This is a genomic window from Flavobacterium aureirubrum (genome assembly GCF_038739835.1).
GTDB lineage: Bacteria > Bacteroidota > Bacteroidia > Flavobacteriales > Flavobacteriaceae > Flavobacterium > Flavobacterium aureirubrum.
In genome coordinates this window covers 1-101,004 of record NZ_JBCGDO010000013.1, presented here as the reverse complement: position 1 = coordinate 101,004, position 101,004 = coordinate 1, and the positions used below count along the sequence as shown (strand labels likewise).

The following is a 101,004-nucleotide window of genomic DNA, read 5'->3' as shown; positions in this document are numbered from 1 at the left end:
ACTACTTCTAAATCAGACATTTTTTCTTTTCTACCAACACCTGATTTAAATTCTAATTCACAATTCAAAGAACTTATAACTTCTAAAACTCTTAAATATTTTTTTACTATATTTGACATAGATATTGTTTTGTTTTGCGACTTCAAGATACTGAATTTCAGTATCTTGAGCAATATCTAATCAATTTATTTTAATTTAAATAATTACACCCAACGGGTTATATTAGCTTTCAAATTTATTAGATATGAAAAAAAAAATACTAATCTTCGCATTTTTCGCAAATATAATTGGCGTTTGTTCGCAAACATTTACAAACTCTAACCAATCACTTGCGGGTTCATGGAATGGAACGTTATCAAAAACAGTAACGGTTTCGGGACTACCAAATTTAAATGCAAGTATTTTTGAATTAGTTCAAGTAAATCTTCACTTAGGGGATGATGCCAATACCCGAAATTATAATACATACAGAGTAACGTTAACCAAAGGAACTACTAGCATAGACTTAGTAGCTACTGGAGGTTTGCCTAATTCTCCCGTAAAGCAAATCAACACTAAATTTAGATTCAATCCTTTCTTAAAAAGACTATCCGAGCATGGCGGTGTAGCAGAACCGTTTAGTATTGGGTATTATCGATCGCAAGACAATTATACCGCTTTTAATGGTCTTGATCCTAACGGTGATTGGACGGTTACTATCACCGAAACCTCTGTGGCAACGGGTGGACGGTTTAACAGAGTAGATTTAGTATTTAAATCACCCTTCACCGTACAAGATTATACGACAGTAACTAGTTATGACAATTGCACTACACCTTACTGTTTAGGCACTGCTGAAATTATAGTAGCTTCAAATAACGGATTTACTAGTCAAGTGGAAGATATGTATAATCCAAACACTGTTGGTTGTAGCTGGAATGCCGCTCAAAATAATTCAGCCTTTTTTAAGTTTAGAGCCGCTCAAACTTCGGCTAGTGTTAGCATTTCTGGAATATCGGGAAATTTACAAATACTGGCTATTGATGCTGGCCTTGACGATAATCCATGCACGGCGGCAGATAACATTGTTTTAAATGGCGGTTGTCCTACTTTAAGCAGTAATGACACTTATACTAGTCCGCAGTATATCAATGGTTCTACAAAAAATAATCAATTAAATTTAAGCGGCTTAACTATTGGCAAAACTTATTATTTTATTGTTGATGGCACTAGCTCTTCGGTTTCTCCCTTTTATATTGAGACTATTGGCACTTCATTAGACTGTTCTAATTGTGATTTAAATGCCACGTTAAGTAGTAATAGTCCCGTTTGTGAGAATAGCTCATTGAATTTAACTTGTAGTGATGGTACCAATTGGTCTTGGACTGGTCCAAATGGGTTTACTAGTAGTAGTCAAAACCCCACTTTAAGCAATGTGTCAACTTTGGCAAGTGGCATTTATACTGTGGTCATTACAGACGGTAACGGTTGTACAGAAACCAAGTCTATAACTGTTTCAGTAACTACTGTAGTTATTCCCACTTTTAATGCTTCAAATCCAGTTTGCACTGGAGCAACATTAAGTCCTCTTCCCACTATTTCCAATAATGGCATTAGCGGCACCTGGAGTCCTGCATTGAATACTACCACAACCACTAATTACACTTTTACTCCAAATGTTGGCCAATGTGCTACAACCGCTACACGAACTATTGTGGTTAATAACTGTGACTTCGGCGGCTATGCTACAGCGGTATGGATGGATGACTGCACCACGCCTGGCGACGGTAAATTTTATAATACAACTGGTGGTGGTGCCGATTTAATTAATCAAGAAGCTGGAAATACTTTTATCAAAGATTTTGGTGTGCATGTTCAAAATTCTTCTACTTTGATTTTAAGAGGTTCTGAAGTTAAAACCTATAAGAATGGTAATACTAATGTTTGCGGTGCCACCATGTATTATCGCTTTTATTTAACCAATGGCACTGCCGGAACCTTCACCTCCCGAAATTTGTCTTTTTTTAGTGACTGTAATACTGCTATTAGTGAGTTTTCTATTGGCGGTGGTCCGTGTGCTGGTGGCCAACAAAAATGGCAGTGTGTATCGCAACCAGGTTGTGACTCGCCCATAAATTTAACCACAGTTCCTCCCGGTGATTATACTTTGGAGGTGTATTATGACGTTAGAGGTGATTTTAATTCCACATCGCAATGTGATGATACTGTTACTATTAATAATGGAGGGACAAATTACAAAGCGAACTTTAGTATCATTTCCACGCCAATTATTAGCAATACTAATCCCACTACTTGCAATGGAACTGACGGAAGCATTACTATCTCAGGATTAGCAGCCAATGAAGTATATGCACTTACTTACGATTTTAATACTACTCCAGTGGGTTCAGCCAACTTTACATCAAATACCAGCGGACAAATTACAATTCCGAATTTAGGTATCGGGACGTATACCAATTTTAATTTTGTTATCAATAGTTGTTCAACAACGCTCCCGTCAGGTGTAACATTACAAAACCCTATTTTTACTCCTGTTTTTAGCACTCCAAATCCATTTTGTAATGGTGAGGCAATTCCATCATCTACATTGCCAACCTTCTCAAACAATGGTATTTCAGGAAATTGGACACCTGCATTAAACAATACAGCAACTACAACCTATACTTTTAGTCCAGATGCGGGGCAATGTGCAATTAATGCGAATTTAACTGTCTTTATTAATCCAGAAATTATTGGAGGAATAACTGCCAGTCCAAATACTGCTTGTATTACGCTTCCTGCTACCGCGTGTAACGGTAGTGCAACTATAACTATTACACAAGGATCAGGTAATTATAGTTATTTGTGGAATGATTCTTTAGCCCAAACGACGGCCACAGCTACTAATTTATGTGCTGGAAATTATTGCGTTACTGTGACCGATTTGGATACTAATTGTACCCAACAATTTTGTATTACTGTAAGTGATAACATTCCAAATGTTACTCCAACCTTTTCATTTGGAACAGCAGCAAACATTTGTTCTGGAAGTTCGGTGCCATCTTTACCTTCAATTTCTGATAATTTAATTAGTGGTTCTTGGTTACCAGCTGTCGTAGACAATGCCAATAACGGCGTTTATACTTTCAATCCTACGGTAGGACAATGTGCTACAACAGCCACATTTTCTGTGAGTGTAACACCTCAAACAACTCCAACTTTTTCATTTGGAACAGCAGCAAACATTTGTTCTGGTGGAATTGTTCCTGCTCTACCAGCAATATCTACGAATGGTGTTAGTGGAACATGGAACCCGCCAATAGTAGACAATACTATCAACGCAGTTTATACCTTTACACCAAGTTCGTCAGGTTCGTCTTCTCCAAATTTAATCGTAAATGGAGATTTTTCTCAGGGAAATACTAACTTCAATACAGACTATCAATTTCTGCCAAGTGCAGGTGTCAATGGAGTTCAAAGAGCATACGGAATTGTTTCTGCGGCAAATGCTTGGTTTCAGTTTTTTCAACCTTGTGTAAGTAATGCGCCATCTGGTGGAAACATGATGGTTGTTGATGGTTCAACATCAAACGCAGGAAATGATAAAGTTTGGGGACAAACAGTAGCTGTTTTACCTAATAAAACATACACTTTTAGCTATTGGTTACAGACTATTGCTACGCCAAATCAAGCGTTAATAGAAGTTGAAATTAATGGGACAATTATTGGTTCAGCTGTTGCACCAAATACAAATTGTACTACCGCTCAATATTCCTTTCAATGGAATTCGGGTTCAAATACTACAGCTCAAATAGCAATTTTTGATAGAATATTTGTGGCCAACGGTAATGATTTTTCGCTAGATGATATTTCATTGGTAGAAAATATAACACAATGTGCTTCTACAGCAATCTTTACCGTAACTGTAACACCTCAAACAACACCAACATTTAGTTTTGGAAACGCTTCCACTATTTGTTCTGGCAATACGGTACCAACATTACCTTCGAGTTCCGAAAATTCAATAAGTGGTTTTTGGTTACCACCAGTAGTAGATAACACTAACAACGGTACTTATACTTTCCAACCAAATGCTGGTCAATGTGCTACAAGCACTTCATACGTGGTTACAATTACTCCACAAGCAACCCCAATATTCTCTTTTGGAACTTCTTCAAGTATTTGTTCGGGTGATCTTGTAACGGCATTACCAAATACATCTTCTAACTCCATAATTGGTTCATGGTCACCTAACTCTGTTAGTAATACAAATAGTGGCACCTATACATTTATACCAAATACTAACCAATGTGCCACAACAACTACCTTCACGGTTAATGTGACACCGCAAACAACTCCAACTTTTTCTTTTGGAACTACTACAACTATTTGTTCGGGAAGTTCGATCTTGGAATTACCTCTAATCTCTACTAATTCTGTGGAAGGTTTGTGGTCTCCATCTACAGTAGACTCAACAAATAGTGGTGTATACTCCTTTGCTCCAAATACAGGACAATGTGCTACGTCAACAACGCTTGCCGTTACTGTAAATCCAATTCCTCAATTTACTATTACAGGCGGATGTGATGGCGATGATTATCGTTTAGAGATTGTTGAGCAAAATCAAAACATTACCAATGTATCGTGGCTTTATAATAATGCTGAAATTGGTCAAGGGAATTCAATTATAATTACTGAAGAAGGTGTTTTTACCGCTGTAACCACAAATAGTAATGGCTGCCAAAATAGTCAAGAAATAGATATTGTTAATTCATTTTGTAAAATACCAAAGGGTGTTTCTGCCAACAACGATGGAGATAATGATTTTTTTGAATTATCAAATCTGAATGTAAAAAAACTACAGATTTTTAATCGCTATGGAATGGTTGTTTATACTAAAAACAATTACACCAATGAATGGAACGGACAATCAGATAATGGCAATGAAGTTCCAGAAGGCACATATTACTATGTAGTTGAACAAAACTCAGGTAAAGTGAGAGTAGGTTGGGTTTACTTGATTAGAGAAAATTAAAAACAATCTTTTTAAATGAACTTAAATTTACTTCATTGAAGTACAATTTATGCTGTTTTTCACCTTAATGCCATATTGAAGATAAGTAAGACTACTTCTGAGAAATAGATGTTAACCGATTTTCAATATCATGTATAAAAGCAGTTTCGAGAAGTTGCTGCACTTACTTTAACGTGCAGTGATAGAAGCATTTATTTTATATAAAATCAATAAATCGTCATAATTATAAATTGTCCCCTCGAGTAATTTTGCGACGCATTTCTTAGAAAAGGAAAACTTCGGCGGTAAACCAATGATGATACAACTATTTAACTTCTTTAAATTGGTAATCTTATATTTTTACGATTATTTGCGATTATGCAGGTGTTTATTTAAGGGAAATAAATGGTCATCGTCAAAAATTACGCTGTATTATTTTTTTTCTATTTGTTATTATTCGGTATTCAAATTAATGCTGAACATTTGTTTGAATAAATAACTATTTAATACATAAACTACTTCCTTCAGTTTTAACTTTTATATCATAATAATATTTTTAATATATTATTTTGGATTTCAGATTTTATATCACTTCAATAGGAACCTATTTTCTAAATTATACTTTTTTTTAGAACAATTTAGAGCAAAAAAAAGACGAGTTTGAACTCGTCTTTTTTATCTATTTATCAAGATGTTACTTCACAATCAAGAATTCAGAACGTCTGTTTTGTGCATGTTGCTCTTCAGTACAGTTTGCACCACAATCAACTTTTGGTTCTAATTCACCCATTCCTTTTCCAGAAATTCTACTAGCAGGAATTCCTTTTGATATAATGTATTGAACAGTCGATTTTGCTCTTCGCTCAGAGAGTTTAAGATTATAATTATCTGAACCTCTATTATCAGTATGAGACTTAGCTAAAATAACCATCTTATCATTATTCTTCATTACTTGAACTAATTTATCTAACTCAAAAGCTCCATCTTGAGTAATGTTACTTTTGTCATATTCAAAAAAGATTGGCTTTAACACTATTTCTGTTTCAGTAACAATAACGTCTATTGGCTGTAAAGCTGCATCAACTTTAGCCGTTGGTCCTTTACCTTTGGCAACTGCAAAAGTATTTCCTTCATAACCATCTTTTGATGCTTGAACAACATAGGGCTTATCACATTCTACACGGTATTTTACTTCGCCTTTGGCATTTGACATTTCGGTTTTAATTACGTTTTTCTTATCATCTAAAATTGATACGCTTGCGTTAGATAAGATTGCGCCTGTTTTTGCATCGGTTACTACTGTTAAAACATCAACACCACAAACTGGAGTTGCTCCAAAGATATCATCATTGCCATTTCTGTTACTTGACAAAAAGCCCACTTTTTTACTTTCATTAAATGTGAAAGCAAAATCATCTTTTTCTGAATTTACCGGCTTACCCAAGTTAGTAGCTTCACCTGCTGTTAAGTCAATTTTAAATACATCCAAGCCACCAAATCCTTGTCTGCCACTTGAGGCAAAAAATAGTGTTTTATTATCGTCTGCAATAAATGGAAAACTTTCGTTACCTTCTGTATTTACTTTATTACCCAAATTTTGTGGCTCTCCATATGTGCCATCAGTATTTATAGCTACCTTCCAAATATCAATGCCGCCAATTCCTCCTGGTCTGTCAGAAGAAAAATACAAAGTCTTACCATCTCTACTTAAAGTAGGGTTACTTGTTGAAAATTCTTTACTATTAAGGGACAATGCAGTAATATCTGCCCATGTGTCTCCATTTTTTGTAGCTTTGAAAATAGTATTCCTTCCTAGTTTTAATTTATTGGCTTTATCTTTTTCAAAAGAACTTTCTCTAAAACTTTCACTAGAAAAGTAAACCGTATTTCCATCGGCACTCATTGTTAGAGAACCGTCGTGATATTTTGAGTTTAATCCACTAACCCCAATCACATTTGTAATTGTTCCATCAGCATTGTAGTCGGCTTTATAAATATCTAAAAATGGCTCATCCGTCCAACCATAACTTTTCTTGGCTGTGTTTCTTGCGCTTGTGAAGTAAAGCGAGTTGTCATACAAAATTGCCCCAAAATCTGATTTATCACTACTAACATCTAAAGAGTTAACATTGAATGATTTTGTAATATCAAGTAATCTTGGAATGTAGTTTGGATTCTCTTTAAATGCTTTTGCACGAGCATCATTTGGAGAAGCACTGGCAAATTTCTGCATTTGTTTATTGGCCTCTTCATATTTTCCATTCCCTTTCAGCATTTGAGCATAACGGTAATAAGTCTCAGCATCCTGCGATGCTTCCACTGCTTTTGCATACCACTTAACCGCTTCTGTTGTATTGAACATGTTGTAATAGGTATCAGCTAGTTGTTTATAGACATAACCATCTCCTTTACCATTTTCAACGAGTTTCAGATATTCTTTTGCTGCATCAACATATTCAAGTCTGTTAAATAATTTATCAGCTGTTTTAGTGGCGGAATTTTGAGCCGAAACTGTCAAGCTAAGTGCTACAAAAGTTAATGTTATATATAGATTTTTCATTTTTAAGATTGCTTTTTGGGTTAGAAATATCTAGGAGATTGAGATACCTTTTTAGATAAGTTGAAATCATACAAAATCATTATCTCGTGTGATGATGGTGTTACGACGTTTAAATCCGACATAATGTGATCATAGGCATATCCTATCCTTAAATTTGGAGTAACAGCGAAATTAACCATCGCACCGAAAGAATCTTCTAGTCTATAAGTAGCTCCTAATTCAAGCTTATCATAAATCATAAAATTCGTGGACACATCAAGTGATAATGGAGCATTAAACGATGACTTAACCATCGCAAATGGTTTGAATTTTAAGTTAGGATTGATATCAAACACATAACCTCCCGTAAAGAAATAATGCAAATCTTCAGTTCCATATTGTCTCCCATCAAAATCTAAATAATTTGATTTTATCATATTAGGGACAGAAAATGCAAAATAATACTTATTAGTATAATAGAATAAACCTGTTCCTAAATTCAAAAATGTTTCGTTTGGATTCCCTTGTCCGAAAACATCATCTCCAATATCTGGCAATGTTGGAAAAATCGAATTAAAATCAATTTTATGCATCGTTAATCCAGCCTTTAAACCAAAAGCTAAGCGATGTTCTCCTCCCAGATTTAACGTATAAGAAAAGTCTCCATAAAAATTATTTTCTTCTACTGGTCCAATCTTATCTGAAATAACAGAGAGGCCTAAACCTACATTTTTTCCTACCGGACTGTGAATAAAAAAGGTTCCTGTGGTTGGAGCATCTTCTATCTCAACCCATTGCTTTCTGTATAAAACTCCTGCCGAAATCCCTTCTTTGGAACCAGCATAAGCAGGGTTAATAACACTCATATTATACATGTATTGAGTATAATGTGGATCCTGCTGCGCTCTTACCTCTACAAAGATGGATGCAACTAGTAAGGCTATGATATATAGTTTCTTCATTTTGTTTGATTTAATATTGAATGAAAGTTATTATTGTTCTCTGTTGATGTATATCCAACCTGTTTTTGTTTCTCCATCATTTCGTTCAATTACGTAATAATAAGTTCCATCTGGTAGTTCATCACCACTGTCTGATTGTCCACCCCATTCATTTATGTAATTGTTTTTGCTATAAGCCTTAACCCCAAGCCTGTTGTAAATACTAAGCTTTCTAACATTATAACCAGACAGGTCAAAAGTGTCATTTTTACCATCATTATTTACTGATATACCTTTTTGAATAACACAAGACACATTATCAGCAGAAAACACTGCAGAACTTGGACAACCACCTGAAAAAACATTCACAGTATACTCGCCTGGCTGAGTAACAATTATACTTTGTGTATTGCCTCCAATTGGATTTCCTGAACTATCTTTCCAAGAGTAATTCGCTGCTAAGGAATCGAAAGAACCATTAACTGGATTGGCAGTTAGCGTGTAAGCAGAACCGACACAATCACCTGCAATGGCTACTTGAAGTAGAGGATTAACTACAACTGTAGCAGTATTACTTATTGATGTAGTACAAGAAGCTAAACTAATTTGACTTAACAAAATACTCGTATTTGAAGTCACAGCAGTTATAGTTACTGGTGCATTTCCATTAGCATCTAAAACAACCGTTTGATTAGCATTATTATTTATTGTGTAAGTTACTGTTGCATTAGGAGTTCCTGTCAAAGTAAACACAGCATTTCCTTCGAAACATACTGGGGTTGTCGCTACCAAATTTGTAACCGTTGGATTTGGATTAACTACTACAGTTGCTGTATTACTTAGTGTTGTGGTACAAGATGCTAAACTAATTTCGCTTAACAAAATTGTCGTATTTCCTGTTGCTGCATTTACTGTTACTGTTCCATTTCCGGCTGTATCTAAAATAACCGTTTGATTAGCACCACCATTAATAGTGTAAGTTACCGTTGCATTTGGAGTTCCTAATAAAGAGAACACTGCATTTCCTCCAGAACATACTGGGGTTGTCGCTGCTAAATTTCCAAACGTTGGCGTTACGGGAACTGGATTAATAGTAACAGTTACAGGAACCGATAAACATCCACTTGCAAGATCGAGAACTCTAATAATGTGATCTCCCGGAGCAACATTATTAAAAATTGTACTCGATTGGAAAGCACCACCATCTATATTGTATTGAAATCCTGTAGTCAATGATGTAAAATTGCCAAGATTAGAATAGTTTTCTGGATCTAAAGCTGTCCAGTCGGCTGCATTCCATGTCAAACTTGGAACACTAGCTGTATTATTTCGTCGGTAGGTATATCCAGGTTGGTTCAACGGCGTAAAACTAACACCATCAATTCTTCCCCAAATATCAATCTCGACATCTGCGCTAGTTGTTAATCTAATATTATCATCAGTATTAACACCTCCACAACCGGTAAAAGATTGATTAGGCGTAACCCCAGCTACATTCGCATCTGAACTTAACTTGATAATATTGGTAGCATTGTTTGCTATTGTTCCTGATAAAAGTAAATCACAATTTGGTGTAGTTCCACCATTATTATAAACTTTTAACTTATAATTGGATAAATCCACAGAAGTACCTGTACCATTAAAAATTTCAACATAAGTTAATGAACCAGTTGCCGCATCAGTTACCTCAGATATAAACAAGTTTGAAGGTAATCCACTAACTGCTCCAATAGGTGCTGTAACTTCTATTGTCCCTGTTTGAACATTACAAGCCGTTTGTGTAACGTTTAACGTAGGAGTTGGCGCTTGGCCTATAGCAACATTAAATGATTGCTCACTTGTACATCCATCGCCGTTTATTGCATAAATATATACTAATTGTGAAGTTTCTAGCGGAACATTTATATCTAATGGTGCTCCAACGCCACCAGCTTGAGAATAATAATTACCAACCGCTATGACAGGAAGTGTATACGAATTACAAACAGTTTGATTTCCCGGGGACACTAAAGCAGGTAGTGCTATTATTTCTACTTGTGTAGAGGGATTACCCACTGTGCAAACAGAACCAGGAATTCCATAAGTAATAGTATAAATACCTGGCGAGCTCAAACTAGGATTTATTGCTCCCGTAGAAGGATTGATACTCAACCCAATATTAGGAATAGCGGAATAGGTACCACCAAGAGTTCCTGTTTGATTAACAGCTTGTAAAGTGCTTATACTTCTACAGAATTTAGTTGGGCTTGTAGCGCCATAGCTAATAGTAGCTGATGTAGGTGCAACAATACTAATGGTAAATGTTTTAACAAATTCTATACAACTAGCTGTTGCAGCAACTGTATTGGTTACAAGATAGTTTCCAGGTGTACTAGCCGCTAAATCAATTTCTCCCGTAGCAGTGTTTACAAAAACTAAACCAGGCGTTGAAGAAAAAGTTCCAGCTACAGAACCGTTGTCAATAACTGCAATTGGGTTACTAGCGCCAGGCAGTTGACAATATGTTGCAGGATTATAGCTGAAAAATGCGTTTGGACAACACTGATAAGTACCCGCACCTGCTGCATTAGTATTCGTTTGAGTCAAGCTAATAAAACCAGGATCATCCGAAAAATTTGTAATTAATATGACATAAACTTGGCCAGCGACCGCATTTACAATATTCAGGTTTTCAGTTGCTGCAATAGAAAAACTACAACCAGTAGTTTGTGAAATAGGCACTCCTATTCCAGGCGCCAATGTTGGAGGGTTACCGATAGCAGCACAGGCAGCGGCTTGACTTGGAAATGGTCCCCATGCTGCATAATCAACATCAAGATTTGCTGCTCCACCTTGCGTAGTAGATTGAGTCAGCAACAAATTTATTGGCCCCGTTGTAGCTATATTTATGGTATAATAAGTAGGATTTGGTGTACTACCTAAACATCCAACTGTACCTTGACTATCAACACCAGTTGTATTTTGATAATTCAAATCTTGACAAGCAGATTGACCAGTAATACAACTTGATGGCGTTGTGATACATAAATTAAAGTTTACAGTTTGTGCAGTGTTTGCGTTAGAATAAACCCTCACAAAATAAGTTTGGCCAATTGTCAGGTTATTTACAACAGCCGACGTTTCGTTAATTGGACTACAAAAAATCTGTGTTAAAGTACCACATTGTCCCGCATAAACACCGTAATTTAAATTTGTTGTAGTACCAGTAATGTTTTGTAAAGCAACATTTAAGAAAGGATTTGTCGCCACAAACTGGAACCAAACATCATCATCTGCCGTACCTATGCATGGCGCCGTTGTTGCCGGCAATGAAGCTGTAGCACTTGTAATAGTTCCTGGTGTAACCTGTTGACAGATAGAAGAAGAATTTACAGGCGTAAAAATAGCACCTGCACACTCATCATTGATTACTAAAGTTGTAAAGCTTGAGCCGATAGACCATGCGCTTGTTCCTGATGTGGGGCAAATTGCGCGAACATAAAAGGTATATCTTGTTCCTGGTAAAAGGCCACTAATTAACGCAGGATTACTGGATGTTAAAATTCCTGTGGCCGCACTTGTTGGCGCTGGTGAGCCAAAAGGTAAATGAATTATTTCCCATTGAGTTACGGCAGGGTTCGACTCTGTCCAACCCAATAATGCAGATGTTGAAGTAATAGTAGTTGCAGCGAGTGCCGTCGGTCTTGCACAATTTGGCGCCGCAGCACAAGTTACATTAGCAACCCAACCAGATCTAGTTCCACTTCCATCTGTTCGAAATCTAAATGTTAAACAGCCGTCTAAACTTGACGAAGTAAAAGGTCCTGGCAAATTACCTGTTAAATCGCCCCAGAATGAACCAGCCAAACCTCCCGGAACATTACCAGCTGGATTTGCACTCGCAATTTGTGGTGATGTAACAGAAATTCCATCAAAAACATATAATCCGTCCCAGGTGGCTTCTGTATTAAAGGCAGTAAAAGTGACCGTAACCACATTGCCCGCAGTAGGACAAACAATTACAGTTGAATCTAAACTATTTGTATAATCCGCATTTGGCCCACCTACATCTGTAAAAGTGCCTCCACAAACTGGCGGTGCAACTTGTGTTGTAATCGTTCGCGGTCCTGACCATAAACTTACACCATTAGAAGAGGAACTACAATTACCTCTTACATATAAATTGTAGCAAGTTGATGCTGCCAATTCAGTAAATGTATATATGTTTGTACTAGTAGTTATGAAACCAGTTGTTGAAGCATCGGGTGCTGGCGCAGTACAAGGCAAGGCAATAACTTCCCAAGTAGTGGCAACTCCGACATTAGTCCAAGCCAAAGTAGCCGAATTAGAAGTCACTGCACTAGTTACCAATGTTATAGGTTGTTGACAAGCTGGTGGTGGAGCACAAGTAATATTTGCAACCCAACCAGGATTGTTAACTGCACCATCACTTCTAAACACAAATGTTAAACATCCGTCGGCTGCTGATGAAGTAAATGGACCTGGAATTGTAGTCCCCCAATAAGAGCCAGCTAAACCTCCCGGAACATTACCGGCTGGGTTAGCACTCGCTATTAAGTTAGCAGGCACAACACCATTACCATCATAAACATAAAGTCCATCCCAAGTTGCCTCGGTATTAAATGACGTAAAAGTTACCGTCACTTTTTCCCCAGGAATAGTTGGACAAATGGTAGTTGTGGTATTTGAGTTATTTGGATAGTTCGCAGTCGGGCCTCCAGCATCTACAAAATTCCCTCCACATTCTGGTGGTGCGACTAAAGTAGTTATTGTTCTTGGTCCTGACCATGCGCTAACACCATTAGATGTTGAACTACAATTACCTCTAACATATAAATTATAACAGGTAGCTGATGCCAAACCCGTAAATGTATGCGGATTTGAACTTGTAGTTATAAAACCAGTTGTCGAAGCATTTGGTGCTGGCGCAGTACAAGGCAAAGCAATAACTTCCCATGTTGTAGCTACGCCAACGTTGGTCCACGCCAAAGTAGCTGAATTTGAAGTTACAGCGCTAGATACCAATGTTATAGGCTGCTCACAAGCTGGTGGCGGAGCACAAGTAATATTTGCAACCCAACCAGGATTATTAACAAAACCATCACTTCTAAACACAAATGTTAAACATCCATCTGTAGCTGACGAAGTAAATGGTCCTGGGATTGCAGTTCCCCAATAAGAACCAGCTAAACCGCCGGGAACATTACCTGCTGGATTAGCGCTAGCAATTAAATTAGCAGGAACAGCGCCATTACCATTATAAACATAAAGTCCATCCCAAGTTGCCTCAGTGTTGAATGAAGTAAAAGTTACTGTTACTTTTTCTCCAGGAATAGTTGGACAAATTGTAGTGGTACTATTAGAGTTATTAGGATAGTTCGCAGTAGGACCACCAGCATCTACAAAGTTTCCTCCACACTCTGGTGGTGCAGTACCTGTTGTAAAGTTAGCGGAAGCAACGGACCAAGCACTGCTAAACCCTGTATTACATATTGCTCTCACAAAAAATTTATAAGCGGTATTAGGAAGTAATCCTGTCGCTAAATACGGCAACGTTCCGTTATAGATAACACCTGTACCTGTTGGAGTTGCAGTAGCTAAAACAATTTCTATTTCCCACGAGGTTGCACCACTTGGATTTGCCCAGTTTAGTGTAGCGCCATTTTGTGTTATAGCAGAAAATGTTAGATTTGTTGGCTCTAGACATCGTTGAACAATATTAACGTTATCAACCAACCAACGATCTCCAGCACCGTTAAGTCCACCTGGAAGCTGAGTGTGAACTCGAACAAATGAAACATAAACTTGCTGTGAAGCAAAAGCAGATAAATCCACAATTTTTTCTTCATACACATTAAATGTTGCACTCAAAGTAGTTTCATCCCATTGTTGCACTAAATTGTATGCAGCAGGATTTGTTTGTGAAGCAGTAGACGGCGCTACTCTAATTTGATAAAGTGTACCCTGATTGCCACTAGCAAAACTCCTTGCGAAAAAACGCAATTGACCGTTTGCAGGAATGGTTACAAGAGGTGTAGATAAGTAGTCTTGTGATATCAAACCTTCAGTTCCCAAGTTCTCCCTATTAATATAGGCAGCATTATCTCCTTGAAAGGCATTTGAAGGAGTCACAATTGGCGCGTTACCCCAGCGTTGACCCGTACCAACACCATTATCAAAAACAGCCCAATTTCCTGACGCAAGTGTCCAATTTGTAGATGGTAAAGCATCTGGTCCTGTTGTTGACTCAAATCCTTCCGTTAACTGGGAATAACCAGTAATAGAAAATAAAATGAACAACAATAAAAGTGTAATTTTTTTCATTTAATGAAAATTTTAATTTTTGTAATAGTTTTTTTTGATTTTGAATTTCAAATTTAGTAAAAAATCTGAATTAAGAAAGTATTAACATCTATTTTAATACATTTTAAATAACCGATTGTCTTAGAAGTATAAATTTATTTAAAAATTTTAGTTGACAATTATGTATTTTTGTAATATAAAATTATCAAATGTTAGAAAAAGAAGTTGTCAATTTTGAAAGAACCATAATTATTGGTATTATCACTCAAAATCAAAATGAAGAAAAGCTAAATGAATATCTTGATGAATTAGAATTTTTAACTTATACCGCAGGTGGTCAAGTTGTGAAAAGATTTTATCAGAAACTAGAAAAACCTCACCCAAAAACTTTTTTAGGTTCTGGGAAAATTGATGAAATAAACTCTTTTATTAAAAGCAATTCAATTTCTACTGTAATTTTTGATGATGAGTTGTCACCTTCGCAACAAAAAAATATTTCAAAAATTTTGGATTGTAAAATTTTAGATAGAACCAATCTAATCCTTGATATTTTTGCTCAAAGAGCAGAAACTTCTTATGCTCGAACCCAAGTTGAACTAGCGCAGTGTCAATACTTATTGCCAAGACTATCTGGCTTGTGGACACACTTAGAACGACAAAAAGGTGGAATTGGTTTACGTGGTCCTGGAGAAACTGAAATCGAAACAGACAGAAGGATTGTTAGAGACAGAATTGCACTTCTGAAAGAAAAAATAAAAACTATTGACAAACAAATGTCTATCCAAAGAGGAAATAGAGGCGCAATGGTTCGTGTAGCACTAGTTGGTTACACTAATGTTGGTAAATCAACATTAATGAATGTTATTAGTAAAAGTGAAGTTTTCGTTGAGAATAAGTTGTTTGCAACTTTAGATACTACTGTACGAAAAGTAGTGATTAAAAACTTACCTTTTTTACTATCAGATACAGTTGGCTTTATAAGAAAATTACCAACGCAATTAATCGAGTCTTTTAAAAGTACTCTCGATGAAGTTCGCGAAGCTGACTTATTATTACATGTTGTTGATATCTCGCATTCAGATTTTGAAGAACATATTAATTCTGTTAATCAAATTTTACAAGATATCAAGAGTAATAATAAACCGGTGATAATGGTCTTCAATAAAATTGACGCTTATAAACACCTAATTATTGAAACCGACGATTTAATAACCGAAAAAACAGTAAAACATTTCACATTAGAGGAATTAAGGTCAACATGGATGAATAAAAGTGGCGCAAAGAATACACTTTTTATTTCTGCAACTAACAAAGATAACTTCGAAGAATTTAGGAAAAAAGTATATGAAATGGTTAGAGAAATTCACATTACACGGTTTCCTTACAATAAATTTTTATATCCTGACTTTAAGGATGCCTCTGAAGATTAGATTTCTATTGCAGATAATAAATGTAACCAAAATTTAGCCATACATTCCAATCGTTAGCTCTATTTTCGGTATATATTCTAGGGTCGGGATTTAAACCATCTACCCAGTTTGAAAAATAATATTGAAAACGCAAGTCAATCATTAAATCTGAAAGCTCAGTTAACTTATATCTTGAACCAACGCTGCCAACAATAGACCATACTGTTCCGCCCTGATTTGTGGTCGCTCCCAAATACTTTGTAGGAAAAGCAATCGGAGAGTCTACTGGACCAAGTAACGAATAAGCTTCTGGATCGTAGAAGCTAAATTGACCTCCTAAACTTAAGAAAGGTGCAAACGAACCAAGTGTCGCTGTAAAATCTCTAATACTTAATGGGAAAAACTCTAATTGCATTCCAATATTAGTAACAGCTGTACTTCCTCTCATTGCTCTGAGTTGATTGGCAAACAAACTTGTTCTACTATCATCGACCCATCTTCCAAAATGCTGCAATTCGGTTTTATTATATGATAACTCACTTCTTAGTTTAAAGTGATCATTAAAATAGGTTTCGGGAGCGTAGCAGTTACAATCAGCTTTATATGAAAAATTCAAATAATGTATAATTCCAATTCCATACCCTGTATTTCCAAGGTTAGTAGACAAATCTCTTCGCTCACCATAATCCGACTGAAAAGCAACTGGACCAACAATGGCTCCAATTTCATGTGAAAAACCAAACTGAGCAATTGTAGTATTTGAAAAACCAAATAAAACAAGTAGAAATAGGATGAAAGATTTGAGCATCTGCATACTAATAAATTCAATTAGCGACAAATATATAAAAACATCAATCAGTTGTAAAAAAAAATGAAAAAATAGTTGAAATTTAATCAAAAATAAATAATGAATTCCTAAAAACATTTCGCTTAATACAACTAATCTTTGTTTTTGCTTTTAGAAGAATAAAAATTACAAGAATTTTTAAAAATATATATTCATTTTTTTAATTAAATGTATATTTGCTCGATTTTACGAAAACGATTTCTTAAAAAATTAATAGTGTAATTTATGTCACAAAGTATTAACGAGTTTATCGAATTAGTTGGAAAAAGAAATACCAACGAGCCTGAATTTATGCAAGCAGTTATGGAAGTTGCTGAAACGGTAATCCCATTTATTGAACAAAATAAAAAATATCAAAACAAAATGCTTCTGGAGAGAATGGTTGAACCAGAACGAGTAATTATGTTTAGAGTTTGTTGGATTGACGACGCTGGACACACGCAAGTAAATCGTGGTTACAGAATACAAATGAACTCCGCTATTGGACCATACAAAGGCGGTATTCGCTTTCACCCTTCTGTAAATCTTAGTATTTTAAAATTCTTAGCTTTCGAACAAACATTCAAAAACAGTCTAACTACCTTGCCAATGGGTGGTGGAAAAGGTGGTGCTGATTTCGATCCGAAAGGAAAATCAGACAATGAAATTATGAAGTTTTGCCAAGCTTTTATGACAGAACTTGCAAAACATATTGGAGCTGATACTGATGTTCCTGCTGGCGATATCGGTGTTGGTGGTCGTGAAGTAGGATATATGTTTGGTCAATACAAAAGACTTAGAAACGAGTTTACGGGTGTTTTAACTGGAAAAGGAATTGCATTTGGCGGCTCTTTAATACGTCCAGAAGCAACAGGATATGGAGATGTTTACTTTGCACAAAATATGTTAGCCACAAAAGGTGACAGTTTTACAGGAAAAACCGTTGTAGTTTCTGGCTCAGGAAATGTAGCACAGTATGCTATACAAAAAGCTACACAACTTGGCGGCAAAGTGGTTACAGCTTCAGATTCTTCAGGATATATTCATGATGCTGACGGAATAGACGCTGATAAACTGGCTTATATCATGGAAATCAAAAACGTAAACTACGGAAGAATTTCTGATTATGTGACAAAATATCCTAACGCAAAATTTGTTGCAGGACAACGTCCTTGGGAAGTGAAGTGTGATATCGCATTGCCTTGTGCAACTCAAAACGAATTAAACGGCGAAGAAGCAAAATTACTTATAGCAAATGGATGTATCTGTGTGGCAGAAGGAGCAAATATGCCGTCAACTCCAGAAGCGGTTGCTGCATTTTTAAGTGCTAAAATTTTATTCGCACCAGGAAAAGCATCCAATGCTGGTGGAGTTGCCACTTCGGGTCTTGAAATGTCTCAAAACTCATTGCGCTTAAGCTGGACTTCAGAAGAAGTTGATCAACGTTTGAAAAATATTATGGCCAATATACATGCTGCTTGTGTGCAATACGGAAAAGATGAAACAGGCTTTGTTGATTATGTAAAAGGTGCAAACATTGCAGGTTTCGTTAAAGTAGCCGACGCTATGCTAGCACAAGGAATTGTTTAAAACAAAATAAAACTAACCTAAACTAAGTAAAATGCTTTCAGAAATGAAAGCGTTTTTTTTTACCAAAATACAAAAAGATTTTTTTTTACGTTTACACTATATTTGTATGCTAATTCGTGCTCAATGAAATATATATTTGTTTGGCTATTACTTTTCTGTTTCTGTAAAGGCACAGGACAACAAGACCAAAACTGGAAAGGCTATTTTTCTTATAGTCAAATCAAGGATATTTCGGAAGGAAATTCTAAAATATATGCGGCAGCTCAAAACGCGTTATTTACTAAAAATTTCGTGTCCAATGATATTCAAACCATTAATACGATTGACGGTTTGTCAGGACAAAACATTTCATCGCTGTACCATAGCGATGCTTTCAACAAAACAATTGTAGGTTATGAAAATGGTTTAATGATTGTAATTAATGACATTGACGGTTCAACACTTAACGTTGTCGATATAGTTAATAAAAATATTCCATCAAATATTAAGAGAATAAACCATTTCTTAGAATTTAATAACATTGTTTATGTTTCTTGTGATTTTGGTATTGTTCAATATAATCTTGCTACACTTCAGTTTGGTGACACTTATTTTATAGGTCCAGCCGGACAAGAAACGAAAGTATTTCAAACTACCATTTTTAATAACGAGATCTTTGCAGTAACCCAAAATTACGGTATTAGAAAAGCAGCTTTAAACAATCCAAACTTAATTGATTTTGCACAGTGGTCTCTCTTTGACGGTGGTTTTTGGAATGGAATTGCAACTTTCAACAACCAATTAATTGGATTAAATACAAATAATAAATTGTACCGATTTAACGGCTTCTTCTTTGAAGAATTTAGCACTATCGGACAAACTGGAGTTGATATCAGGGCATCTACAAATTACTTAACTGTAACCACGTCAAATAGAGTGCTAATATACAATACATCACTAAGCCAAATAGTAACTATTCAAAATACACAAGCGCCATCATTTTCAGTAACATTTTCTTGTGCAACAGTTATTAATGAAACCATTTTTATAGGTACAAATGAAAACGGACTCTTAACCTCTGCCATAACTGCACCAAGCAATCTTGAATTCATTAAGCCTGATGGTCCAAAAAGGAATAATATGGTAGCTATCAACGCGGCTTCCACTAATCTTTGGGCTGTTTATGGCGAGTACGATATCTTTTACAATCCATTTCCTTTAGATGAATTTGGCATCAGTAAATATAACGATGATGGCTGGTTAAATATCCCTTTTTCAGAAGTTTTGGGTGCCAATGACTTATCAAAAATCAGTGTTAATCCTAATGACGAAAACCAAGTTTACATAAGTTCTTTCCATAGCGGGTTACTAAAACTCGAAAATGATATTCCCACAATTTTACTTAATGAAACCAATAGCGGACTTGAAGCAGAGGGATTAAGGATAAATGGAACTGCATTTGATAGACAAGGAAACCTTTGGGTAACATCAAGTAAAATCAAAAATGGATTAAAAGTTTTAAAAACTAATAATCAATGGCAATCCTATAACATGGAAAATATTCTTGACAATTTCATTTCTAGTAATTTTAATAAAATAGTTATTGATAGAAATGGAACCAAATGGATTGCGACCTATCTCGATGGTGTAGTAGCTTTTAACGAAAATACAAATGTCTTCAAGAAAATTACCGAAGGTATTGATGTTGGCAATCTTCCCTCAAGAGATGTGAGAGCTATTGCAATTGATAACCGAAACCAAGTTTGGATAGGAACAAACAAAGGACTGCGCGTATTGCCAAGCATTGGAAGTTACAACAATGATGACCAAATGAGAGCTAACGCCATCATCATTCTCGAAGACGGAGTGGCACAAGAGCTTTTATTTGAACAATTTATTACTGATATCGCCGTGAATGGCTCCAATCAAAAGTGGATTGCGACGGCCGACTCTGGTGTATTTCTTTTTTCCGCTGACGGACAAGAAACTATTTATCATTTTACAATAGATAATTCTCCTTTGCCTAGCAATGTCGTAAATGATGTCGAAATCAATGCCACTACAGGGGAAGTATTTTTCGCCACAGATAAAGGGTTAGTTTCATTTCAAGGTGTTTCAACAAAACCGGCCGAAAACCTGCAAAACGTATTTGTCTATCCAAATCCTGTTCGCCCAGAATTTGTTGGAACTGTAAAAATTGCCGGATTAATTTCAAAAGCCAATATCAAAATCACCGACATCGAAGGAAATCTAGTCCACGAAACCACTTCCGAAGGCGGAACTATTGAATGGGACACCACAGCATTTGGGAAATATAAAGTAGCATCGGGTGTTTATATGATTTTTATTTCTGCCGAAGATGCTTCTGAAACTGCTGTTAAAAAAGTAATGATTGTAAGATAAATCACAACAAGAAAAATCCAAATTCTAATGTTGGTAAAAACTAAGGCTATCGTTATTTCTTCTATAAAATATCAAGAAAAAAGTCTGATAGTAAAATGTTTTACTCAAAGCGATGGTTTAAAAAGTTATTTTGTTCAGAGTGCATTTTCTAGCAAAAAATCTTCCCAAAAAATTGCCTATTTCCAACCTTTAACTATTCTCGAAATTGAAGCAAATCATAAGAATAAAGGAACACTAGAGCATTTCAAAGAAATAAAGTTAGCCACAGCTTATCAGACTATAAATACCGACGTCATCAAAAGCACCATCGTTATATTTGTTTCCGAAATTCTTCACCATAGTATCCAAGAAGAAGAAAAAAACGAAAGACTATTTACGTTTATTGAAACAGCGTTACTTTGGCTTGATAATCATAATGATACATCCAATTTCCACTTAATTTTACTCTTAGAAATAACAAAATTTTTAGGTTTTTATCCCGATATTTCTGAATTAGAACACAAACATTTCGAAATGAAAGATGGCATTTTTTCACCCTTTTTAGGAACTAGTTGTCTTACCGAACACGAAACTCACCTATTCAAAAAACTCATCGATTTAAGATTTGATAGCGACCAAAAAGTATTTGCCGGTATTGAACGCCAAATTCTTCTGAAAATCTTATTAGATTATTACACCATTCACCTCGACGGATTCAAAAAACCTAAATCACTCGAAGTTTTAAAAGAGGTTTTTGCGTAAAGTATAACCACAAAGAACGCAAAGTTTTTTACGCAAAGTACACTAAGCTATTGAACCTTAAACCTTTTCTCTTGTGAAATTTATGATTAAATTTTCTACTCATTACCACAAAAACTGAAAACTGAAAAGGGATAACTGAAAACTATTTACTACTTTCGCAAACTGATTTAAGAAAACGATAAAAATGAGTACTAAGTTTACTGAATACAAAGGACTTGACTTGCCTACTGTGGCATCGGAAGTTCTTGATTTTTGGAAAAAAAATAACGTCTTTGAACAAAGTGTAACTTCGCGTGAAGGTGCAACTCCTTATGTGTTTTTTGAAGGTCCGCCAAGTGCGAACGGATTACCAGGGATTCACCATGTAATGGCGCGTGCAATCAAAGATATTTTTTGTCGTTATAAAACTCAAAAAGGTTTCCAAGTAAAGCGAAAAGCAGGTTGGGATACACATGGTTTACCTGTTGAATTGGGAACTGAAAAAGAATTAGGAATTACCAAAGAAGACATCGGGAAAACCATTTCCATCGAAGAATACAACGAAGCGTGTAAGCGAACAGTTATGCGTTACACCGACGTTTGGAACGATTTAACCGAAAAAATGGGTTATTGGGTTGATATGGAAAATCCGTATGTGACCTACAAATCAAAATACATGGAAAGCGTTTGGTGGTTGCTTAAGCAAATTTACAACAAAGATTTACTATACAAAGGTTACACCATTCAACCGTATTCTCCAAAAGCTGGAACAGGTTTATCTTCTCACGAAGTGAATCAACCAGGAAGTTATAGAGATGTTACGGATACAACTGTTGTGGCGCAATTTCTTGCAAAAACCGAAACGTTACCCAACTTTTTACAAGGCTTTGGAGATGTTCATATTTTGGCTTGGACCACAACTCCTTGGACTTTACCTTCAAACACTGCTTTAACTGTTGGCCCAAAAATCGATTATGTTTTGGTGGAAACTTTCAATCAATACACTTATCGTCCGGTTAAAGTAATTTTAGCTAAAAACCTTGTCGGAAAACAATTCGGAAAAGGATTTTTTGCCTCAAATGAGCCATCCGATTTTGAAAATTTTAAAGAAGGAGATAAAAATATTCCGTATCAAATTTTGGCAGAATGTAAAGGTGCTGATTTAGTTGGAATTCGATATGAACAATTAATGAAATTGGCTTTGCCTTATCAAAATCCTGAAAATGCTTTTAGAGTAATTTCGGGAGATTTCGTTACAACTGAAGATGGAACTGGAATCGTTCACACAGCGCCAACTTTTGGTGCAGATGATGCTAAAGTGGCCAAAGAAGCAACGCCTGAAGTACCACCAATGTTGGTTTTAGACGAAAACGGAAATCCTGTTCCTTTGGTTGATTTACAAGGTAAATTCATTCAAGGTTTAGGAAATTATTCTGGGAAATACGTTAAAAATGAATACTACAACGATGGCGAAGCTCCAGAACGCTCAACCGATGTTGAAATCGCTATCCAATTAAAAGAAGAAAATAAGGCTTTCAAAGTCGAAAAATATGTTCACAGTTACCCACATTGTTGGAGAACTGATAAGCCAATTTTATATTATCCATTGGATTCTTGGTTCATAAAAGTAACCGAAATCAAAGACAGAATGTGCGATTTGAACGAAACTATCAACTGGAAACCCAAAGCAACTGGTGAAGGTCGTTTCGGGAATTGGTTGAAAAATGCCAACGATTGGAACTTGTCGCGTTCAAGATATTGGGGAATTCCATTGCCAATTTGGAGAACCGAAGATGGAACCGAAGAAATGCTAATTGGTTCGGTAGAAGAATTGTATGCTGAAATTGAAAAATCAATCGCAGCTGGTTTCCAAAAAGAAAATCCATTCAAAGGTTTTGTTGTTGGAAATATGAGCGAAGAAAACTACGATTTGGTTGATTTACACAAAAATGTAGTCGATAACATCGTTTTGGTTTCGCCATCTGGCAAATTGATGAAACGCGAGAGTGACTTGATTGACGTTTGGTTCGATTCGGGTGCTATGCCTTATGCGCAATGGCATTATCCATTTGAAAACAAAGATTTAATTGACGAAAACAAAGCATTTCCTGCTGATTTTATTGCCGAAGGAGTTGACCAAACTCGTGGATGGTTTTATACATTACACGCCATCGGAACTTTAGTTTTTGATAAAATAGCTTATAAAAATGTAGTTTCAAACGGATTAGTTTTAGACAAAAACGGACAAAAAATGTCAAAACGTTTAGGAAACGCAGTTGATCCATTCACGACTTTGGCTGAATATGGTCCAGATGCTACGCGTTGGTACATGATTTCGAATGCCAATCCTTGGGATAACTTGAAATTTGATATTGAAGGTGTTGCGGAAGTTCGTAGAAAATTCTTCGGAACTTTATATAACACCTATTCGTTCTTCTCGTTATATGCCAATATCGATAATTTTACTTATTCAGAAGCTGAAATTCCATTAAACGAACGACCAGAAATCGATCGTTGGATCTTATCAGAATTACATACGTTGATAAAAACCGTTGATGAAGCTTATGCGGATTACGAACCAACAAAAGCGGCAAGAGCCATTTCTGACTTTGTTCAAGAAAATTTAAGCAACTGGTATGTTCGTTTGTGTCGACGTCGTTTTTGGAAAGGCGAATACGGAACAGATAAAATTGCTGCTTATCAAACCCTTTACACTTGTTTGTTAAACGTTGCCAAATTATCTGCGCCAATCGCTCCATTTTTCATGGATAAACTTTACAGAGATTTAACGCAGGCAACACTCCCGACGCTTCGGGAAGAGGAATTTGAGTCTGTACATTTGGCGAAATTTCCAAATTCGGTTGAAAACTTTGTTGATAAATCACTTGAAAGCAAAATGATGAAAGCACAGACAGTTTCGTCGCTTGTTTTATCACTCCGAAAAAAGGAAATGATAAAGGTACGTCAACCATTGCAAAAGGTAATGATACCAATACTTGACGAGAATCAACGAACTGAAATCGAAGCGGTTTCTGACCTGATAAAAGCCGAAGTAAACGTGAAAGAAATTGAACTTTTAGACGATGCATCGGGTGTTTTAGTAAAGCAAATCAAGCCTAATTTCAAGACACTTGGTCCTCGTTTTGGCAAAGACATGGGATTGATTTCCAAAGAAATACAAAATTTAAAACCCGAACAAATTGCTGAACTAGAAGCTAAAGGTATGCTCGTGCTTGTTATTTCGGGAAAAAGTATAATTTTAACAACCGAAGATGTTGAGATTTCTTCGCAAGATATCCCAGGTTGGCTAGTAGCTAATGCAAATGGTTTAACTGTTGCACTTGACATAACACTTACTGAGGAATTGAAAAACGAAGGAATTGCAAGAGAGTTAGTCAATAGAATTCAAAATCTTAGAAAAGACAGCGGATTTGAAGTGACAGATAAAATTAAAGTTCTATTACAATATAATGAAATACTCGCGAAAGCGATTAAAGAAAACGAAAACTATATCAAATCGGAGACACTAACTGAAACCTTGGTTTTAGAAAATGAAGTTTTAAATGGTTCTGAAATAGAATTTGACGAGATAAAAACAAGAATATTAATTTCTAAATAATTACGAACGATTATGATTGATGAAAAATTAAGATACTCAGATGCTGATTTGGCAGAGTTCAAGGAAATTATTGTAAACAAAATCGAAAAAGCAAAATCCGATTTAGAGTTGATAAAAAGTGCCTACATGAATGATTTAAATAACGGAACTGATGATACATCGCCAACGTTTAAAGCATTTGAAGAAGGAAGCGAAACCATGTCTAAAGAGGCAAATTCTCAATTGGCCATTCGTCAGGAGAAATTTATTCGCGATTTAAAAAATGCGCTTTTCCGTGTGGAGAATAAAACTTATGGTGTTTGTAAAGTGACTGGAAAACTTATTTCCAAAGAAAGATTAAAAATTGTTCCTCACGCTACAATGAGTATTGAAGCAAAAAATATGCAGCGATAATATCCTAAGATATATTATGTAACGCTCCAATTTGGAGCGTTATTTTTTAGAAAAAAAGCCTATTTTTGCGCCACAAATTTTTTAGACAATGTCATTACGAAATTCCGTTTTAATTATAGCTATAATACTTTTAGTAGATCAATTTTCGAAAATTTACATCAAAACTAATTTTGTATTGGGAGAAACTGTTCATGTTTTTGAATGGTTCAAAATATATTTTATTGAAAACGAAGGAATGGCTTGGGGAACAAAAATTCCTGGTGAATACGGCAAATTATTTTTAACAACTTTTAGAATTTTGGCCGTTTTTGGCATTGGCTATTGGTTGTATGACAGTAGCACAAAACACAGTTCAAATTATTTGATGGTCGCTATTTCTTTGATTTTTGCCGGCGCACTTGGCAATATTATCGACTCTGTTTTTTATGGTGTTATCTTTGACGATAGTTATGGTCATTTGTCAACGATGTTTTCTGAAAATCCTTATGGTTCTTGGTTTCATGGCAAAGTAGTGGATATGCTCTATTTCCCAATTTGGGAAGGAACACTACCTAATTGGCTGCCAATTTGGGGCGGACAACCTTTCAAATTTTTCAACGCTATTTTCAATATTGCCGATATGGCTATTTCTACAGGTGTTGGAATTTTAATCGTTTTTAATAAAAAAGCTTTTGCTACCAAAACGTCTCTTGGAAACGCACAATAGTCGTTGGCGTCACGCAATAATCCAATTGAATATCACTTTCTGAGACATCGTCAATAAAGTCTTCGGGTTCAAAAAAAGATAGACCTATTTTTATAGTTTCTGGTTTGCATTTTGCTAAGAATTTATCATAAAATCCTTTGCCATAACCTACTCTATTTCCTATTTTATCATAAGCCAAAAGCGGTACAAAAACCACCTCTACTTTTTCTACTGGAACTATTATACCATCAACAGGTTCATGAATATTATACTTGTTTTTTTGAAACTTAGTATTGTCTGTTAAAAGAAAGTTAGTCATTTCAAGAGTTTCGAAATTGCATTTAGAAACCACAATTTCCTTGTCTTTTCCCGCTAAAATTTGAAGAACAAATTCTGTTTCCACTTCATTTTGTTCTTTAATAGTTAGAAAAAGATGGAAATAGGTATTTTCCCAAACATCAAGTTGCAACAGTCGGTTAGCAATTGCTAGGCTTTTATCCTCAATTTCTTCTTCTGAAAGTTGACTCCGCAGCGTTTTATATTTATTTCGTAATGCCGTTTTATTCATTTAGTAAAAGTAAAAAAACTGCATTTGTTTTATGAGTAATTTAAGGTTAAATTTGTTTGGAAGTTTAGTTAACCTTGAACCAGACACTCGCAATTTAAAAAATGAACAATCCTTCTTTAGAACTTCAAATACAAACACTGCCAGAAAATCCGGGAGTATATCAATATTATGACAAAGAGGATAAAATTTTATATGTTGGGAAAGCTAAAAATCTAAAAAAACGCGTTTCGTCCTATTTTAATAAAACACAAGAATATGGCAAAACACGTGTTCTAGTTTCAAAAATTGTAACCATTAAACACATTGTTGTTTCTAGCGAGCAAGATGCGCTTTTGTTAGAAAACAATTTGATAAAAAAACTTCAGCCACGCTATAATGTTTTGCTTCGCGATGACAAAACCTATCCGTGGATTTGCATTAAAAAAGAACCTTTTTCGAGAATATTTCCAACACGAAAAATGATCAAAGACGGTTCAGAATATTTTGGCCCATATACCAATTTTAAAACCGTAAACACCATTTTGGATATGATAAAAGAATTATATCCACTACGAACCTGCAACTATGATTTATCCGAAAGCAATATCAAAAATGGTAAATACAAAGTGTGTTTGGAGTTTCATATTGGCAATTGTAAAGGCGGTTGCGAAGGATATGAAACACGAGAAAATTATCAAATTCAAGTCAATGCTATTCGGGAAATTTTGAAAGGAAACTTCAAAGAAAGTTTGAAAGATTTTAGAGCTAAAATGCAAGAGTATGCCATCAATATGCAGTTTGAAGAGGCTCAAAAAATTAAAGAAAAAATAGAAGTTCTCGAAAATTATCAATCGCGATCTACGATTTTAAATCCGAAAATTTCAAATATCGATGTCTTTTCCATTATTTCTGATGAAGCTGTGGCCTATGTCAATTTTCTTCAAATCGCTCATGGTGCCATTATTCGCTCACATACTTTAGAACTCAAAAAGAAATTAGAAGAAACCGACGAAGAACTTTTAGAATTGGCTGTTGTAGAACTTCGCGAACGATTTCAATTGACATCCAAAGAAATTATTTTGCCTTTTCCACTCGATTTTGGCGATTCAATAAAAGTGACCGTACCTCAACTAGGCGATAAAAAGCAAATTTTAGAACTGTCTGAAAGAAATGCAAAATACTATCGATTAGAACAATTAAAACAAATTCAAATAGTTGACCCAGAACGTCATACCAATCGTATCATGGCACAAATGCAAAAAGATTTACGCCTTTCGGTTGAACCGCGACATATTGAATGTTTTGATAATTCTAACATTCAAGGAACTAATCCTGTTTCGGCATGCGTAGTCTTTAAAGACGGAAAACCAAGCAAAAAAGATTATCGCCATTTCAATATAAAAACCGTGGAAGGTCCAAACGATTTTGCATCAATGGAAGAAGTAGTTTATAGAAGATACAAACGATTATTGGACGAAAACCAACCATTGCCGCAACTTATCATTATCGATGGTGGCAAAGGACAGTTATCATCGGCATTGAAGAGTATTGATGATTTAGGTTTACGCGGAAAAATTGCCATCATAGGCATCGCAAAAAGACTGGAAGAATTATTTTATCCCGGAGATTCTATACCGTTATACCTCGACAAAAAATCAGAAACTTTAAAAGTAATTCAACATCTACGAAACGAAGCACACCGATTTGGCATTACCTTTCATCGCGACAAGCGAAGTAAATCAGCACTTAATTCATCCATAGAAACAATTCCCGGCATTGGCGAAAAAACAATGCTAACGTTACTAAAACATTTTAAAAGTGTTAAAAGATTGAAATTGGCTAGTGAAAAAGATATTTCTGCGGTTGTAGGCGCATCAAAAGCCAAAAAAATTTCCGAATTTTACCAAACGATTAAACCTTAAAAAATTATGAGCCAATGGTTCTAGCCTATTTATTTGCCCTTTTCCTGCTGTTCACTTTATCTTTTTTTTTCAAAAAAAGGACGCCGTTTCCATCAGGGCTAAATTTTAATCGTCTTCCCTTTTTATTAACAATCAGCTTCTTTCTATTTATTCAAACAGGATACACACAAGATACCATTATACAAAAACGCCCCAAAATTGGACTAGTATTAAGTGGTGGTGGCGCAAAAGGATTTGCACACATTGGAGTTTTAAAAGTTCTTGAACAAGCTGGTGTAAAAATAGATTTTATTGGTGGAACCAGCATGGGTGCAGTTGTTGGCGGTTTGTATGCCTCGGGTTACAGCGCCACTCAAATCGACTCTATATTTTACAATACCGATTTTGACGAACTATTACAAGATTACATTCCGCGCGAGTCAAGGAGCTTTTACGAAAAAAAGAATAACGAAATGTATGCTATAGTTTTGCCCTTTCATAAATTCAAAATTGGAATTCCCATTGCGCTTTCAAAAGGAATGTATAACTACAATTTATTGTCTAAATTAACTCACAAAGTAAGGCACATTCGCGATTTTAAAAAACTCCCCATTCCATTCATTTGCATCGCTACCGACATAGAAAAGGGTGAAGAAGTAGTTTTAAATAGCGGCTATTTGCCACAAGCCATGTTAGCCAGCTCAGCCTTTCCCTCTTTATTTTCACCAATAGAAATTGATGGTAAATTTTTAATTGATGGTGGTGTAACTAATAATTATCCTGTTGAAGAATTAAGAAAATTAGGAGCAGATGTTATTATTGGAGTTGACGTTCAAGATAATTTAAAAAACCGAACTGCGCTGCAAGATGCCACTAGAATTTTGGTACAAATAACCAATTTAGACATGATAAAAAAAATGGAAGAAAAGGTTAAAATTACTGATATTTACATCAAACCTAATGTGGAAGATTTTGGTGTTATCTCTTTTAGTGATGGACAAGAAATTATAAAAAAAGGAGAAGAAGCAGCCTTGAAAAACATTGATGAACTTAAAAAGCTAGGCGCAACAAACAAAGACTTTCACCCACAAAACCTTAAAGTTCAAAATGATTCTTTGGCGATAAAAAATGTCAGTTTGAACCCATTAAAAAATTATACAAGAGCTTATATATTGGGAAAATTAGGAATTAAAAATGGAAAAAAAATAAGCTATAACGACTTAAAAACCGGTATCAACAATATTAATGCTACTCAAAACTTTAGTAGAATAAATTATACCCTTGAAGAATTTCAAGGTGGCGATGAGCTAAGATTGAATTTAGAAGAAAATTCAATTAAGACCTATTTGAAAGCTGGATTACACTATGACGATTTATATAAAAGTGCTGTTTTGGTGAACCTTACCAGAAAAAATAATCTTTTTAAAAATGATGTAACTTCTATAGATGTTGGTCTTGGTGATAATATTAGGTACAATTTTGATTACTATATTGACAATGGTTTTTATTGGAGTTTTGGGTTAAAATCCAGATACAACCAATTTGATAAAAATAGTGCCACTGATTTTAATAATGGTGAAATTTTAGAGCAATTGAACTTGAATACTCTAAATATAAGTTATGCTGATTTTTCTAATCAAGCCTATATGCAGACCGTTTTTATTCAAAAGTTTTTAATCGGTGCTGGCTTAGAATTGAAAAAATTGAAAATTAATTCTGAAAATTTAGGATTTATTAATCCAACTTTTGAAAACAGTACTTACACTAGCATCTTTGGGTATATGAAATACGACTCTTATGATGACATCATGTTCCCTACAAAAGGTTGGTTTTTTTCAGGTGATATTCAATCGTTTCTCTATTCAACTGATTACACATCAGATTTTAATCGTTTTTCAATCGTTAAAGGAGAGATTGCATTTGTGAAGACGTTTTTTAAGAAAATCACTTTAAAGGTTGACTCTGATGTAGGATTTGCATTGGGTGATGATAGCGTGCCTTTTTTTGATTTTGTGCTTGGTGGTTATGGTTTTAATACCATCAATAACTTCAAGTACTTTTATGGATATGATTTCTTAAGTATTGCTGCAGATAGCTTCATAAAATCTTGTTTTACTATTGACTATGAATTTTACAAAAACAATCACGTGAACTTTGCCGCCAATTATGCTAATGTTGAAAATAATTTGTTTTACACCGGAAATTGGCTCGCTACACCACGATACAGCGGTTATGCTTTGGGTTATGCACTAGAATCTATTATCGGACCAATTGAAATTAAATACACTTGGTCTCCTGAATTAAGCAAAGGTTTTACTTTTGTTAGTGTGGGATTCTTGTTTTAAATAGGTTGAAATCAGAATTTTTTATTGATTATTAGACAAAAAAAGTATATTTGAGCATTAAAATTATAAAACGGTAGCGTATGTCAATTTGGAGAGTAAAACCTGTAGCTGCTTTTGAAGCAGATATGAAAAAAAGCGAACTTAAAAAAGTTCTAGGTAAATGGAGTTTAACTGCTATAGGCGTTGGTGCCATTATTGGCGGAGGAATTTTTGTATTGACTGGTACAGGAGCCTATTATCATGCAGGGCCAGCATTAGCCTTATCATTTATTATTGCTGGGATTGCCTGTGTTTTTGCGGCACTTTGTTATTCGGAATTTGCATCTATACTTCCAGTTGAAGGTTCTGCTTATGCTTATGCTTATGGAACAATAGGAGAAATTTTTGCCTGGATTATAGGTTGGGGTTTAATACTAGAATATGCCATGGGCTCAATGACAGTAGCTGTCTCATGGTCGGGATATTTTAATAAATTACTGAAAATGTTTGGCATTAAACTACCCGACTGGCTCACTTCTGATCCTGGAAGTTACACTGGCGAGGGTTTCTCAATGAATTTACCAGCTTTTTTAATTGTATTATTTGTAATTTCTATTCTAATAAAAGGAACACAAAGTGCAGCTAAAGCCAATAATATGATTGTGATATTAAAAGTTTCAGCTATCATATTTGTAATCATTGCTGGCGCATTCTTTATCAATGTAGAAAATTGGACACCTTTTATACCAGAAGCAACACAAATTATTGAAAAAGAAACTACGCATAATGCCTATGGTCTTACAGGAATAGTTTCTGGAGCTGCAGCGATTTTCTTTGCCTATGTAGGTTTTGACGCAGTATCTACGCAAGCTGGCGAAGCTAAAAATCCTAAAAAAGATGTTCCATTTGCCATTATTGCCTCCTTATTAATTTGTACAGTATTATATATTTTAGTCTCATTAGTTTTAACAGGAATGATGAACTACGAAGATTTCAATCCACTAGGAAAATACCCTGATGCAATAAAAGCTCCTGTTGCTTATGCATTTGACATTGCAGGTCAAGCTTGGGCTGGATATATTATTACTATTGCCGCAACTGTGGGTCTGATTTCTGTTTTAATGGTCATGATTATGGGACAATCAAGAATATTTTTAGGAATGTCTAAAGACGGACTTATTCCAAAAGTTTTCTCAAAAGTTAACCCCTTATCTGGTACTCCAAAAACTAATCTTATGATTTTGGGAGGTGTTATTGCTATAGTTGCTGCATTTACGCCCATCAATAAATTAGCAGACATGACGAGTTTTGGAACATTGTTTGCCTTCACCATGGTGTGTATTGCCGTTTGGATTTTAAGAGTTAAACAACCTAATTTAGAAAGACCTTTTAAAGTGCCTGCATTGCCTTTGATTGCAATTTGTGGTATTTGCATCAATACATATTTAATGATTAACCTGAGTTTAGATGCGCAAATGCTTTCTATGGGCTGGTTAGCTATTGGAGTTTTAGTTTACTTCCTTTATGGTAAAAGAAATGCCAAATTAGGCAAAGAAAATCAAGATTAAATTTAAGCCACTTTTTAGTGGCTTTTTTTATTTTTTAACGATATTTGTTATATGAAAAAATGGGACAACTTACTTATCCATTTAAAATTCCTCATTAAGAGAAATCCTGAGTGAGAACACGTCTTATTGATTAACAGTACAATTTATAAAAAGTCCTTCCACTTTTAAATTATTAAACTTTTAAACAAAAGAACATGCCACTATATCATAAACTTGGTCATTTTCCTCAAAAGAGACACACTCAATTCGAAAAACCAACTGGCGGGTTTTATTATGAACAACTTTTCGGAACAGAGGGATTTCATGGTCATTCTTCTTTATTATACCACGTTCACAGACCAACACAAGTCAAAGAAATAACAAAATCCTATTCCGTTGAACCTAAAATAGCTATCGATAAAAACATAAAATCATTACTATTAAAAGGTTTTGAAATACAGCCTCAAGACGACTTTATCGACAGCAGAAAGGCAATGCTCGTAAACCGAGATTGCGTCATTGGATTGGCAGCACCAAAAAAATCTTTGACCAATTATTTTTATAAAAATGCCGATGCCGATGAACTAATTTTCATCCACAAAGGTTCAGGAACATTACGCACCATGATGGGAAATATTGATTTCGAATATGGTGATTATCTTATTATTCCTAGAGGAATAATCTATCAAATAGAATTTACTACAGAAGAAAACAGGTTGTTTTTCGTAGAATCTTTCGCTCCATTTTATACACCAAAACGATATAAAAATGAGTCAGGTCAACACCTTGAACATTCTCCCTTTTGTGAAAGAGATTTCAAATTGCCAACTAATTTAGAAACATATGACGAAAAAGGAGATTTTCTCATCAAAATAAAAAAAGAAGGCATGATGCATGAAGTAGTTTATGCCACGCATCCATTTGACGTTATTGGTTGGGATGGATATAACTTCCCATACGGATTTTCAATTCACAATTTTGAACCCATAACAGGTCGCGTGCATTTACCACCGCCAATTCATCAAACCTTTGAAACTTCTACATTTGTTGTATGTTCTTTCTGTCCACGACTATACGATTATCATCCAAAAGCAATTCCTGCACCGTACAACCACAGTAATATTGACAGTGACGAGGTTTTATATTATGTAGATGGTGATTTTATGAGTAGAAATAATATTGAGCAAGGACATATAACGTTGCATCCAAAAGGAATTCCACATGGTCCAGCGCCAGGTGCAATGGAACGAAGCATTGGACATAAAGAAACATTGGAATTGGCTGTGATGGTTGATACCTTCAGACCTTTAATGGTAACTGAAGAAGCTATGGGAATTGACGATGGGAAATATTATAAATCGTGGGTTGAATAGTTTAAAAATGGAAAAGTATGCTACAATAAATTTAAGTAAATTTCCTGTCGTTAGTGTGGTATTTACAGGAAGTCAGGCCAATGATGAGAATTTCATGCAGTACCTTTTTGAACTTGAGCAAATTTATAAACAACAAAAAAAGTTAGCCATTATTTTTGATGCTTCAAAGGCAGTAATGCCAGGGATTAATTATCAAAAAATGCAAGCAAAATGGTTAAAAGACAATAAAAAACTAATGACAAATTATTGCGCCGGAACCGCTTATGTCATACCGAGTTTACTTATCAGAAACGTTTTAAAAGCAATATTCACCTTTCAAAAACAACCCGTTGACTACACAATATGTAAAAATGAAACAGAAGCAATCGAATGGGTAAATAAAAAATTAAACTAATACATTTAAAAAATCTGTATGCTTCGACAAGGTTTTTTGAAACAAAAACGAATTTAATTATGTCACAAGAAATAAAATCAGTCGAATACGGCTTAGAAAAAATATTTGAAGGAGCGCAAGATTTTCTTCCGCTTTTAGGAACCGATTATGTTGAGTTTTATGTAGGCAATGCCAAGCAAGCAGCGCACTTTTACAAAACTGCTTTTGGTTTTCAATCTTTGGCATATGCTGGTTTAGAAACTGGCGTAAAAGACCGAGCAAGCTATGTATTAAAACAAGACAAAATCCGATTAGTGTTAACCACAGCTTTAAACAGTAATTCACCTATTGGCGAACATGTAAAAAAACATGGCGATGGCGTAAAAGTTATTGCACTTTGGGTTGAAGATGCAAAAAATTCTTTTGAAGAAACCACAAAACGTGGCGCGAAACCTTTTTTCGAACCAATCATCGAAAAAGATGAAAATGGCGAAGTAATTCGTTCTGGAATTTATGGTGCTTATGGCGAAACTGTTTTTGTATTTGTAGAACGTAAAAACTACAAAGGCACATTTTTACCAGGATACAACGAGTGGAAATCTGATTACAATCCTGAGCCAGTTGGCTTAAAATTTATAGATCATATGGTTGGCAACACAGGATGGAACAGGATGAATGAAGCCGTAAAATGGTTTGAAGATGTAATGGGATTTGTAAATTTCCTTTCTTTTGATGACAAGCAAATTACCACCGAATATTCCGCATTGATGAGTAAAGTAATGAGCAATGGCAATGGCAGGATAAAATTCCCAATAAATGAACCAGCAGAGGGAAAGAAAAAATCACAAATTGAAGAATATTTAGACTTCTATGAAGGCGAAGGTGTACAGCATATTGCTGTGGCTACCGATAATATCCTAAAAACAGTAGCCGACATGCGCTCTCGTGGCATCGAATTTTTATCAACGCCACCGCAAGCTTATTATGATGCCATTCCTGAACGATTAAAAGACCACATGGATAAATTTAAAGAAGACATAACCGAACTTCAAAAACTAGGCATTATGATTGATGCTGACGAGGAAGGTTATTTACTTCAAATATTTACAAAACCTATTGAAGACAGACCAACACTGTTTTTTGAAGTTATTCAACGCATGGGTGCAAAAGGATTTGGTGCAGGAAATTTCAAAGCATTATTTGAATCTATAGAAAGAGAACAAATGCTAAGAGGAACGTTATAAAAAAGTTAATTTTATTGCGAATTCATCAAAATACAACGTTGTAGTAACTTGTTTATTGCCAAATATGTGTTAAAATTGACATTTTGATTGTAATAATGCAACAAATGATACTATATTTGTACCATCAAAAAGAACAAAGGAGTGGTTTCCTTATATTTTTGGATAAATTTTCATAATTTATAGTTTTTTGGTTGGTTAATAGCATAAAAACTCAGTCATTAATTTGATTGGGTTTTTTTGTTTTAATACATTTGGAACGAATATTGCATTTGTAGTCAAAAACATAAAAACGTGAAAAAAATTCTATTTCTATTTTTGCTTTTTACAACTTTAAGTTTAGACTCTCAAAAACCTGAAGCTTATGAAACTGGTGAATGGTTTAAATTCAGAGTTCATTACGGGTTCATAAATGCAGGCTATGCTACACTTGAAATAAAAGACGCCGTAAAAAACAATAAAAAAGTATACCATGCCATTGGCAAAGGATATACAGTTGGCATGTCGAGGTTCTTTTTTAAAGTAGATGATAACTATGAAAGTTATTTTGATAAAACAACAAATAAACCCTACCAATTTGTTAGAAAAATTGATGAAGGCGGATATACAAAAAATCAAGAAGGTTTTTTTAATCAAAGTGACAACAAGGTTTTAGTAAAAAATTATAAGGATAAAACCGAAAAAACTTTCTCCGTAACAGAAAATGTTCAAGACATCGTTTCCTCTTTTTATTATCTCAGAAATCACCCAACTATTGACAAACTAAAAGTGGGCGAGTCAGTGATAATCGATATGTTTTTTGACGAGGAAATTTTTAAGTTTAAGTTAAAATTCATCGGTAGAGAAAATATTAAAACTAAATTTGGAATTGCACCAGCGATGATGTTTAGACCTTTAGTCCAATCGGGAAGAGTTTTTAAAGAAGAAGAGAGCTTGGTAGTGTGGATTTCAGACGACGAAAATAAAATTCCTCTACGAATAAAAGCGAACTTAGCAGTTGGATCTTTAAAAGCAGATTTGGATGGTTTTAAAGGGCTAAAAAATCCATTTATGGTCAAACAAGAAAAATAATGAGTGTTCAGACAACAAACCACAATAAAATAATAGAAGCTTTAGAGCAAAAATTTGAAACCATAAATCAAAAAACAGAAACACATCTCGAAGGTTTACTGTGGTCAAAACCAATAACTTACTGGGATTATATTCAAACTGATGCTTTACTTAATCTGCAAACGCAACGAACCGTTTTGCCCGACGAAATGGTTTTTATTATGTATCATCAAGTAAACGAGTTACTATTTAAAATGATACTTTGGGAAATTGATCAGCTGTGTCATAACGAAAATCCAACAACTGATTTTTTTACAGAAAAATTGCGAAGAATTAGTCGCTATTTCGATATGTTGACGACATCTTTTGATATTATGGGCGATGGAATGGAAGTAGAACAATACATGAAGTTCCGAAATACATTAACACCTGCCAGCGGTTTTCAAAGTGCACAGTATAGAATGATTGAATTCTCTTCGACCGATTTGATTAACCTAATTGATTATAGATTTAGATCATCAATAGACCGCAATACTCCTTACTCTAATGCGTTTGAACATCTGTATTGGCAAGCGGCTGGAAAAGATTATCAAACTGGCGAAAAGAGCGCTTTACTAATCAATTTTGAAAAAAAGTATCGTCAAGAGTTTCTTCGCCATATGGAAGAATACAACACAATAAACATTTGGCAAAAATTTAAACAATTACCCATTGAGGATCAAAAAAATGCCGAATTAGTTAAAGCAATGCGTCATTATGATTACACCGTGAATATAACCTGGGTTATGGGACATTTGAACGCTGCAAAAAAATATATAGAAAGCGGACAAGGTTCAGGCGAAGCGACTGGCGGAAGCGATTGGAAAAAATACATGCATCCAAAATACCAAAGAAGAATATTTTTTCCCGATTTGTGGAGTTCAGAAGAATTAAAAAATTGGGGCGAAGGATTATAATTTATAATAATGTTAAAAATTCTTCAAAAATTTATATGCCTCTCTCTTTTAACTTTTGTGTTAATCGCCTGTGATAAAACCAAAGAGGAAATAACAACGCCAAAAGCTAAAGCTAAATTGGTCTCATTTGGGTATAATCTGAATGATTTTAATGTTGTAAATGATACAGTAAAATCGGGAGATACTTTTGGAAGTTTGATTGATAAGCAAAATTTAAGCGGCAATGAAGTGTATGACATTGTAGCGAAAGTCAAAGATACTTTTGATGTGAGAACCATTCGTATCGGAAAACCATACACTATTCTTCGAAGTAAAGACAAAACTAATAAAATTCAACTATTCATCTATCAACCAGATAATCTCAATTATTACGTTATTGATTTTAGGGACTCTATCGTTGTAAATAAAAAAAAGCGCCCTTTAAAATTCATAAAACGAACCATTGCTGGTGCTTTAAATGGTTCACTAGCCGAAACTTTATCTAATGAAAAAGTAGATCCTGCCTTGGCTTCAAAAATTGCAAAAATTTATGCTTGGTCTATTGACTTCTTTAAATTGCAAAAAGGCGATAAATTTGGAATAACTTTTACTGAAAGATATATCAATGACACAATTTATGACGGAGTGGATAGCTTAAAAGCTTCTTTTTTTGAATATAAAGGAAAGAACATTTATGCATTCCCTTACAGTCCCGATGGCAGTTCTGGCAAACTTCAATATTATGACGAAGAAGGTAAAACCCTGAAAAACTTCTTTTTAAAAGCGCCTTTGAAATTTATAAATATAACATCTCGTTATACAAAAAACAGATTTCATCCTGTGCAAAAAAGATGGAAAGCACACAACGGAACGGATTATGCTGCACCAACTGGAACACCAATAATGACTACTGCTGCTGGAGTTGTAGAACAAGCAGGTTATACTACTGGAAATGGTAATTTTGTTAAAGTAAAACATGACAGAGTTTATTCTACACAATATTTACACATGTCAAAAATTTTAGTTCGTCGTGGTCAACGAGTTACACAAGGTCAAGTGATTGGAAAAGTTGGAAGCACAGGCTTAGCCACTGGACCACACGTTTGCTATCGTTTTTGGAAAAATGGAGTACAGGTTGATGCTTTACGTTTAAAACTTCCAACTTCAACTCCAATGGATACAAAGTATAAACAAAAATTCTTAACTGAAATTACCCCACTAAAAAAGGAACTAGACAGTATTGCTTCGTTAAAATTCAAAAATTAGCGTGTCAAACATCTTACTAAATCGTTAGAGTAAAATTTCTACTTTTTTAACCCACTAATAATAGTAAATTTGTCTTTCAAATAATCAATTATGGCATTAATAAATTCAAATCCGACAACTACCGCCGCTTGGAAAAAACTACAACAACATTATCTACAGATGGAGTCCATTTCAATAAAAGAAATGTTTGCCAATGATACTTCTAGATCTGAAAAATACAGCATTAAATGGCAGGAATTTTTAGTTGATTATTCTAAAAACTGTATTAATGAAGAAACCTTGAAATTACTTCAAGATTTAGCCCGGGAAATGCAACTAAAACAAGCCATTACAAGTTATTTTGACGGCGAAAATATCAATCAAACCGAAAATAGAGCGGTACTTCACACCGCTTTGCGTGCACCTGAAAACGCAAAAGTTTTAGTAGATGGAAAAAATGTAATCCCAGAAATTTATGAAGTAAAAAACAAAATGAAAAACTTTACCAACGAAGTTATTTCTGGAGTAAGAAAAGGATATACAGGAAAACCTTTTACTGACGTTGTCAATATCGGAATTGGTGGTTCAGATCTTGGTCCAGCAATGGTAGTTGAGGCATTACAATTCTATAAAAATCATTTGAATATTCATTTTGTTTCTAATGTTGATGGCGACCATGTAAACGAAGTCATCAAAAAACTAAACCCAGAAACGACCCTTTTTGTAGTGGCTTCGAAAACGTTTACCACACAAGAAACGTTATCTAACGCTGAAACTATTCGTGCTTGGTTCTTAAAATCGGCATCCCAAGATGATGTAGCCAAACACTTTGTTGCTGTTTCTACCAATATTCAAAAAGTTACTGAATTCGGTATCAATCCAGCGAATATTTTCCCAATGTGGGATTGGGTTGGCGGACGATTTTCGCTTTGGAGTGCCGTGGGCTTATCAATATGTCTAGCTGTTGGATTTGACAATTTTGATGATTTGTTGAAAGGCGCAAACCAAATGGATGAGCATTTTAAAAATGAATCTTTCGACAAAAACATACCTATAACTTTAGCTTTGTTAACAATTTGGTACAACAACTTTTTTGGTGCTGAAAGCGAAGCTTTAATTCCCTACACGCAATATTTACAAAAATTTGCACCCTATCTTCAGCAAGGAATTATGGAAAGTAATGGAAAAAGCATTGGACGAAATGGAAAACCAGTAAATTATGAAACTGGAACTATCATTTGGGGCGAACCAGGAACGAATTCCCAACATGCTTTCTTTCAATTAATTCATCAAGGAACAAAATTAATACCAACTGATTTTATAGGGTTTGTACAATCTTTATATGGAAATCAAGACCATCATGACAAATTGATGTCTAACTTTTTTGCACAAACTGAGGCATTACTTAACGGAAAAACTGAAGCGCAAGTAAAAGCTGAATTTGAAAAACAAAACTTAACTGGTGAAAAAGCTGATTTCCTTTTACCTTTTAAAGTTTTTGCAGGCAATAAGCCAACCAATACTTTGTTAATTGATAAACTAACCCCAAAAACACTTGGCTCATTGATTGCATTATATGAACATAAAATATTTGTTCAAGGTGTAATTTGGAATATTTATAGCTATGATCAATGGGGAGTTGAATTAGGAAAACAACTGGCCAATTCTATTTTAGATGAGTTAAAGACAAATAAAATTCACCCACACGACAGCTCTACTACAAAGCTATTACAACACTATTTAAGTACTAAATAATTGTTAAAACCTTAACGCGAATTGGGTTTGTTTTAGGCCTTTTTAACTATATTTGTTTTTCTAAAAAAAACACAATGTATCATTTCATTCAAAAATTCCATTCAGGTTGGGCTTATTTAGCCTTACTTTTATTACTGCTTACTGTTTTTGTTTCCCTAATTGGTTTGTCTTCAAAAAAAGAGTTTACATCAAAAGATAGAAAGATTGCTTTATTTGGTCTAATCGCTACTCACATCCAATTGGTAGTTGGATTAATTTTATATTTTATTTCTCCATTAGGTTCTGCATCGTTTGGTCAAATGAAAGATGCTGCTTTGAGATTAACATCACTTGAACATCCGCTTACTAATGTCATCGCGATAGCGCTTATTACAATTGGTTGGTCAAAACACAAAAAAGCACAAACAAGTTCAGCAAAATTCAAATCAATTGCTGTTTTCTATGGTCTTGGATTATTATTAATATTGATACGTATTCCTTGGAAAATGTGGTTGAATAACTAATTTAAAAGTCCTGAAAAGGGCTTTTTTTATCTAGGTACGATTTTTGAAAAAAGTAATGTCTAATTAATAACTAAACATGAATAATTTAAAAAAGTTTCTTTTATTTCTGGGCTTAATAGTCTTATCTTCCTGTTTTTCTATAAGTTACGGACAACAAAAAGATAAAAAAATTGAAAAATCGATTACTTCTAAAGAAAGTAATGCAAAAACAAAATTGACTACAAAAAAAGACACTGTTGTCACAAAAGAAATAATAGAGGACGACAACAATTTAGACTCTATTAAAATAGATTTGAATTTAAATTTCAAATTCTACAAAAAAAACGCACATGCTTCTTACTACGCTCAGAAGTTTCATGGAAAACGAACTGCAAGCGGTGCAAAATTTGATAATACTAAATATACTGCTGCTCATAAAAAATTACCATTTGGAACAAAAGTTAGAGTTACTAACGAAAGTAACGGTAAATCCGTAATAGTTGAAATAACAGACCGCGGACCATTTTCAAAAGCGCGGGAAATCGATTTGAGTAAAAAAGCATTTATGGATATCACTTCCAACAAAAATTCTGGAATGGTAATCGTAAAGCTGGAAGTGCTTAATTAAATCCACCAACTTTTAAAAGGTTTTTTACTTAAATAAGCATTGTAAAATCGCTCATCATTAGTTACTTCTTGACCAAGCCAATAGGGTTTTTCGAAAACTTCGTTTTCTGACTCTAGCTCAATCTCCGCCATAATCAATCCTTCATTTTCTCCAGAAAAAACATCCACTTCATAGATGTGTTTTCCCAACTTTATTTCGTGGCGAATTTTATCGATAATTCCATTTTCACAAATAGAAAGCAATGCTTCGGCATCGGCCAAACTTATTTCGCGTTCCCATTCCATTCGTGTAGTTCCATTATTGGTACTTTCTCCCTTTATGGTGAGGTATCCTTTGTCTTCTTTTATTCTAACGCGAACTGTACGCTCTGGTACTGAACTTATATAACCTTGAACTATTCTTTTTTTTGTATATGCTTCGTTAATAAACGCTGTAGACAAGACTAAAAATTTTCGTTCTATTTCAATCATTTTTACACATTTAGGAGCAAGTTATGAAATATTTAACTACGAAATTGTATTTTTACAATATTCTTCACGGCGAAAAATTCTAATCATGCATTTTTATAGCAACAAAAAGCTAATTACCTCTATTGATGATTTGTTTGAGTTCTATTTTGAGCGACATGAATATCAATCCAATGATAAATTACTTTTTTTAGTAGATTTAGTTCAATATTTTCGTCCGGTCAATCCAAAAGGAAAACATCAAATTTCTATAAAATCTTTAATAGACTATTTAATCGCTTCACCTGAAAAATCGAATGCTTTAAAACTATATTTATCCGAAGTTTTACATCACAGAAAATTCACACGAATGCTTTCAGACATTGGAATTCTTAGGGACTCGGATTTTATTTATGAAGTCAAAAAAAGAGTTATTGCAAAACTCCTTCCTTTTCAACCGGCAAAAGACACCTTAGAGTTTGTCCTGAATCAGGTTTTTTTCAAAAGTACTGACCCTATTTGGATAGCCCGCATTCCCTTTGAAGAACTTCAACAATTATTTGAAATTATAGAGTTAGAAACTATTTATACATCTGTAAAAGAAAAAACTGTACTAGCTGAAGTCATGAACGCTATGGGAATAATTTCTCAACGAATGAGCGGAAGAGCAATGGAAAACGATGTCATCAAAATGGTGCCCGAATACGATGATTTAGAAAGTCCTTTTGTAGCTTTTGAAAACGAACTACATGCCATTCATAAAAAAATAAAATCAAGCGATAATCATTTTGTTATTTCAGACGATATGAACTACAAACAATTAATGATTTTTCATAAACAATGCGAAGAATATGTAGACAAAGCATTTAACAACAGTTCAATATTTGGAATTTCATTAAAAGTAAATCAAAGTCTTCTTCGAATCAGGCAACAATTGCATCGTAGTAAGGTATTAATTTCATCTTTAGTTATTAATAAAGAAACCGATAAAAAAAATAACACGATTCTATTGGTTTTACGACTAATTAAGTACAATTGTTATAAAAACAACATTCGCCAACTGATCAATGAAAGCACTCAGTTGATTTCCTATGAAATTACACAACATACTGCAAAAACTGGTGAACATTACATTACAGAAAGCAAATCGGAATATTTCTCCATGTTAAAAGCAGCTATTGGTGGTGGATTTATTGTGGGATTGCTTTGTATTATAAAATTATTGTTTTCTAAAATAGATACAAGCGATTTCGGACATGCATTTTATTATAGTTTAAATTATTCAGTAGGTTTTATCGTTATCTATTTAATGGGTTACACATTAGCTACAAAACAACCTGCAATGACAGCTTCAACTTTAATAACCGTTTTAGAAAGTGGCATGAAGAAAACGTCAAAAAATGAAAACAAACACAGCTCGTTTGCCCAGCTTTTTGCGCGATTGTTTCGCTCGCAGTTTATAGCGTTTGTAGGCAACGTTTTTATGGCATTTCCTGTAGCATTAGCTGGAATTTGGCTCATCGATTATTTGCTAGATTACAACATAGCATTTGAAAAATCGGAAAAACTACTAAATGACTTATCACCAGTAACTTCACCTGCTATTTTTCATGCCGCTATCGCAGGCGTTTTTCTATTTCTTTCTGGTATAATTTCGGGTAATGTGTCTAATAAAAACAAACATAATCAAGTTTATTATAGAATAAAAGAACATCCAGTTTTAAAACAAAACCTCGGCATAGTAAGAACCAACGCCATAGCAACATGGTTTGAAAATAATTGGGCTGGAGTGGTTTCAAACGCTTGGTTTGGTATTTTTTTGGGTAGCGTTGCATCGTTAGGTATTTTCTTGGGACTTAACCTCGATATTAGACACATTACCTTTGCCAGTGGCAATTTTGCACTTGGTTTATATGGTGCCAATTTTTTTGTAGATTTTTGGACCATATTTTGGGGAATTATTGGAATTGGTGTAATAGGATTCGTGAATTTTATAGTGAGCTTTTCACTTTCGTTAGGATTAGCCTTTCGTTCAAGAAATATTCCTGTGACGGAATTAAGCTTTCTTTTTAGCGCAACTTGGTCCTATTTTAAAAAAAATCCAGTAGCATTTTTTTTCCCCATGAAAGATAAATAGGTATGGAAACCGCGGCGGTTTACAGAAAAATTATTCATATAGACATGGATGCTTTCTATGCGTCGGTGGAGCAAATGGACAATCCCAATTTGCGCGGAAAACCCTTGGCTGTTGGTGGAAGTGAAACAAGAGGCGTAGTTTCGGCAGCAAGTTATGAAGCAAGAAAATTTGGTGTTCGCAGTGCCATGAGCGGTATTCAAGCCAAAAGAAATTGCCCTGAATTACTATTTGTTCCGCCACGATTTGAGCGTTATAAAGAAATTTCAAAACAGATTCGAAATATTTTTCAAGATTATACCGATTTGGTAGAACCGCTGTCTCTTGATGAAGCGTTTCTTGATGTAACCCAAAACAAAAAAGGAAATCCCAGTGCTTCTCTCATTGCACAAGAAATAAGACAACGAATATTTAATGAAGTAGGACTGACCGCTTCGGCAGGAATTTCGATAAATAAATTTGTTGCGAAAATCGCCAGTGATTATAACAAACCCAACGGTCAAAAAACAGTTAATCCCGAAGAGGTGGAACAGTTTTTAGAAGAATTAGATATCAAAAAATTCTATGGGATTGGTAAGGTAACACGAGACAAAATGTATCATTTGGGCATTTTTACGGGAAAAGATTTAAAATCAAAATCGAAGGAATTTCTTGAGGAACATTTCAGCAAAAGTGGGTTGCATTTTTACAATATTGTGCGAGGCATTCATAATAGCGAGGTAAAACCCAATAGAATTGCTAAATCAGTTGCTGCAGAACATACTTTTACAGAAAACTTAACGTCGGAAATTTTTATGCTCGACAAGCTTCAGCGCATTGCTGAAGAACTCGAAAAGCGATTAAAAAAATACAATATTTCTGGAAAAACGGTAACATTAAAAATAAAGTATAGCGACTTTACCATCCAAACAAGAAGTAAAACACTACCCTATTTTATTGCTGACAAAGGATTACTTTTTGAAACCGCACAAGAATTATTGTATCAAGAACGGATGAAAGAATCAGTTCGCTTACTTGGTATTTCTTTAAATAATTTGAATACTGAAATGAAGAAAACGGTTGTCGTGCAGTTGAAGTTTGAGTTTTAGAAACAACTTTAGTGGCAAAACAATACCATTTTTTATCCGAAGTAAGAAAATAAGAGTTAGATGTAGTCCCGAAGCCATTAGAAGCGTATGCTAAGGTGTCCGATAAACAAACTAAGCCATCCGAAGAGTATTCTAAAGTGTCCGATAACTAAACTAAGCCATCCGAAGAGTATGCTAAGCTGTCCGAAGACCAATCTAAGCCGTCCGAAGTAAGAAATTATCCCATTTTTAGGTTATCGGAGGGTTTTTTTGGATTTAAGGAGAGAATATTAAGTTTTATAAGAGATAAAGCAAAGAGAAAGGAACGTTATTTTTTATTATTTAGATTATTGATTTGATTGTTCAATAAAGTTATTGTTTCGTCTTTCTCTTTTAGCCGAATTTCATATTGCTCAATGAGTTTTTCGGAGAGGTTATTTATTGTTCCTAAATTTTGTGTTACAGCCACTCCACCTTTTTGGTGGTTATTATTTTGTTCTATATTTTCTTTCCCAACTACAATATCTTCAATTTCTACTTCAAGAATGCTTGAAATAGTATCTAAATAAGAAACCCAAGAATTAGTTTCCCCTAGTTCTATTCGTTGATACGTTGAATAGGAAACTTTTAGGTTTTCTGCCATTTTTTCGATAGAAATATCTTTTGATTTTCTTATTTCTCTTACTCTTTTTCCTATGTTTTTATTTAGCATATTCATATAATGGATAATTAATTAAAAAAATGACTGATTTAAATTCAAATATAGAGTAAAAAATCATTTTTTGAACTGCTATTTTAACAAGCTTAGTTGGTAAGTTTACCACAACAAAAAATTTCTGCAGAAAATATTTGTTGGAACTTAAAAATTATTTATAAATTTAAAACAAATTAAAAATGAAAAAATTATTTTTTATTGCCTTGGTAATAATGGCGTTTAGTAGTGTTAGTATGGCAAATAACACAGTTAAATTGGATGAAAAGGAAGTCAAAACAACAAATTTAACTAAAACAGATGTTAATGTTGTTAGTGTCAATTCAGAAAATCTTACATGCCATCAATTAGCAGCAAAAGCATTAGTTAGTGCTGTCTTGGCTGATATTCCTGTTGATGGAGCGTTCATCATTGCAAAAATTGTATATGCTTTTTGTGTTTTTGGTCCAATAAGTACCTATTAATGTATTCGATTTTTTAACCTCTGTTAAGAATGAAATATCAATCAAAACTAATCACTTTATTTAATTTTATGGAGATAGTTTATTAAAACTTAACAACATTTGTAATTTAAAATTACAAGTGTTGTTATTTATTCTTTTTAGTTATGAAATATAAATTATTTTTTCTTTTATTGCCTTTTATTATGTCTTCCCAAATTAACAAGATTACAGTTAAGTATCATGTGGTGATTAATGATGACGAAAAATTTTCAAAAGATGACATGCTAAAAGAATATTATAAATCTTCTATTGATGCTGCAAAATTTTTGGAATTTACTTTAAGTGTAAATGATTCTGAAACCTATTTTTTTGATAATGATTTATTAGAGAATTCATCAAATAGTAGTGTCAGTTTTGCAAAAGCATTTTGTGGCTATACTTCAACTGTTTATTCAAAAAAAAATGAAAATGTTTATTATCAAACATTTGACGATTCTATGTTTGGATATTATGTTATCAAAAAAGATAAAAATAAAGATTGGGAATTTGTAAACGAAACAAAAAAAATAGAGGGATTTTTATGTTATAAAGCTATTTTGAAAGAATTTATAGTCAATCCAATAAGTAAGAAATCCTCAACTTATATTGTCACTGCTTGGTACACTCCAAATTTACCGATTTCAGCAGGTCCGCTTAACTATTTTGGTTTACCTGGATTAATTTTACAATGTGAAAAGAGAGGAATTGTTTATGGGGCAGTAAAGATTGAATTAAATCTCGAAAAGGAACCAATAATTATTAAACCTGATTTAAATAAAATAAAAGATGCTTATGAAATAGAGCAATTAAAATTAAATTACTTTAATTCTAAGTAAAAATAAATATAAGCTACCTTGAAAGACAATAGAAAGAACAAATTGGTTGATGCTTTTATTAAAAGAAAAAATTATTTTTTAGTGCTGTAGCACTAGTTGCGTTTAGTTTTGCAGGTATGGCGAATACAATTGCGGTTGAGGAAGTAAAATTAGTAGAAAAAGAAGAAAAAATGAAAATAAAACTAAATAGTGCGTGTCACTCGTTAAGTTTTTCTGTTTACATAGCTTCTAGAGAATCTGGTTTAACTGTTGATGAATCGAGAGCCAATTCAAATACGGCCTATTGGCAATGTATGGGCGCAGCTCTTCCAAAGAGTATCTCAGCTAATTAGTAATTGATTGTAATTAACCCATGTCGCATTTTTACTATAGTTAGTGGAGACATGGGTTCAAAAAATTCAAATGCATAAATTTATTTATTTATTATCGTTATTTTCAAGTTTATTTATTTTTTCTCAAGAAGCAACAATTTGTGTTGAATATGGTTTGACTGTCCAACCTGACAAAGATTTATTCAAGGATAATGCTACTATGTTGCAATTAGTCAATAATGCGATTAGTAATGCAAAAAATGAAACTTTTACTTTGTTAATAAACAAAAATAATTCGAAATTTTACCATAATGAAATGCTATCAACAGATGGAAACTCTAGAATACCACTTTTTGCAAATTATTCTGGTAAAACATATTTAATTGACAACGTCCTATTTGTAGAGTCAATGTTACTTGGGAACAATATGTTTGTAAAAAAAAGTATAACTAAGGACTGGAAAATAACAAATGAAACTAAAATGATTGATAGTTATAAATGTTATAAAGCTACTAATATTTTTCAAGTTATAACTCCTAAAAAAGTTTTTAATCACCCTGTTACTGCTTGGTTCTGTCCAGATCTACCTTATAATCATGGCCCTAACGGATATGGTAATCTACCGGGACTTATTTTAGAACTTCAACAATTTTATAGTATTTACGGTGTAAAAAAAATAACTTTAAATTCGAGTAAAAGTTTCTCCGTTAATGAAATTGCAAAAATAAAATTAATATCAGAAAAAGAAAAAGATGAAATACTAGAAAAAGGAATTTTAGAAGATAAATAATTATTTAAAATCTAAATGTTAAGAATTCTTATTTTTTTAATTTGTACTATTTGTTTCTCCCAAACCCACACTATTACTGGTGTGGTTTCAAGCAGTATTAAACCAATAATAAATGTTAAGTTTATGTTAATATTAATCAAAAAATTGCAAAAGACGTTTTTTTTTTTTTTCACTTTTGTAATGGTTAACCAACAAATTAATTATAAATTTAAACTTTAAAAAAATGAAAAAATTATTTTTTAGTGCAGTGGCACTAGTGGCGTTTAGTAGTGTTAGTATGGCGAATACTGATTTAGTTAAGGAAACTGAAGTAGATACTGCTGTAAATTGTTACCTATGGGCAGCAGATGCACTTTGTTTAATGGATGCAGATAACTCAATGTCTGACTTAACTGCTCATGATGCATATCAAGATTTGTTAGCTATTTGTGAACATTACCAACTGTACAATTTAGGTGCAGGACCTAGATAAAAACATTCAATTTTAAAGTGTCATACTTTTGGCACTTTAAAATTTTAACCAATTAAAACTTATCTATGAAGAAATTCAGTTTCATTTTACTCCTTTTTTATATGATTACTTTCTCTCAAAATAAGTCTGGGGAAGTAACCTATGTTATTAAAAGTATTGATTTTGAAAATAAAATTCAAAACACAAAAAATGTAGTTGATGACATCAAAAAAATTGCACTAGAGCAAAAGTTTCTATTGTCATTTGGTGAAAAAAAATCCAAGTTTTTAATTATCGAAAATTTAGATAAAACAGAGGGAAATGAAAAAAATAGAATGTTAAATAAATTGGCTACTTTAAGATTTACTTGTGATTATAGTTATTATTTAAACATTGAAGAGAAACTTGAATATTTCAATAAAAATGACGGTGCCCTAATAAAAGTAAATTTCACTAATAAAAGTTGGGAAATTACAACCGAATCTAAGATAATTGATAAATACTTGTGTTATAAAGCAATTTATAAATATGATTATTTGGCTAGAGATAAAAAAGTAAAAACTAGAATAATAACTGCATGGTTTGCACCAAGTTTACCGTTTTCATATGGACCAAAAAATTATAATGGTTTACCAGGATTAATACTTGAGTTACAAGACTGGGATACTACTTTTTTAGCAACTAAAATAGAATTATCGGATAAAGAAATAGAAATAGATTTTCCAAAAGGGAAAACAATAACCCAAGAAGAATATGAAAAAAAGGTATTATCAAGAAATTAAATGATTAGAATTCTTTTTCTTCTTTTTACAATTATTTCCTTCTCCCAATCCCACACTATTACTACTATAGTTTTAAAACCCCACACTAACTGTTAAATTTATGTTAATATTAATCAAAAAATTGCAAAAGACGTTTTTTTTTTTCCCCTTTTGTAATGGTTAACCAACAAATTAATTATAAATTTAAACTTTAAAAAAATGAAAAAATTATTTTTTAGTGCGGTGGCACTAGTGGCGTTTAGTTTTGCAGGTATGGCGAATACTATTGCGGTTGAGGAGGATTCTCAAGTAGATAACAAAAAGATTGAAAAAATTGAAACAGGCACACCATGTGCTGATGGTGCTTCGTTTGTATTACATTTTTTAATGGAAGAAATGAATCTTACTTTTTCTCAAGCATGGAGATTGTCAGAAATCGGTTTTCAACACTGTATGAGAAACACTTACGGAAGTAATTAAAAACTAAACTAACACTACTTAAATTTATTTAAGTAGTGTTTAAATATATTATCATGAAATTTTTTACATTACTGTTTTTTTTTACTTTAATTTCTTATGCTCAAATTAACAGCGGATGTATTGAGTATAAAGTAAACTTCGCTTTCGAAGATTCAAAAGTTAAAAATATAGATGCTACGGGTTTTGTTGAAGCAGCTATAACTGGTTCAAAAAATATTATCTTTTCATTAAATTTTAATGAAAATTATAGTTGTTTTAAATATAACGATAGGGGAATAAAAAGTTATGAAGAAGAAATAGCTTTAATTTTCACAAATGCAGAAAATATTTGTTTCACTGATATTAAAAATAAATTGAATTATTTTGAAATATCAGAAAATAAAATATTTAAAAAAGGTGAGTTTATATTAATTGATTCTATAAAATCTAATTGGACTATAACAAATGAGACTAAAATAATAGATAAATACACTTGTTATAAAGCAAAACTTACCATAGACAAAAGTAACTCACAAACAAAAAAAGATGTAATTGTAACGGCTTGGTTTTCGCCAATGTTACCATATTCTTTTGGCCCAAATGGTTTTTCGGGATTACCTGGATTAATATTAGAATTATACGTTAACAAAACAATTTTTACAGTAAATAAAATTTCAATTTTTAAAAATGAAGAAATATATAAACCTTCGTTAGGGAAAGAAATTAATTTTGAAAATTATAAAAAAATAATAGTCGAAAGAACTCCTAATTTTGAATAACATGAAAAAAAAGTATTATCAAGCAATTAAATGATTAGATTTCTTTTTCTTCTTTTTACAATAACTTCCTTCTCCCAATCCCACACTATTACTGGTGTGGTTTCTGATTCTTTAAATATCCCACTCGAGAGTGCTAATATTATAGCAAAACCTTTGCAAGAAAACGCACAATTAAAATTTGCCATTGCCGACAACAAAGGGCGTTACAGGTTGGAGTTAGACCAAAATGTAAAATATGAAGTCACCGCTTCCTACATTGGTTTTCTAGAACAAGTGCTTATTATAGAACCCAACTCTTCCATCACTACTCACAATTTTAAGCTAAAAGCCACAGGACAAAACCTCAAAGAAATCATAATCAAGCACGAGTATAAACCCATCGTGGTTAAAAAAGACACGCTTACTTATGACATCAAAGCATTTGCCAACGGCAACGAAAGGAAGATGAAAGAAGTGCTGGAAAAACTGCCCGGTGTAGAAGTAGATAAAAAAGGAAACGTTACTGTGCAGGGTAAAAAAGTTACTAAAATGCTGGTGGAAGGAAAATCCTTTTTTGGTGGTGGGAGCAAACTGGCTGTAGAAAATATTCCTGCCGATGCGCTTGATAAAATAGAAGTTATCGACCATTTTAACGAAGTAGGTTTTATGAAGCAAGTGTCAGACAGCGAAGATCTTGCCATGAATGTAAAGCTTAAAGAAGATAAAAAGAAGTTTGTCTTTGGCGATTTGGAAGCGGGAATTGGCAACAAGGAATACAACTTAGCACACGCAGGTTTGTTTTACTATTCGCCCAAAACCAATGTGAGCTTCATTGGCGATAGGAACAACATTGGGCGAAGCACATTTACCTTCGAGGACTTGATGCGTTTTGATGGTGGTGTGAGTAGTTTTCTAACGGGCAGAAAATCGTTAACCAATCTCTATTCGTTTACCAATGATAATACTGATGTGGTGCAAAACAAATCACAATTTGGTGCTCTCAATTTTAGTATAGATGCTTCGCCTAAACTATCGGTTTCGGGTTATGGTATTTTTTCAAAAATCTTTATGGCTTCAAAAATGGAAAGTACTAATGAATATTTGCAAAACAACTCGGTTGCATTTGAAAACAAACTACAAAATAATGATGATAAATCTGTATTGGGTATTGGAAACATCAAATTGGACTATTCGCCAAGTAAAGAAGAAAAATGGTATTACAATGCGCAATACCAATCGAGCACAAACGATGTAATTAATACCATAAACTCGATAACCAATTTAGGGACTAATACCTTTGAAACCATCAGTAATGCCGATAATGTAGGTGTAAAACAATATATCGAATGGCACAAAAGCTATAACAACAGACACACCACTACTTTTGTAGTCAATCAAGCGTATGAAAGCAATATGCCAGAAAACCTTTGGTTTACTGATCAACCCTTTTTGGCTGGATTAATTCCGTTGCAACCCGATGCTACTTACAGCATAGCACAAATAAAAAAGGTAAAGAACAATAGCGTTGACGGCTTGTTCAAACATTATTGGATAATCAATAATTTCAATCATCTGTACTCGGTTATAGGAAATAATTTCGGTTATTCTAATTTTGAAACTTCCGAAAAACAACTATTGACCAATGGAAGTGTTAATGATTTTTCTAACGCAGGTTTTGGCAACGATGTTAATTATAATTTGAACGATGCCTATATTGGCTTGGAATATAAATTCAAAATAGGGAAATGGACTAATAAACCAGGTTTGTATTTTCATTGGTATCATTTAAAAACCGAACAAATAGATAGTGATTTTACTGTTTCAAAAACCTTGTTTCAACCGCAATGGAATAGTGATTATGAATTCAACAAATCTGAGACACTAAATTTTGCTTACCGACTAGTAAATGATTTTCCAGAAGCAAACCAGCTAGCAAACCGCTTTACACTCCAGAGTTATAATTCGGTTTATAAAGGAAATGCACTGTTGGAAAACGAACGCTATCATTCCGCCAATCTGAGATATTCAAAAATGAATATGTATCGGGGCATTATTTTGAATGCTATGGCTAGTTTTAATAAAAAAGTGAGAACTACTCGAAATGAAATTGTTTTGGATGGTATCAATCAATACAACACACCTATTTTAACCGATAATCCCGAAACTAATTACAGAATAAGTGGCTATTTGAGCAAAAGAATTTATCGGTTTAATTTGAAATTGGACACTAATTTAAGTTGGTTTAATTATGTCCAAACCTTAAATGATGTTACTACTACCAACGATAGAAACAATCAAAATATTGGTGTTACGCTAAAGACGGCTTATAAAAAATGGCCCGATTTCAGTATTGGCTATACCAAAGGGTATAGCCAGTTTAAGGGTTTGACGGTTTCCAACTACCAATCGGATGAATTTAACTCCGATTTTGAAACCACATTTTTGAAGCACTGGATATTCAAAGCAGAATATCAATACCTAAAAAACACAAACGATAGTAATCAAAGCAATTATTTTGAATTGGCAAACACCTCGTTGCGCTATCAAAAGAAAAATAGTCCTTTTGGTTTTGAATTTACCATCAACAACCTATTTGATTTGAAGGCAAAAAATAACTATTCGTTTTCTGATTTTATGATTAGTGAGCAGCAAACCTTTATTTTGCCAAGAGTTTTTCTGTTTTCTATTAGCTACAAGCTATAAAAAAACCAGTGTAGTTTTATAACAGCACTGGTTTGAAAAAGTATTGAGTGAGAATATTTAATCTCTACTAGAAATTTTAGAAAGCAATCGTAGAAATTCAATATACAACCAAACCAGCGTAATCATTAATCCCATTGCACCATACCATTCCATATACTTGGGCATTTTTTGCTGTGCTCCTTTTTCTATTTGGTCAAAATCTAGAAACAAGTTGAGTGCTGCCACTACAATCACAACCACACTTATTCCAATACTCATCAACGAATTTCCGTAATGAACAGGCTGAAAACTTGTAAATAAGGTTAATAACCAAGTAATTAAATAATAGGTAGCTATAGCTAAAGTTGCTGCAATTACAACTGACCTAAATTTCTCGTTAACTTTTACAATTTCATACTTGTACAAACCAAAACAAACCATAAATGTTACAAAGGTGCAACTTACTGCTTGTATCACAATTCCTGGATACATGACTTCAAAAATAGCAGATATTCCACCGATGAACAACCCTTCAAAAATAGCATAACCTGGAGCTAAAAATGTAGAATACTGTGGTTTAAAAGTTGCAATTAATACCAAAATAAAGCCAACAATCGCTCCACCAATTGTTAAAATTATTGGGTTTTGACCACTTGTGGTCATTATCCAAGTAATTGCTGCACTGGCAATCAACAAAATTAACATTAGGAAACTTTTATTTATTGTTCCCGAAACAGTCATCGTGTCATTGTAATCGATTATAACCGCATTGTTTACTGCATCATTATTATCTTTAAAGGACTTTGTTTTAAAAAATGGATTATTTGAATTCATAATATTTGTTTTATTATTAAAAACTAGTTTATTTCAGATATTCTCAATGTATTCACCATTCCTTTTTCGGCTACAGGCATTGCGGCTAAATTGATTAACATGTCTCCTTTTTTTACGTATCCTTTATTTTTGGCAATCTCGTTAATGTCATCAACGGTGTCGTCTGTAGTTACAAATTTATCGTAAAAAAATGTATTTACACCCCAAAGTAGATTTAGTTGAGTTAGTATTCTTTTGTTTGATGTATATACTAAAATATGTGATTTAGGTCGCCATGCCGAAATTTGAAAAGCTGTATAACCACTGTTTGTTAAAGTCGAAATGGCTTTGGCTTTGATATCATTTGCCATTGTAGCTGCGTGATAACAAATAGATTTTGTGATATATCTTTTGGTTCTAACATGAGGCGGATTTTGTGGCACATTGATTAAAGGAGAGTCTTCAACCGCTTCGATAATTTGTGTCATTTTTTCTATTACTTCTACAGGATAATTCCCTACAGATGTCTCACCAGAAAGCATCACAGCATCAGCACCATCCATTACCGAATTAGCAACATCGTTTACCTCAGCACGTGTTGGTGTTAGACTGGTTATCATTGTTTCCATCATTTGTGTAGCCACAATTACCGGAATACGAGCTGTTTTGGCTCGATGAATTAATTTTTTCTGAATTAACGGAACTTCATGCGCTGGAATTTCTACACCAAGATCACCTCGCGCCACCATTAAACCATCGCAAAAGGCCACAATTTTATCAATATTTTCAACTGCTTCTGGTTTTTCAATTTTAGCTACAATCGGAATTTTATAATCAGAATGTTTTGCTATTAAATCTTGTAATTCTTCTAAATCGGCTGGCGTTCTAACAAAAGAAAGCGCTATCCAATCTACCTTTTGTTCAATAGCAAAAAGAGCATCTTTAATGTCTTTTTTGGTCAAAGCTGGCAAAGAAACTTTTGTGTTAGGTAAGTTCACTCCTTTTTTAGATTTCAAAGGTCCACCTTGAATTACTTTACACAAAACTTCTGTGGTTCTATTCGTTTCTAAAGCTTCAAACATTAATTTTCCGTCATCGAGCAATATTTTTTCTCCAGGATTTACATCTTTTGGAAACTCTTTGTAATTCATATAAACCCTTTCTGCTGTTCCAGGGATATCTTCTGCGGTTTGAAACGTGATTAAATCTCCAGGATTTACAACTACATCTTCCTTCATTACACCAACGCGCAGTTTCGGACCTTGTAAATCTCCTAAAATGGCTGTGGTATATCCAAACTCTTCATTTAATTCTCTGATTATATCAATTCTCTCTTTAACATCAGTGTAATCGGCGTGTGAAAAATTAATACGAAATACATTTACTCCAGCATCTATCATTTTTTTAATAACTTCTTTTGAACTGCAAGCAGGTCCTAGTGTAGCTACAATTTTGGTTTTCTTTTTTGTTGGCATTGTATTTAAAAAATTAAATTGTTTTTTGATTTTATTGTTTCTAATTCTATGTTGTAAACTATGGTTACGCTATCTATTTTATTTATCAAATTTGCTATCGATTTAATATCCATATTGTCATCGTCATTATCTATTTTCAAAAAGTAGTCCACTTTTTTAAATTCGGGTAATAAATAAATCTTTGATGAAAATTTACTATTGCTATTGGCAAATAAATCTAAATTATTTCTAGATGATGTATTGATAACAGTGCTTTTATTCTGTATCAAGTTCCACATAATGCTTTTGGTTTCGTCTTCATATTCAAATCTAGACAATCGAGTTTCTCCTTCCTTGTTTTTAATTTGGATACAGCTTTCACTTTTTTTTAAATTTATCGGTAAAATTTGATTAATAAAATAAGCTAATCGATAATCTTCTAGTGAAGTATGAATAGCTATTAAATAGTAAATAGCTTTTTCAATATCGTCAAAACCGATTTTATGAACAATCATTTCACTCCGTAATAAGTTGTAAATATACTATAACTATCATAAATTTTTGCTAATTGGATATTGTGTTAACTTTATTTTGTGAACTAAAACGATATAGTTTCTAAGTGAATAACTATTGCTTATGATCTATCATTTCTTGAAATACAAAATAAGCACGTTGTGATGCTTTCTCTTCTGCTTTCTTTTTAGAAGTTGCTCTTGCTTTAGAAATTACCTTATTGTCTATACTTAATTTTACTCCAAAATATTTTTGTCCATCAATTCCGTTATCATCAAAAACATCATAATTGAATGATTTTTTTTCCTTTTGACACCATTCTATTAGCAAACTTTTGTAACTTATTACTTTGCCCTCTAATTTTGCTATATCTACATAGGGAATGATGACACATTTATGTATAAATTTTTGGCAGTAATCATATCCCTTATCGAGAAAAATAGCGCCAATCAAAGCTTCAAAAATATTTCCATGGATATTTTCTCCAAAATGTTGTGTGGGTACTTTACTCTCTACAAATCGAATTAAATTTAAATCCCTTCCTAGTTCGTTTAAATGCTCTCGACTAACAATTTTTGAACGCATTTTTGTTAAATATCCTTCATCACCAGTTGGCACTTGATTGTATAAATAAGCAGCAATTACTGCACTTAACATAGCGTCGCCTAAAAATTCTAATCGTTCATAATTCATTGGATTTCCTTTGAAATCCATTTTATTGGTAGAACGATGCGTAAAAGCCTTTTGATAATATTGTATAGAACTAGGCTTAAAACCTATAATATTTTGAATTTCACCAAAAAAAATCCCGTCCTCATTTGAACGGGAATTTTTAAATATATTTTTTAGAATTTTCATCTAAAATTAATCTTGTAATTTTTTAAATAAAACACATGCGTTATGACCACCAAAGCCAAATGTATTACTCATGGCGACATTTACTTCTCTTTTTTGAGCAACGTTTAAAGTCAAGTTTAAACTTGGATCAATATTTTCATCAACTACGGTATGATTTATCGTTGGAGGAACAACTCCATATTTCATGGCAAGAATTGAGGCTATAGCTTCGATAGCTCCAGCCGCGCCAAGTAAATGACCCGTCATTGACTTTGTAGAATTGATGTTTATGGTTTTTGCATGTTCGCCAAAAACAGCACTTATTGCTTTCAACTCGGCAACGTCTCCAAGTGGCGTTGAAGTTCCGTGAGTATTAATGTGGTCTACATCTTCTGGTTTCATTCCTGCATCGTTCAAGCAATTTTGCATTACAGCAATTACACCGATACCTTCTGGATGTGGCGCTGTTAAGTGATAAGCGTCAGACGACATTCCGCCTCCACCAATTTCACAATATATTTTTGCACCACGTGCTTTTGCATGTTCATATTCTTCCAACACTAAAGCACCTGCGCCTTCACCAAGAACAAATCCGTCACGAGTGGCATCAAAAGGTCTTGATGCGGTTTCTGGACTGTCATTTCTAGTAGATAGTGCTTGCATAGAGTTAAATCCACCCATTCCAGCAATGGTGACTGCAGCTTCTGATCCACCAGAGATAATTACATCACACATTCCAAGTCTAATGTAATTAAATGCATCAATCAATGCATTTGCAGATGACGCACAAGCTGAAACGGTAGTATAATTTGGTCCCATGAAACCATTTCGCATCGAGATATGAGCTGGAGCAATATCAGCGATCATTTTTGGGATAAAAAACGGATTGAATCTTGGCGTTCCATCGCCTTGAGCATAACTGATTACTTCATCTTGAAAAGTTTCTAATCCTCCAATTCCTGCACCCCAAATTACGCCTACTCTGTGTTTATTGACATTATCGGCTGTAATTCCTGCATCTTTAATAGCTTCTTCGCTGGCAGCAATTGCATACTGGGCAAATTTATCCATTCTTCTAGCTTCCTTTCGATCCATAAAATCTTCTATATTGAAGTTTTTGACTTCACAAGCAAACTTAGTTTTATGTTTTTCAGTATCGTAATAGGTAATTGGAGCCGCGCCACTTTTACCACTCAAGAGAGCCTTCCAATATTCCTCAATATTATTTCCAATAGGAGTAAGTGCGCCCAAACCTGTTACTACAACTCGCTTTAATGCCATACTATTATTTTTCAATTGTATTTAAACAAATAATACCCATGTACTCTTCAAAATAAATCATTAAAGAAACAAGGGTATTTCACTATTTTTGAGATTGAAATTCAATCTTTTTTCATTATTAAATAATAAAAACCCGTGAAAAAGGAAATTCTTCACGGGAAATTTAATTATTATTTTTTAGCTTCTTCGATATAAGAAATAGCTTGACCAACGGTAGCAATATTTTCTGCTTGATCGTCTGGAATTTGAATATCAAATTCTTTTTCGAATTCCATGATTAGCTCAACTGTGTCCAATGAATCAGCTCCTAAATCATTTGTGAAGCTTGCTTCTGTTACAACTTCGTTTTCGTCAACGCCTAATTTGTCTACAATAATCGCTTTTACTCTTGATGCAATGTCTGACATAATTTCTAGATTTAAATTTTAAATTGTTGGCAAAAATAAAAAACTTTATTTTAATACAACCTATTTGTTAGTAAATGTGACCACGAAAATAAATAAATTATTTCAAAATCTTCTATTATAGTGGTTTTTAATTCAAGTATTTATTCTTTTTTTGTATCTTAATTTTATTTTTAATGAAAAAGATTTTGCTTTTTGCTTCAGGCTCGGGTTCCAATGTCGAAAATATAATCCAATACTTTAAAAACAATGACGATGTAATCGTAGTGAGTGTTTTTAGTAATAACATAAATGCCAAAGTTTTAGACAGAGCTCTTAAATATAATGTACCAACAGTTGTCTTTAACAAAGAAGAACTTCATGACGGAGTTGTACTGAAAAAAATTATCGAATTACAACCTGATTTAATTGTTTTAGCCGGATTTTTGTGGAAATTCCCTGAACACATCATAGCAAAATATCCAAATAAAATAATAAATATACATCCTGCTTTATTGCCAAAATATGGTGGAAAAGGAATGTATGGTATGCATGTTCATCAAGCGGTTTTAAACAACCACGAAATAGAAACCGGCATCACCATCCATTATGTCAATGAAAACTACGACGAAGGTGAATTTATTTTTCAAAAATCAGTAAATATCGAAGATTGCAAAACTGCAGAAGAAATTGCCAATAAAATTCACTCTCTCGAGCATAAATATTTCCCTAAAATAATTTGTAATTTAATAACCTAAAAATGAAAAAGTATCTACTCGCATTAGCCATATTTATCAATTTTAGCTGCTTTAGCCAGAAAAAATTTGAAATTAAAAAAATTGGTTTTTCAATGAATTCTCCAAAAGAATGGTATGAAATGAAGGATGAAGAGACCTTGAAAAACCTCGAAGAATATGATTTAACTAAAGAACAAGTAACAGAACTTTTAAAGACCAATACAAAGCACCTTGTAACTTATACAAAGTATAATCCAAAAAAAGTCGCGGGAATTATTCCGACAATCAAGGTTAGAACTATGGTAACACAAAGTAAAACCATTGAAAGTTTTAAGAAAGAAACTGAGTTGTCTACAAAAGATGCTATGAAAGTATTAGATAATTTTAGATTTATCGAAAAACCGATCGCAGTAAAAGTTTCAGGAAAAGATGCTTTGAAATTTGCAGTGCAATTCACTATGAAAAATAATGGTAATGAATACGAAATTGTTAGTAACAGTTATTACATACTCCTAGATGGTTTTTACGTTTCACTAAATTTTATTGAACAAGTTGGAAAAGAAGATAATTCAAAACTCTTTGATGAAATTTTTCAAAGTATACAGTTTACCAAATAGAGAATGACCCATCAAATCCACATCTACACAGACGGCGCAGCCAAAGGAAATCCCGGAAACGGGGGTTATGGCGTAGTTATGGAATTGGTTGGAACACCACATAAAAAAGAATTTTATGAAGGTTTTCGTCACACAACAAATAACAGAATGGAACTTTTAGCTGTTATTGTTGGGTTAGAAAAACTAAAACAACCCAACATGAAAGTTTTGGTCATTTCTGACTCTAAATATGTTGTTGACTGTGTAGAAAAGAAATGGGTTTTTGGTTGGGAAAAGAAAAATTTTAATGGTAAAAAAAATCCCGATTTGTGGATACGGTTTCTCAAAATTTATCGCCAGCATCAAGTTGATTTTAAATGGATTAAAGGACACAACAATCATCCGCAAAACGAACGCTGTGACCAGTTGGCAGTTATGGCTTCGGGATTACCTAATTTATCGGTAGATAGTTTTTATGAAAATGAGGAGCAGAAATTACTTTAACTTTTCTAAAAAATAAAAACATAAAAATAATATTATCTGGCATTTTCAAATTCTCTTACTTTTTCATAAATCATTTCACTTTCCCAACCTTTTCGGAGTAAGTAATCACAAAACTTTTTGAGCTTCTTTAAAGCATTTCTTTCCAGAATTGAATTCCAAGTTCGTTCAGCAATAGTTTCAAACGTAGCTTGATATTCTTCATTACTAATTTCTGTTAAACCCAATTTAATGTTAGCCGAGGAAATATTTCGAGCCGTCAATTCGTTTTTAATTCGTTTCAAACCCCAAAACTTGATGCGATGCTTGCCTCGGGCAAAACTTCGAGCAAAACGTTCTTCGTTAAGAAAATCATGTTCAATCAAATGCACCACAATCGTATCCATATCATTTGAATTAACACCAAGTTCAAACAACTTTTGCTTTACTTCTTGATGACATCTGTCCTGATAAACACAATAGTATTCTAGTTTTTTTTGAACTTCGGCTAACGATGAAAGATTAGACATTTTGCTTTATAACTTTTAGAAAACAAAACTAACGAAAATCAAGACAATTAGGAACAGACACATAGATTTTGAAATAATTTCTCGTTAAAAGAATTATTTTGAAAAAAATTCGTTATCTATAAATATAAAAATTTTACTTGATGAAATCAGTTTTGTTCATTCTAACTCTAATAACAACAAATTGTTTAGGACAAATTCAACAAAAAGCTCTTAAAACATTTACCCAAAAAGACTTCAACGCTTATAAATTTGAAGAAAACAAATATGATTTAAGAACAAAAAATAGTTTTCTATATCTTAGAACAGAAAACGACACGTCTTCCTATTATCTCGATCCTTCAGACTATAAAGGAATTATAAACTATGGAGTTGATTTTGCCTCTAGAGATAAAAGGACTTTTAATTTCTTTGAATATTATTATGTTTATTATACTAATGTGAAAATTGAAAAATGCACCTTTTCAATGTCAGACAGTATTGCTGAAATTGAAGGTCAAATTACTGGTGGATGGGATTCTATGGACTTCAAAGGAAAACCACCTGTTGATGCTGTAGAAATTTCAGTTGGAGAATTAAAAAAAAGCTTTGCCGTTATAAGCTTTGGAAACTTTAATATGGTTGATTATAAAGTTACTTATCAAGGCGAAGAAAAAAAAGAAAGTTTTATTTTGGACACACTCAACACGTTGGAGTTCCAAAAAATAGATTTCAGGAAAAACTTTCCTAGCTCGACTCCGTTTAAAGTTCGTTTCAAAGTCGATAAAAACTCGGTTTTAAGCATTGGTAAATTGTCTTGTTATACTCATTTTTACAATATTGGCGAGATGTTTTTTGCACAACAAAAGAGAAAAGGAATAATCACACCAAAGAAAGACAAAAATGCGCCACGATTTGTTAAAATCATTGAAAACAATGTTCAAGTCAATGACCCTAAAAACCAAATCAAAAAAGAAACACCACTATATTATCAACTCACTGAAAAAGCAGAAACTTATATTTTGACCAGACAATATGCTAAAGCTAAAGAAACTTACATGCTTTTAGCAAAAGAATATCCAACTCTTTTTGCGCGAGATATTCATAATGCGATTCGGGTAGCAGTTTTGTCAAGAGATATGAAAAACGCTTTTATTTGGGGCGAAGAACTTGCGAAGAAAGGAATTGAATTACCTTATTTCAATTCAAAAATATTTAATGGCCTGAAAAAAAATCTTGAATGGAAAAGTTTCAGCAAAAAATATGATTCCATTTGCAAATTGTCTCAAACTAAATGGAACTCCAATCTGAAAAAACAAGTCAACGATTTACTTAACGAAGACCAAGCTGATTATGGATTAGAAAACCGAAAAGAACCAGTTGTTCTATACGAAACAACGGAACGTGTAACTGATAAATTAATCGATTTACTCAAAAAAGAAGGTTATCCATCTGAAGAAAAAATTGGTGCTTTTACTAAAAATGACACTATTCTTATTCAGTCACCAGAGTTTAGTGTTATCATTAGACATGCTGTTCAGCAAAAATCAAAAGGATTAAACGAACTCAATGAATTGTTAGAACAAAGTAATAAAGCATTGGAATTTGACCTTAAAAGAAGTAATACACACAGAAATTTTCATGGAGCTTGTTTCCATATTTATAAAGGCAATCTTTATATCGATAAATCCTGTGATTATAATAGTGACGCCATGGTTAAAAAAATGGCTTTCATGTTTAATAACCCTAATGGTTTTATTATTGACAATGGAAATTTTATAGTTTCCGAATACAATCCAGAAAATCCAAAAGAATGGGATGACCATTACAATAACAATTTCAAATTAGTTACAAAACTAACCGATGATTGGACGTTTTATGAAAAGTAAATAACTTAGATTGACCCGTAACTTTAAACCTTAAAACCATTTTAAACTTTTAAACTAAAAACCTATCTTTGCACCTTTAATTTGAAACCCAAATAATGAACAAACTATTAATAGTAGGAACAGTAGCTTTTGATGCTATTGAAACACCTTTCGGAAAGACTGATAAAATCCTTGGTGGCGCAGGAACATTCATTGGATTATCTGCTTCCCATTTCAATCTGCAATCCGCAATTGTTTCTGTAGTTGGAGATGATTTTCCTCAAGAATATATAGATTTATTAACCGCAAGAAATATTGATGTTTCTGGTTTGGAAATCGTAAAAGGCGGAAAAACTTTCTTTTGGAGTGGACGTTACCATAACGATATGAATTCGAGAGATACTTTAGCCACTGAGCTAAACGTATTGGCAGATTTCAACCCAATCGTTCCAGAAAACTTCAAAAATGCCGATGTGGTAATGCTAGGTAACCTTCATCCTATTGTTCAAGCAGGTGTTTTAAACCAAATGACACAAAAACCAAAGCTTGTTGTTTTAGACACAATGAACTTTTGGATGGATTGTGCCTTACCTGAATTATTAGAAGTAATCCAACGAGTTGATGTAATCACCATTAACGATGAAGAAGCGCGCCAACTTTCTGGAGAATATTCATTGGTGAAAGCAGCAACAAAAATCCACTCTATGGGTCCAAAATACGTAGTGATTAAAAAAGGTGAACACGGTGCATTGATTTTCCATAACGAACATATTTTCTTTGCTCCAGCACTACCTTTGGCCGATGTATTCGACCCAACTGGTGCCGGAGATACATTTGCTGGTGGATTTGCAGGTTTCATTACCCAACAAGGTGACATTTCTTTTGAAACGATGAAAACCGCAATTATCCAAGGTTCCAACTTAGCTTCTTTTTGTGTAGAGAAATTCGGAACCGAAAGAATGCTGTCACTAACCAAAGAAGAAGTGAACGAGCGTTTGAAACAATTCAAAGCTTTAACACAATTTGAAATAGAATTACAATAACTTTATGCCTCGAAATTTCGGGGCATTTTTTATTAAAAATAACCGCAAATGCACAAATTTTTTATTGAATTTAGATTGAAAAATTAATTTGCGAATTTGCGGTAATTATTACACAACTAAACAACAACACAACAACAATGAGCGACGCAATTAAACACGAGTGTGGCATTGCACTACTTCGATTAAAAAAACCATTAGAATTTTACAAAGAAAAATATGGTTCGGCTTTCTATGGTGTACAAAAAATGTATTTGCTCATGGAAAAGCAGCACAACCGTGGTCAAGATGGTGCAGGTTTTGCCTCAATTAAATTCGATGTAGAAGCGGGAGAAAGATACATCAGTCGGGTTCGTTCTAACAAAGCACAACCCATTCAAGATATTTTTGCGCAAATCAATGAACGAATAAACGAGGAACTGACGTTGCATCCGGAATACAATAATGATGTGCAACTTCAAAAAGACAACATTCCTTATATCGGCGAATTGTTTCTTGGACACGTTCGCTATGGTACATTTGGGAAAAACAGTATCGAAAGCGTTCATCCTTTTTTACGTCAAAATAATTGGATGCATAGAAACCTCATCGTAGCTGGGAATTTTAATATGACCAACGTAACGGAACTTTTCAATAGTTTAGTTGAATTAGGCCAACATCCAAAAGAAATGGCGGACACAGTTACCATTATGGAAAAAATTGGACATTTCCTTGACGACGAAGTAACTGATTTGTATCAAGAATGTAAAAATAATGGTTTATCAAAAAGAGAAGCTTCACCAGTGATTGCTGAAAAACTCGATATTGCAAAAATTTTAAAACGTGCTTCTAAAGGTTGGGATGGCGGTTATGCTATGGCCGGATTGTTAGGTCATGGTGATAGTTTCGTTTTCCGTGATCCTGCGGGAATTCGACCAGCCTATTTTTATGAAGACGATGAAATTGTAGTGGTAGCTTCAGAAAGACCAGTGATACAGACCGTTTTTAATGTTCCTTTTGAAAAAGTACAAGAACTTCTACCAGGAAATGCGTTAATCATTAAGAAAAATGGAACCGTTTCCGAGCAGGAAATCATTACACCAACCGTTAAAAAAGCTTGTTCGTTTGAACGTATTTATTTTTCTCGCGGAAGCGATGCCGAAATTTATCAGGAACGAAAAGAACTAGGAAAACTAATTTTGCCAGAGGTTTTAAACGCCATTGAAAACGATACAGACAACACTGTTTTCTCCTATATTCCAAATACTGCCGAAACTTCTTTTTATGGAATGATTGAAGCTGCTAATGATTTTCTAAATCAAAGAAAAAACAAATTTATTTTGGATAATAGAAAAACATTAACCAAAGAAAAACTAGAAGAAATACTTTCTGTTAAAATCAGAACAGAAAAAATAGCCATTAAAGATGTTAAACTTCGAACGTTCATCACCGAAGACAGCAGTCGTGACGATTTAGTTGCTCATGTTTACGATGTTACCTATGGCGTTATCAAGCCAACTGACAATTTAGTTATCATTGATGATAGTATTGTTCGCGGTACTACTTTAAAGAAAAGTATTCTAAAAATGATGGATAGATTGAGTCCTAAACGTATCGTTGTAGTTTCATCTGCGCCACAAATTCGCTATCCGGATTGTTATGGAATTGATATGTCAACATTGGATGGTTTTGTTGCTTTTCAAGCAGCCATATCATTACTTAAAGAAAAGAAAATGACTAACGTGATTGATGAAGTGTATAAAAAATGTAAAGCGCAAGAGAAAACAAAAGACAGCGAAGTGATTAATTACGTAAAAGAAATTTATGCACCATTTACAGATGAAGAAATTTCGACTAAAATAGCAACGCTTTTACATCCTGAAGAAATAAAAGCAGAAGTGAAAATAATTTATCAAACCGTTGAAAATTTACATATTGCTTGTCCAAAAAATTTAGGTGATTGGTATTTTACAGGAAATTATCCAACTCCAGGTGGAAATAGAGTTGTAAACAAAGCATTTATAAACTTTTATGAGGGAAAAGACGCACGTGCGTACTAAAATATTAACATTTGATGAAGTTAAACGATTATTAATGCACTTCATCTAAAATATTTGTTTAAAAATTGATGATGCATTTATCTTTGCTTTACCATAGCATTAGTAGGTTAAGTTTATGGTAGATTTGGGGCAAAAAAGGTGAAAAGAAATTTTCACCTTTTTTATTTTATATTAATATGAAAATCAGTTAATTAATAAATATTTTGCGATATTTCTCTATATTATTATTAAAATAATTAAAATAATTAAAATGATGTACCTATTTTTGTCTTACCATAATATTTAGTGTAGGTTAAGTTTATGGTAGATTTGGGGCAAACAGGTGGAAGCAATTCCGCCTGTTTCATTTTATACCAATCACAAAAAAACCGACTGCTTTCACAATCGGTTATTTTATTTAAGAATTAATTCTTATTTCTCAGTAGCATACAATCTCGCTACTTCTGTCCAGTTAATCACATTAAAAAAAGCTTCTATGTAATCAGGACGACGGTTTTGATAGTTGAGATAGTAAGCATGCTCCCAAACATCCATTCCTAAAATTGGAAAACCACCACAAGCCGTATCTGGCATTAATGGATTGTCTTGATTTGCTGTTGAACAAACTTCTAGTTTTCCGCCTTTGTGAACACATAGCCAAGCCCAACCTGAACCAAAACGAGTTGCACCAGCTTTGGCAAACTGCGCTTTAAATTCGTCAAACGATTTGAAATCTCTTTCAATCGCTTCTAATAATTCGCCTGTTGGTAATCCGCCACCATTTGGTGCCATCACTCTCCAGAACAAATTGTGATTATAAAAACCACCGCCATTATTTCTAACTGCAGCGTTTTTCATATCCAAATTGATTAAGATGTTTTCAATGGTCAATCCTTCTAAATCAGTTCCAGCAATCGCTGCATTTAGATTGGTTGTATAAGCATTATGATGTTTTGAATGATGAATTTCCATCGTTCTTGCATCAATATGTGGTTCTAATGCATCGTATGCATAAGGTAATTGTGGTAATTCAAAAGCCATAATTAGTGTTTTTTTAAATTAGTATTCGATTGTCAAATTTAAGAATTATAAATTGTTTTATGTTATAAAAATATTAAAGTATCTTATATTTCTACTTGCTGCAATTTTCGCTCTAATCGATAAGAAATCATTACGCACAAAAGTATCAACACAACGCTGATATATCCCAAATAATTATAATTGTGAATCGCAAATTTGGAATCGCTATAGGTAATCCAACCACTCAACAAGGAAGCAAATCCGGTTCCGAGCGATTGTACGCAGGAATTCAAACTCATAAAACTTCCACGTGTTTGACTTGTTACCGCTTGTGTAATCATGGCTTGTCCAGGAACCGTTCTTCCTGTTGAGGAACTGAACCAAAATCCAAAAATTCCTAACACAACAAACAGTTGCCAATGTGGCATATTAGTTATTAAAACCACAAATACTATAGAAATTAAAGCTGCCCAAACAAAAACTATTCGTTTGCCAAAACTATCTGCCAATTTGCCAATAATTTGTGCCGAAATCAGCGAACAAATTCCGCCAACCAAATAAATTAACGGTGTATATTCTTGAGGTACGCCAACATTATAAACTAAATAGGGATTAATCAACGGAACGATAATAAAATGTCCGGTTATCAATGAAAAACTAAAAATCAACGCTGTAACTTGAGCTTTATTACTGAAAATATCATAAAAATTGGAAATTCGTTCTTTTAATTTTATCGGATTTTCCAAATGCGAATTGACATTCGGAACAAATTTGAATAAAAATGGCAACAACAATACGCCGAAAATAGCAACTACCAAAAACGGATAATGCCAATCATACGTATTGGCTAAATACAATCCAAACGGAACACCAATAACCGAAGCCAAAGCAAATCCACCCATCAACATTCCCATTGCGCGACCACGACGTTCATAAGGAATAACATCGGCAATGATGCTTAAAATTTGTGCGCTAATTAATCCACCGAAAATTCCGGTTACAATTCGTGCCACTATCATCGAATAAGTTCCAAAAGCAAAAGCACAAGCAAACGTTCCTAGCAAAAATCCAGAGTAAGCAAACAATAAAAGTTTTTTTCTATCAAATTTATCAGCAAAGAAAATAGCGCAAAAACTACTCACAAAAGCCGACAACGAATAACTCGAAACAATCACAGCAAACTCTGACGTGGTTAAACTCCATTTGGGCATCAAAATATTTCCCAATGGCATCATAATCATAAAATCGAGAATGTGAGTAAAATTCAGTAACGCCATTAACGCCACTATTATAATTTCATTTCTTTTCAAAAAGCATTTTTTTATCGCACAAAACTACGCATAGAAAAATTCCTTTTTCTTAATAAAGGATTAAATACCTACTTTAGTAGCATAAATAAAAACTATCGCAGAATGTTTGATTTGCAGCCCAATCATCTGAAAAACAATTTCATTTCGCTTTCCCCTTTGCAGGAAAATGATTTTGAAGAATTATATGCTGTTGCCAATGATGAACTACTTTGGGAACAACATCCAAACAAACTGCGGTATCAACGTGCTGTTTTTCAGAATTTTTTTGAAGGTGCAATGCTTTCAGGCGGTGCATTTTTAATTCGTGACAGTAAAACCAACGAAGTTGTTGGAAGCAGTCGTTTTTATGATTACAATGAAGATGAAAATTCTACCGAGACTTCGGTATTAATTGGTTACACGTTCATCGGACGAAAATTTTGGGGAAATGATTACAACAAATCATTGAAGAAACTAATGCTAGACTACGCTTTTGAACATGTGGACAAAGTTTATTTTCATATTGGTGCTTTCAACATTCGTTCTCAAAAAGCCATCGAAAAAATTGGTGCCATCAAAATCGATGAATTTGAAGTGGAATATTACGGCGAAGACAGTAAATTGAATTTTGTTTATTTGATACAGAAAAGCGAAACATTATGAAAAAGATTATTGTTTTTATTCTATTAATTTTATTTGTTTCAAACAAAAGTTATGGCTGTAGTTGTTCTGAAAAACCATCTATTAAATACAACTTTTCAGAAGCGGATCAAATATTTATTGGTAAAATCATTAAAATAGATGGTTCAAATTATGACGAAAGTGGACAAAAAATTAATTTTTATACAGTTGAAATACTTGAAAGTTTTAAGGATGATTTTTATAAATTGACAAAAAGAAAATTTAGAACAATTGTAAGTTCTAATGTAGGAAGTTGTGATTACAATTTTATATTAGGCAAAGTCTATTTAATTTACGCCAATTCGTCAAATGATTTGCTTTCGTGCTCAATGTGTTCGAGAACAGAACTGATAGACAGAATAAAAAAATCTGAATTAGAAGAGTTGAAAAAATTAAAAATTGAAGCTGAAAAAGAAGAAAATCAAATAAAAATAGTTGCATTCAAGAATAAGTTCGAAAAAGAAAAAGATTTGATGAAAGGTTCCTTTGATAAAAAATCAAAAGATTATGAAATGATTATTTACTCTTTATCAGGATTGTTAATATTGTTATTGATTCTTCTATTGAAGAAAAACAGAAAACTTAGAAGCTAAGAATAAATGCAAAAAACCGCTTTCTCCATCTACGACGCATCTGCAGGTTCTGGAAAAACCTATACTTTGGTAAAAGAATACCTCAAAATTATTCTCTTGTCCAAAAAACCCGATGCCTATCGAAACATTCTCGCCATTACGTTTACCAACAAAGCGGTTCACGAAATGAAAAGTCGCGTGGTGGAAAGTCTTTCGGAGTTTGCCAAAGAAAATCCTTCAGAAAAAGCAGTTCAATTAATGCAAAATATACAATTGGAAACTGGTTTAAGCTCGGCAACCATTAAAGAAAAAGCCAAAAACATCATCAAAAATCTAATCCATAATTACGCTTCGTTTGACATTTCGACCATTGATAAATTTACGCACAAAGTCATTCGTGCTTTTGCGCATGATTTGAATTTACCGATAACTTTTGATGTTTCGCTCGATACCGAAAACCTTTTGAATGAAGCCGTAGATGCAATTATTGCCCAAGCTGGAAACGATGAAACACTGACCAATTTACTCGTAGATTTCACCATGGAAAAAACCGATGACGACAAATCTTGGGACGTTTCTCGGGAAATTATGGAAACGGGAAAACTAATTTTAAACGAAAACAATCGCGAAGAAATCACGCATTTTCAGAACAAAAAAATCGAAGATTTCATCATTATCAAAAAGAAACTCACCGAACTTTGTGACGAATTAGAAAACGAATGTGCCAATTTAGCCATTGAAGCATTAACTTTAATCGAAAGCAACGGCATTGATTTAAAATCGTTTTCTGGCGGATATTTTCCAAAACATTTGGCTAGTATTCAGGAGAAAAAATTCAATCCAAATAACAAAACGTATCACGAGTTTGAGGATATAAAAATAAATAGTAAAGCTTTTGATAGAGAAATTATTGAAAGCATCATTCCCGATTTATTGTCGATTTTAGCAACAATTTATACCAAATTTGAAAAGAAAAATTTTTACGAAGCTTTCTTAAAAAACATAACGCCACTTTCGTTGTTGAACACCTTGAGCAACGAATTGACCAAAATCCAAAAGGAACAAAATATTCTTTCGATTTCAGAATTTAATAAATTAATCAACGAACAAATTCAAAATCAACCTGCGCCTTTTATTTATGAACGTTTGGGCGAAAAATACCGTCATTTTTTCATCGATGAATTTCAAGATACGTCGGAAATGCAATGGCAAAACCTCATTCCGTTAATCGACAACGCTTTGGCGAGCGAAGAAAATGGTGAACAAGGTTCGCTGATGATTGTTGGCGATCCAAAACAGTCCATTTATCGTTGGCGTGGCGGAAAAGCCGAACAATTTATCGAATTGAGTAAAGGTAAAAATCCATTTGTAAATCCAGATAAAAAGCTGTTTTCTCTCGAACGAAACTACCGAAGCTTTTCGCAAATTATCGATTTCAACAACGATTTCTTCCATTTCTTGTCGAATGAATTCTCGAATGAAGATTACAAAGATTTGTATGCCAATCATAGTTTTCAAAAAACGAACGACAAAATTGGCGGTTTTGTTCATGTTTCGTTTTTACCAAAAAAAGAAAAAAATACCGAAAATCTTGGAGAAGACATCATCGAAAGAGAAGATTTATTTTTGGAAGCAACGTTAAAAACCATTGAAAAAGCAAAGTCAAACGGTTTTGCCAACAAAGACATTGTCATTCTTACTCGAAATAAAAAACCTGGAACAGCAATTGCCAATTTTTTAACCGAAAAAGGCATTCCGATTTTGTCTTCTGAAAGTTTATTGCTGGGTTCATCTTCTGAAATTCAGTTTATTATACATTTTTTAAATTATCTGAAAAATAAAAATAATCTCGAAGCCAAAGCCCATTTTTTATATTATTTGGCACAAAAAAACAAAGAAAACATTGCCGTTCACGACTTTATTTCAAACGGAATGGAACAAAAACAAGAAGTTGATTTCCAAAAATGGCTTCTTGATTTTAATATCGAAATTTCATTTGCCAACATCCGAAAAAAATCGCTTTACGAAGCCGTGGAATTGATCATTTCCAAAGCTATTTCGGTAGAAAAAAGAAATGCCTACGTTCAATATTTTCTAGATATTGTTTTAGAACGCGATTTAAAAAGTCAAGCCGGAATTTCGGATTTTCTGAATTATTGGGAAACCCAAAAAGAAAAAGTCAGCATTCCTTCACCCGAAGGCAACGATGCTATCCGAATTATGACCATTCATAAATCGAAAGGACTGGAATTTCCAGTGGTGATTTTTCCTTTTGCTTCCGAAAATTATTCGCAAAACAAAGGCGAAAAAATTTGGATTACTGCAGATGAAGAAATGGTTGGTTTACCTAAAGCATTAGTTTCAAAAACGGCAGCCGTAGAAAATTTTGGCGAAACGGCTTCGTTGATTTACAAACAAAAAACACAGGAAGATTTACTCGATAATGTAAACGTTTTGTATGTAGCGTTAACGCGTGCCGAAGAACAATTGCACATCATTTCGGAAATGCAAAGCATCAGCAAAACTTCGGGTGAATATCCTAACAATATGGCATCGTTTTTTATCAAATTTTTGATTTCTCAACATCAATTTGATGAAACTAAGCTCGAATACGACTTTGGAAACGACAAAAGAATTTCGAAGGAAAAACCATTTGAAGACAGTTCTAAAATTATTCCGCAACTCACAGATATTTTAAATCCAAAAAACATCAAAATTGCCCAGCGCGAAAGCTTAATGTGGAACACAACCCAACAAAAAGCCATTGAATATGGAAACATTTTGCACGAAATTCTGTCGTTTGTAAAAACCCAAAACGATGTGGATTTAGCATTGACCAAAGCCATTGAAAACGGTTTGATTATCGCTTCGCAGCGAGAAACTGTAGAAAAAACCATCATCGAAATTATAAATCATCCCGATTTGATTGATTTTTTTGAAGAAGAAAATGTAATTCTTAATGAAAAAACCATCATTCAAAAAGAAGGCAATTTGATAAAACCCGACCGAATGGTTTTGACTTCAACTAACGAAATTTATTTATTGGATTATAAAACGGGTTCACATCAGTCAAAATACACCAAACAATTAGAGAATTATCAAGAAGCCATTGAAAAAATGAACTATCGAGTAACGAAAAAAGCACTGGTTTACATTGGCGAAACGCTGGAAGTGGTAAATTTGTGAACTGAAAATAAAACTAAACTACAAACAAAAATATGTACGGAAAAATTCAACAACACCTACAAAACGAATTAAAAACCATTGAAGATAATGGTATTTTCAAAAAAGAACGCATTATCACTTCGCCACAAGGTGCAGAAATTATGGTAAATGGTGAAACGGTTTTAAACTTTTGTGCCAATAATTATTTAGGATTATCATCGCATCCTGAAGTAGTTCAAGCTGCCAAAGACACTTTGGACTCACACGGTTTCGGAATGTCGTCGGTGCGATTCATTTGTGGAACGCAAGACATTCACAAAACTTTGGAACAAAAAATCGCTGATTTCTATGGAACAGAAGATACCATTCTTTACGCAGCAGCATTTGATGCTAATGGTGGCGTTTTTGAACCGTTATTAGGAGAAGAAGATTGCATAATTTCTGATTCACTAAACCATGCTTCTATTATTGATGGCGTTCGTTTGTGTAAAGCGGCACGCTATCGCTATGCAAACAACGACATGGAAGATTTGGAAAATCAATTAAAGAAAGCTGTTGAAGCTGGACATCGTTTTAAACTTATCGTAACCGATGGTGTTTTTTCAATGGATGGTTTGGTTGCGCCGTTGGATAAAATTTGTGATTTAGCAGATAAATATGATGCCTTAGTTATGGTTGACGAATGTCACGCTGCAGGATTTATTGGTGCCACAGGAAAAGGAACTTTGGAAGCCAAAAACGTAATGGGAAGAGTTGACATTATCACTGGAACATTAGGAAAAGCACTTGGTGGTGCCATGGGCGGATATACTACAGCCAAAAAAGAAATTATCGAAATTTTGCGTCAGCGTTCGCGACCCTATTTATTTTCTAATTCACTAGCTCCAGCCATCGTTGGTGCTTCAATCAAAGTTTTTGAATTATTAGAAAAAGACACATCACTTCGTGACAAACTAGAATGGAATACCAATTACTTCAAAGAAGGGATGAAAAAAGCAGGTTTTGACATCATTGATGGCGATTCTGCAATTGTTCCAGTAATGTTATACGATGCCAAATTATCACAAATAATGGCAGATGAATTATTAAAAAATGGAATTTACGTAATAGGTTTCTTCTTTCCTGTGGTTCCAAAGGACAAAGCTAGAATAAGAGTTCAACTTTCTGCGGCTCATACAAAAGAGCATTTGGATATGGCAATTAGTGCTTTCACAAAGGTTGGGAAAGACCTGAAAATCATTTAATTCGGTTTAAATTAACAAAATATTTTGATATTACGGTTATTCGTATTACTTTTGCAGTTAATAAATGTATATAAACTAATCAAATCAAGTATGAAACATCTTAACAAATTATTAGTTGCTATGTTAATGTTGGCTGGCTTCAGCTCACAAGCTCAAGATAGTAACAACCCTTGGGCAATTTCCTTTGGGGTTAACGCAGTAGACACAAGAGTTAGTGCTGCATCGAGTTTAGAAAATCAATTTTCGGAATTTTTTAATTTTAATGACAATTGGAACGTAGTTCCATCATTGTCTTTCGTGAATGTTTCAAGATATGTCGGTGATAATTTTTCATTTGGACTAACAGGATCTTTTAATAAAATTACAAGGTTCGTAAATCCAAGAGTCAATAATGAAGATTTTACTGTTGTAAATCCTGGTGATTTAGAATACTACGCAGTCGATGCTGTAGTTAACTACAGTTTCATGAGCTTAATCAAATCTAAGAAAATTGACCCATCGGTTCACATTGGTGGAGGTTACAATTGGATTGGAGATGATATCAGTGCTGGAACTTTAAATGGAGGTTTAGGATTGACTTACTGGTTCAACGAATTCCTAGGTTTATCTTACCGTGCAACTTATAAACAATCTTTTGAAGACTCAAGACTTGACATGCCATCACATATGCAGCATTTTGCTGGATTAACATTTAAATTTGGTGGAAGCGATAAAGACAATGACGGTATCTATGATAAAGACGATGCTTGCCCAGAAGTGGCAGGTTTAAAACAATTCAATGGTTGTCCTGATACTGATGGAGATGGCATTGAAGACAGTAAAGATACTTGTCCAGAAGTTGCTGGTCCAGCTGAATATAACGGTTGTCCAGATACTGACGGTGACGGAATTGCTGACAATGTTGACGCTTGTGTTGACGTAAAAGGATTGAAAGAATTTAACGGTTGTCCTGATACTGACGGAGACGGAACACAAGATAAAAATGACAAATGTGTAGATGTTAAAGGTCCAAAAGAAAATGGCGGTTGTCCTTGGCCAGATAGAGATGGTGATAAAGTTTTAGATAAAGATGATAAATGTCCAGATGTTGCTGGTACAGTTGCTAATAACGGTTGTCCAGAAGTAACTGAAGAAGCGATCAAAAGGTTAAATGATTACGCTAAAACAATTTTATTTGACTCTAATAAAGATAGTTTCCAACAACAAACTTATCCAGTTTTACAAGCTATTGCAGCTATCCTGAAAGAGTATCCAAGCGCTAAATTCGCTATTGAAGGACACACTGACAGCGATGGTAAAGATGATTTCAATCAAAGACTATCTGATGCAAGAGCCAACGCTGTAAAATCATATTTGATTGAACAAGGAATTGACCAATTTAGATTATCTGCACTAGGTTTTGGTGAAACAAGACCAATTGACACAAACAATACTAAAGCTGGTAAAGCTAACAACAGAAGAGTTGAAGTGAAATTAGTAAAATAATTTCTTCCAAAATATTTTCTAGAAAAACGCTCTGAAATTCGGAGCGTTTTTTTATTTTTATAACATGTCGCATCAAACCTTTCTTCATCAACTAGCTAAAGAAATTCTAAAAAATAGTTCTGATAATTTATCTGAACTAGTTATTGTTTTACCCAATAAAAGAGCCAAAGTATTTTTACTAGATGAATTAAAAAAACTAGTTTCAACCAATATTTTTGCTCCAGAAATCATCAGCATTGAAGAATTCATTCAAGACATTGCCGGAATTCGGAGTATTGACTCGGTGGAAGTATTATTTGAATTTTATGAAGTTTATCTTTCTATCACGGAAAAAAATCAAGACCCTTTTGAAACTTTTGCCAATTGGGCGAAAACACTTTTACAAGATTTTAATGAAATCGATAGGTATTTACTCGAACCTGATAAAATTTTGAAATATCTTGAAAACATCAAAGAAATCGAACATTGGTCGGTTGACATCAATAGAAGAACTGAACTGATTGACAATTATCTTATTTTTTGGAAAAAATTACCCGAATATTACCATTCACTTTACAACTATTTGTCAAATAAAGGAATTGGTTATCAAGGATTAATTTATCGAGAAGCAGTTGAAAATCTCAATCATTTTTCTGAAAAAAATTCTAACCACTTTATTTTCGCTGGTTTTAATGCACTCAATCAAGCCGAAGAAAAGATTATTCAGCATTTGCTAGCTTTGGGCAAAGCCAAAATTTATTGGGATATTGACGAAACACTACTTCACGACACGTTTCATGATGCTGGTTTATTTCAAAGACGCTTTAAATCAAGTTGGAATTACTACAAAACCAATCCTTATGAATGGATTTCTGATGAGTATTCAATGGAAAAAAATATCCAAGTCATTGGAACTTCAAAATCGATCGGACAAGCGAAAATTGCTGGTGATATTATAAAAAAACACATTGACAATAACAATTCTAATCTTCAAAATGTTGCTTTAGTTCTTGGTGAAGAAAATCTCTTGTTACCCATTTTGCATTCGCTTCCTTCCGAAATCGATGCGTTGAACATTACGATGGGTTTTACTAGCAAAAACAATCCTGCACAGTTGTTGATTGCCAAACTATTTAAATTACATACCACAAGTTTAGCTCGAAACGCCTCCAGTTATGTGATGTATTACAAAGATGTGCTCGATGTTTTGACTAATCCGTTAATTGAGCCTTACCTTAAAGTCGACGAACTAGTTTCGACCATCAATAGGAACAATTTTACGTTTATTACCCATAAAAAATTAGAAGAACTTTACCCAATTGAAAACGAACTTTTCAACTTATTATTTCAAAAATGGGATACCAATTCTGTTATGGTTTTAGAAAATTTATCCCAAATTTTACTAAAAGTAAAAGCGAATTTGAGTTATGACAATGAAGAAGAAAAAGTAACCAATGCGTTTGTTTTTTCCATTTTCAAAATCATCAACAAAATGATTTCCTATTTCAGCGAACATAAAAAAATTGATGATATCCAAACACTACACGCCATTTACAAACAAATTATCGATTTGGCTGAAGTGTCATTTGAAGGCGAACCTTTAAATGGATTGCAAATTATGGGTGTTTTGGAAAGTCGTGTGCTCGATTTTGAAACTGTCATAATTACATCGGTTAATGAAGGTAAATTTCCAGCAGGAAAAAGTACCAATTCGTTTATTCCTTATGATGTGAAACGTGAATATGGTTTGCCTACTTTCAAAGAAAAAGATGCGATTTACACCTATCATTTTTATCATTTATTACAACGTGCAAAAAATGTTTATTTGATTTACAATTCAGATAGCGAAGGATTTGATGCAGGCGAAAAAAGTCGCTTCATTACACAACTAGAAGTTGAAAAACGACCAAAACACCAGTTGACTTTTGATTTTTATAATCCAAATGTTCCCAATATTGCTTATGAACCGATTGTCATCAAAAAAACCGAAAGCGTCATCAATAGACTGAAAGCAATAGCTGAAAAAGGATTTTCACCATCGGCATTGACAACCTATATTCGAAATCCGATACAGTTTTATTTTCAGCGAATTTTACGAATTTCTGAAATAGATGAAGTTGAAGAAAACATTGCAGTCAATACACTTGGAACAATCATTCACGGTGCTTTGGAAGAATTATACAAACCTTTTATTGGAAAAATTCTAATTGAAAACGATATAAAAATTTGCATCAAAAATATTGATGATGAAGTATTGAAGCAATTCAAATTGGTTTACAAAGAAGGCGAAATCAAAAAAGGAAGAAATCTTCTAGCCTTTGAAGTTGCCAAACGAAATGTGTTGAATTTCTTAAAAATGGAGTTAGAAGCTATTCAAAACGGTGACGAAATTCAGTTAATTGCTTTAGAAAAACCATTGTCACGAACGCTTGAACATCCAAAATTACCTTTTGCTGTAACCATTGCTGGGAATGTAGATCGAATTGAAAAAAGAAACGGAAGAATTCGAATTATCGATTACAAAACGGGTAAAGTGGAACAAAAAAGTGTTACGCTAAAAGACTGGAATGGTTTAACGGAAGACATCAAAAACGACAAAATCATTCAAATTCTAGCGTATGCATTCATGTATGAAGAAGAAGCAAAAGGAATGGAAATAGAAGCCGGAATTATTTCGTTTAAAAATTTAAAATCTGGATTTTTACCCTTTAATTTTAAACCCGAAAAAGAAAGCTTTGACGTTATTTCACCTGAAATTATGGAGAATTATTTGGAGGAAATAGTGATTTTGTTGCAAGAGATTTTGAATGTTGATGTAGCTTTTGAGGAGAAAATTTAATTTTTAACATGTTTTTATCAATCAGTTAAGCTACAATTTCATTTCTTTATAAAATGAATGAAAGGAAAATTTACAACATTATTGCATTTTACAAAAGTACTTTACCAATTAATATTGCAATAAGCATATTACCATTAATTTTTGGTGGTATTTCTTTTTTTAAAACTATTTTTCTAACTTTTGGGTTCTTTGCAGCATTATTAATCAAAGAAGTGAAACAAAAAAATGACTACCTATTTTATTATAATAATGGAATTTCAAAAGTTAATCTATTGCTATTTTCCTATGTAGCAAATTTCCTTTTTTTGATTTTAATTGTCATAATCATCAACTTAATATCAAACATCTTTTGGCAAAGCATTTTATTGAAATAGATAGTGTTCAAAAATATTTCAACACTAAACCTGTGCTTACAGATGTCTATTTGAAATGTGAAACAGGCGAAATAATTGGATTACTAGGAAGAAATGGTTCTGGAAAATCAACTTTATTAAAAATAGTTTTTGGAATATTATCTGCTGATAACAAATTCATTAGAGTTGATGGTAAAGTGATTTTTAACACTAACGATTCTCTCAACGAAATTAGTTATCTATCACAAGAGAATTTTATTCCAAGTTCATTTTCTGTAAAAAGAGCTATACAATTATCAATTGATAAAGATAAAGTTGCTGATTTCTATCAAGATGATTTCATAAATTCATTAAAAGATAAAAAAATACAACAACTTTCTGGAGGTGAATTACGTTATTTAGAAATTAAATTAATTTTATCAAATTCTTCTAAGTTTGTTTTACTCGATGAACCCTATAATGGATTATCTCCTATTATGATTGAGAACATTAATCAATTGATTACTGAAAATTCAAGTAAAAAAGGGATCATAATTACGGACCATAATTATGAAAATATTATTAAAATTTCTTCAAGATTAATACTAATGAAGGATGGAAAAACTATTCAAATAAAGGATAAAATGGAACTAGTAGAAAAAGGATATTTAAGTAAAGAAGTAATTTAAACCCTTTTCAAAAAACGCAAAAAAACCTTCAACAATTCCTCTTGATTTTCAATATGCGACATGTGTCCATCAGGAAAAGTGGTAAGTTCTACTTTGGTATTTTCAATTTGACTTAGGTTATCATCATAATTGAGAACGCCATCTTTTTTACCTAAAACCAATTGCATCGGATAAGGCGCAAAATGCAAAATTACTTCACGGTCTTTTCGGATTTTCATGCCTTCTAAAGCGGCAACAATTCCTTGCAAAGGTGTTTTTAATGCCTCCATTTTTACTTGTTCTATTAGTTCGGCTAATTTTTCTCGGTTGGCTTCGCTAAATAAATTGGTAATACTCATTCGAACGAAACTAGTGTAATTCTGTTTTACGGCAACAATAGCTCGATCGCGATTTATTTTTCGCTCATCGCTGTCGGCAAGTGAAGTCGAGTTCAACAAAAACAATCCTTTCATAGTATCGGGATACAATTCGGCGAAAGCCAAAGCAATATAACCGCCCATGGAATGCCCAGCCAAAACTGCTTTTCTGATTTTTAATTCGTGTAAAACGTGATGAACCATATCGGCTTGATCTTCCATAGTATGCACATAACCCAAGCATTCCGTTTCGCCATGACCCAGTAAATCAATGGTTATAACGCGATATTTTTTAGAAAGTTCAGGAACAAAGGCTTTCCACATCGCTTGATTTTCCAAAAAGCCGTGTAGCAAAACAACGGCAGTTCCTTTGCCTTGGTCAGTAAAAGTAATTTTAGTGTTTTTGTAAATGGTGGTTTTCAATTTGAGGAAAATTAGCACTTCAAAAGTAGTATTTAGCAATGAAATTCTAAATAGAATGTTGCCTATTTAATTGAAGTTGGGTCAAATAAAACCCATTTGGCACAAAATTTCATCAAAAAACCAATTCAACAACACAAAAAACAGTTTATCAAGAAGCAATTTGATACTATTAGTAACGATTTTGAAGTTATTAGTATCAAATATGATGTTATAAATATCACGTATGATATTATTAATATGACATAGCATATTATTAATATTATTTTATATATTAATAGTATATTACAGAACATTATTAATATCATTATATATACTATTAATATAATATACTAAATTAATAATATCATTCTAGAAGTTAGTAATATATCTTTTAAGGCTATTAACTTCATACTAAGCATTATTTATATATAAAACATTGTTTTTAATAAATAATTTTATATCTTTAGTATACTATTTTACTAATTAAATTACTTTCAGATGAAAATAAGTTTAAACAACATCGGTACGGGCAGCATAATCCTTAGAAAAATTAGAGAGAAAAGACTTTCCTTCAAGGTTGTTGGTGAAGCCATAAACCGCAACGGACTTTCGGTCTATAAATACACTGAAAGTCGGAGCTTGCAGACAGCTGTTTTGATTGATTTTTGCTATGCTTTAAAGCACAATTTCTTTAGCGATATTGCTGACCATCTTCCTATTGAGTTTACAAAAAACCAACCTAAAACAGACAAGCTCAATGCTGAAAAAGACGCACTTATTGCGCAGTTGCAAGAGGAAAATAAAGTGTTGAGGATACAAAACGAAGTGTTGATGAAGATTAGAAGTTGAGAAAAAAAGTTAAATTTCAACCGTTAAAAAAATGTAATCATGTTCACAATTCAACAAATACATGAGGCCCATTCTAAAGTAAAAAGCGGTGCCGATTTTCCAAAATACATACAAGATATAATGGCGCTTGGGGTTGTTTCATTTGAAACTTTTGTATTTGATAATCACACGAATTATTATGGAAAAGATAATTTTAAAACCTCATCAGAAGGTTTTCTTGAACCGTTAACTAGTGCCGATAAAAGCAACATCGAACAATTTAAAGCTGACTTAAAAGCACACCAACAAGGCAAAACCGCTTACATGACTTTTTTGAACGATTGTGCAAAATCTGGCGTTGAAAAATGGATTGTTGTTATGGATAAAATGACTTGTAGTTATTATGACAAAGCAGGGAATGAAATGGTTGTAGAAACAATTCCGACGGCTTAATTTTTAAACACAAAAGGCTCAAAAAAGAAACTAAACGGCACAGAAGAAAGAACTTTTGTGCCGTTTTTGTTTTTATTTCTCGAGTTCGGGCATTACTACGCCGTCGTCAGTTATTAGAAAAGTGAGTTTGAAGTAATCTATGTTGGCAGCAAGCCATGGATCTATTATTTTATATTCTCTAAAAGTGTCATTGCTTACTAGCAAGGAGTGTTTTGATTTTACCATAGATAATAGAAACGTATCGGCTGTGGTTTCAGCAGGTGCAACAAAATAAGTAGCTTCTTGTTCGAGTTTTTCGAAGTTTTCTTTGTCGATTACTTTATGTCGCAGTGAGGCATCGGCAACGATAACGATGTCAATAAATCCTTTTTTCTTTAAGAATTTAACCATAGTGATTAGGTTAGACAATTTAGCGTTGCTCTTATTATTTCCATTACTGTTATGGGCTACGTTGCTTCCGTCTATTAAAACACTTCTTTCGTTTAGCGCTTTTATTTCATAGAATTCGCCATCCGCATCATAATCGCCAAGTTTAACTGCTTTTTCATTTTTGAGTAGAAAGGTTGCAAAATCTTGGTCTTCTTTTAATGAAATGGTAAACCAATGAGGAAGATTTCCGTCAGATTTATGAAACGTTTTAATTTCTTCTTCCAAGAGTTGTTTTATTTTATTGAGACTTACTTTTTTTCCTTGATCGATTTTATTTAAGATAAGAAGCAGCAGTTTTTGGTCATGAATGGATTGTTCTTCGCCAAATTCGAGGTCTTTCTTTTTTTCATATTCGTCAAAGGAGTCAATGCCTTGGTCTATGGCTTCTTTATATTCTTTGTAGCGAGTGAAACCAGCTTTTTGGGCATTATGATAGTCATCGGCTGTTTGAAATCCTTTTTCATTGGCAACATTTTTTTCTAAAAGATTAGTAAATCCATTTTGAAAAGCGCTGAAAAATTGTTCAAAGTTTTCGAAATGATTTTCTTTGGCAAAAGTGTATAATTCGTAAGGGTTTCTACAAATGGGTTGTTCTATATTGTGGTCTAGTTTATACTGTGTCCACATTTTAAAACCTTCAAGATAGTTTTGTTTTTGGATAGCGACAAAGGTTTCTTGGTCTTCTATACCACAGGCTTTCATTATTTCAAAATTTTGAAAAGTAGTTATATTGAGCATTTTGGCTTCATAAAAATCATCGGCGTTTGAAAACCCGTTCAGTTGCGCATTTCGATAGTCATTTAAGTCGTCATAACCATTTTTAGCTAAGGTCAAAAGAAAGTTTTGATAGGCAATAGCGAAACAATTAAGATTTTTAATCACAAAAACTTCTTTGATGTGATGTCTTTCAATCATTTGACAAAAATCAATGATATTTTGAATTTCGATTTTCTGGTTAATGTTTTCAAAAGTAGCATCAACATAATTAAGATTTTGCGTTTTCATACCTTATTAATTTTAAATGTCTAATGTTTTTCGCGTTTTTGGCTGTTCATCTTGTATTTCCTGTTTATAATAAATTGCCTTATTATCTGTTTTAAAGAAAACGACTGGCCATCTTCGGGTGAATTTAGTTGGATTTTGTTCTTTTAATTTTAAAAGTTTTTCGAACTCTTCTTCAGTAACGTGCTTATATGTTTTGTAGTATTCCCATATTTTATCAATGGGTAATTCCCCAAATTGAAGATGAAAAGTAAAATTAGGGTAATGTCTTGAGCAAACGTCTTTTGCCGCATTGATTTGGAATACTGTTCTTCGTTTATTTTCAATAATTGGCACTAAATTTTTAATAAAAAATTGTTGCGCTTCTTTTGGATTTGAACTTTTTAAAGCTAATGTTGCCCATTTTTTTAGATCTTCTTTTATGGGTTCAATTTCTTTTGATAACTCAAAAGTAATTGCTTTCAATTGAGCAGCTTGAACATCTTGTAAATATGGGAATTGAAAAACATCGACTAAGTATCCTTTTGTATGGTCTTTTGCTAAGATGTCTTTTATTTCTGTATCAAAAAGTTGCTTACCTTCATAATCTTCATTTCCTAAAAAAAGTATTGGAATATCATCTTCATCAGCAATTTTGAGAGAAAGGATTTCTTCCAAAGGTATTATTGTGTCTCTTTTGCCAACAATATTTGGATCATCAACGCCATAGAAGACAACTTTTTTACAATCATGTAATTCTCTAAAAGTCGAAGTGCCATGAGTAATTTGTAATTTAGAACCAACATCTTTTATAGTCAAATCATATAGTTTTTCAAAATCTCTTTTGAGAATATTGGTTTGTATGATCCATTTAGAATCTTTGTTTTTTGATTTTAAAAAAAACTTATATTCTTCATAAACCTTTTGGTAGGCTGCTTTTCCATGTTCATCAGCCTGATCAATCATGAACTTTAACTTGAACTCAAAAGTTCTGTCTTTTGCCTCGTCTAAAAAATAATGATAAGAATATCCTACACCAGAAATATACATTTCTTCGTCAAGACAATAGAGCATTCTTCTTCCTTGATTAAAAATTAAATGAGAAGCAGGAGTAGACATTGTATAATGAACAATTAATTGCATAATATCAAAAAATTAATTACTACAAATTGAAATGTGAAAATACTAAATTTTGTAATACTATTAGTATCACAAAAAACTTTATTTTATATCATAAAAAAGAGTAAAGTCTTATTTTAGTATATATTAAGGTATAAAAAAAGCGAACCGTACAATTCGATTCGCTTTTTTTATTTTGTGGTTTTTTTTCGTGATGCTAAATTACGAATTCATCAAACTCTCAATTTCCTCCACTTCAATAGGAATATTGCGCATCAAGTTGAACGCTTCGCCTTTTTCTTGAATGACCATATCGTCTTCAATTCGAATTCCGAAACCTTCTGCCGGAATGTAAATTCCTGGTTCAACCGTAAACACCATATTGGCTTGCATGGGTTCGTGTAATAATCCGTAATCGTGTGTATCCAAACCTAAATGATGCGACGTGCCGTGCATGAAATATTTTTTGTAGGCTGGCCAATCGGGATTTTCGTTTTGCACATCGGCTTTATCGATTAATCCTAAACCTAACAATTCCGAAGTCATGATTTTACCAACTTCAACATGATATTGTTTCCACAAAGTTCCAGGAACCAACATTTTAGTCGCTTCGTTTTTTACACGTAAAACCGCGTTGTACACTTCTTTTTGTCTCTCCGAAAAACGTCCAGAAACTGGAACCATTCGTGTCATATCACTGGAGTAATTGGCATATTCGGCACCAACGTCAAGCAAAATCAAATCGCCGGCTTTGCATTGTTGGTTGTTTTCAATATAATGCAACACATTGGCATTGTTTCCCGAAGCAATAATTGGCGTGTAAGCAAAACCTTTGGAACGATTTCTAAGGAATTCGTGGGCAAATTCGGCTTCGATTTCATATTCCATTACGTTTGGTTTTACAAAATTTAGCACTCTGCGATACCCTTTCTCGGTAATATCACAGGCTTTTTGAATTAAGTCAATTTCTTCGCTTTCTTTTATCGACCGCAGACGTTGCAAAATAGGATTTGACTTTTCTACTTTGTGCGCAGGATAAGTTGACTTCCACCATTTTACAAAACGTGCTTCACGGGTTTCGGTTTCAATCGAGGCACGATAATGTTCGTTGGTGTTGATGTAAATCGTTTCGGCATACGCCATGATTTCTTTTAAAGTCTTATGAAAATCTTGCAACCAAATCACCGATTTAACTCCAGAAACTTCAAATGCTCTTTCTTTTGTCAACTTCTCACCTTCCCAAATGGCAATATGTTCGTTGGTTTCTTTTTGGAATAAAATTTCCTTTAAATGTTCGTAAGGCGCATCAGGAAAAAGCAACAATATACTTTCTTCTTGATCTACTCCACTTAAATAAAAAATATCACGATGTTGTGCAAATGGCAAAGTAGAATCGGCTGAAACGGGATAAATATCATTCGAATTAAAAACGGCTACACTGTTTGGTTTCATTTGTGCCGTGAATTTCGCTCTGTTTTTTATAAATAATTGACGGTCTATTTGATGGTATTTCATTTTAGATTATTGGATAATTAGATTGTTAGACGATTAGAAATTATATTTATCAAAATTAATCTTTTTTAGTCACATTTTTTTATTCAATTATTAATGAATAATTTTAGACAAAATTCACCATATGAAAAAAGTATTACCATTCATTGTATTTTTTATTTGTTATAGTTTATTGGCTCAAGACAAATTGCCTTACCAACTGTTTGATAAAAACGGAAAGAAAACAACCTATGCAAAGCTTTTAAAAAGTGCCGAAAAATCAGAAGTAGTCCTTTTTGGCGAATATCATAATAACTCCGTTGTTCATTGGCTTCAATTGGAATTAACCAAAGATTTAGCAGCAAAAAAACGACTAGTTCTTGGTGCCGAAATGATTGAAGCCGATAATCAAAAACAATTGGATCAATATCTTAAAGGCGAAATCAATCAAAAACAATTAGACTCCACTGCTCGATTGTGGTCAAATTATGTCACAGATTACAAACCGCTAGTTGATTTTGCCAAAGAAAACAAATTGCCATTCATCGCTACGAATATTCCAAGACGATATGCATCTATGGTGTTTAAAAAAGGATTAGAAGAGCTACAGAATTTATCGGCAGAAGAAAAATCATGGATAGCGCCTTTGCCTATTGAATTTGACCTTAATCTTCCTGGCTACAAAAACATGATGACCATGCAAGGCGGACATGCGGGCGATAAAATGCCAAAAGCACAAGCGATTAAAGACGCTACGATGGCTCATTTTATTTCTAAAAATTTGCAACCCAATTCGGTTTTCATTCACTTTAACGGCACTTATCATTCGGATAATTATGAAGGAATCAATTGGTATTTGAAAAAATCATTGCCAAACATTGCTATTCTTACCATTGCCACTGTGGAACAAAAAAGTATTTTAAAATTAGAAAAAGAGCAATTCAACAAAGCCGATTTCATATTAGTTATTGATGAAGATGTAATTAAAACCTATTAATTACTGATTTTGTTTAACGATTTATATTAAAATCAATAGTATAAGTAATTGTAAATCAACAAATGTTAAACTCATTTTAAAATGATTATAAATTAGTTCGAAAAGGTTGTAGTTATTTGCAATTAAGACTATTTTTGTACGTCTTTTTAAATTAATTATTCAACTTATGGCAAAATCTGCACTCTTAAAGTCATCAATTGCAAAAAAATATTGGATGGCTCTTACAGGCTTATTTCTATGCTTATTTTTGGCTGGACATCTTGCTGGAAACTTGCAATTATTAGTTCCTGATAATGCGTTAAACTTTAATAAATATGCATTGTTTATGACATCAAATCCAGCAGTTAAGTTACTTTCTTACTTAACTTACATTTCTATCTTGTTTCATGCCATAGATGGTTTTCTTTTAACTTATCAAAATATAAAGGCCAGACCTGTGGGTTATGCCAAAAATAGTCCGGGTGCTAATAGCAGTTTCGCATCGAGAAACATGGCTATTTTGGGGACTTTAATTTTAGTTTTTATTGTTACACACATGGTTAATTTTTGGGCCAAAATGCATTTCGATAAAAACATGCCTTTACACACCATATCTGTTGAAGTAATGGGTCAAAAACAAGACCTTTATGTTCTTACAAATGGCAGTTATATGCCTACTGCACAAGTAGCTAAAACAAGAGAAGAAGCTTTAAAAAGCAATATTCCAAATTACATAGAAGACAGAACCGATTTTTACAATGCTCAAGCTAAAGTTAAAGTAGGAGAAGGTTATAAAGATTTATATAAATTGACTATTGATTTCTTTAAAAGTAAAGGAAAGTTATTTAATGTTATACCAAATGAAGGTTTGGTTTTCACTATTTTATACGTTTTAGCCATGGCAGTTTTAGGATTTCATTTATTACATGGTTTTCAAAGCGCGTTTCAATCTATGGGTTTAAATAACTCTTCTTGGATGCCAAAAATTAAATTGTTTGGAAAAGTATTTGCAATCGTAGTTCCAATTTTATTTGCAATCATTCCGCTTTATATTCATTTTTTATTAAAATAATTATTCTCACACACTAGTGAAAAACAATATATTATGAAATTAGACTCTAAAATACCAGAAGGACATATTTCACAAAAATGGACTAATCACAAAGACCATTTAAAGCTTGTTGCTCCAAATAATAGACCGAAAATTGACATTATTGTGGTAGGAACTGGACTTGCTGGTGCTTCTGCTGCAGCATCATTGGGTGAAATGGGATATAATGTAAAAGCATTTTGTTACCAAGACTCGCCAAGAAGAGCGCATTCTATTGCTGCGCAAGGTGGAATTAATGCTGCAAAAAATTATCAAAACGATGGTGATAGTGTTTACAGACTTTTTTATGACACTATAAAAGGTGGTGACTACAGAGCAAGAGAAGCCAATGTGCACAGACTAGCCGAAGTATCATCGAATATTATTGACCAATGTGTGGCACAAGGTGTTCCTTTTGCTAGAGAATATGGCGGATTATTAGATAATCGTTCTTTTGGTGGAACTCAAGTGCAAAGAACTTTTTATGCCGCTGGACAAACGGGACAGCAGTTATTATTAGGTGCTTATTCTGCTCTTTCCAGACAAATTGGTTTAGGTAGAGTAAAAATGTTTAGCCGTCACGAAATGCTAGATTTAGTGAAAGTAGACGGAAAAGCGCGAGGAATAATTGCTCGTAACATGGTCACAGGCGAATTAGAAAGACATTCAGCACATGCAGTGGTCATCGCTTCTGGTGGATATGGAAATGTGTATTTCTTATCTACAAATGCAATGGGTTGTAATGTAACTGCTAGTTGGAAAATTCACAAACAAGGTGCCTTATTTGCTAATCCGTGTTTTGTTCAAATTCACCCAACATGTATTCCTGTTCATGGAACCAATCAAGCAAAATTGACCTTGATGTCTGAGTCGTTGCGTAATTCAGGAAGAATTTGGGTACCAAAGAAAAAAGAAGATGCCGAAGCTATTCGTGCCGGGAAACTAAAACCAACACAAATTGCAGAAGAAGATAGAGATTACTTCTTAGAAAGAAAATATCCTTCATTCGGAAATTTAGCACCACGAGATATTTCCTCAAGAGCTGCAAAAGAAGTTTGTGATGCAGGTCATGGCATTGAGGCAAACGATACCAATGAAGGTGTATATCTAGATTTCTCATCCGAAATTCAAACGAAAGGAAAACAAGCGGCTTACGCTAAAGGAAATCACAATCCAAGCCAAGAAGAAATTACCAAATTAGGTAAGCAATGGCTAGAGGAAAAATACGGAAATCTTTTTGCGATGTACCAAAAGATTACTGATGAAAACCCTTATGAAACCCCAATGAAAATTTATCCAGCAGTGCATTACACTATGGGTGGCGTTTGGGTAGATTATAATTTACAATCCACTATTCCAGGATGTTTTGTAGCTGGAGAAGCTAATTTCTCAGACCATGGTGCGAACAGACTTGGAGCTTCGGCTTTAATGCAAGGTTTGGCTGATGGTTATTTTGTATTGCCTTATACTGTTTCAAATTATTTGGCAGACGAAATTAGAACTGGTAAAATTTCTACCGATACGCAAGAATTTGCTGATGCCGAAAATAGAGTTGCTTCGACTATCGAAAAATTCATCAATAATAAAGGCTCAAAATCTGTAGATCATTTCCATAAAAGATTAGGTCTTATTATGTGGAATAAAGTAGGCATGGGAAGAAATGAAGCTGGATTAAAACAAGCTATTGACGAAATCGCAGCTTTAAAAGAAGAATTCTACAAAGACGTATATGTTCCAGGAAGTAGTGACGAATTAAATCCTGAACTAGAAAAAGCACTTCGTGTTGCCGATTTGATTGACTTAGGACAATTGATGGCGATGGACGCTTTACAACGAAAAGAATCTTGTGGAGGACATTTCCGTGAAGAATATCAAGATAGCGAAGGCGAAACCCTTCGTGATGACGAAAATTTCTCTTTTGTTAGCGCATGGGAATATAAAGGAAATGATATCAGCCAAGAAGTTCTTCACAAAGAAGAATTGAAGTATGAGTTTATTAAAATTGCGGCAAGAAATTATAAATAATTAAAATTATGGCTACCGGAAAAAACATCAATATTAAACTTAAAATTTGGCGTCAAAAAAACGCTAAAGACAAAGGTAAAATTGTAGATTATAAACTAGATAATGTTTCTACAGACAGTTCTTTTTTAGAAATGTTAGACCAATTGAACGAACAGTTAATTAATCAACAGCAAGAACCTGTGGCATTTGATCACGATTGTCGTGAAGGAATCTGTGGTATGTGTTCTCTATACATCAATGGCCGTGCTCATGGACCAGATACTGGCACAACAACTTGTCAATTGCACATGCGTAAATTTAATGATGGTGATACCATTTTTATTGAGCCATGGCGAAGTAAAGCTTTTCCTGTTGTAAAAGATTTAGTGGTTGACCGTTCCGCATTTGATAGAATTCAGCAAGCTGGTGGATTTGTTTCGGTAAACACATCTGGAAGAACGATTGATGCCAATGCAACACCAATTCCAAAAGAAGATGCCGACAAAGCCTTTATGGCAGCAGCATGCATCGGTTGTGGAGCTTGTGTAGCGAGTTGTAAAAACGGTTCAGCTATGCTATTCGTTGGTGCAAAAGTTTCACAATATGCTTTGCTACCACAAGGAAAAGTAGAAGCCACACAACGTGTTTTAAATATGGTACGTCAAATGGACGAAGAAGGGTTTGGTAACTGTACCAATACTGGTGCTTGCGAAGTAGAATGTCCTAAAGGAATTTCATTAGAAAATATCGCTCGTATGAATAGAGAATATTTAGTAGCGAGTTTAAAATAAAATACAAACCTCATAGGTTTTGAAAACCTATGAGGTTTAATAATAGAATGCATTCATTTATTTGGATGCATTTTTTTTATCTTTGAAATAAACAAAACGACTCAATGAAAAAGTCACTTTCATTTCTATTTCTTTTCTTCTCTATTTTAGCTTTAAGCCAAAACTTCCATCAATACGTCAATCCATTTATTGGAACTGGCAGTCATGGCCACACATATCCTGGCGCAACTGTTCCTTTTGGAATGGTGCAATTGTCTCCCGACACTCGAATTGATGGCAGTTGGGATGGCTGTTCAGGTTATCATTATTCTGATAAAACGATTTACGGATTTTCACACACGCATCTCAACGGAACGGGTGTTTCCGATTATGGCGATATTATGTTGATGCCAACCATGGGCGAACCTACTTTTGACAATAAAATATATGCTTCTCCTTTTTCTCATTCCAATGAAAAAGCAACTGCCGGATTTTATTCCGTCAAGTTAGACAAACACAATATTGATGTAAACTTGACCACTTCAACTCGAGTAGGTTTTCACGAATATACTTTTAATCAAAATGGATTGGCAAATATTATTTTAGATTTAAATCATAGAGATAAATTGCTAGAAGGCCAAATTCGTGTAATTGATACTAAAACTATTGAGGTTTTACGAAGAAGTGAAGCTTGGGCCAGAAATCAATATGTGTATGCTCGAATTGAGTTTAACGTTCCTATGAAAGTTTCAAAAACGAAAAAATCAAATTCAGAAATACTAGAAATTTCTGGAATGAGTTTTTCCAAACAAGTCAAAAAAGGCGAAAAAATTCTGGTAAAAGTGTCACTTTCGCCAACAAGTTACGAAGGAGCAAAATTGAATATGTCTGAAATCAAACATTGGGATTTTGAAAAAGTCAAAAAAGAAGCCGAAGAAATTTGGAACAAACAATTATCTAAAATTGAAGTGACAGAGTCTGACAAAGACAAGTTAGCTGTTTTTTACACCGCTTTATATCACACGATGGTTCAGCCGAATATTGCGCAAGACATCGACGGAAAATATCGCGGTAGAGATAATAAAATTAATGTTGCCGAAGGATTTGATTATTACTCGGTGTTCTCACTTTGGGATACGTTTAGAGCAGCGCATCCACTTTATACTATAATCGAAAAAAAACGTACTGCCGATTTTATCAATACCTTTCTAAAACAATACGAACAAGGCGGAAGATTGCCCGTTTGGGAACTAGCGTCTAACGAAACCGATTGTATGATTGGGTATCATTCGGTTTCTGTTATGGCTGATGCTATGGCGAAAGGAATTACGGGTTTTGATTACGAAAAATGCTTTGAAGCCGCAAAGCATTCGGCAATGTTAGACCATTTAGGATTGGAAGCTTATAAGAAAAACGGATTTATTTCGATGGATGACGAACACGAAAGCGTTTCTAAAACATTGGAATATGCTTACGACGATTGGTGCATTGCACAAATGGCTCAAATTTTAAAAAAACATGAAGATTACGAGTATTTCATGAAACGTTCTCAAAATTGGAAAAATATCTTCGACTGGAATACGGGTTTTATGCGACCAAAGAAAAATGGCGGTTGGGACAAACCGTTTGATCCGCGCGAAATTAACAATAATTTCACCGAAGGGAATTCGTGGCAATATTCCTTTTTTGTGCCGCAAGACATTCCAGGAATGATCGAAGCGTATGGCGGAAACGATAGATTTGAAGTCAAGCTAGACGAAATGTTCAACTCCGAAAGTAAAACTACAGGAAGAGAGCAAGTCGATGTTACAGGATTAATTGGGCAATATGCTCATGGAAATGAACCAAGTCATCACATGGCGTATTTGTACAACTATATTGGAAAACCCGAAAAGACAACCGAAAAAGTACATTACATTTTAAACAATTTCTACAAAAACACGCCCGACGGATTAATTGGAAACGAAGACTGCGGACAAATGAGTGCTTGGTATGTGTTGAGTTCGATGGGAATTTATCCAGTAACGCCAGGAGAGGTTTCTTGGAGTACATCAATTCCATTTTATGATAAAATAAAAGTAAATTTTGAAAGTAAACAAACCAAAGTCATCACAAAAAATTCAGAAGATATAGATTTGGTTTATTTTGATGAAGATTCAGACGATGAAGTAGTTGCAGTAGTTGGAATGTTAGAATCGGATGTAAAAAAGATTACTCCAGTTCCAGTAATTCACGCCGAAAGTAAATCGTTTAAGGACAAAATGAAAGTAGAATTGATTTCAAATAGCAACATGCCTATTTATTATCATACAAGTTTTGAGCACGATAAACAAAGATATGTAAATCCAATAGAGATAGATAAATCTTGTACTGTATACGCTCAAATCATAAACAGTCATACTGAGAGAAGTAAAGAAGTTTTTGCAACCTTTTTCAAAAAACCAAACAATTACACCATCGAAATTAAATCCAAGTACAATCCGCAATATCACGCAGGTGGAAATGACGGTTTACTAGACGGCATTTTCGGCACGACCAATTGGCGTAAAGGCGATTGGCAAGGGTATCAAAGTCAGGATTTTGAAGCCATTGTCGATTTGCAGGAGCCCAAAACTTTTTCCGAAATTCATTCCAATTACTTGCAAGATCAACGTTCCTGGATATTGATGCCAACAAAAGTGGAATATTATACTTCTATGGATAATGTCAATTTTACTTTACTTGGAACTAGCAGTAATGACGTAAATCCGAAACAAGAAGAAAACTGCATAAAAGATTTCCGATGTATCTCAACGCCAATAAATGCTCGATATGTAAAAGTCAAAGCCTATAACTTTGGGAAATTGCCCGAATGGCATCAAGGTTTTGGTGGCGATGCCTTTATCTTTATTGACGAAATCACTATTAAATAAAACTTTCAACCCTGTCAGAGTTTTGAACTCTGACAGGGTTTATCAAACATAAAAAAATGAAAATTGCCCTAATACAAACATCCCTAATTTGGGAAAACCCAATAGAAAACCGAAGTCATTTAGCCCAAAAAATAACTGGCTTCATGGAAGACGTCGATTTGATTGTCCTTCCCGAAATGTTCTCCACAGGTTTTACGATGAACCCAAAAGCCGTTGCCGAAACCATGAACGGAGAAACAGTTTTATGGCTTCAACATCTGGCGAAAGCCAAAAACTCTGCTATCACAGGCAGTTTAGTAATCGAAGAAAACGGAAAATTTTACAATCGTTTGGTGTTTGTTTTTCCAACAGGGGAAATAAAAACGTATGACAAAAAGCATTTGTTTTCATTGGCTGGAGAAAATGAGTTTTATGCTGCCGGAAAAGAAAAATTGGTTCTAGAATATAAAGGGTATAAAATCTGCCCACTCATTTGTTATGATTTACGTTTTCCCGTTTTTTCAAGAAATGTAGAGAATTATGATGTCTTGCTTTATGTTGCTAATTGGCCAAAACCTCGCGTGAATGCATGGGATATTTTATTAAAGGCACGTTCCGTTGAGAATATGTGTTATACCATTGGAGTTAATCGCATAGGAAAAGACCATAACCACCATGAATATATTGGGCATACACAAGTGATTGATTTTTTAGGTGAATATGTTTTAGAACCACAAGAAGCAGATGCGGTTTTTATAGTAGAATTGAATAAAGCAAAGCTCTTACAAACCCGAAGTAAATTGGCCTTTCTGGATGATAGAGACAAATTTATTTTGCAATAGAATTTGGCTATTGTTTTTCACCATTAAGTTAATATAAAAATTAAGTAAATTAAGACTTAATGAAATCTTACCGTCTTAATTTCTTAATGTTAATTAGTACTATTTTCCTAAATTAAACGGTTGTTCCACATCCCAGTTGGACCGAACGTCAATTTCTTTTGGAAAATAAATCACTTCTTCCGTTTGACGTTTTTCCATAAAACTTCCCGTGTCCCAAAAGCCATTTTTGTTGTCATCATAAATTATTCGAAGTGTATATTTGTTAGGTTCCAAAGCTATAAACTCAACGACATTGTTGTTTTCTGTATATTCTGTTGCTTTAACTTTTCCGTCTTTATCGGTAAGTTCAATAATAACTGGAAACTTTTTCACGTTTTCCAAAATGACTTTTAAATTTCCATAATCGGAACTGTTTTTAGTAGCAACACTATAGTTTATAGTGTCGGAAACGTTTTCATAAAAGTCGGTCAAAGCACCCGGTAATAATTGAATTTGATACTTTTCCAACTCGTCTCTTTTAAAATCCAAATACAACTTTTGATTAAAATCATCATATTCGGTGTTGAAATCTACCGCAAGAGAATCTTTATTTCTAACACTAATTTTTGATTTGTCAATCTTTACTAACGGAATGGAACTATTCAATGCAAACTTTTCTCTCAACGGAAGATTGCCACTATATTCTGGACTTATTGAAAGGGTATCTTTTTTTTGGTCTTTAATTTTCACGGTAAACTCCTTCTTATAACTTTCTTTTTGAACCGAAACGTAAAGCGAATCTGCTTTGATAGGTTTAAACCAAATTTGAAGCGAATCTTTTTTGGGCATTTGCGTAACTATAGAAGGCATAATTGCTGAACCGTTTTTAACCGTTATTTTAACATCTTTTGGGTGTCCTTCATAACCCATTAACAGTCTGTTTTTGGAAGCTTGAGCTGGTTTTATTGCTTTGAACGGCAACACTTCTTTGAATAATTCCACTTCAAAAATGGTGTCGTTTGGTACAGAAATATAGTGCTTTTGAAATCCGATTTTATCAAGTTTTGGATTGAATTTATTGTTTCCGTTATCTTTCAACGCTACTAAAAGGTATTTTCCGGCTTTGATGTTTTCAATTTTGACTACTTCCAAACTATCCAACGTATTGGTTACATATCGTGGTGATTCCTTATAAATAGTAGAGTCATTAAACTTTTCGTTGATTTCATACAACATGACCGAAACAAAGTTATCCGTTTTTTTCTCCAAAGCATCTTTCACTTTTACGTTTATGGACAAAGAATCAATATAACTTCCAGTTGAAAACACATATTTGAATTGCTGATACGGATTTCCTTCATTATTATCTTCGATACTTTGACCAAAATTGAAGCTATACGTTGTATTGGGTAGTAAAGTATCTTTTAGTCGGATAGTGACAAATTTACTCGCGGTTAGTGGCAAAACCTCAGGCTTATTCTTAAAAGGTGGCGAAACAATGAGTTGTTTGTTCAAGTTTTTCAACTTCACATACTCGTCAAAAACCAATTTGATTTCTTTTCCGTTAAAATTAGTCGAAAAGTTTTTAGGAAAACTGCCCGTTAAAACAGGAGCAATAGTGTCTTTATCGCCACCAGTTATTGTGCCACGCTTGGCACAACTCACCAAACATAAAATAACAAAAAGAGAAAATAATTTGAAAATAAATTTTGGCATATCACTGTTTTTTCCTTGCACAAAATAACAATTATATTTACTGCCAACGAAATCTTTTTCGGTAAACTTAACAATTAACTGTGCGACATTGCCATACAAACTACACTGATTTTTACATCAGGAATTTTTAATAGCGCTCTGCTACATGCTTCTAATGTTGAACCCGATGTAATCACATCGTCAACAAGTAAAAAATGTTTCCCGTGATGCAACTCGGTAAACGATACATCAAAAATAGTATCAACAACATCAGTCCTGCCAAGCAGATTTTTCATAGTTTGTGTCTTCGAATAAGCCTTTCTATATAAAACAGCATCGTTATAAGGAATAGCCAATTCTGCCGATAACGCCTTCCCAAAAAGCGTCACCTGATTATAGCCGCGTTCCCGCAAACGCCTTTTGTGCAACGGCACAGGAACAATATAATCCACAGTTTGTAAAGCAGTAACACTTTTTAATTCTGCTGCATACCAGTTACCTATCATTTCCCCTATTTCCTCGTGCCCTTTATATTTTAAATGATGCATCATTTCCTGCACAATCCCTTTCTTATGAAAATAAAACAATGCCGCACCAAACTCCAGCGGAATTCTGCCATAAAACTTTTGAACCACTTCGTTATTCTTCATAGTATGATGATGGGTCAACGGAATTTCATGCCGACACGAAGTACACAATACCTTTTCATCTTCTAACAAAAGATAACTACATCCTGCGCAAGATTTAGGAAAGAAAAGATTAAAAAAATAGTGAAACATGAAAATTAAAAATCAAATAACGCTTTTACCTCAATATCTAACGCACATGCAATTTTATAAATGGTAGTCAACGAGGTACTAATTTCCCCTCTTTCAATACGACCTATTTGATTAATTGGAATATCAGCATCGTTAGCAAGCATTTCTTGCGATAATCCTTTTTCTAATCGAATAGCTTTTAAATGATTTCCAAATTTAGAAGTAAATAATTGTTCGTCCATTTCCATAGCCGAAAAATGAACATAAACCTAAAAATCTATAAACACATATTTGTGTTATTAAAAATAATTTAATAGCTTTGGTTCATTATCCATAACTTTATACTTGTTTATATGAAAAATCTATTCAAAAAATCACCCGTTTTTTTGATTTTGCTATTAGCAATGCTATTTAGTAGCTGCGAAAAAGACCTCTATGAAGAACAAATACGTTCGTCACAAAAGTTCAAAATAAAAGAAGTTAAATTTGATGATTTGTTTAAAGATGAAAAATTTAATTCTCTAATGCGCTCAATGAATAACAATAATATCACTTCGAGAAGTGCATTTGAAGATCAATTTGGATTTACAATTTATAATGATAAAGTGAGAATTATAGAAAATGACACCATTACTTCTTATACTATGCTTATTTTGAGAGATGGTGTAACTGATAAATCGTACTTTGAAAACTTAGTAATACAAAAAGATATATATAACAACAAAAAAGGAGCAATTTATAAATATATCCCTTCTAAAATTTTACCTACAGGTCACAATTCCTTTAAATTTGAGGGCGACATTCTAAAAACAAAAATTAATGCCGGCGGAACTACAGAGGTTCAAAGTCTTGTTTCATGTATAATAACAATTACTGTATGCTGCGAACATCCTGAAGGCAACACAGTCGGACCATTACATATTGCAACAGGTAATTGTAATAACTCAAACTTTATGTACGACCTCTCAATTGTAGGCTTGTGTTCCGAAGGTGGTACAGGAGGACCAACTGCGCCGATTGACTTTGATCCAGGATTTACTAATAATCCCACCCCAGGCGGTGGTGGAGGCGGACCGTCTGATCCTATCACACCAGCTGCACCACAAGATTACCAAGTTCCTGAAATTATCACATCACCTGTTTTGAATCCCGAAAATGTTGACGAAATACGCAACATAAATTTGTTTTATCAAAGTCTTACTCCGCAACAGCTTGAATGGGTTACAAATAATCGACAACATCAAAATACATTAATTCAATATAGAGGACAAAATAACTGGAGTGATGAAAGTAAGTTGTTTGCTTCTAGTTTGATAGATTTAGCAAGAAATGAAGAAGATCAAGAATTAGTTTCTTATTTAATTAATTTATCTATTGTTACAAAACAAAATGGCTACTTTGAAAATCTCTTTGACTCAAATTATTATAGCTTAATAAACCCTTATACAGTAGTTGATACAGAAGCATATAGTCATTATTGGCAAGTTTACTTTTCAATGCAATGTGCTCTTGCAAGATTTAAATTATCTCAAGAAGCAGGGTGGAATAATTTACAACCCTGGCAACAAAATGCTAAGGTATACTGGGAAGCATCAAAAGAAATGGTTCATTTAGGTTTAGACTTAATTGGTTTAGCGCCAGTAGTTGGAGAAGTAGCAGATTTAACAAATGGTGTTATTTATTCCATTGAAGGTGATGGTGTTAGTGCTTCACTAAGCTTTGCTTCAACAATACCTGTTGCGGGTTGGTTTTCTGCAGGTATTAAGTTCGCTAAAAGAGCTGATGGATTAGCTTATACCGTAAAAGCTGCCAATAATTTAATATCTTTCGGTGCTTACAACAGTAAAAAATTTAGAGCAGCAATAGGATTATTCCCCGGAGACCCGAGACAAGCTCATCATCTTATTCCAAGAGATTTTGCTGATAACGCTTTAGTTCAAAAAGCCGCACAAGCAAATACAAACCAAGGTTTTCATATGCACTCTGCTTTAAATGGTATTCCTATGCCGACAACAAATCATTTAACTGGTCACAATTTATACAGTCAAAAAGTTTTACAGAGATTGAATTATCTAAATACTATATCTCCTACCCCTCAAATAGCATATCAACAGATTAATAATTATATAAATCATATAAAAATAATAATTGAGAATAATCAAAATATGAATTTGGGGCAAATTTCAAATTTAATTGACTAGAAATGAAATACTATAAATTAATTGAATCAATCAATATCAAAGAAATAGGTATTTATCCGCAAGCAATCAGAACAAACCAGGCTCTTGAAATTCAAGAGTTTGGTTTAGGCTTTAATGAACAGATACAAAAACAATTTATTTTACCTGAACCAATTTTACAAAATAATGCTAGAGAAACAACTATGATTTCCATTACTGCTATTAACAATACTGTTTTTTTGGTTTTAAAAAACTATTTTGTAGATTTTTTAAAAGATTTTAAAATTGCAGATTTTCAGTCTTGGAAAATTGATGCTTACCATAAAAAGCAACTTGTAAAAGATTATTCTTTATTTCATCTTTCTTATCCAAGCCAAAAAGAGCTCATTGATTTTGAAAATTCAAAATTCAAAATAAAAGATAGTTTAAATAATATATCAGTAGAAAAGAAATTTAAAAACTTTAATGATTATCAAACTGATTGGGAAAGATTAATATGGAAAGGTTCATTAATTACATTCGACATTTTGTATTTAAATTTTTCAATGTTAAATTTAGATTTATTTCGATTAATTAATATTGATAGTATTGGTATTGGCTATTACTTTTCAGAGCGATTAAAAAATGCTATAGAAGAACAAAAATTTACTGGTTTTGCATTTAAGGAAATAGAAGAAATTGACAAAAGAATCAAGGTCATTTATTAATTACTTCAATTAATTGCTATCAAAAGAATACACGATATGAAAAAATACACACTAACTAATGATGAGATACAAAAATGGATAGATTCTGACAAAGAATTTTCTGATTTGTTAGTAGAAATTCAAAATTTAAACATTTCGGTAAATGAACAAGTTGCAATTGCATTTCATAGGATTTCAGATTTCTTTGGCTTGCCACAAATGCCCGAGGATATTCAGGATGCGTATGAAGATGAAGAAGAAGATATTGATAATGATTGGTTTGAACAAACCTCAGTTTATGAACAGTTTGGTTTATTAAAATATTTACATGATGATCAAGATTTACGAGGGGTCTTACTATCGGCTATTTATTTTGTAAAAAATGGATATGTAGCAGATACTGATGAAGTTTATAAAAAATATTATTCCAAAAATAAATTACCAATATTTGGTATTGGTTTTAAAAATATAAATTCAAACGTAGAACTAGTCTTTATAAAAAAAGACGAAAGTTGGTTTGATTTAGGATGTAAAATGTTTATTAGATACGAATGAAAACAGCATCATCAAAAATATTTAAAATTTAGAATAAATAATCTGAGAATTTTTCTAAACAACTTACACTTAAAATCTTAAAAATTTTATTTTCCCCCCAGCACCAGCTACGCAAAGTCCCCGATCAACCCAAAACCCGACAGCGCGGATTTGCAATCCGTGCCCCAGCTCCGCAAAGTCGCCCGACTTTGCGGATATATAAAAAATAAGACAAAAACCAACGCATCTACAAATTATATATATTTGAATACGCATCAAAGTAGGATATGAAATTAATAGTCAAGAGGTATAACATTATATAGCTAATGAAATGCGCTTTAAATAATTTAGTGGCTCAAAGTCGGGAGACTTTGCGCAGCAGAGGTATCTTTCGCCTTTAGACGATGTTGTCCCTCCCAATTTTGGAATAAATCCACAAACCAATTTAATCCCAACCAACCAATAACACAATGAAAAAAGTAATTTTGTTTTTTATCCCATTTGCTTTTCTTTCTTGCACCAATAGTGTAAATTTTACACTTAAAAACAATTCATCAAAAGAAATAGACAGCTTAATTGTTACAAATAATTTTGATACAATCAAAATCAATAATTTGAAAGTAAATTCAACTATGTCCAAAGAACTCATTTTCTTAAAAAAACAACCCAAAAGTGATGGTAACTATAGAATTAACATTTATAATAATGGTATAAAGCAAGACACTACTTTTGGATATTTATCAAATGGATTACCTGTAAACTCAAAATTTACAATTGAAATTGTCGAAAAAGGATTTATTATAATCGAAACCAACTAGCACAAATCTGCAATCCTTAACCCGATAGCGCATTCTATGATAAAAACAATGAAAAAATTTAATATACTAATACTAAGTCTATTTTTCACCATTTTATCATCTGCTCAAATAATTGACGCTTATGATAGTAACATTATTACTGGCGAAATAGAAGGAGCATACTACAAAGATGTAAATAATTTTAGACAACATTTTGTAGGTACTTGGGTTT

Annotated in this window: 81 protein-coding genes and 1 pseudogene; 58 read left to right on the top strand and 24 right to left on the bottom strand. The window is 33.5% G+C overall.

Features of this window, described 5'->3' with window-relative positions:
- A pseudogene (locus tag WFZ85_RS16550) lies at nucleotides 1-119 on the bottom strand (IS982 family transposase); the annotation flags it as partial.
- Between the two features lie 125 nt (nucleotides 120-244).
- Between WFZ85_RS16550 and WFZ85_RS10590 the strand changes: the two are divergent.
- Nucleotides 245-5,014, top strand: a complete 4,770-nt coding sequence (locus WFZ85_RS10590) for a T9SS type B sorting domain-containing protein (protein ID WP_342696271.1) — start codon at nucleotides 245-247, stop codon at nucleotides 5,012-5,014.
- Between the two features lie 673 nt (nucleotides 5,015-5,687).
- Here the strand turns inward: WFZ85_RS10590 and WFZ85_RS10585 are convergent.
- The 3 genes from WFZ85_RS10585 to WFZ85_RS10575 are packed head-to-tail and all read right to left on the bottom strand — an operon-like array spanning nucleotide 5,688 to nucleotide 14,797.
- Nucleotides 5,688-7,553 (bottom strand): OmpA family protein, encoded by a 1,866-nt coding sequence (locus tag WFZ85_RS10585; protein WP_342696270.1) that lies wholly within the window; start codon nucleotides 7,551-7,553, stop codon nucleotides 5,688-5,690.
- 20 nt (nucleotides 7,554-7,573) lie between these two features.
- Entirely contained in the window at nucleotides 7,574-8,494 is a 921-nt protein-coding gene (locus WFZ85_RS10580) for a PorP/SprF family type IX secretion system membrane protein (RefSeq protein WP_342696269.1), read from the bottom strand.
- 30 nt (nucleotides 8,495-8,524) lie between these two features.
- Entirely contained in the window at nucleotides 8,525-14,797 is a 6,273-nt protein-coding gene (locus WFZ85_RS10575; protein WP_342696268.1) for a fibronectin type III domain-containing protein, read from the bottom strand.
- A 188-nt stretch (nucleotides 14,798-14,985) separates the two neighbouring features.
- On the opposite strand from WFZ85_RS10575, the gene hflX reads away from it, so the two are divergent.
- Nucleotides 14,986-16,206 carry a GTPase HflX gene (gene hflX, locus WFZ85_RS10570; RefSeq protein ID WP_342696267.1) on the top strand — a complete coding sequence of 407 codons (1,221 nt, stop codon included), beginning with the start codon at nucleotides 14,986-14,988 and terminating at the stop codon, nucleotides 16,204-16,206.
- 4 nt (nucleotides 16,207-16,210) lie between these two features.
- On the opposite strand, the gene WFZ85_RS10565 is transcribed toward hflX, so the two are convergent.
- Nucleotides 16,211-16,993, bottom strand: a complete 783-nt coding sequence (locus WFZ85_RS10565) for a THC0290_0291 family protein (protein ID WP_342696272.1) — start codon at nucleotides 16,991-16,993, stop codon at nucleotides 16,211-16,213.
- A gap of 264 nt (nucleotides 16,994-17,257) precedes the next feature.
- Between WFZ85_RS10565 and gdhA the strand changes: the two genes are divergently transcribed.
- The 6 genes from gdhA (at nucleotide 17,258) to WFZ85_RS10535 (ending at nucleotide 26,421) form a co-directional block, all read left to right on the top strand.
- Entirely contained in the window at nucleotides 17,258-18,601 is a 1,344-nt protein-coding gene (gene gdhA / locus WFZ85_RS10560; RefSeq protein ID WP_342696266.1) for an NADP-specific glutamate dehydrogenase, read from the top strand.
- A gap of 123 nt (nucleotides 18,602-18,724) precedes the next feature.
- Nucleotides 18,725-20,983, top strand: a complete 2,259-nt coding sequence (gene porZ / locus WFZ85_RS10555) for a type IX secretion system anionic LPS delivery protein PorZ (protein ID WP_342696265.1) — start codon at nucleotides 18,725-18,727, stop codon at nucleotides 20,981-20,983.
- A gap of 27 nt (nucleotides 20,984-21,010) precedes the next feature.
- Nucleotides 21,011-21,724 (top strand): DNA repair protein RecO, encoded by a 714-nt coding sequence (gene recO / locus WFZ85_RS10550; protein ID WP_342696264.1) that lies wholly within the window; start codon nucleotides 21,011-21,013, stop codon nucleotides 21,722-21,724.
- Nucleotides 21,725-21,908: 184 nt separating this feature from the next.
- Complete coding sequence (gene ileS / locus WFZ85_RS10545; RefSeq protein WP_342696263.1) at nucleotides 21,909-25,322, top strand: isoleucine--tRNA ligase; 3,414 nt, start codon at nucleotides 21,909-21,911, stop codon at nucleotides 25,320-25,322.
- Between the two features lie 12 nt (nucleotides 25,323-25,334).
- Nucleotides 25,335-25,715, top strand: a complete 381-nt coding sequence (locus WFZ85_RS10540; protein WP_342696262.1) for a TraR/DksA family transcriptional regulator — start codon at nucleotides 25,335-25,337, stop codon at nucleotides 25,713-25,715.
- Between the two features lie 88 nt (nucleotides 25,716-25,803).
- Entirely contained in the window at nucleotides 25,804-26,421 is a 618-nt protein-coding gene (locus tag WFZ85_RS10535) for a lipoprotein signal peptidase (RefSeq protein ID WP_342696261.1), read from the top strand.
- On the opposite strand, the gene WFZ85_RS10530 is transcribed toward WFZ85_RS10535, so the two are convergent.
- The gene (locus WFZ85_RS10530; RefSeq protein ID WP_342696260.1) at nucleotides 26,390-26,968 is read right to left on the bottom strand and encodes a 5-formyltetrahydrofolate cyclo-ligase; all 579 of its coding nucleotides are present in this window, start codon (nucleotides 26,966-26,968) and stop codon (nucleotides 26,390-26,392) included. The two genes, WFZ85_RS10535 and WFZ85_RS10530, sit on opposite strands and share 32 nt — an antisense overlap.
- A 101-nt stretch (nucleotides 26,969-27,069) precedes the next feature.
- Here WFZ85_RS10530 and uvrC point away from each other — a divergent pair, with 101 nt between their 5' ends.
- The 12 genes from uvrC (at nucleotide 27,070) to WFZ85_RS10470 (ending at nucleotide 41,801) form a co-directional block, all read left to right on the top strand.
- Complete coding sequence (uvrC, locus tag WFZ85_RS10525; protein WP_342696259.1) at nucleotides 27,070-28,869, top strand: excinuclease ABC subunit UvrC; 1,800 nt, start codon at nucleotides 27,070-27,072, stop codon at nucleotides 28,867-28,869.
- A gap of 14 nt (nucleotides 28,870-28,883) precedes the next feature.
- Entirely contained in the window at nucleotides 28,884-31,193 is a 2,310-nt protein-coding gene (locus tag WFZ85_RS10520) for a patatin-like phospholipase family protein (protein ID WP_342696258.1), read from the top strand.
- Between the two features lie 80 nt (nucleotides 31,194-31,273).
- Nucleotides 31,274-32,740, top strand: a complete 1,467-nt coding sequence (locus WFZ85_RS10515; protein WP_342696257.1) for an APC family permease — start codon at nucleotides 31,274-31,276, stop codon at nucleotides 32,738-32,740.
- Between the two features lie 194 nt (nucleotides 32,741-32,934).
- Nucleotides 32,935-34,092, top strand: a complete 1,158-nt coding sequence (locus WFZ85_RS10510; protein ID WP_342696256.1) for a homogentisate 1,2-dioxygenase — start codon at nucleotides 32,935-32,937, stop codon at nucleotides 34,090-34,092.
- Nucleotides 34,093-34,099: 7 nt separating this feature from the next.
- Nucleotides 34,100-34,486, top strand: a complete 387-nt coding sequence (locus WFZ85_RS10505) for an STAS/SEC14 domain-containing protein (protein ID WP_342696255.1) — start codon at nucleotides 34,100-34,102, stop codon at nucleotides 34,484-34,486.
- Between the two features lie 59 nt (nucleotides 34,487-34,545).
- Complete coding sequence (gene hppD / locus WFZ85_RS10500; RefSeq protein WP_342696254.1) at nucleotides 34,546-35,709, top strand: 4-hydroxyphenylpyruvate dioxygenase; 1,164 nt, start codon at nucleotides 34,546-34,548, stop codon at nucleotides 35,707-35,709.
- A gap of 291 nt (nucleotides 35,710-36,000) precedes the next feature.
- Nucleotides 36,001-36,777: a DUF3108 domain-containing protein gene (locus WFZ85_RS10495; protein WP_342696253.1), complete on the top strand. Its 777-nt coding sequence runs from the start codon at nucleotides 36,001-36,003 to the stop codon at nucleotides 36,775-36,777.
- Entirely contained in the window at nucleotides 36,777-37,712 is a 936-nt protein-coding gene (locus WFZ85_RS10490; protein WP_342696252.1) for a tryptophan 2,3-dioxygenase family protein, read from the top strand. The genes WFZ85_RS10495 and WFZ85_RS10490 overlap by 1 nt, the downstream gene beginning before the upstream one ends.
- A gap of 9 nt (nucleotides 37,713-37,721) precedes the next feature.
- A complete protein-coding gene (locus tag WFZ85_RS10485; protein WP_342696251.1) occupies nucleotides 37,722-38,957 on the top strand; it encodes a M23 family metallopeptidase in 1,236 nt (411 codons plus the stop codon).
- Between the two features lie 90 nt (nucleotides 38,958-39,047).
- Entirely contained in the window at nucleotides 39,048-40,691 is a 1,644-nt protein-coding gene (gene pgi, locus WFZ85_RS10480; protein ID WP_342696250.1) for a glucose-6-phosphate isomerase, read from the top strand.
- Between the two features lie 74 nt (nucleotides 40,692-40,765).
- Entirely contained in the window at nucleotides 40,766-41,194 is a 429-nt protein-coding gene (locus tag WFZ85_RS10475; RefSeq protein WP_342696249.1) for a hypothetical protein, read from the top strand.
- A 76-nt stretch (nucleotides 41,195-41,270) separates the two neighbouring features.
- Entirely contained in the window at nucleotides 41,271-41,801 is a 531-nt protein-coding gene (locus WFZ85_RS10470; RefSeq protein WP_342696248.1) for a septal ring lytic transglycosylase RlpA family protein, read from the top strand.
- Here WFZ85_RS10470 and WFZ85_RS10465 read toward each other — a convergent pair.
- Entirely contained in the window at nucleotides 41,798-42,271 is a 474-nt protein-coding gene (locus WFZ85_RS10465) for a CYTH domain-containing protein (protein ID WP_342696247.1), read from the bottom strand. The two genes, WFZ85_RS10470 and WFZ85_RS10465, sit on opposite strands and share 4 nt — an antisense overlap.
- Nucleotides 42,272-42,356: 85 nt before the next feature.
- On the opposite strand from WFZ85_RS10465, the gene WFZ85_RS10460 reads away from it, so the two are divergent.
- Nucleotides 42,357-44,384 (top strand): recombinase, encoded by a 2,028-nt coding sequence (locus WFZ85_RS10460; protein ID WP_342696246.1) that lies wholly within the window; start codon nucleotides 42,357-42,359, stop codon nucleotides 44,382-44,384.
- Nucleotides 44,385-44,386: 2 nt separating this feature from the next.
- Nucleotides 44,387-45,469, top strand: coding sequence for a DNA polymerase IV (gene dinB, locus WFZ85_RS10455; protein ID WP_342696245.1), 1,083 nt, complete (start codon nucleotides 44,387-44,389; stop codon nucleotides 45,467-45,469).
- A gap of 307 nt (nucleotides 45,470-45,776) precedes the next feature.
- On the opposite strand, the gene WFZ85_RS10450 is transcribed toward dinB, so the two are convergent.
- Entirely contained in the window at nucleotides 45,777-46,166 is a 390-nt protein-coding gene (locus WFZ85_RS10450) for a helix-turn-helix domain-containing protein (RefSeq protein ID WP_342696244.1), read from the bottom strand.
- 176 nt (nucleotides 46,167-46,342) lie between these two features.
- Between WFZ85_RS10450 and WFZ85_RS10445 the strand changes: the two genes are divergently transcribed.
- The 9 genes from WFZ85_RS10445 (at nucleotide 46,343) to WFZ85_RS10405 (ending at nucleotide 53,711) form a co-directional block, all read left to right on the top strand.
- Nucleotides 46,343-46,624 carry a hypothetical protein gene (locus tag WFZ85_RS10445; protein WP_342696243.1) on the top strand — a complete coding sequence of 94 codons (282 nt, stop codon included), beginning with the start codon at nucleotides 46,343-46,345 and terminating at the stop codon, nucleotides 46,622-46,624.
- A gap of 143 nt (nucleotides 46,625-46,767) precedes the next feature.
- A complete protein-coding gene (locus WFZ85_RS10440) occupies nucleotides 46,768-47,478 on the top strand; it encodes a GLPGLI family protein (RefSeq protein WP_342696242.1) in 711 nt (236 codons plus the stop codon).
- 116 nt (nucleotides 47,479-47,594) lie between these two features.
- Nucleotides 47,595-47,810, top strand: coding sequence for a hypothetical protein (locus WFZ85_RS10435; protein WP_342696241.1), 216 nt, complete (start codon nucleotides 47,595-47,597; stop codon nucleotides 47,808-47,810).
- Nucleotides 47,811-47,880: 70 nt separating this feature from the next.
- Nucleotides 47,881-48,579: a GLPGLI family protein gene (locus tag WFZ85_RS10430; RefSeq protein WP_342696240.1), complete on the top strand. Its 699-nt coding sequence runs from the start codon at nucleotides 47,881-47,883 to the stop codon at nucleotides 48,577-48,579.
- 223 nt (nucleotides 48,580-48,802) lie between these two features.
- Nucleotides 48,803-49,051: a hypothetical protein gene (locus WFZ85_RS10425; protein WP_342696239.1), complete on the top strand. Its 249-nt coding sequence runs from the start codon at nucleotides 48,803-48,805 to the stop codon at nucleotides 49,049-49,051.
- Nucleotides 49,052-49,116: 65 nt separating this feature from the next.
- A complete protein-coding gene (locus tag WFZ85_RS10420; protein ID WP_342696238.1) occupies nucleotides 49,117-49,812 on the top strand; it encodes a GLPGLI family protein in 696 nt (231 codons plus the stop codon).
- A gap of 198 nt (nucleotides 49,813-50,010) precedes the next feature.
- Nucleotides 50,011-50,271: a hypothetical protein gene (locus WFZ85_RS10415; RefSeq protein ID WP_342696237.1), complete on the top strand. Its 261-nt coding sequence runs from the start codon at nucleotides 50,011-50,013 to the stop codon at nucleotides 50,269-50,271.
- Between the two features lie 53 nt (nucleotides 50,272-50,324).
- Nucleotides 50,325-51,029 carry a GLPGLI family protein gene (locus tag WFZ85_RS10410; protein WP_342696236.1) on the top strand — a complete coding sequence of 235 codons (705 nt, stop codon included), beginning with the start codon at nucleotides 50,325-50,327 and terminating at the stop codon, nucleotides 51,027-51,029.
- Nucleotides 51,030-51,059: 30 nt separating this feature from the next.
- On the top strand, nucleotides 51,060-53,711 hold the full coding sequence (locus WFZ85_RS10405) for a TonB-dependent receptor (protein WP_342696235.1): 2,652 nt from the start codon (nucleotides 51,060-51,062) through the stop codon (nucleotides 53,709-53,711).
- 57 nt (nucleotides 53,712-53,768) lie between these two features.
- On the opposite strand, the gene WFZ85_RS10400 is transcribed toward WFZ85_RS10405, so the two are convergent.
- The 6 genes from WFZ85_RS10400 to WFZ85_RS10375 form a co-directional block, all read right to left on the bottom strand.
- Entirely contained in the window at nucleotides 53,769-54,524 is a 756-nt protein-coding gene (locus WFZ85_RS10400) for a Bax inhibitor-1/YccA family protein (protein WP_342696234.1), read from the bottom strand.
- 23 nt (nucleotides 54,525-54,547) lie between these two features.
- Nucleotides 54,548-55,978, bottom strand: coding sequence for a pyruvate kinase (pyk, locus tag WFZ85_RS10395; RefSeq protein WP_342696233.1), 1,431 nt, complete (start codon nucleotides 55,976-55,978; stop codon nucleotides 54,548-54,550).
- A 5-nt stretch (nucleotides 55,979-55,983) separates the two neighbouring features.
- The gene (locus tag WFZ85_RS10390; protein WP_342696232.1) at nucleotides 55,984-56,472 is read right to left on the bottom strand and encodes an IPExxxVDY family protein; all 489 of its coding nucleotides are present in this window, start codon (nucleotides 56,470-56,472) and stop codon (nucleotides 55,984-55,986) included.
- Nucleotides 56,473-56,584: 112 nt separating this feature from the next.
- Nucleotides 56,585-57,328: a ribonuclease III gene (gene rnc / locus WFZ85_RS10385; RefSeq protein ID WP_342696231.1), complete on the bottom strand. Its 744-nt coding sequence runs from the start codon at nucleotides 57,326-57,328 to the stop codon at nucleotides 56,585-56,587.
- 6 nt (nucleotides 57,329-57,334) lie between these two features.
- The gene (fabF, locus tag WFZ85_RS10380) at nucleotides 57,335-58,588 is read right to left on the bottom strand and encodes a beta-ketoacyl-ACP synthase II (protein WP_342696230.1); all 1,254 of its coding nucleotides are present in this window, start codon (nucleotides 58,586-58,588) and stop codon (nucleotides 57,335-57,337) included.
- A 170-nt stretch (nucleotides 58,589-58,758) separates the two neighbouring features.
- Nucleotides 58,759-58,995 carry an acyl carrier protein gene (locus tag WFZ85_RS10375; protein ID WP_007137004.1) on the bottom strand — a complete coding sequence of 79 codons (237 nt, stop codon included), beginning with the start codon at nucleotides 58,993-58,995 and terminating at the stop codon, nucleotides 58,759-58,761.
- Nucleotides 58,996-59,168: 173 nt separating this feature from the next.
- Between WFZ85_RS10375 and purN the strand changes: the two genes are divergently transcribed.
- From purN to rnhA, 3 genes are read left to right on the top strand one after another with little or no spacing between them, the layout of a single operon-like run.
- Nucleotides 59,169-59,729, top strand: a complete 561-nt coding sequence (purN, locus tag WFZ85_RS10370; RefSeq protein ID WP_342696229.1) for a phosphoribosylglycinamide formyltransferase — start codon at nucleotides 59,169-59,171, stop codon at nucleotides 59,727-59,729.
- A gap of 2 nt (nucleotides 59,730-59,731) precedes the next feature.
- Entirely contained in the window at nucleotides 59,732-60,325 is a 594-nt protein-coding gene (locus tag WFZ85_RS10365; protein ID WP_342696228.1) for a hypothetical protein, read from the top strand.
- 3 nt (nucleotides 60,326-60,328) lie between these two features.
- Complete coding sequence (rnhA, locus tag WFZ85_RS10360) at nucleotides 60,329-60,808, top strand: ribonuclease HI (RefSeq protein WP_342696227.1); 480 nt, start codon at nucleotides 60,329-60,331, stop codon at nucleotides 60,806-60,808.
- A gap of 32 nt (nucleotides 60,809-60,840) precedes the next feature.
- Here rnhA and WFZ85_RS10355 read toward each other — a convergent pair whose 3' ends face one another.
- Nucleotides 60,841-61,314, bottom strand: coding sequence for a regulatory protein RecX (locus WFZ85_RS10355; RefSeq protein ID WP_342696226.1), 474 nt, complete (start codon nucleotides 61,312-61,314; stop codon nucleotides 60,841-60,843).
- A 140-nt stretch (nucleotides 61,315-61,454) separates the two neighbouring features.
- Between WFZ85_RS10355 and WFZ85_RS10350 the strand changes: the two genes are divergently transcribed.
- The 3 genes from WFZ85_RS10350 (at nucleotide 61,455) to WFZ85_RS10340 (ending at nucleotide 66,237) form a co-directional block, all read left to right on the top strand.
- Nucleotides 61,455-63,179: a hypothetical protein gene (locus WFZ85_RS10350; RefSeq protein WP_342696225.1), complete on the top strand. Its 1,725-nt coding sequence runs from the start codon at nucleotides 61,455-61,457 to the stop codon at nucleotides 63,177-63,179.
- A gap of 95 nt (nucleotides 63,180-63,274) precedes the next feature.
- Nucleotides 63,275-64,201: a PfkB family carbohydrate kinase gene (locus WFZ85_RS10345; protein ID WP_342696224.1), complete on the top strand. Its 927-nt coding sequence runs from the start codon at nucleotides 63,275-63,277 to the stop codon at nucleotides 64,199-64,201.
- Between the two features lie 137 nt (nucleotides 64,202-64,338).
- Nucleotides 64,339-66,237, top strand: coding sequence for an amidophosphoribosyltransferase (locus WFZ85_RS10340; protein WP_342696223.1), 1,899 nt, complete (start codon nucleotides 64,339-64,341; stop codon nucleotides 66,235-66,237).
- Between the two features lie 411 nt (nucleotides 66,238-66,648).
- Here the strand turns inward: WFZ85_RS10340 and WFZ85_RS10335 are convergent, their stop codons facing one another.
- Both WFZ85_RS10335 and WFZ85_RS10330 read right to left on the bottom strand, forming a co-directional pair.
- Nucleotides 66,649-67,257 carry a superoxide dismutase gene (locus tag WFZ85_RS10335; RefSeq protein ID WP_187656445.1) on the bottom strand — a complete coding sequence of 203 codons (609 nt, stop codon included), beginning with the start codon at nucleotides 67,255-67,257 and terminating at the stop codon, nucleotides 66,649-66,651.
- A gap of 83 nt (nucleotides 67,258-67,340) precedes the next feature.
- Nucleotides 67,341-68,546: an MFS transporter gene (locus tag WFZ85_RS10330; protein WP_342696222.1), complete on the bottom strand. Its 1,206-nt coding sequence runs from the start codon at nucleotides 68,544-68,546 to the stop codon at nucleotides 67,341-67,343.
- A gap of 102 nt (nucleotides 68,547-68,648) precedes the next feature.
- Here WFZ85_RS10330 and WFZ85_RS10325 point away from each other — a divergent pair, with 102 nt between their 5' ends.
- From WFZ85_RS10325 to WFZ85_RS10290, 8 genes are all read left to right on the top strand, one after another.
- Nucleotides 68,649-69,188: a GNAT family N-acetyltransferase gene (locus WFZ85_RS10325; RefSeq protein ID WP_342696221.1), complete on the top strand. Its 540-nt coding sequence runs from the start codon at nucleotides 68,649-68,651 to the stop codon at nucleotides 69,186-69,188.
- Nucleotides 69,185-69,799, top strand: coding sequence for a hypothetical protein (locus WFZ85_RS10320; RefSeq protein WP_342696220.1), 615 nt, complete (start codon nucleotides 69,185-69,187; stop codon nucleotides 69,797-69,799). Before WFZ85_RS10325 ends, WFZ85_RS10320 begins: the two co-directional genes overlap by 4 nt.
- Before the next feature lie 6 nt (nucleotides 69,800-69,805).
- Nucleotides 69,806-72,964 (top strand): UvrD-helicase domain-containing protein, encoded by a 3,159-nt coding sequence (locus WFZ85_RS10315; protein ID WP_342696219.1) that lies wholly within the window; start codon nucleotides 69,806-69,808, stop codon nucleotides 72,962-72,964.
- Between the two features lie 32 nt (nucleotides 72,965-72,996).
- Nucleotides 72,997-74,187, top strand: coding sequence for a glycine C-acetyltransferase (kbl, locus tag WFZ85_RS10310; protein WP_342696218.1), 1,191 nt, complete (start codon nucleotides 72,997-72,999; stop codon nucleotides 74,185-74,187).
- 90 nt (nucleotides 74,188-74,277) lie between these two features.
- On the top strand, nucleotides 74,278-75,672 hold the full coding sequence (locus tag WFZ85_RS10305; protein ID WP_342696217.1) for an OmpA family protein: 1,395 nt from the start codon (nucleotides 74,278-74,280) through the stop codon (nucleotides 75,670-75,672).
- A 64-nt stretch (nucleotides 75,673-75,736) separates the two neighbouring features.
- Entirely contained in the window at nucleotides 75,737-78,490 is a 2,754-nt protein-coding gene (locus WFZ85_RS10300; protein WP_342696216.1) for a PD-(D/E)XK nuclease family protein, read from the top strand.
- A gap of 53 nt (nucleotides 78,491-78,543) precedes the next feature.
- Nucleotides 78,544-78,864, top strand: a complete 321-nt coding sequence (locus WFZ85_RS10295; protein WP_342696215.1) for a hypothetical protein — start codon at nucleotides 78,544-78,546, stop codon at nucleotides 78,862-78,864.
- Entirely contained in the window at nucleotides 78,840-79,511 is a 672-nt protein-coding gene (locus WFZ85_RS10290) for an ATP-binding cassette domain-containing protein (RefSeq protein WP_342696214.1), read from the top strand. The genes WFZ85_RS10295 and WFZ85_RS10290 overlap by 25 nt, the downstream gene beginning before the upstream one ends.
- On the opposite strand, the gene WFZ85_RS10285 is transcribed toward WFZ85_RS10290, so the two are convergent.
- Complete coding sequence (locus WFZ85_RS10285; protein WP_342696213.1) at nucleotides 79,508-80,290, bottom strand: alpha/beta fold hydrolase; 783 nt, start codon at nucleotides 80,288-80,290, stop codon at nucleotides 79,508-79,510. The two genes, WFZ85_RS10290 and WFZ85_RS10285, sit on opposite strands and share 4 nt — an antisense overlap.
- 96 nt (nucleotides 80,291-80,386) lie before the next feature.
- Between WFZ85_RS10285 and WFZ85_RS10280 the strand changes: the two genes are divergently transcribed.
- The 3 genes from WFZ85_RS10280 to WFZ85_RS10270 all read left to right on the top strand — a co-directional run bounded on the left by WFZ85_RS10280 (nucleotide 80,387) and on the right by WFZ85_RS10270 (nucleotide 81,550).
- Complete coding sequence (locus WFZ85_RS10280; protein ID WP_342696212.1) at nucleotides 80,387-80,536, top strand: hypothetical protein; 150 nt, start codon at nucleotides 80,387-80,389, stop codon at nucleotides 80,534-80,536.
- Nucleotides 80,537-80,767: 231 nt separating this feature from the next.
- Nucleotides 80,768-81,118 carry a hypothetical protein gene (locus tag WFZ85_RS10275; protein ID WP_342696211.1) on the top strand — a complete coding sequence of 117 codons (351 nt, stop codon included), beginning with the start codon at nucleotides 80,768-80,770 and terminating at the stop codon, nucleotides 81,116-81,118.
- 39 nt (nucleotides 81,119-81,157) lie between these two features.
- Nucleotides 81,158-81,550, top strand: coding sequence for a DUF1398 domain-containing protein (locus tag WFZ85_RS10270; protein ID WP_342696210.1), 393 nt, complete (start codon nucleotides 81,158-81,160; stop codon nucleotides 81,548-81,550).
- Nucleotides 81,551-81,622: 72 nt separating this feature from the next.
- Here WFZ85_RS10270 and WFZ85_RS10265 read toward each other — a convergent pair whose 3' ends face one another.
- The 3 genes from WFZ85_RS10265 to WFZ85_RS10255 form a co-directional block, all read right to left on the bottom strand.
- A complete protein-coding gene (locus tag WFZ85_RS10265) occupies nucleotides 81,623-82,984 on the bottom strand; it encodes an NYN domain-containing protein (protein ID WP_342696209.1) in 1,362 nt (453 codons plus the stop codon).
- A gap of 12 nt (nucleotides 82,985-82,996) precedes the next feature.
- On the bottom strand, nucleotides 82,997-84,103 hold the full coding sequence (locus WFZ85_RS10260; protein ID WP_342696208.1) for a hypothetical protein: 1,107 nt from the start codon (nucleotides 84,101-84,103) through the stop codon (nucleotides 82,997-82,999).
- Between the two features lie 198 nt (nucleotides 84,104-84,301).
- Nucleotides 84,302-85,594 (bottom strand): aminopeptidase P family protein, encoded by a 1,293-nt coding sequence (locus tag WFZ85_RS10255; RefSeq protein ID WP_342696207.1) that lies wholly within the window; start codon nucleotides 85,592-85,594, stop codon nucleotides 84,302-84,304.
- Between the two features lie 121 nt (nucleotides 85,595-85,715).
- Between WFZ85_RS10255 and WFZ85_RS10250 the strand changes: the two genes are divergently transcribed.
- From WFZ85_RS10250 to WFZ85_RS10225, 6 genes are all read left to right on the top strand, one after another.
- Nucleotides 85,716-86,567 carry a ChaN family lipoprotein gene (locus tag WFZ85_RS10250; RefSeq protein WP_342696206.1) on the top strand — a complete coding sequence of 284 codons (852 nt, stop codon included), beginning with the start codon at nucleotides 85,716-85,718 and terminating at the stop codon, nucleotides 86,565-86,567.
- Nucleotides 86,568-86,733: 166 nt separating this feature from the next.
- Nucleotides 86,734-87,618: a succinate dehydrogenase cytochrome b subunit gene (locus tag WFZ85_RS10245; RefSeq protein WP_342696205.1), complete on the top strand. Its 885-nt coding sequence runs from the start codon at nucleotides 86,734-86,736 to the stop codon at nucleotides 87,616-87,618.
- 33 nt (nucleotides 87,619-87,651) lie between these two features.
- Nucleotides 87,652-89,661, top strand: coding sequence for a fumarate reductase/succinate dehydrogenase flavoprotein subunit (locus tag WFZ85_RS10240; protein ID WP_342696204.1), 2,010 nt, complete (start codon nucleotides 87,652-87,654; stop codon nucleotides 89,659-89,661).
- Nucleotides 89,662-89,669: 8 nt separating this feature from the next.
- Complete coding sequence (locus WFZ85_RS10235; protein WP_342696203.1) at nucleotides 89,670-90,431, top strand: succinate dehydrogenase/fumarate reductase iron-sulfur subunit; 762 nt, start codon at nucleotides 89,670-89,672, stop codon at nucleotides 90,429-90,431.
- A gap of 104 nt (nucleotides 90,432-90,535) precedes the next feature.
- Entirely contained in the window at nucleotides 90,536-93,322 is a 2,787-nt protein-coding gene (locus tag WFZ85_RS10230) for a GH92 family glycosyl hydrolase (RefSeq protein WP_342696202.1), read from the top strand.
- Nucleotides 93,323-93,378: 56 nt separating this feature from the next.
- Nucleotides 93,379-94,143, top strand: a complete 765-nt coding sequence (locus tag WFZ85_RS10225; RefSeq protein ID WP_342696201.1) for a nitrilase family protein — start codon at nucleotides 93,379-93,381, stop codon at nucleotides 94,141-94,143.
- A 99-nt stretch (nucleotides 94,144-94,242) separates the two neighbouring features.
- On the opposite strand, the gene WFZ85_RS10220 is transcribed toward WFZ85_RS10225, so the two are convergent.
- The 3 genes from WFZ85_RS10220 to WFZ85_RS10210 all read right to left on the bottom strand — a co-directional run bounded on the left by WFZ85_RS10220 (nucleotide 94,243) and on the right by WFZ85_RS10210 (nucleotide 96,823).
- Entirely contained in the window at nucleotides 94,243-95,838 is a 1,596-nt protein-coding gene (locus WFZ85_RS10220) for an Ig-like domain-containing domain (RefSeq protein ID WP_342696200.1), read from the bottom strand.
- A 74-nt stretch (nucleotides 95,839-95,912) separates the two neighbouring features.
- The gene (locus WFZ85_RS10215) at nucleotides 95,913-96,596 is read right to left on the bottom strand and encodes a ComF family protein (protein WP_342696199.1); all 684 of its coding nucleotides are present in this window, start codon (nucleotides 96,594-96,596) and stop codon (nucleotides 95,913-95,915) included.
- Between the two features lie 5 nt (nucleotides 96,597-96,601).
- Nucleotides 96,602-96,823: a helix-turn-helix domain-containing protein gene (locus WFZ85_RS10210; RefSeq protein ID WP_342696198.1), complete on the bottom strand. Its 222-nt coding sequence runs from the start codon at nucleotides 96,821-96,823 to the stop codon at nucleotides 96,602-96,604.
- A 105-nt stretch (nucleotides 96,824-96,928) separates the two neighbouring features.
- On the opposite strand from WFZ85_RS10210, the gene WFZ85_RS10205 reads away from it, so the two are divergent.
- From WFZ85_RS10205 to WFZ85_RS10190, 4 genes are all read left to right on the top strand, one after another.
- Nucleotides 96,929-98,776, top strand: a complete 1,848-nt coding sequence (locus tag WFZ85_RS10205) for an AHH domain-containing protein (RefSeq protein ID WP_342696197.1) — start codon at nucleotides 96,929-96,931, stop codon at nucleotides 98,774-98,776.
- 2 nt (nucleotides 98,777-98,778) lie between these two features.
- Complete coding sequence (locus WFZ85_RS10200; RefSeq protein WP_342696196.1) at nucleotides 98,779-99,462, top strand: hypothetical protein; 684 nt, start codon at nucleotides 98,779-98,781, stop codon at nucleotides 99,460-99,462.
- A gap of 36 nt (nucleotides 99,463-99,498) precedes the next feature.
- Complete coding sequence (locus WFZ85_RS10195) at nucleotides 99,499-99,996, top strand: hypothetical protein (protein WP_342696195.1); 498 nt, start codon at nucleotides 99,499-99,501, stop codon at nucleotides 99,994-99,996.
- A gap of 449 nt (nucleotides 99,997-100,445) precedes the next feature.
- Complete coding sequence (locus WFZ85_RS10190) at nucleotides 100,446-100,793, top strand: hypothetical protein (protein ID WP_342696194.1); 348 nt, start codon at nucleotides 100,446-100,448, stop codon at nucleotides 100,791-100,793.
- The last annotated feature ends 211 nt before the right edge of the window (nucleotides 100,794-101,004 follow it).

What these genes read in the sequence shown, in the direction of transcription:
- WFZ85_RS10590 (WP_342696271.1), top strand. Translation starts at nt 245, where the DNA reads ATGAAAAAAAAAATACTAATCTTCGCATTTTTCGCAAATATAATTGGC.
- WFZ85_RS10585 (WP_342696270.1), bottom strand. Translation starts at nt 7,553, where the DNA reads ATGAAAAATCTATATATAACATTAACTTTTGTAGCACTTAGCTTGACA.
- WFZ85_RS10580 (WP_342696269.1), bottom strand. Translation starts at nt 8,494, where the DNA reads ATGAAGAAACTATATATCATAGCCTTACTAGTTGCATCCATCTTTGTA.
- WFZ85_RS10575 (WP_342696268.1), bottom strand. Translation starts at nt 14,797, where the DNA reads ATGAAAAAAATTACACTTTTATTGTTGTTCATTTTATTTTCTATTACT.
- hflX (WP_342696267.1), top strand. Translation starts at nt 14,986, where the DNA reads ATGTTAGAAAAAGAAGTTGTCAATTTTGAAAGAACCATAATTATTGGT.
- WFZ85_RS10565 (WP_342696272.1), bottom strand. Translation starts at nt 16,993, where the DNA reads ATGCTCAAATCTTTCATCCTATTTCTACTTGTTTTATTTGGTTTTTCA.
- gdhA (WP_342696266.1), top strand. Translation starts at nt 17,258, where the DNA reads ATGTCACAAAGTATTAACGAGTTTATCGAATTAGTTGGAAAAAGAAAT.
- porZ (WP_342696265.1), top strand. Translation starts at nt 18,725, where the DNA reads ATGAAATATATATTTGTTTGGCTATTACTTTTCTGTTTCTGTAAAGGC.
- recO (WP_342696264.1), top strand. Translation starts at nt 21,011, where the DNA reads ATGTTGGTAAAAACTAAGGCTATCGTTATTTCTTCTATAAAATATCAA.
- ileS (WP_342696263.1), top strand. Translation starts at nt 21,909, where the DNA reads ATGAGTACTAAGTTTACTGAATACAAAGGACTTGACTTGCCTACTGTG.
- WFZ85_RS10540 (WP_342696262.1), top strand. Translation starts at nt 25,335, where the DNA reads ATGATTGATGAAAAATTAAGATACTCAGATGCTGATTTGGCAGAGTTC.
- WFZ85_RS10535 (WP_342696261.1), top strand. Translation starts at nt 25,804, where the DNA reads ATGTCATTACGAAATTCCGTTTTAATTATAGCTATAATACTTTTAGTA.
- WFZ85_RS10530 (WP_342696260.1), bottom strand. Translation starts at nt 26,968, where the DNA reads ATGAATAAAACGGCATTACGAAATAAATATAAAACGCTGCGGAGTCAA.
- uvrC (WP_342696259.1), top strand. Translation starts at nt 27,070, where the DNA reads ATGAACAATCCTTCTTTAGAACTTCAAATACAAACACTGCCAGAAAAT.
- WFZ85_RS10520 (WP_342696258.1), top strand. Translation starts at nt 28,884, where the DNA reads ATGGTTCTAGCCTATTTATTTGCCCTTTTCCTGCTGTTCACTTTATCT.
- WFZ85_RS10515 (WP_342696257.1), top strand. Translation starts at nt 31,274, where the DNA reads ATGTCAATTTGGAGAGTAAAACCTGTAGCTGCTTTTGAAGCAGATATG.
- WFZ85_RS10510 (WP_342696256.1), top strand. Translation starts at nt 32,935, where the DNA reads ATGCCACTATATCATAAACTTGGTCATTTTCCTCAAAAGAGACACACT.
- WFZ85_RS10505 (WP_342696255.1), top strand. Translation starts at nt 34,100, where the DNA reads ATGGAAAAGTATGCTACAATAAATTTAAGTAAATTTCCTGTCGTTAGT.
- hppD (WP_342696254.1), top strand. Translation starts at nt 34,546, where the DNA reads ATGTCACAAGAAATAAAATCAGTCGAATACGGCTTAGAAAAAATATTT.
- WFZ85_RS10490 (WP_342696252.1), top strand. Translation starts at nt 36,777, where the DNA reads ATGAGTGTTCAGACAACAAACCACAATAAAATAATAGAAGCTTTAGAG.
- WFZ85_RS10485 (WP_342696251.1), top strand. Translation starts at nt 37,722, where the DNA reads ATGTTAAAAATTCTTCAAAAATTTATATGCCTCTCTCTTTTAACTTTT.
- pgi (WP_342696250.1), top strand. Translation starts at nt 39,048, where the DNA reads ATGGCATTAATAAATTCAAATCCGACAACTACCGCCGCTTGGAAAAAA.
- WFZ85_RS10475 (WP_342696249.1), top strand. Translation starts at nt 40,766, where the DNA reads ATGTATCATTTCATTCAAAAATTCCATTCAGGTTGGGCTTATTTAGCC.
- WFZ85_RS10470 (WP_342696248.1), top strand. Translation starts at nt 41,271, where the DNA reads ATGAATAATTTAAAAAAGTTTCTTTTATTTCTGGGCTTAATAGTCTTA.
- WFZ85_RS10465 (WP_342696247.1), bottom strand. Translation starts at nt 42,271, where the DNA reads ATGATTGAAATAGAACGAAAATTTTTAGTCTTGTCTACAGCGTTTATT.
- WFZ85_RS10460 (WP_342696246.1), top strand. Translation starts at nt 42,357, where the DNA reads ATGCATTTTTATAGCAACAAAAAGCTAATTACCTCTATTGATGATTTG.
- dinB (WP_342696245.1), top strand. Translation starts at nt 44,387, where the DNA reads ATGGAAACCGCGGCGGTTTACAGAAAAATTATTCATATAGACATGGAT.
- WFZ85_RS10450 (WP_342696244.1), bottom strand. Translation starts at nt 46,166, where the DNA reads ATGAATATGCTAAATAAAAACATAGGAAAAAGAGTAAGAGAAATAAGA.
- WFZ85_RS10445 (WP_342696243.1), top strand. Translation starts at nt 46,343, where the DNA reads ATGAAAAAATTATTTTTTATTGCCTTGGTAATAATGGCGTTTAGTAGT.
- WFZ85_RS10440 (WP_342696242.1), top strand. Translation starts at nt 46,768, where the DNA reads ATGAAATATAAATTATTTTTTCTTTTATTGCCTTTTATTATGTCTTCC.
- WFZ85_RS10435 (WP_342696241.1), top strand. Translation starts at nt 47,595, where the DNA reads ATGGCGAATACAATTGCGGTTGAGGAAGTAAAATTAGTAGAAAAAGAA.
- WFZ85_RS10430 (WP_342696240.1), top strand. Translation starts at nt 47,881, where the DNA reads ATGCATAAATTTATTTATTTATTATCGTTATTTTCAAGTTTATTTATT.
- WFZ85_RS10425 (WP_342696239.1), top strand. Translation starts at nt 48,803, where the DNA reads ATGAAAAAATTATTTTTTAGTGCAGTGGCACTAGTGGCGTTTAGTAGT.
- WFZ85_RS10420 (WP_342696238.1), top strand. Translation starts at nt 49,117, where the DNA reads ATGAAGAAATTCAGTTTCATTTTACTCCTTTTTTATATGATTACTTTC.
- WFZ85_RS10415 (WP_342696237.1), top strand. Translation starts at nt 50,011, where the DNA reads ATGAAAAAATTATTTTTTAGTGCGGTGGCACTAGTGGCGTTTAGTTTT.
- WFZ85_RS10410 (WP_342696236.1), top strand. Translation starts at nt 50,325, where the DNA reads ATGAAATTTTTTACATTACTGTTTTTTTTTACTTTAATTTCTTATGCT.
- WFZ85_RS10405 (WP_342696235.1), top strand. Translation starts at nt 51,060, where the DNA reads ATGATTAGATTTCTTTTTCTTCTTTTTACAATAACTTCCTTCTCCCAA.
- WFZ85_RS10400 (WP_342696234.1), bottom strand. Translation starts at nt 54,524, where the DNA reads ATGAATTCAAATAATCCATTTTTTAAAACAAAGTCCTTTAAAGATAAT.
- pyk (WP_342696233.1), bottom strand. Translation starts at nt 55,978, where the DNA reads ATGCCAACAAAAAAGAAAACCAAAATTGTAGCTACACTAGGACCTGCT.
- WFZ85_RS10390 (WP_342696232.1), bottom strand. Translation starts at nt 56,472, where the DNA reads ATGATTGTTCATAAAATCGGTTTTGACGATATTGAAAAAGCTATTTAC.
- rnc (WP_342696231.1), bottom strand. Translation starts at nt 57,328, where the DNA reads ATGAAAATTCTAAAAAATATATTTAAAAATTCCCGTTCAAATGAGGAC.
- fabF (WP_342696230.1), bottom strand. Translation starts at nt 58,588, where the DNA reads ATGGCATTAAAGCGAGTTGTAGTAACAGGTTTGGGCGCACTTACTCCT.
- WFZ85_RS10375 (WP_007137004.1), bottom strand. Translation starts at nt 58,995, where the DNA reads ATGTCAGACATTGCATCAAGAGTAAAAGCGATTATTGTAGACAAATTA.
- purN (WP_342696229.1), top strand. Translation starts at nt 59,169, where the DNA reads ATGAAAAAGATTTTGCTTTTTGCTTCAGGCTCGGGTTCCAATGTCGAA.
- WFZ85_RS10365 (WP_342696228.1), top strand. Translation starts at nt 59,732, where the DNA reads ATGAAAAAGTATCTACTCGCATTAGCCATATTTATCAATTTTAGCTGC.
- rnhA (WP_342696227.1), top strand. Translation starts at nt 60,329, where the DNA reads ATGACCCATCAAATCCACATCTACACAGACGGCGCAGCCAAAGGAAAT.
- WFZ85_RS10355 (WP_342696226.1), bottom strand. Translation starts at nt 61,314, where the DNA reads ATGTCTAATCTTTCATCGTTAGCCGAAGTTCAAAAAAAACTAGAATAC.
- WFZ85_RS10350 (WP_342696225.1), top strand. Translation starts at nt 61,455, where the DNA reads ATGAAATCAGTTTTGTTCATTCTAACTCTAATAACAACAAATTGTTTA.
- WFZ85_RS10345 (WP_342696224.1), top strand. Translation starts at nt 63,275, where the DNA reads ATGAACAAACTATTAATAGTAGGAACAGTAGCTTTTGATGCTATTGAA.
- WFZ85_RS10340 (WP_342696223.1), top strand. Translation starts at nt 64,339, where the DNA reads ATGAGCGACGCAATTAAACACGAGTGTGGCATTGCACTACTTCGATTA.
- WFZ85_RS10335 (WP_187656445.1), bottom strand. Translation starts at nt 67,257, where the DNA reads ATGGCTTTTGAATTACCACAATTACCTTATGCATACGATGCATTAGAA.
- WFZ85_RS10325 (WP_342696221.1), top strand. Translation starts at nt 68,649, where the DNA reads ATGTTTGATTTGCAGCCCAATCATCTGAAAAACAATTTCATTTCGCTT.
- WFZ85_RS10320 (WP_342696220.1), top strand. Translation starts at nt 69,185, where the DNA reads ATGAAAAAGATTATTGTTTTTATTCTATTAATTTTATTTGTTTCAAAC.
- WFZ85_RS10315 (WP_342696219.1), top strand. Translation starts at nt 69,806, where the DNA reads ATGCAAAAAACCGCTTTCTCCATCTACGACGCATCTGCAGGTTCTGGA.
- kbl (WP_342696218.1), top strand. Translation starts at nt 72,997, where the DNA reads ATGTACGGAAAAATTCAACAACACCTACAAAACGAATTAAAAACCATT.
- WFZ85_RS10305 (WP_342696217.1), top strand. Translation starts at nt 74,278, where the DNA reads ATGAAACATCTTAACAAATTATTAGTTGCTATGTTAATGTTGGCTGGC.
- WFZ85_RS10300 (WP_342696216.1), top strand. Translation starts at nt 75,737, where the DNA reads ATGTCGCATCAAACCTTTCTTCATCAACTAGCTAAAGAAATTCTAAAA.
- WFZ85_RS10295 (WP_342696215.1), top strand. Translation starts at nt 78,544, where the DNA reads ATGAATGAAAGGAAAATTTACAACATTATTGCATTTTACAAAAGTACT.
- WFZ85_RS10275 (WP_342696211.1), top strand. Translation starts at nt 80,768, where the DNA reads ATGAAAATAAGTTTAAACAACATCGGTACGGGCAGCATAATCCTTAGA.
- WFZ85_RS10270 (WP_342696210.1), top strand. Translation starts at nt 81,158, where the DNA reads ATGTTCACAATTCAACAAATACATGAGGCCCATTCTAAAGTAAAAAGC.
- WFZ85_RS10265 (WP_342696209.1), bottom strand. Translation starts at nt 82,984, where the DNA reads ATGAAAACGCAAAATCTTAATTATGTTGATGCTACTTTTGAAAACATT.
- WFZ85_RS10260 (WP_342696208.1), bottom strand. Translation starts at nt 84,103, where the DNA reads ATGCAATTAATTGTTCATTATACAATGTCTACTCCTGCTTCTCATTTA.
- WFZ85_RS10255 (WP_342696207.1), bottom strand. Translation starts at nt 85,594, where the DNA reads ATGAAATACCATCAAATAGACCGTCAATTATTTATAAAAAACAGAGCG.
- WFZ85_RS10250 (WP_342696206.1), top strand. Translation starts at nt 85,716, where the DNA reads ATGAAAAAAGTATTACCATTCATTGTATTTTTTATTTGTTATAGTTTA.
- WFZ85_RS10245 (WP_342696205.1), top strand. Translation starts at nt 86,734, where the DNA reads ATGGCAAAATCTGCACTCTTAAAGTCATCAATTGCAAAAAAATATTGG.
- WFZ85_RS10240 (WP_342696204.1), top strand. Translation starts at nt 87,652, where the DNA reads ATGAAATTAGACTCTAAAATACCAGAAGGACATATTTCACAAAAATGG.
- WFZ85_RS10235 (WP_342696203.1), top strand. Translation starts at nt 89,670, where the DNA reads ATGGCTACCGGAAAAAACATCAATATTAAACTTAAAATTTGGCGTCAA.
- WFZ85_RS10230 (WP_342696202.1), top strand. Translation starts at nt 90,536, where the DNA reads ATGAAAAAGTCACTTTCATTTCTATTTCTTTTCTTCTCTATTTTAGCT.
- WFZ85_RS10225 (WP_342696201.1), top strand. Translation starts at nt 93,379, where the DNA reads ATGAAAATTGCCCTAATACAAACATCCCTAATTTGGGAAAACCCAATA.
- WFZ85_RS10220 (WP_342696200.1), bottom strand. Translation starts at nt 95,838, where the DNA reads ATGCCAAAATTTATTTTCAAATTATTTTCTCTTTTTGTTATTTTATGT.
- WFZ85_RS10215 (WP_342696199.1), bottom strand. Translation starts at nt 96,596, where the DNA reads ATGTTTCACTATTTTTTTAATCTTTTCTTTCCTAAATCTTGCGCAGGA.
- WFZ85_RS10210 (WP_342696198.1), bottom strand. Translation starts at nt 96,823, where the DNA reads ATGGAAATGGACGAACAATTATTTACTTCTAAATTTGGAAATCATTTA.
- WFZ85_RS10205 (WP_342696197.1), top strand. Translation starts at nt 96,929, where the DNA reads ATGAAAAATCTATTCAAAAAATCACCCGTTTTTTTGATTTTGCTATTA.
- WFZ85_RS10200 (WP_342696196.1), top strand. Translation starts at nt 98,779, where the DNA reads ATGAAATACTATAAATTAATTGAATCAATCAATATCAAAGAAATAGGT.
- WFZ85_RS10195 (WP_342696195.1), top strand. Translation starts at nt 99,499, where the DNA reads ATGAAAAAATACACACTAACTAATGATGAGATACAAAAATGGATAGAT.
- WFZ85_RS10190 (WP_342696194.1), top strand. Translation starts at nt 100,446, where the DNA reads ATGAAAAAAGTAATTTTGTTTTTTATCCCATTTGCTTTTCTTTCTTGC.